The following is a 112,916-nucleotide window of genomic DNA, read 5'->3' as shown; positions in this document are numbered from 1 at the left end:
CGAGGTCACCGGCGGCCGGATCACCCTCGACGGCGTCGACACCGCCGCCATGACCCGGGAGGAGCTGCGCTCCGCCACCGGCATGGTCCTCCAGGACACCTGGCTCTTCGGCGGCACCATCGCCGACAACATCGCCTACGGGGTCCCCGGCGAGGTCTCCCGCGAGCGGATCGTCGCCGCCGCGAAGGCCGCCCACGCCGACCGCTTCGTCCGCACCCTGCCCGACGGCTACGACACCGTCCTCGACGAGGACGGCGGCGGCCTCAGCGCCGGCGAGAAGCAGCTGGTCACCCTCGCCCGCGCCTTCCTCTCCGACCCGGTGATCCTCGTCCTCGACGAGGCCACCAGCTCCGTCGACACCCGTACCGAACTCCTCGTCCAGCAGGCCATGGCCTCCCTGCGCGCCGGCCGCACCAGCTTCGTCGTCGCCCACCGGCTCTCCACGATCCGGGACGCCGACACGATCCTGGTGATGGAGAGCGGCGCGATCGCCGAGCAGGGCACCCACGAGGAACTCCTCGCCGCCGGGGGCGCCTACGCCCGGCTGCACGCCGCCCAGTTCGCCCGTACGGTGGAGACGTGATCGTCACCGTCCGCACCACCACCGACGCCCGCGCCAAGGCCGACGCCCTGGCGCGCGGCGCCGTCGAGGCCCGGCTCGCCGCCTGCGCGCAGATCAACGGGCCCCTCACCTCCGTCTACCACTGGCAGGGCGCGATCGAGACGGCCGAGGAGTGGGAGGTGGTGTTCAAGACCACCGAGGCCCACTACCAGGCCCTGGAGGCGCACCTCCTCGCCGCCCACGACTACGAGACGCCCGAGATCCTCGCCACCCGGGTGGCCCGGGCCGGCGAGGAGTACGCCCGCTGGGTCGAGCGGGAGACCACGGCGGCCCGGCTGATCGAGCACCCGGTGGGCGAGGAGCGGCCGTTCTTCGTGTACGGGACGCTGCGCCCGGGCGGGTACAACCACGACCGGTTCCTCGCCGGCCGGATCGGCACCGAGGCGGACGCCGTGCTGCACGGGGCGGTCCTGCACGACGGGCCCGGCTACCCGTACGTCGTCCCGGCGCACGGGGGCCGGGTGGTCGGCACCCTGCTCACGCCCTCGTCCGGCGACTACAGCGATCTGTTCGGGCTGCTCGACCGCCTCGAGCTGCCCGTCGGGTACGAGCGGGTGGCGATGGACGTCGAACGGGTACGGGACGGGGCGAAGGTGTCCGCCTGGGTGTTCCTGGCGTCCCCGGACGCGCCCCTCGGCCCGGTCATCGAGAGCGGGGACTGGTTCGACCGGCCGTAGGGACCTCGTGGGCAAGCGGTTCCAGGCGGACCGCGCACACCTTGAACTCGGGCATCCGGGAGACCGGGTCGAGCGCCGGGTTCACCAGGGTGTTCGCCCGCCCCTCCCCGTACCAGTGGAACGGCATGAAGACCGTGTCGGGCCGGATGGACGCGGTGATCCGGGCCGGGGCGACGGCCCGCCCGCGCCGCGAGACCACCGCGAGCTCCTCGCCCTCGGCGACCCCGAGCCGCTCGGCGAGCCTCGGGTGCAGCTCCACGAACGGCCCCGGCGCCGCCGCGTTCAGCTCGTCGACCCGCCGGGTCTGCGCCCCCGACTGGTACTGGGACACGACCCGGCCGGTCGTCAGGACCACCGGGTACTCGGCGTCCGTCTCCTCGGCCGCCGCCCGGTGCACCACGGGCACGAACCGGGCCCGCCCGTCGGCCGTCGCGAACCGGTCCAGGAAGAGCCGGGGCGTGCCCGCGTGCTCGGGCCCGGGGCAGGGCCAGAAGACGCCCTGCTCCTCCTCGATCCGCCGGTAGCTGATGCCCGCGTAGTCGGCGGGCCCTCCCGCCGAGGCGCGGCGCAGCTCCTCGAAGACCTCCTCCGGGTCGGTCGGGAAGCCCTTCTCCCGGCCGAGCAGCCCGGCGAGCCCGTGCAGCACCTCCAGGTCGCTGCGGACGCCCGCCGGAGGGGTGAGGGCGCGGCGGCGCAGCAGCACCCGCCCCTCCAGATTGGTCATGGTCCCCGTCTCCTCCGCCCACTGGGTCACGGGCAGGACGACGTCGGCGAGTTCGGCGGTCTCGGAGAGCACGACGTCGGCGACGGCGAGGAAGTCGAGCGAGCGAAGGCGCCCTTCGACGTGCGCGGCGCGCGGCGCGGAGACGACCGGGTTGGACCCCATGAGGAGCAGGGCCTTGATGTCGCCGCCGAGCGCGTCGAGGAGCTCGTACGCGCTCCGCCCGGGCCCCGGCAGCGACTCCGGGGCGACGCCCCACACGCCGGCCACGTGCGCGCGTGCGGCGGGGTCGTCGAGCTTGCGGTAGCCGGGCAGCTGGTCGGCCTTCTGGCCGTGCTCGCGGCCGCCCTGGCCGTTGCCCTGGCCGGTGAGGCAGCCGTAGCCGTTCAGCGGCCGGCCCGCCCTGCCGGTGGCGAGGCAGAAGTTGATCCAGGCGCCGACGGTGTCGGTGCCCTTGGACTGCTGCTCGGGGCCGCGCGCGGTCAGCACCATGGCGTTCTCGGCGTCGCAGAACATCGCGACGGCCTCGCGGAGCTGCGGCACGGACACGCCGGTGATCCGCTCGACCTGCTCGGGCCAGTGGGACATGGCCCCGGCGCGGGCGCCCTCCCAGCCGTCGGTGCGCTCCGCGACGAACGCCTCGTCGACCCGCCCCTCGGCGACCACGAGGTGGAGCATGCCGAGGGCGAGCGCGAGGTCGGTGCCGGGGCGCGGCGCGAGGTGCAGATCGGCCTGTTCGGCGGTGCGGGTGCGGCGTGGGTCGACGACGATGAGCTTCCCGCCGTTCTCCTTCAGCTCGGTGAGGTAGCGCAGGGCGGGCGGCATGGTCTCGGCGAGGTTGGACCCGACGAGGATGACGCAGCCGGTCCTCGGGATGTCCTCCAGGGGGAAGGGGAGGCCCCGGTCGAGGCCGAACGCCCGCTGGTGCGCGGCCGCGGCGGAGGACATGCAGAAGCGCCCGTTGTAGTCGATCTGAGAGGTGCCGAGCACGACCCGGGCGAACTTGCCGAGCGTGTACGCCTTCTCGTTGGTGAGGCCGCCGCCGCCGAAGACCCCCACGGCATCGGGACCGTGGTCGGCGCGGGTGCGGCGCAGCCCGTCGGCGACGGCGGCGAGCGCCTCCTCCCAGGACGCGGGCTCCAGGGCCCCCGTGTCAGGGCGTCGGACCAGGGGCTCGGTGAGCCTGACCCGGGAGGAGAGCACGGAGGGGGCGGTGCGGCCCTTGCCGCACAGGGCGCCCCGGTTGACGGGGAAGTCGGACCGCTCGACCACCTCGGCGGGCAGCTCCGGGGTGCCGGTGGGGCGGAGCGACATGCCGCACTGCAGGGCGCAGTAGGGGCAGTGGGTGGGCACGGTGGCGGCGTCGGACATGCGGCCAGCCTGCGTCCGGCGTGTTACGCGGGGCGGCGCGGCGTATTACGGGCGCGGTGCTCTCCGCTCAGCTCGCGACGGGCCCCGGGGTGAGGCGGGCGCCTCACCCCGGGAGCGCGCGGTCAGCTGATGTCCTCGTACTTCCAGCCCGAGGCGATCTTGACGCGGCCGCCGAACGTGGCGGAGCCGCGCAGACCGGTGGCCGTGTAGCGGTACACGTCGCCGCCGGGGGTGACCGCGACGAGGTCGGCCCGGCCGTCGCCGTTCATGTCGCCGGGCGAGGCCAGGTGGTCGTAGCCGCCCCAGCCCGCGCCGATCAGGACGCGCGCGGCGAACGGCGCGGTCGCCGAGCCGGTGCCGGGGTGCACGTACAGGCGGTCGTTGTCGCGGGAGACGAGGTCGGGGCGGCCGTCGCCCGTGACGTCCCCGGTGCCGACCAGCGTGTCCGCGTGCCAGCCCGTGGCGACCTTCACGGCCGCGCCGACGCGCGGCGGGTTGTAGTACTTCAGACCCGGGTGGAGGAACAGGTTGCCCCACAGGTCCAGGCCGAGGACGTCGGCCTTGCCGTCCTCGGTGACGTCGCCCACCGAGACGATCTCGGCGTAGTTGTAGAAGGCCGCGCTGGTGGAGACCTCGCCGCCGCGGTCGCTCATCAGGCCGGGGTTGTACGCGGTGAGCACGGTGGCCCGGTCGGCCTCGTCGAGGCCGTGGGTGTTGTGCACCCGCCAGTACTGCTCTCCGGCCCCGCCGTACTGCCGGGGTGCGGTGAGCGTGCCGTCGGACAGCGTCCCGACGGTGTAGGCCGTGCCCGCCGCGTTCACGGCGAGCAGGCTGTGCTTGCCGTAGGCGGGGACGCCGCCCTGGCCGAGGTAGTACGAGAGGTTCTGGCCGCCGCCGCCGTAGTACGTCCGCGTCCCGAACTTCCCGCCGCCGACGGAGAGGTACTTGTAGAACGTGCCGCTCTGCGTGCGGGCCAGCAGGTCGCCCCTGCCGTCGCCGTTCAGGTCGTCGGCGCCGATGATCTGGTTGTACGTGTTCCAGCCGCCGCCGATCCTGACGCGGGCCCTGAACGGGGCGGTGGCGGAGCCGGTGCCCTTGTAGAAGTACAGGTCGCCGCCCGGCGTCCGGGCGACGAGGTCGGCGATCGCGTCGCCGTCGAGGTCGTTGGTGCCGACGAGCTGGTCGTACGCCTGCCAGCCCTCGCCGACCTTGACGCGCGACTTGAACGGGCCCGTGTGGTCCACGACGCCGCCCTTGCCTGCGTACAGGTAGAGCGCGCCGGACGGGGTACGGGCCAGCAGGTCCTGGAATCCGTCCTTCGTCAGGTCCCCGGGCGCGAGGACCTTGTTGTAGATCTGCCAGCCGTTCCCCTGCCAGACGGGAGTCACGGAGGTGGCCGTGGGGCTCACGGTCTCGTGGATCCGCAGCGTGCCGTCGGAGCGGAGCGTCAGCAGGTCGGGGGCGGCGGTGCCCCACAGGTTGTCGGCGGCCAGGATCTCCTTGCTGACGGCGCCGTCGAGGTCGTCGTTGCCGATCGTGAACGGCGCGCTGGTGCCCGTCTTCGACAGGGCGATCGTCAGCTTGCCGGTGGTGGCCGACCGGTAGATCCGGTCGCTGCGGCCGTCGCCGTCCCGGTCGAACCGGGGCTTCGCGAGGGCGGTGGTTCCGGCCGTGGCAGCGGTGGCGGTGGAGACGGGGCCGGTGGACACCAGGCCCACGCCGAGCGCGAGGGCCGTGCAGGCCGCCAGCCGATGCGTGCGGCGCCGATGGTGCGTGTGGAGCAAAGTCCCTCCTGGGACGGGGGTAGAACGGGGGCGTCCGGATCCTAAGTACTGCGGAGAGCGGAAAAGAAGATCCTCCGCGTACAACCTTTTGCCGACATCCGGGGTGCATCGGGGGTGCACCGGGGAAGGGCTCAGGAACCGGCCGAGGCGAGCGCCTCCGTGACGCCCTTCTCCTTCGGTCCCAGGAAGTGCGGGTCGGGGCGCAGGCCGGCGTCGAGGGCGGCCTTGCCCGCCGCGAAGAGCTCCCGGGTGGTGCCGTAGTACCAGGTGCGGTCGTGGGGTTCGGGGACCCCGACCCCGTACGCGTCGACCCCGGCGCGGTCGCACAGCGCGACGGCCCGCTTGATGTGGAAGTCCTGGGTGACGAGGACGGCCCGGTCGACGCCGAAGACCTTCTTGGCGCGGACGCAGGAGTCCCAGGTGTCGAAGCCCGCGTAGTCGCTGACGATCCGGCCCTCCGGCACCCCGCGCGCGGTGAGGTACGTGCGCATGGCGCTCGGCTCGTCGTACGAGGTCCGGCTGTTGTCGCCGGTGACGAGGAGGACCCGGACCTTGCCCGTGCGGTACAGCTCGGCGGCGGTGTCGAGCCGGTGCGCGAGGTACGGAGTGGGGCGGCCCTTCCAGAGGCCGGCGCCGAAGACGACGGCGACGTCCCGGGCGGGCACGTCGGCGGTGGTACGGAGCTTCCCGGCGGCGGCGGTCTGCATCCAGGTCGCCGGGGCGAGGGCGAGGACGGCGCCCAGCATCACGGCCTGGACGGTGCGGCGGCGGGCCCGGGTGGTGCGGGGGATCAACCGGGTGAGCCGTGCCGGCATGCGGGAACCTCCGTGGTTCGGCTGCGTTCTGTCACCCCGTCCGACGCGCGTCGGCGGGATTCGGTTCGCTGGAGGCGGGGTCTGTTCCGTACAACACACCGGCGAGGCCCATCCCGAGCACCATCCCCAGCAGCTGCGCGGCGGCGAAGGCGGGCACCGAGGCGGGGGCGATGCCGGTGAAGGAGTCGGAGAACGCGCGGCCGACGGTGGCCGCCGGATTGGCGAAGGAGCCTGAGGAGGTGAACCAGATGGCCGCGCCGATGTAGCCCGCGACGGCGACCGGGGCGAGCCCGGGGCGGCCGATGCGGCGCAGCCCCTGCACGACGAGGACGAGCCCGGCGGTGGCGACGGCCTCCCCGAGCAGCAGGTGCAGCGCCGAGCGCGGCTCGGTGGCCCAGGTGCCGGGCGCCCGCCCGAACATGGCCTCGGCGAGCAGGGCGCCGGTCACGGCCCCGGCGAGCTGGGCGGCGATGTAGACGAGGACGTCGCGCCCCCTGCTGTCGTGCCGCCGGGACCACCACTCGGAGAGGGTCACGACGGGGTTGAAGTGGGCGCCGGAGAGCGGGCCGATGAGGGCGATGAGCAGGCCGAGGCCGAGGGCGGTGGCGGCGGCGTTGGCGAGCAGCCGGACGCCGACGTCCTGGCTGAGGGAGTCGGCGCGGATGCCGGAGCCGACGACGACGGCGACGAGGGCGGTGGTGCCGATGAACTCGGCTGCGGCGCGCCGGGGGAGCGCGGGCGGGGACATTCTCATAGTGGAAAAGATATTCCGTGATTCGGAACGAAAAAAGAGGGGAGGGGAGGGGCGTGCCCCTCGTACGATCCGCGTCATGATCACTGACGACGACGTCCTCGGGGACGCGGTCCGCAACAACGCCGAGTGGTGCCAGGTCATGTGCCGCGCCCACGGCCTCACGGGCACGTTCGGGCCCCGCGCCTGGACCAGCGCCGCCCGCACGCCGCTCTACTACCCGGACGCGGTGGCGCTGACGGCGGACGCGGACGTGGAGGACTTCCTCGGCACCATCGACCGCACCACCCCGGGCGCCTCCGTCAAGGACAGCTTCGCCCGCTTCGACCTGGCCGAAGCGGGCTTCACGATGCTCTTCGAGGCGAGCTGGATCGCCCGCCCGGCCGGCCTCCCGGCCCCCGCCGCCCCCGGCGACTGGCGCCCCGTCCGCACCCCTGCGGAACTGGCGGCCTGGGCCCTGGCCTGGAGCGGGGACGACGAGGACGACGCGGCCCTCTTCCGCCCGGAGCTCCTCGCGGACCCGGCGACGACGATCGTGGCGGGGTACGGGGCGGACGGCCGGATCCTGGGCGGGGCGGTGCTCAGCGCGAGCGCGCGCGTCACGGGCGTCTCGAACCTCTTCGCGACGGGGGACACGGACCCGTCCTTCGTCTGGGCGGGCGCGCTCGCGTCGGCGCCGGCCGACCGCCCGGTCGTCGGCTACGAATCGGGCGACGACCTGGCCCCTGCCCGCGCGGCCGGCTTCGAACCGATCGCCCCCCTCCGCGTCTGGCTGGACGGCTAGGCCCCAGGGCCTGTTCCTCCCCCGTCGTCACGCCGCCGCGGGGGCGAAGTGGTGCAGCTCGTCGGTGCCGGGCTGGACCACGCCGTAACTGCTCTCCGGCACCTCGTTCCAGGCACCGGGCAGGTCGCCGAGGGGCTCGGAGACGACGAGGCGGGTCTCGTCGGAGACGTCCCGCAGGAAGGCGACATCGGGATGCAGCCTGCGCAGGGCCTCCACCCGGCTGCTGTAGAACAGCGAGCGGGAGGCGTGCGCGCTGGAGTAGCGGAAGGCCCAGAGGCGCTCGCCGTCGGTGAGGGCGAGCGTCATCTGGAGCGGGAACTCCACCCCGTGCTCACGGCCGGCCCGTTCCACCACGCCCGCCATGCGCGCCACGGCGGCGGGCGGGTCCCGGTCCAGACCGTAGGTGAGGGCCAGGTAGAACATCACCTCGGAGTCCGTCGTGCCCTCGATGTCGGCGTAGAGCGCGGGATCGACGAGCAGGGTGAGGTCACGGCGCATGAGGGGGAACCCGGCGATGGCGCCGTTGTGCATGAACATCCAGCGGCCGTGCCGGAACGGGTGGCAGTTCGACTGCTGCACGGCCGTCCCGGTCGACGCCCGGATGTGGGCGAAGAACAGCGGGGACCGGACGTGATCCGCCAACTCCCGCAGATTGCGGTTGTTCCAGGCGGGGCCGACGTCCCTCAGCAGCGCCGGCGTGTCGTCGTGCTCCGAGTACCAGCCCACGCCGAACCCGTCGCCGTTGGTGGTCTCCACGCCGAGCCTGGAGTGCAGGCTCTGGTCGATCAGGGAGTGGGCCGGCCTGTACAGGATGCTGTCGAGCAGCACCGGCGTGCCCGAATAAGCGAGCCATCGGCACATGCACGATCACCTGACTCCCTGCCGGGTCTCGCGGGCGCCGTCGTGCACGCCGTCCGGCCCTCCCATTCTCGGCGCCCTCCCCACCGGGTGCCACATCGGCGCCGGCGGGACGACCGGCCCGGCGGTCACGCGGACGGCCCGGCGGTCACGCGGACGGTCCGTCGGTCACGCGGACGGCCTGGCAGTCACGCGGACGGTCCGGCGGTCACGCGGACGACCTGGCCGACGGGGCCCGGCGCGCGTGAGGAGGGCGCCGAAGACACGTCACGCGCCGGAAACGGCGGGGCAACGCGCCCCCGCCAGGATCGGCGCATGACGGAGCCGGACAGCACGCTCGCCAGCACCGCGGGGCTGCTCGTGAGGATCGCCGGACAGCTCGGGGCGCAACTGGCCCAGGTGCGTCCGTACGACCGACGGCAGCGGAAGCACGAGGAGGAGGTACGCCCACCGATGAACGCTCCCGCCCTCGCCCGACACATCCGCGCCACCGCCCCGGCCACGCCCACGCCGCCCGCCCCCGCCCCCACCCTCCTCGCCGTGGGACACGGCAGCCGGGACCCGCGCGCCCAGGCCACCCTCTCCCGTCTCCTCGACCGCGTCCGCGACCTCCGCCCCGGCCTCGACGTCCGCCTCGCCCACGTGGAGCTGAACGCCCCGCTCCTCGGCGAGGCCCTCGCCGAACTCGCGGCCGAGGGCCGGGACGCCGTCCTCGTCCCCCTCCTCCTCGCCCCCGGCCACCACGTCACCCACGACCTGCCCGCGGCGACAGCCGCATCACCCGCGACCGCCCGCGTCGCCGAACCCCTCGGCGCCCACCCCCTCCTCGTCGAGGCCCTCGCCGACCGCCTCGCCGAGGCCGGCTGGAACCCCGACGGCAACCACGCCGGCCACGGCGTCGTCCTCGCCTCCGCCGGCTCCCGCGACCCCCGGTCCCGCGCCGAGACGCGCCGGATCGCCGCCCTCCTCGGCGAGCGCCTCGGCGGCGTCCCCGTCGTCCCCGCGTACGCCTCCGCGGCCGCGCCCACCGTCCCCGACGCGATCCGCGCCCTCGAAGCCAGGGGCCGCCGCGTCGCCGTCGCCTCCTGCTTCACCGCCCCAGGACTCTTCGCGACCCGCGCCGCCGCCCACGCCCCCTGGATCGCCTCGGACCCGCTCGGCGCCCACCCGGCCCTCGCCCGGCTGCTCCTCCACCGCTACGAGAAGGCCCGCACGCGGGAACTCGTCGCCGTCTGAGCCCTTCTGTCGGTCCCTCCGGTTACCTTCGAGGCATGGCAGGCAACGAGGACACCAAGGACAGCGCAGACATCACAGACACCCCCGGCTACGACTCCGCCGCGACCGAGCGCTGGGCCGCCGAGCCCGACAAACGCCCCGGGCGCACCGCCTTCCAGCGGGACCGCGCCCGCGTGCTGCACTCGGCCGCGCTCCGCAGACTCGCCGGCAAGACCCAGGTGGTCACGCCCGGCACCCGCAGTCACGCCTGGGACGCCAGCCCCCGCACCAGGCTCACCCACTCCCTGGAGTGCGCCCAGGTCGGCCGTGAGCTGGGGGCCGCCCTCGGCTGCGACCCCGATCTCGTCGAGGCCGCCTGCCTCTCCCACGACATGGGCCACCCGCCCTTCGGGCACAACGGCGAGCAGGCGCTGAACGACGTCGCCAAGGACTGCGGCGGCTTCGAGGGGAACGCCCAGTCGCTCCGGCTCCTCACCCGCATCGAGCCCAAGCGCTTCGTCAAGGACCGGGAGGGGGAGCTGGTCAGCGTCGGGCTCAACCTCACCCGGGCCGCCCTCGACGCCGCCACCAAGTACCCGTGGGCGCGCGGCGGTCACCCCGAGGACCCCGGCTCGCCGAAGTTCGGCGTGTACGAGGACGACCTGCCCGTCTTCGAGTGGATCCGGCAGGGCGCCCCCGCCCACCGCAAGTGCTTCGAGGCCCAGGTCATGGACTGGTCCGACGACGTGGCCTACTCGGTCCACGACTTCGAGGACGGGCTGCACGCCGGGCACATCGATCCCAACATGCTGTACGCCGAGCCCGAGCGGGCCGACGTGTTCGCCGTCGCCATCGGCCGTTACGTACCCGAGGACACCGATCCGCAGGAGCTCGCCGAGGCCCTGGACCGGCTCGTCGACCAGGAGTGGTGGCCGCACGGCTACGACGGCTCGGCCGTCGCGCAGGCCCGCCTCAAGGACGCCACCAGCCAGCTCATCGGCCGCTTCTGTCTGGCTGCCGAGGGCGCCACCCGGCAGGCCTACGGCTCGGGGCGGCTCACGCGGTACGGCGCCGAACTCGTCGTACCCCGCGGGACCCGCAACGAATGCGCCGTCCTCAAGGCCGTCGCCGACCGGTACGTGATGCAGCGCGCCGAGCAGGAGGCGCTCCGCGCCGACCAGCGGATCGTCGTCGCCGAGCTCGCCGAGGCCCTCGTCGCCCGCGCACCTGACGGACTCGAACCGCAGTTCCGGGCCGCGTTCGACACGGCCCGCGACGACCGGGCCCGCAAGCGCGTCCTCGTCGACCAGATCGCCAACCTCACCGACGCCTCCGCCCGGGCCCTCCACGCCCGCCTCCGCACCCCCCGGTAGCCCGTACGGCCCTCTTCCGTCGCCTCCCTCCGTACGGGACCCTCGCAGGCACGGCCCGGGCGGGTACGACGGGACGAACGCCCGGGGGCGTAGGTTGGAACCGGTCGCAACGAGGAGGAAACGACGTGGTCGACGCAGATCAGACCTTTGTCATCGTCGGCGGGGGCCTGGCAGGGGCCAAGGCGGCGGAGACCCTGCGCGCCGAGGGGTTCAACGGCCGGGTGATCCTCATCGGCGACGAACGCGAGCACCCCTACGAGCGTCCACCCCTCTCCAAGGGCTACCTCCTCGGGAAGGAGGAGCGCGACTCCGTCTTCGTGCACGAGGCCGCCTGGTACGCCCAGCACGACGTCGAGCTCCACCGCGGCCAGACCGTCACCGCCATCGACCGCGGGGCCCGCACCGTCCGCCTCGGCGACGGCACCCTCATCGCCTACGACAAGCTGCTCCTCGCCACCGGCGCCGAGCCCCGCCGCCTCGACATCCCCGGCACCGACCTCGCCGGCGTCCACCACCTGCGCCGGCTCGCCCACTCCGAGCGGCTCCGCCACGAGCTCAAGCAGCTCGGCCGCGACAACGGCCACCTGGTCATCGCGGGCGCCGGCTGGATCGGCCTGGAGGTCGCCTCCGCCGCCCGCGGCTACGGCGCCGAGGTCACCATCGTCGAGGCCGACCCCACCCCGCTGCACCGGGTCCTCGGCCCCGAGCTCGGCCAGCTCTTCGCCGACCTGCACACCGACCACGGCGTCCGCTTCCACTTCGGCGCCCGGCTCACCGAGATCGTCGGCCAGGACGGCATGGTCCTCGCCGTCCGCACCGACGACGGCGAGGAGCACCCGGCGCACGCCGTACTGATCGCCATCGGCGCCGCCCCGCGCACCGCCCTCGCCGAGAACTCGGGCCTCGCCCTCGTCGACCGGGCCGACGGCGGCGGCGTCGCCGTCGACGAGTCCCTGCGCACCTCCGACCCCGACATCTACGCCGCCGGCGACATCGCCGCCGTCCACCACCCGCTCTTCCACACCCGGCTCCGCGTCGAGCACTGGGCCAACGCCCTCAACGGCGGCCCGGCCGCCGCCCGCGCCATGCTCGGGCAGCGCGTCTCGTACGACCGGGTGCCCTACTTCTTCACCGACCAGTACGACCTCGGCATGGAGTACTCGGGCTGGGCGCCGCCCGGCTCGTACGACCAGGTCGTCGTGCGCGGCGACACCGGCAAGCGCGAGTTCATCGCCTTCTGGCTCAAGGAGGGCCGCGTCCTCGCCGGCATGAACGTGAATGTGTGGGACGTCACAGAGCCCATCCAGAACCTCATCCGCGCCCGTACAGCCGTGGACACGGAGGCCCTCGCCGACCCCTCCGTACCCCTGGAGAGCCTGACCTGATCGCCCCCGGCCACCCGGCCCCACACATCCCGGGGGGCGACCCCCGTACCCCCGTACACTTTCCTGCGTGGCAGGCAGGATCAACGATGACGACGTGAAGGCGGTACGGGACGCGGTCCCGATCGACGCCGTCGTGTCCGAATACCTCCAGCTGCGCAACGCGGGCGGCGGAAACCTCAAGGGCCTCTGCCCCTTCCACGACGAGAAGTCGCCCTCCTTCCAGGTCAGCCCCAGCAAGGGACTCTTCCACTGCTTCGGCTGCCAGGAAGGCGGCGACACCATCGCCTTCGTGATGAAGATCGACCACCTCTCCTTCTCGGAGACGGTCGAGCGCCTCGCCGCGAAGGCGGGCATCACCCTGCGGTACGAGGAGGGCGGCTACAACCCCGGCCACCAGCGCGGGGAACGCATCCGGCTGATCGAGGCCCACAAGATCGCCGCCCAGTACTACGCCGACCAACTCGGCTCCGCCGAGGCCGAGATCGGCCGGAAGTTCCTCGCCGAGCGCGGCTTCGACCAGGCCGCCGCCGAGCACTTCGGCGTCGGCTACTCCCCGGCCGGCTGGGACCACCTCACCCGCTTCCTGCGCGGCAAGGGCTTCTCCGACAAGGAACTGATCCTCTCCGGCCTCTCCCAGGACGGCCGCCGCGGCCCCATCGACCGCTTCCGCGGCCGCCTCATGTGGCCGATCAAGGACGTCGGCGGCGAGATCGTCGGCTTCGGCGCGCGCAAGCTCCGCGAGGACGACAACGGCCCCAAGTACCTCAACACGCCCGAGACGCCGATCTACAAGAAGTCCCAGGTGCTGTACGGCATCGACCTGGCCAAGAAGGACATCGCCAAGGTCAGCCGGGCCGTCGTCGTCGAGGGCTACACCGACGTCATGGCCTGTCACCTCGCCGGCGTCACCACCGCCATCGCCACCTGCGGCACCGCCTTCGGCGGCGACCACATCAAGATCCTCCGCCGGCTCCTCATGGACAACGGCTCGGCCCGCGTCATCTTCACCTTCGACGGCGACGCGGCCGGTCAGAAGGCCGCCCTGCGGGCCTTCGAGGACGACCAGAAGTTCGCCGCCGAGACGTACATCGCCATCGCGCCCGACGGCATGGACCCCTGCGAACTCCGGCTCGCCAAGGGCGACGAGGCCGTCGCGGAGCTCGTCCAGCCCCGCACCCCGCTCTTCGAGTTCGCCCTCCGGCAGATCGTGAAGCGGTACGACCTGGAGACCCCGGCGGGCCAGGCTGCCGCCCTGAACGAGGCCGCCCCGATCGTTGCGAAGCTGAAGGACCCGTCGGTGCGCCAGAGGGTCGCGGTCAAGCTCGCGGGGCTGCTCGGCATCATGGAGGACCAGTTCGTCGTGCGGCGGGTCAGCCGGATCGCCCAGTGGCAGCGTGGCAAGGGCGACACCCCGCAGCCCGCCCGGCAGCGCTCATACGACGACGTACCGGCCCCCACGGCCTCTACCGGCCCCGCGCTCAACCTGCGCAGCGCCGCCCACCGCACCGAGCGGGAACTCCTCAAGCTGGCGCTGCAACGGCCCGAGCTGGTCTCCCCCTTCTTCGACGCGTACGGGGTGGACGAGTTCACCGCCCCGCCGTACGCGGCCGTCCGCCAGTGCATCCACGACGCGGGCGGTGCCGACGGTGCCCCCGCCGACTATATGGACGCCGTTCTCGCGGCCGCGCCCAACGACACCGTCCGCACCCTCGTGCGTGAGCTCGCCGTGGAGAGGATCCTCGCAGCCAAGGGCGCGGACGAGGTCTACGCGTCCGTGCAGTTGGTTGAGGTCCGGCGCCGTGCGGTGGACCGCCGCATCGATCAGCTCAACGCCGCGCTGAAGCGGCTGAGCCACACGAACCCGGAGCAGGTGAGCGCCGCCCAGCAGGAGCTCTTCGTCCTCCAGCAGTACAAAGCGGCGCTGCAAGCGCACGGCGCCGCCGCCCTCTGACACACGTTCGGTCACGTCCCGGTCTCAAAAAGTCACCGCACGCCCCTCGTGGCGTCGCTGTGTCGTACCCCACACTGGGTGACGGTGCCGTTCCGCCCCTCCTGGAGGTCGCCCGCCGTGCAGACCGAGATCCAGCCGAGCCAGACCGCCGAACCGGACGAGCAGACCGAGCTCCCCGAGATCCCGCCCCAGCGCCGCCGCACCGGCGACCTCGGCGGCAACGGCCCCTCCTCCGACCTCTTCCGCCAGTACCTGCGCGAGATCGGCCGCATCCCGCTGCTCACCGCGGAAGAGGAGGTCGACCTCGCCCGCCGCGTCGAGGCCGGACTGTTCGCCGAGGAGAAGCTCGCCAACACCCCTGATCTGGACACGCAGTTGGCGATCGACCTGGACCGGCTCGTCGTCCTCGGCCGGATCGCCAAGCGCAAGCTCATCGAGGCCAACCTCCGCCTCGTCGTCTCCGTCGCCAAGCGGTACGTGGGCCGCGGCCTCACCATGCTCGACCTCGTCCAGGAGGGGAACCTCGGCCTCATCAGGGCCGTCGAGAAGTTCGACTACGCGCGCGGCTACAAGTTCTCCACGTACGCCACCTGGTGGATCCGCCAGGCCATGTCCCGGGCCCTCGCCGACCAGGCCCGGACCATCCGCGTCCCCGTGCACGTCGTGGAACTCATCAACCGGGTCATCCGCGTCCAGCGCCGCATGCTCCAGGAGCGCGGCTACGAACCCACCGCCGAAGAGGTCGCCGCCCAGCTCGACCTGGCCCCCGAACGGGTCGGCGAGGTCCTCCGCCTCGCCCAGGAACCCGTCTCGCTGCACGCGCCCGTCGGCGAGGAGGAGGACGTCGCCCTCGGCGACCTCATCGAGGACGGCGACGCCGCCTCACCCGTCGAGTCCGCCGCCTTCCTGCTGCTCCGCCGCCACCTGGAGGACGTCCTCTCCACCCTCGGCGAACGCGAACGGAAGGTCGTCCAGCTCCGCTACGGCCTCGACGACGGAAGGCCCCGCACCCTGGAGGAGATAGGACGCATCTTCGGCGTGACGCGCGAACGCATCCGCCAGATCGAGTCCAAGACCCTCAACAAGCTCCGGGACCACGCCTACGCGGACCAGCTGCGCGGCTACCTCGACTGAGAGCGAGGCTCTTCGACGGTCAGGGTCCAGTCGCCCTCCGCGTTGAACCGCAGAAGCAGCGGCCCCTCGGGCAGCCGGACGGTGCACTTCGCCTTACTGGTCTCGTTGAGGAGCAGGCTGCGCCGCTCCTCCCTGAGCTCCGTCTCCCCGCCGACCTCGTGGCACCACAGGCCGACGTGGCCGTGGCGGCCCGCCTCCCTGCCCCGGAACCGTACGCGGAGATCGGTCGCCGGACCCGTGTACAGCAGGGCCTCGTGGCCGTACCCCGTCATGGTCCCGGTCAGCCGGCGGGCGGCGGCCACGGGCTTCACCCGCAGGATCCAGGCGTTGGACGCCGACACCTTGAGCTTCGGCCGGCGCTTCTGCGGGACCGTGCTGCCCCTGAAGTCCCGGAGCAGGACGTTGAAGTAGAGATCGGGGATCGGGGCGTCCAGCTCGGTGTGGGCCAGGATGGAGAAGTGTCCGTCACCCTGGTGCGCGGCTTCGAGCAGGAACGGTCCGTCCGGGAAGTGGTCGCCCCAGGGGAGCATCCGAGGGCCGTTCCCCTCGATCGTGTAGGGCTCGAAGAACGGGCCGAACTCCCAGCCCTCCAGGAGGGAGTACGACCGGTCCGGCGGCGGGAAGGACAGCCCGGCGCCCGCGCCCTTCCAGCCCGGCGGCGTCTGCCCCGGCACCTTCGTCACACCGGTCAACGGCTCAGGACCGGCAGGGGAGTCGGGGGTCTTCGAGAAGTGGCCCATGCCGCACATCATGCGACACGGGCCACGGCGAAGTCGATCGTCCGGTCAGTCGACCTCGGCGACCGCCTGCGCGAACTGCGCGGCGTACAGCCGGGCGTAGGCCCCGCCGGACGACAACAGCTCCTCGTGCGTGCCCTGTTCGACGATCGAGCCGTTCTCCATCACCAGGATCACGTCGGCGTCCCGGATCGTGGAGAGCCGGTGCGCGATCACGAACGACGTGCGCCCGTGGGCGAGTCGGGCCATGGCCTTCTGGATGAGGACCTCGGTGCGGGTGTCGACCGAGCTGGTCGCCTCGTCCAGGACGAGGATCACCGGGTCGGACAGGAACGCCCGGGCGATGGTGATCAGCTGCTTCTCGCCCGCGCTGACCCCCGCCCCGTCGTCCTCGATCACCGTGTCGTAGCCCTCGGGCAGGGTCCGGATGAAGCGGTCGGCGTGCGCGGCGCGCGCCGCCTCCTCGATCTCCTCCCGGGTCACCGTGCGCGTGGCGCCGTACGCGATGTTGTCCGCGATGGTGCCGCCGAAGAGCCAGGTGTCCTGGAGGACCATGCCGATGCCCTTGCGCAGCTCCTCGCGGGACATCTTCGCGACGTCCACCCCGTCCAGGGTGATCCGGCCGTCCGTCACCTCGTAGAACCGCATGAGCAGGTTCACCAGGGTCGTCTTGCCGGCGCCGGTCGGGCCGACGATCGCGACCGTCTGGCCCGGGTCGACCGTGAGCGACAGGTCCTCGATGAGCGGCTTGTCCTCCTCGTAGCGGAAGGAGACGCCCTCCAGGGCCACCTTGCCCTTGAGGTCCACCGGCTTCTCGCTCGTCGGCGCGTCCGGCTCCTGCTCCTCGGCGTCGAGGAGCTCGAAGATCCGCTCCGCCGAGGCGACGCCGGACTGCACCAGGTTCGCCATCGACGCGACCTGCGTCAGCGGCATCGAGAACTGGCGCGAGTACTGGATGAAGGCCTGCACGTCACCGATGGACAGGCTGCCGGTCGCCACCCGCAGACCGCCGACCACGGCCACCAGGACGTAGTTGATGTTCGAGACGAAGAACATCACCGGCTGCATGACACCGCTGTTGAACTGCGCCTTGAACCCGGCCTCGTACAGGGCCTCGTTCTGCTCGCGGAAGTCCTTCGCGGACTCCTCCTGCCGTCCGAAGACCTTCACCAGGCCGTGCCCGGTGTACATCTCCTCGATGTGCGCGTTGAGCGCGCCCGTCGACTTCCACTGCTGTACGAAGTGCGGCTGCGAGCGCTTGCCGATCTTCGCCGCGACGAAGACCGACAGCGGCACCGTCACCAGCGCCACCAGGGCGAGCAGCGGCGAGATCCAGAACATCATGAAGAGCACGCCGACGATCGTGAGCAGCGAGTTGATCAGCTGGCCCATCGACTGCTGGAGGGTCTGCGAGATGTTGTCGATGTCGTTGGTCGCCCGGGACAGCACCTCGCCGCGCTTCGCCTTGTCGAAGTACGAGAGGGGGAGCCGCGCCAGCTTCGTCTGGACGTCCTCCCGCATCCGGTAGACCGTCCGGTTGATCACCTTGATCGACATGCGGGTGGAGACCAGCATGAGCAGGCCCGCCGCCACGTAGATCGCGAGGACCCACAGCAGGACCTCGCCGACCGCGCCGAAGTCGATGCCCTTGCCGGGGGTGAAGTCGACCCCGGACAGCATGTCGGCCATGCCGCCGTCGCCGGAGGCGCGGAGCTTCTCCAGGACCTGTGCCTTCGTGGCGCCCTCGGGCGCGTTCTTCCCCGCGGTCTGCCCGATGACGCCCGCGAAGATCAGGTCCGTCGCCTTGCCGAGGATCTTCGGCCCGACCACGGAGGCCGCCACCGACAGCACGCCGGCGATCAGCATCAGCCAGAGCGTGCCGCGTTCGGGCGCCAGCTGCTTGAGCAGCCGCTTGCCCGAGCCCTTGAAGTCCATGGACCGCTCACCGGACTGGCCCATCATCATGCGTCCGCCAGGACCGGCCATCAGGCTGCCTCCGCCTCGGTCAGCTGGGAGAGCACGATCTCCCGGTACGTCTCGTTGTCCGCCATCAGCTCGCGGTGCCGTCCGGTGCCCACGACCCGGCCCTCGTCGAGGACGACGATCCGGTCGGCGTCGCGGATGGTCGACACGCGCTGGGCGACGATCACCACGGTCGAGTCGGCCGTCTCCTCGGCGAGCGCGGCCCGGAGCAGGGCGTCCGTCTCGTAGTCGAGCGCGGAGAAGGAGTCGTCGAACAGGTAGATCTCCGGCCGCTGCACGAGCGTCCGCGCGATGGCGAGCCGCTGCCGCTGCCCGCCGGAGACGTTGGTGCCGCCCTGCGCGATCGGGGCGTTCAGGCCGCCCTCCAGCTTGGACACGAAGTCCTTGGCCTGGGCGACCTCCAGGGCGTGCCAGAGCTCCTCGTCGGTCGCGTCGGGCTTCCCGTACCGCAGGTTCGTCGCCACCGTCCCGGAGAACAGGTACGGCTTCTGCGGGACGAGCCCGACGGTCTTCGCCATCAGCTGCGGGTCGAGCTTCCGCACGTCGACGCCGTCGACGAGGACCTCGCCGCCGGTGGCGTCGAAGAGCCGGGGCACCAGACCGAGCAGCGTCGACTTGCCGCTGCCCGTCGAACCGATGATCGCGGTGGTCTCACCGGGCCGGGCGACCAGCGCCACGTCCTTGAGGACCGACTCCTCCGCGCCCGGGTACCGGAAGTCCGCGCTCCTGACCTCCAGGTGCCCGCGCCGGTCGAGCGTCTTCACCGGCTCGGCCGGCGGCACGACGCTCGTCTCGGTCCCGAGGACCTCCTCGATGCGCTCTGCGCAGACCTCGGCGCGCGGCACCATCATGAACATGAAGGTGGCCATCATGACGGCCATCACGATCTGCATCAGATAGGCGAGGAAGGCGGTCAGCGCGCCGATCTCCATCCCGCCGCTGTCGATGCGCTGCGCGCCGAACCAGACCACGGCCACGCTGGAGACGTTCACGACGGTCATGACCGTCGGGAACATCAGCGCCATCAGCCGCCCGGTCGCCATCGACACGTCGGTCAGCTCGCCGTTGGCGCCGCGGAAGCGCTCCTCCTCGTACCCGTCCTTCACGAAGGCGCGGATGACCCGGTTGCCGGTGATCTGCTCGCGCAGCACCCGGTTCACCGTGTCGAGCCGCTCCTGCATCGTCCGGAACAGCGGCCGCATCTTCCGCACGATCAGCGAGACGGCGACGCCGAGCACCGGCACCACCGCGAGCAGCACGCCCGACAGGGGGACGTCTTGGCCGAGCGCCATCACGATGCCGCCGACGCACATGATGGGCGCGGAGACCATCAGGGTGAACGCCATCAGGACCAGCATCTGGACCTGCTGCACGTCATTGGTCGTACGGGTGATCAGCGAGGGTGCGCCGAAGTGGCCGAGCTCCCGGGCGGAGAAGGACTGGACCCGGTCGAAGACCGCGCCGCGCACGTCGCGGCCGAGCGCCGAGGCGGTGCGCGCGCCGTAGTACACGGCCCCGATGTTGCAGAGGACCTGGACGACGGAGACGCCGACCATCAGGGCGCCGAAGCGCAGGATGTAGCCGGTGTCCCCGTTCACGACACCGTTGTCGATGATGTCGGCGTTCAGGGTCGGCAGATAGAGGCTCGCGCAGGTCTGCAGGAACTGCAGCAGGACGAGCAGCGCGATGGGTTTTCGATACGGCCGCAGGTGGGTTCGGAGAAGTCTTATGAGCACGGCTCCTACTATCGCCCGCGTCCCTGTGACGTTACGACTCGGTTTTGGGGCGCGGGCGTGCGGGCGCCCGGCGCGGGCGTGCCCGGGGGCTCAGGCCGTGAACGCGCCCGGGTGGATCTGCTCCCGCGTCGCCACGTACTGCTGCCGTACGGCCTGTCCGACCGACAGTTCCTCGCCGGGCTCCAGGATCTGCGCGACCGCGCCCTGCCAGGCCGGGGGAGCGGCCGGGGAGAGCGTGCCCCGGGCGACCCCGAGGGCCCAGGCGGCCTGCCGGGCCGCGCCGAGCGCCGCGTAGTCGGCGGGCTGGGGGACGACGACCTGGGCGCCGAAGAGCGCCGGGGCGAAGGCCTGTACGGCCGGCAGGGCGGCGGCCGCGCCGAGCAGGAAGACCCGCCGCACCTCGACGCCCCGCCCGCGCAGGACGTCCATGGCGTCGGTGAGCGCGCAGAGCATCCCCTCGAACGCCGCCCGCGCCAGGTGTTCGGGCTTCATCGACTCGCGCCGCAGCCCGCTGAGCGTGCCGGCGGTGTGCGGCAGGTTCGGGGTCCGCTCGCCCTCCAGATAGGGCAGCAGGACGAGCCCGGAGGCGCCGGGCGTCGACTTCAGGGCCAGCGCCGACAGCTCCTCGAGCGACTCCACGCCCAGCATCTCGGCGGTGCCGCGCAGCGCCCGTACGGCATTGGAGGTGGAGACGACGGGCAGGTACATGCCGGTGGCGTCGGCGAAGGAGGTGATCATGCCGCTGGGGTCGGCGAGGGCCTCGTGGTGCACGGCCATCACGGAGCCGGAGGCGCCGAGCGAGACCACCGCGTCGCCGGGGCCGAGGCCGAGGCCGAAGGCGGCGGCCATCGTCTCGCCCGTACCGGCGGAGACGAGGAGGCCCTCGGGGGTGATGCCGGCGGCGTCGGAGGGCCCGAGGACCTCGGGCAGCACGGCCTGGTGGCCGAGGGCCAGTTCGACGAGGTCGGGGCGGTACATCCCGGTGCCGACCGACCAGTAGCCGGTGCCGGAGGCGGCGCCGCGGTCGGTGGTGCGACGGGCGGGCCGGCCGAGGAGCTGCCAGACGAGCCAGTCGTGGGGCTGGAGGACCATGGCGACCCGCTGGGCGTTCTCCGGCTCCGTACGGGCCAGCCAGCGCAGCTTGGCGACCGCCTGTCCGGCACCGGGCACGCTGCCGACGGCCTCGGCCCAGGCCTGCCGTCCGCCCAGGGACTCCACGAGGTCGGCGGCGGCCACCTGCGCCCGCTTGTCGTTGCGCACGAGCGCGGGCCGCACCAGGCCGCCCTGCGCGTCGAGCGGCACGAGCCCGTGCTGCTGCGCGGAGACGCCGATGGCCTCCACGCCCTCCAGGAGCCCGCCGGCGGCGGCCTCCCCGAGCGAGAGCAGCCAGGTCTGCGGATCGACGTCGACGGCCTTGGGTTCGCCGGGATGCGCGGCGTACCCCTGCCGCAGTACGGCACCCGTGTCCGTGTCACAGACGACGATGCGTGTGAACTCCGCAGAGCTGTCCAGTCCGGCGACTATCCCCATGGCACATGATTCTGCCGCACGCGAGGGGGATCAGGTGTTGCTGGTGCCCCAGTCGTCGTCCTCGTAGACCTTCCCGTTGCCCTGCCGGCGCTCGCGCAGCGCGTGGACCCGGTCGGCCACGGAGTGCGGCAGCCTGTCGCCGACGACGTGCAGGGCCTTGCCCGCGGCCTGGCGCCCGGTCTGGGCGGCGGACTCGGTGGCGTTCCGCACGGCGGGGTTCTGCGCGAAGTCCTTCGCGGACTTCTTCATCTGTTCGTAGCGTTCGCGTCCGGCACGCGTGCCGAGCACGTAACCGAGGGCGAGTCCCACGACGAACGTCAGCTTGTACCGCACGGCTGCGATCCTTCCCTGGAGGCCCTGGGGGAACCGATTGGCGGAGCACCCCCCTGCTTGCGCTAATGTATGTCTCGCAGCGAGCGGCCGCCGCCCGGCAAGGCCCGAGGTGGATCCGATCGGTGCAACGCAGCAATCCCCTGTAGCTCAATTGGCAGAGCAGCCGGCTGTTAACCGGCAGGTTACTGGTTCGAGTCCAGTCGGGGGAGCGCGATCCCCTGTAGCTCAATTGGCAGAGCATTCGGCTGTTAACCGGAGGGTTACTGGTTCGAGTCCAGTCGGGGGAGCGAGACGGAAAAGGACCCTTCGGGGTCCTTTTTCGCGTCTCCGGGAACCATGCGGGGCGCGGTGCGGTCTTCATGGTCGAGCAGAGCCGATCATCCGGAGCAGGAGATCGTATGAGCGGCTATGCTGCGGCAGACGGCGCGCACACATGTACGCGCCTCACCGATCGGGGCGGTAGCTCAGCCGGTTAGAGCAGCGGACTCATAATCCGTCGGCCGTGGGTTCGAGTCCCACCCGCCCCACAGAAGAAAAACGTTCTGACCTGTGAGGACACCCCTGAAGGGGTGTCCTCACGCGTGGTGGCCGCCTCTCGTCGGCGAGACGAGACGGGCGCCTCCGGTCCGCTCCACCGGGCCCCGGCCTTCTCGACCCGGGGTTTCGGATGGAACGTGGGTGTGAATCCGCGACGATGATCGCACGGCGATCCCACGGCTCCTGCGTGTGACACGCCGCACACCGCATCGATTTTCTGCGCCCCGGGTGCTGCTGGAAGGGCCCGCCCCGGGAGTCGGCGCCGCCGTGGTGCGCGGACGCCGCCCGGAGCGGGCCGGTCGGTCGGCCACGTCCCCGACAGGGCTCCGGCCGGGGCGAGCCGGGCCGCGCGGATCGCGGGGTGGAGGCCGGCCGGGGCTCCGATCGCCAAGGTGGCGCCGACGCCACCCGCCGAGGCCCGGGCGGGCACGACCGCGCCGCTCCTGACGCGGGGGTGGCGCCTGGTGGCGGCCCACTTGATCTGTCTGGATGGGCAGCCCAAGTCGGCTTGTGGGAGGGGGAATTGCCGACCGGAGGCCACCCCCTCGACGCCTTCAGCCTTCGCCGGGCTTGGCCTGTGACGCCAGGACCGTGCCGTCGGCGCCCAGGACGGTGATGGTGAAGCCGTCCGTCCCGGCATGGGCGTCGTACGCGTGGAAGGCGACCCAGCCGGGGTGGCCGGGCAGCGTGACGATGCGGGCGTTCGTCGTCCGGCCTCCCGCGGAAAGGGTCACCCCGGCGGGCCTCTCGGGGCCGCGGTAGACGCCGGCCCACACGGTGCCGGTGGTGTCGCCGGCCGTGGTGGCCGAGACCTTTCCCCCGGGCACCTCGGCCACCTTCATCAGTCGCTCCTCGGAGCCCGAGGCCTTCGGCGTCGAAAGGGACACGCCCTGAGCCGTCAGCCGCATCGTGCTGCCGCCGCCGAGCGTCACCTCCTCGCCCGGAGCCACCACCTCCACCGCCGCCGGTGTCGCCGGCGACGCCACCGGCGCGGAGGGTCGGGAGGGCGGGTCGAAGGTCGTGGAGAACGCCGCACCGGCCACCGGGACGAGCACCGCGGCCGCCACGACGGCGGAGCGGATCGCCTTGCGGCGCCGGCGGATCGTCGTTCCCCGCCGCATCACGGCCGCCGTGGGGGCCGTACCCACCGGCACGGACGCCGCGGCCTCGTGGAGCGCCGCGGCCAGGGCCTCGTCCTGGTTCATCGGGGCATTCCTTTCAGCGCGACCGGGGCGCTCGGGTGGGTACGGGCTTCCTGGGGGCGTCCGGCCAGGGCGGCCAGGACGCCGTCGTCGCGGAGCACGGCCAGGCCGCGGGCGATCTGGCTGCGTACGGTGCTCTCCCGGGTGCCCAGGGCGGCGGCGATCTGGGCGGGGGCCATGTCCTCGAAGTAGCGGAGCACCACGGCGGACCGCTGCCGCAGGGGCAGCCTGGCGAGCGCGTCCATGAGCGCGCCGCGGTGTTCCACCTGTGCGGTCCGGTCGGCCACCGCGGTCTCCGGAAGCCGGGAGGTGAACCACTCGCGGACGGTCCGCCGGCGGAACCCGTCCGCGTGAACGTGGATCATGATCTTGCGGACGTACGCGGCCATGTCGTCACTGTGCCGCACCTTGTCCCACTTGGCGTAGGCGCGGGCCAGGGCGTTCTGGGCCAGGTCCTCGGCATCGTGATGGCTGCCGGTCAGCAGATACGCGGTGCGTATCAGGCCGGGCCACCGGACGGTCATGAAGGCGTGGAATTCGTCGTCGGCGTTGCTCAATCAGTCCTCGCCACGGTTCGGCGTCTTGAGGGGGCACGTGCTGCGGTCGCCGCTGCCGCCCCGCCCCGCCCCGTCCCGGGGCGGGGCGGCAGCGGCGGTTCCCGGCTAGGTCCGGACGGCGATCGAGGGCTTCACGGAAGCCTTCACCTTCGGGGCGAAGACGTAGTAGGCACCCCAGCCCGGCTTGCCGGCCAGGGTCACGACCCTGGCCCGAAGGGTTCGGGACCCGAGCGTGAGGGTGACCTCGGTCGTCGCCGTCACCGGGCCGCGGTAGATCCCCGCGAACAGCGCACCGGAGGCGTCGCCGTGGGCGATCGTGGCCACCTTCCCGGGGAACACGTCGGCGACGCGGAGGACATCCGCCGTGCCCGTGCCCGAGGCCACGTGCAGGCCCTCCGTCGTCAGCCACAGCCTGTCGCCGGCGACGGCGATCCGCTCACCCGGCGCGACCACCCGCACGGCACCGGCCGCGGAGGCCGTTCCGGCCGGTGCGACCGCGGGCGCCGCCGGCGCCGGCGACGCGCTCGCGGACGTCGCGACCGCCGTCCCCGCGCCCGTCGTGAGCACCGCGACACCCGCGATCACCGCCGGCCATCCACGCCTCCATCCACGCGAACCGATGGAAGTCATCACTGGCTCCTCCAGACAAACAACGTCGGCCTCCGGTCACCGGGACCGGAGCGGACGGGCTCTGTCGTCCCCTCCACCCCCCAGACGGCGCCCGTGCCGCGGAACGCTGCTCCACGCGGCACCCCACCGCGTGTGGCGATCGTCACACGCGAATGCGCGACGGGCTCGACCGCGCGGTCCCCCTCGTCACCATGACCGCCGACGCCACCGGCACCTGGACCTGGCAACTCGCCCTGAACGACCACTGCGTGGCCGTCGCCGCCCGGACGTACCAGCGCACCGCGGACTACGTGGAGGGCCGCTTCGGCTGAGCGGCGGGGAACGCGGTGAGGGCCCGTACGCGACGCGTACGGGCCCTCACCGTGTGATCAGGCGGTCAGGATGCCCGGGTCGGACTGGCTCGCGGCACCGGTCTCGACGTGCCCGGCCAGGCGGCGGAGGAAGTCCGCGTGGACCGGGGAGGTGATCGTGACGTCGTACCAGTGGTGGGCGGCGGAGACGTCGAGGCTGTGGGTCGTGGTGCCCTTCGGGACGGCGAGGGACACCGTGGTGCCGTAGGCGTTCGCGATGCTCACCGTCGTCGCCGCGCCCGCGTTGACGAAGGTGAGGTCCAGGGTGCCCGCGGTGGCGTTGTGCCGGGCGGTGACCTCCGGGACCGCCGTCTTGCCGGGGGAGCGGAAGCGGCGGAGGAAGCCGTTGGGGCCGTGGACCGTGAGGTCCGTGGTGCCCTTGGAGTACTTGGTGTTCCAGGTGTCGGCGATCGACTTGTTCGCCTCGGCCGTGTACGTCCACGGGACGTCCGTGCGGTTCGCCGACGTCACGTAGAACTGGGCGCCCGCCGCCGGGCCGCCGCTGAAGGTGAGGGTGTAGGTGCCGGCCGTGGTGTCGGCGGCGCCGTCCACGTACGGGGCGTACTTCAGCGGGCGGGTGGGCTTGCCGCCCGGCTCCTGGCGGGGCATCGTGCCGACGGCCGGGGCGGTGGCCGGGAAGTCCGGGTGGCGGTTCTTGTCCGGCGGGTAGTAGCCGGCCGTCGGCGGCAGCGCGGCCGGCTGCGTGTCCGTGCGCGTGAAGTCGAAGGCCGAGGTCAGGTCGCCGCAGATCGCCCGGCGCCAGGGCGAGATGTTGGGCTCGCGCACCCCGAAGCGGCTCTCCATGAAGCGGATGACCGAGGTGTGGTCGAAGGTCTCGGAGCAGGTGTAGCCGCCCTTGGACCAGGGGGAGACGACGATCATCGGGACGCGCGGGCCGAGGCCGTAGGGGCCGGCAGCGTAGCCGACCTTGCCGTTGAACCAGTCCAGGGAGGTGGCGACCGTGGACTTGCCCCAGGAGGCGTCGCCCGGGACGAACGGCGGGACCACGTGGTCGAAGAAGCCGTCGTTCTCGTCGTACGTGATGAACAGGGCGGTACGGGCCCACACGTCCGGGTTCGAGGTCAGCGCGTCCAGGACCTGCGCGATGTACCAGGCGCCGTAGTTGGCGGGCCAGTTGGCGTGCTCCGAGAAGGCCTCGGGGGCGGCGATCCAGGAGATCTGGGGGAGGGTGCCCGCCTGTACGTCGGCGCGGAGCCTGTCGAAGTAGCCCTCGCCCGCCTTGGCGTTCGTGCCCGTGCGGGCCTTGTCGTACAGCGGGCTGCCCGGCTGCGCGTTCCGGTAGGTGTTGAAGTAGAGGAGGGAGTTGTCGCCGTAGTTGCCGCGGAAGGCGTCGTTGATCCAGCCCCACGAGCCGGCCGCGTTCAGGCCGTCGCCGATGTCCTGGTAGACCTTCCAGGAGACGCCGGCCGCCTCCAGGCGCTCGGGGTAGGTGGTCCAGCCGTAGCCCGCCTCGGCGTTGTTCAGGACGGGGCCGCCGCCCGTGCCGTCGTTGCCGACGTAACCGGTCCACATGTAGTAGCGGTTGGGGTCGGTCGCGCCGATGAACGAGCAGTGGTACGCGTCGCAGATGGTGAAGGCGTCGGCGAGCGCGTAGTGGAACGGGATGTCCTCACGGGTGAGGTGCGCCATCGTGGCCTTGGTCTTGGCCGGGATCCAGTTGTTGTACTTGCCCTTGTTCCACGCGCTCTGGCCGCCCTGCCAGTCGTGGTTCAGGCCCTGGAGGTACTCCATGCCCAGCTTGTCGCTGGTCGGCCGGAAGGGCAGCGTGGTGTTCCCGGAGTTGTCCTCCTGGTTCCAGACCGACTTCCCGCTGGGGAGGGTGACCGGACGCGGGTCGCCGAAGCCCCGTACGCCCTTCATCGCCCCGAAATAGTGGTCGAAGGAACGATTCTCCTGCATCAGGACGACGATGTGCTCGATGTCCTGGATCGTGCCGGTTGATCCCTGCGCCGGTATCGCGGCGGCGCGGGCGATGCTCTCCGAGAGCATCGTGAACGCGGCGGCGCCGCCGGTCAGCTGGAGAAACCGGCGGCGATTGAGGTCGGCCATGGGGGAGTTGTCCTCCGGGGATGCGTGCGAACGGTGGGGGTGCGGGTGCGCGCACGGCCGGACGGACCCGGCCGACGGGCGCCCCAAGGAGAGCGCCCGTGGACCACGGCCCGGCGGCCGTTCCATGACTGCCCGCCGTACGCCAAGCGAACCCCCCGTGCCCGAACGTGAAAACTCACAACCGAACGCCCCCGGTGGGTCATTGACCTCCGGGGGCGTACGTGAACCAACAGAAAACCACTCGCCGAACTGCTCGGCGAACCGGCGAGCGGCGAGCCGGCGGACTACTCGACGACGAGCTCGACCTCGATGTTTCCGCGGGTGGCCTTGGAGTACGGGCAGAACGCGTGCGTCTTCTTCAGGAGCGCGAGGCCCGCCTCGCCCTGGAGGTGGTCGGGGAACTCGGCGCGCATCACGACCGCGAGGCCGAAGCCGCCGTCCGCCGGGTCCTTGCCGATCGAGACCTCGGCGGTGACGGAGGCCTCGGAGATGTCGATCTTCTCCTGGCGGGCGACCACGCCCATGGCGCTGGCGAAGCAGGCCGCGTACCCGGCGGCGAAGAGCTGCTCGGGGTTGGTGCCCTGACCGTTGCCGCCGAGGGCCTGCGGGTGGGCGAGGGGGAGGTCGATGTGGCCGTCGGAGCTGACGGCGCGGCCCTCGCGGCCGTTGGCGGTGGCGACGGCGGTGTAGATCGCGTCCATGGGTGTTCTTCCGTCCTGTCCGGGTTCCGGGAAGTGGTGACCTCTCATTTGTAGCGCACGATTAAGTTGTGCACAACTTAATCGCGTGTGAGGATCCTCGCGTATCCTGGAGCCATGGAGACGCTCGACACGGTCCCGGACGAGGACTTCCTCCGGCTCGACCACCAGATCTGCTTCTCGCTGCACGCGGCGACCCGCGCCTTCAACGGCGTCTACCGCGAGGCCCTCAAGGAGCTCGGGCTCACCTATCCCCAGTACCTCGTCATGCTCGTGCTCTGGGAGCACGGCGAGCTGCCCGTGAAGGGCATCGGCGAGCGGCTGCGGCTCGACTCCGGGACCCTGTCACCGCTGCTCAAGAGGCTCGAAGCGGCCGGACACGTCGAGCGCCGCCGCAGCCCCGAGGACGAGCGGTCCGTCACCGTGCGCCTCACCGGCGACGGCACCGCCCTGCGCGAGAAGGCCCTCGGCGTGCCGCGCCGGATCGCCGCCGCCACCGGCCTCGGCCTCGAGGAGATCCGCGACCTGCGGGAGCGGCTCGACGCGCTCGCCGTCCGGCTCGACGCCGTCGACCCGGACGACCTGTCCTCCTGCGCGACCGGTCTGTAGGACACCCCTTCACGGCGTCGCGTACGCGCGCGCGTGGTTCAGGCCCAGCAGCACGCACACGTCCGTCAGGAGCGGCACGTGGTACGCGAGCGGCCGGGGCCCGGCCTGGTCCGGCCGGGACACGAAGCCGCCGGCCGGCCGCTGCCGCTCCAGGAGGTGGCGCACCGCCCGCCCGGTCGCACCCCGGGCGGACGGCACGGTCGGCGTCCGGGCCACCGCGATCAGCGCGTACGCGGTGCTGATCGGGTCGCTCGGATCGGACGGCACGTGCCCCCAGCCGCCGTCCGCGTTCTGCGTGTCGACCAGCCGGGCCACGGCCCGCTCCCGGGCCCGCGCCACCTCGTGCCGGGCCGGATGGCCGGGCGCCACGGCCAGGAAGGAGTCGTGGGCGAGGACGGTACGGAACAGGGCGTTGCTCTCGTTGAGGCTCCAGCTGCGCTCGAACGGCCCCGCGCCCTCCTGCCGGACCACGACGAACCGGACGCCGGCCTCCACCGCCGACCGGTGCGCGGGCTCGGGCGCCAGCGCGTTCACGGCCGCCGCCGTTATCCCCACCTCGGACGCGGTGCCGTGCTCGAAGGTCGGGAAGCCGCCGTCCGCGCCCTGCCGGGCGAGCAGGTACCGCTCGCCGGCCGCCACCTCGGCGCCGAAGAGCCCCGGGTCCGTCGCCCGCAGGAACTCCACGCAGTACGCGGTGTCGTCCACGTCGCTCTGTGCGACGCCCCGGTCGAACCCCCAGCCGCCGTCGGCGTTCCGGTGCTCCGTCAGCGCCGTCGCGAGGGCCCGCAGGGTGTGCGCGGGGGCGCCCGCCCCGGCCAGGGCGAGCCCGCCGGTCGCCGTCGCGAACACGTCCATGCCCGTGAGGAACGGCAGTCCGCCGTCCTCGCGCAGCCAGGTGCGCAGCTCCCGCGCCCGCGCCCGTACGGTCGCCGCGTACCGGGGCCGGAACCGCAGCGCGAGCAGGGCGAGGATCCGGGCGAGGTGGTTGCCGTACGGGGGCGGGCCGGGCAGCGAGCAGGGTTCGAGCGCCCGCCAGTCCTCCTCCGTCACGAGCCGCGGCGCCCCGGTCCCGTGGGCGTACAGGACCTTGAGGGCGGCCATCTCCGTGATCAGCCACCGCTGTTGGCCGCACGCCTCGAAGGCGGCCCCGGGGGAGGGGAGTTCGGGGAAGGAGTGGGCGCCCAGCTCCGCCAGGAGCGTCTGGAACATCAGCCGCTTGCGCCCGGCGGTGAAGTGGTCGAAGCCGCCGAGCAGCCGGGCGAGCGCGCCCCGCCCGTCCGCGTACTCGCCGAGCGCCGCGCGGGCCGCCGCCTCCTGCACGGGATCGGGGGCGCCCTCGTCCACGGCGGTCTTCAGCCGCCGGGTCAGCCGCTCCTGGGCGTCCGGGTCCACGCCCGTCACCGTGAGCAGCCGCAGGGCCAGCGCGGACTCCAGGAGCCGGCTGTCGCACGGGGCCCGGAGCAGCCCGTCGGGTCCGGCGGCCGCCACCAGACGGGTGGCGAGCCGGGCCCTGGCACGGTCGAGCCGCTCGGCTCCCGGGAGCGGTGCCGGGCGGGGGCCGGGGACGGCGAGGGAGACGCCGGGTAAGGGCAGCGCGCGGTGCGTCATGGTGTCCTTCGGTGGTGTCGTACGAAGAGCGGGGTGGCGGTCAGCGGGGGAAGAGGCGCCGTACGGCCTCCGCGCCGGCCGGGACCAGCGGGGTGTAGCCGCCGGTCAGGACCGCGAGCGGCGCGACGAAGCCGCACCAGGCGATCTCCCGCGGATCGGGCCGGGGCGGGCGGTCCGCCACCCAGCGGTGGACCGTCAGGAAGCAGGCGCCGTGCGGATCGTCGACGCGGATCCGGTACGCCTCGGCGAGGCCGGGCGCCCGCTCCCAGCCCAGCTCCTCGCGGAGCTCCCGGAGCGCGGCCGCGCGGTACTCCTCGCCGCTGCGGACCGCCCCGCCGATCAGGACGTCGTAGTGGTCCGGGTAGGCGGGTGCCGAGGCGGTCCGCCGGTAGAGGAGGACCCGGCCGGAGTGATCGGTGCAGACGGTCGCCGCGTACCGCTTGAGCAGCCCGGAGGGAGGCCCGGCGGCCCGCCCGCCCTGGGCCACCACCCGGTCCCGGGGATCGACGTAGTCGACCCGCTCGGGGGCGTACCGCTCGGGCGCGCGGGGGCCGGGTCCGTACCGCCCGGGGCCGCATCCCTCGGGGCCGTACGCTTCGGGAGTCCGGGCCTCGGGGCCGTACGCCTCGGGAGTCCGGGCCTCGAAGCCGTATCCCTCGGGAGCCCGGGCTCCGGAGCCGTACCGCTCGGGCGCGCGGCCGTCGGGCGGGCGTTCCTCGGGCGCGGGTGCGGGCGCGTTCACGTGCGCTCGCGGACGCGCGCGTGCAGCGGGCCCGCCGGGCGCAGGTTGATGCCGAACACGGCCCCGCCCACCGGCCCGGTCGGCTCCACCTCGAAGCGGGCGAGGAGCGCGCCGAGCAGCTCCTCCATCTCCCGCATCGCGAACCGCGTGCCGAGACAGGCCCGCGGACCCATGCCGAAGGGGAGGTACGCGCCGGGCGGCAGCGGCGACCGGACCGGGAAGCGGCCCGGATCGAAGACCTCGGGCTCGGGCCAGACCTCCGGGTCGCGGTGGGTGAGGTACGGGCAGACGAGGAGGTCCGTACCGGCGGGGATCGCCCAGCCGTCCAGCGTCTCGTCCGCCGGGCTGTGCCGGGGCAGCAGCCAGCCCGTCGGGTAGAGCCGCAGCGTCTCGGAGAGCACCGCCCCGACGGCCCGCGCGTCCCCGGCGGCCCGCTCCATGACCTCCGGATGCTCGCAGAGCAGGACGAACGCCCAGGTCAGCGTGCGGGCGCTGCTCTCGTACCCGGCGGTGAGCAGGGTGACGAGCTCATCGCGGATCAACCGGTCCGTGTACGCCGGATCCGTCCCGGCCGCGTCGAGCAGCCGGTCCAGGACGCTCGCCCCGGCGCCGCCCGCCCGGTGGCGGACCCGGGCGTCGGCGAGCGCCCGGAACATCCGCTCGTCGAGCGCGGCGAGCGCCGCCTCGGCCTCCGGCGGCAGCGTGCTCGCGCCGCCGACCTCGGCGGGGAGCGCCGCGACGACGTCCTGCACGGCCGCCAGGTCGACGTACGTCTCCTCGTCCAGGGGCCGGTCGGTCAGCGAGCGCCAGATCGTGTCGACGGTGAAGAACTGCACGTCCTCGGCGATGTCCGTGGGCTCGCCCCGGCGGGCCCGCTCCGCCCAGCGGTCGACGACGCACGCCGCCGCCCCCGTGATGTGCCGCTCCCAGCGCTGGACGCCCCGGCCCGTGAACATCGCCTGGAGGAGCTTCCGTTGGGACCGCCAGGCCTCGCCCGTGGCGGTGATCATGCCGTCGCCGAGGAGGGGCCTCGCCCGGTGCGAGCGCTTCACGTACCGCTCGCCGCCGACGCCGAGCACCTGGTGCACGTGCCGGGGCTCCGTCACCAGGACCGCCGCCCGGCCGCCCCGGCGGAACCCGGTCAGCCGGCCCGGGGTGTGGGCCCGGCGGAGGAGGTCGACGAGGGGTGCTCCGGAGGCGGTCCAGGCCGACACGGCCTCGTCGTCGAGGTAGTCGGGGGGCATGCCATCCGTCACGCATTGCGATTGCATGATGACGTATCGTAGCGCCCTGAGCGATCTTCAGATCCAGTTCGATCTTCTGCCGCGGTGCCGCTCGCGGTGGCGGGGGGAGGGGGGTGGGTGCACCATGAGCCGCCCGAACGACCCGGCCGGGACCCCGGAGCCGGAGCCCGGGGCGGTCCCCGCCTCCCCGCCCCGGTACGGCCGCGCGCCCGGGGCCTGGCCCCTGCTCGGGCATCTGCCCCACCTGGCCGGCCGGCCGCTCGCCTTCCTCGACTCGCTGTCCGGTCACGGCGACGTGGTCCGCGTGCGGATGGGGACCCGGACCGCCCACGTCGTGAGTCATCCCGCGCTCGTCCGCCGCGTCCTCACCGACCGGCGGTCCTTCGACCGGAGCGGCGTCCTGTACGAGAAGGTCCGCGCACTCCTCGGCAACGGGCTCGCCACCTGTCCGAACGCCGAGCACCGGGACCAACGGCGGGCTCTCCAGCCCGCCTTCCACCCCTCCCTCATGGACCGCTACGCCGCCGTGATGACGGCCGAGACGGCGGCCCTGACCGCGCGCTGGCGGCCCGGAGCGGTCGTCGACGTCACCGAGGAGGCGTTCCGGCTCACCACCGCCGTCGCCGTCCGCACCCTGTTCTCCGCCGGCATCGCCCCGGGCGCCGCCGAGGAGCTGCGCGAGGCCCTCGAAGTCCTGCTGCGCGGGGTCTACACACGGGTCGTGGCGCCCGCCGTCGACCGGGCGCCGTCCCCGTCCCGCCGCCGCTACCGCCGGGCCCTGACCCGCTGGCGTACCGGCGTCGCCGCCATCGTCGCCGCCTACCGGGCGGCCGGGGTGGACCACGGCGACGCCCTCTCGCTGCTCCTCGCCGTGCGCGACGAGCACGGCCGGGCCCTGTCGGACGTCGAACTCGGCGACCAGGTCGCCACCCTGGTCCTCGCCGGCGCAGAGACCACCTCCTCCGTCGTCGCCTGGGCCCTGCGCCTCCTCGCCGACCACCCCGGGGCCACCGCCCGGCTGCACGGGGAGCTCGACACCGTCCTGGCCGGAGACCCCGTCACCGGGGTCGACCTGCCCCGGCTGCCGTACACCCGCGACGTGGTCCGCGAGGCGCTGCGCCTCTACCCGCCGGCCTGGGCGATCACCCGCACCGCCACCCGCGAGACCGAGCTGGCCGGGAAGGTCCTGCCGCCCGGCTCCGTCGTCATCTGCTGTCTCTATCTCCTCCACCGGCGGCCCGAACTCTTCCCGGACCCCGCGCGCTTCGACCCCGGCCGGTGGGCCGGAGCGGACGTGCCGCGGGACGCCTGGCTGCCCTTCGGGCTCGGTGCCACCAAGTGCGTCGGCGACGTGTTCGGCAGCACCGAGGCCGGTCTCGCGATCGCCGCGATCGCCTCCCGCTGGCGCCTGACCCCGGTCTCCCCGCGCCCGCCCCGCCCCGTTCCGCGCATCGTCCTCTCCCCGGGGCCGCAGCCGATGCGGCTCGCGGAGCGGTGAGCCGAGGGGGCCTCCGTTCCGCGTTCACTAAATTGTAAGGAGCATCGGCCGTATCCGCTCCTATACTCGCCTCATGTCCGACATCACCATCCGGCGCGCCACCGCCGACGACTCCCCACGGCTCACCCGGCTCGTCCGGACCTCAGGGGCCTACCGGGGCGACTACGCCGCCATGGTCGAGGGCTACCAGGTCGGCGGCCCGTACATCGAGCACCACCCCGTCTACGTCGCCGTCGACGACGACGGCGGCCGCGTCCTCGGGTTCTACGCGCTCCTCGTCGACGAGGCCGAGCTCGACCTCGCGTTCGTCGCCGACGCCGCCCAGGGACTCGGCATAGGCCGGCTCCTCATGGAGCACATGACCGAGCAGGCCAGGGCCGCCGGGCTCGGCTCCGTGCGGGTCGTCGCGCACCCGCCCGCCGAGGAGTTCTACCTGCGGACCGGCGCCATCCGCACCGGCACCGTACGGCCCACCGGACGCATCCACTGGGAGCGCCCCGAGCTGCGGTACGACGTCGCGTGACCGCCACCCAGGACACCCAGGACCCCCAGGACACCCAGGGAAGCCGGGGGCAGGAGCAGGCGCGGGACCGCCGCAAGGTCCTCGCCGACCTCACCCCGCTGCGCACCTCCGCGCACTTCCGCCGCCTCTGGTTCGGCAGCACCGTCTCCTGGGTCGGCCAGGGCATGACGTCGCTCGCCATCTCCCTCCAGGTGTACGACATCACCCGCTCGCCCTTCTCCGTCGGGCTCGTCGGCCTCTTCTCCCTCGTCCCGCTCGTCGTCTTCGGCCTGTACGGCGGCGCCATCGCCGACACCGTCGACCGCCGCAAGCTCGGCCTCGCCAGCGCCAGCGGCTCCGCCGCGCTCTCCATCGCCCTCGCCGGTGCCGCGTTCGCCGGCTTCCACCACGTCTGGTTCCTGTACGGGATCGTCGCCCTCCAGGCCGTGTGCACCGCGCTCAACGCGCCCGCCCGCTCCTCGATGATCCCCCGGCTCCTGCCGCCCGAGCAGCTGCGCGCCGCCAACGCGCTCAACTCGATGGTCATGACCTTCGGCACGCTCGTCGGGCCGAGCCTCGGCGGCCTGATCGTCGGCCTCGCCGGCTACCAGACCGCGTACTCCATCGACGCCGTCGCCTTCACCGCGAGCCTGTACGCGATGTGGCGACTGCCGTCCATGCTCCCGGAGCGGACCGGCGGCAAGCGGGCCTCCGTCCTCGACGGACTGCGGTTCCTCGCCACCCGCCCCAACCTGCGCATGACGTTCTTCTCGGACTTCTGCGCGATGATCCTCGCCCACCCCCGCGCGCTGTTCCCGGCCGTCGCCGTCCTCTGGTTCGGCGGCGACGCGAAGACCACCGGACTCCTCGTCGCCGCGCCCGCGTTCGGGGCGCTCCTCGGCGGGGTCCTCTCCGGCTGGCAGGGCCGCATCCGCCACCACGGGCAGGCGATCCTCCTCGCCGTCGCCGCCTGGGGCACCGCCATCGCCGTCTTCGGACTCACCCGGAACCTCTGGCTCGGGCTGCTCCTGCTCGCCCTCGCCGGCTACTCCGACACCGTTTCGATGATCTTCCGGAACACGATGATGCAGGTCGCCGCCCCGGACGAGATGCGCGGCCGGCTCCAGGGCGTCTTCATCGTGGTCGTCGCGGGCGGGCCCCGGCTCGGCGACTTCCTCGCGGGCTCCGTCGCCGACCTCACCTCGCCGGCGGTCGCCATCACCGGCGGCGGAATCGCCTGCGTCCTCGCGATCGGACTCCTCGCCCTGTACGGGCGCGGATTCCGCCGCTATGACGCCCTCGATCCGACTCCGTGACCGAACCTCCCCGAACGACCCGGCCCCTCCCGGCGGTTGGCCGCCACGGCGGATGACCGCCAGGGCCGATCGGGGTCGACTCCCGCCCCACGGGCCAAGACTCCTCGCGGCACCCGGACCACCCGGGGGCTACCGGGAGGAATTCCGTCCGTGCCGCGGGTGGGGCGCGGCCGACGGCCCGGGCCGGGGACCGCTCCGGCGCGGGTGCGCGGCGATCACCGCGCACAAGACCGCGAGGGGGAGTTCCGCGACCACGGCCATGACGACGGCGACGGCCAGTTCCGGTCCGGCGGCGGAGGTGGCGAGGTCGACGCAGGCGTCGGCGAGGAGGAGCACCGCCGCGGCGGCCGCGGGCGCGCGGTGACGGCCGTCGGCGCGCAGCAGCCGGCTGCCGGCGGTGAGCAGCGCGGCGGCCTCCAGGGCGTCGAGGGCGACCCAGGCGGCGGCCTCGGGGGGCGGCAGGGCGCCGGCGAGGTAGCCGAGCCAGGGCAGCAGGGCGAGGCCCGCGCCCATGAGCACACGACCCTGCCGGCGGCGGACGCGGCTGAGGCGAGGGGCGCCGTGGGCCGTACCCGATGCGGGGCGACTGCCGTCGGCGGCAAGGGCGATGGAGGAGGTGAGGGCCATGTCGGAGGTCCCTTCCGGGGTCGGGGGCCCGGCCGTCGGGCTCGGGATCAACCCTCCCGTCGCCGCTCTCCGGAGTCAGTAACACCGTTGTCCGTTTTGGGGTGGCACTGGTTGCACCCCCGGCGCGGACAGCAGCTTCATGGCAGGCCGCGGGGGCCGACACCTACGGTGGGGACATGAAGATCCGGACCCGGCTGCGGCGAGCGCTCACCCGCCTGACGCGCGACGCGTCCTTCCTCGCGCTGGGGGCACCGCTCCACCTCCTCATGGTTTCCCTGCTGGCCGGGGTCTACGGACTCCTGTGGGGGGTCATCGGAGGAGCGGACGACAGCGCGCCGATCGCCCTGGGGTTCGTGGTCGTGGCGACGGTGTTCTGCGTCCCCGCGCTGACCGTGGCCCAGCGCTGGCGCTTCCGGCGGCTGCTCGGCATCGACATCCCCCGCCCCGGGCTGCGGCGGCCGTGGCGGCAGCTCGCCTACCACTCCCTGGCCGGGATGCTGTTCGGCACGCTCGAAGCGGTGGTGGCGGTGCTGATCCCGGCCGGACTCGCCCTCTCCCTGACCACGGTGTGGGTCTACGCGATCCCCCGGAAATGGCGGATCGAGCACCCCGAGTACGCCACGCAGGCCGCGTACCTCTCCGTGGCGGGACTGCTCGTGCTGGCGGCCGTCCCGTACCTGGCCGCCGCCCTCGTACGCTTCGAGAGCGAGGTGGTTCCCACCCTGCTCGGCCGCAGCAGGGAAGAGGACCTGGTGCGGCGGGTCGAGGACCTCACCGAGAGCCGGGCCGGCGCGGTCGACGCCGCCGACGCGGAACGGCGCCGCATCGAACGGGACCTCCACGACGGAGCGCAGCAGCGACTCGTGTCGCTCGCACTGAACCTGGGCATCGCCAAGGCCACGCTGGTGGACCTGCCGCCCGAGGCGCGCGAGGTGATCGACGCGGCGCACCGGGAGGCGAAGGAGGCGATCGAGGAGCTGAGCGGTCTCGTACGCGGACTGCACCCCGCCGTCCTGGACGAACTCGGCCTGGACGCGGCCCTGTCGGGACTCGCGGCCCGCGCCCCGCTGCCCGTACGACTGAGGACGGACCTGCCGCGACGGCCGGCGCCCGCCGTCGAGGCGGTCGCCTACTTCGTGGTCTCCGAGGCGCTGACGAACGTCGCCAAGCACGCACGCGAGGCGACCCGGGCCGATGTGACGGTCACCCGGCTGGGCGGGATACTACGGATGGTGATCACGGACGACGGCCTGGGCGGCGCCGACCCCGGCAGGGGAAGCGGCCTGACGGGGCTCGCCCAGCGCGTGCGATCAGTCGACGGAACGTTCCGGATGAGCAGCCCGGTAGGGGGACCGACCATGATGAGCGTGGATCTGCCGTGTCAGAACTGAGGGGCGCGGGGCAGGAGGAGCCCCGCGGACGACGTGCGGTGATCGCCGAGGACTCCGTCCTGTTGCGGATGGGCCTGGTCAAGGTGGTCGAGATGGCCGGCTTCGAGGTGGCCGCCGAGGTGGGCGACGCCGAGGGACTCCTCGCCGCGGTCGAGGAGCACCGGCCCGACCTGGCGGTGGTGGACGTCCGGATGCCACCGGGCTTCACGGACGAGGGAGTGCGTGCCGCGCTGTCGATCCGCCGCAGCCGGCCGTCGACCGCCCTGCTGCTGCTCTCCCAGTACGTCGAGGAGCGCTACGCGGCCGACCTGCTCGCCGCCCACACCAGCGGCGTGGGCTATCTGCTCAAGCAGCGGGTCGCGGACGTCGAGGAGTTCATCGAGGCGCTGCGGCGGGTCGCGGACGGTGGTACCGCGCTCGATCCGCAGGTCGTCGCCCAGCTCCTCGTACGGCGGTCGAACGATCCGCTGGAACGGCTGACGGCCCGCGAACGGGAGGTGCTCGCCCTCATGGCCGAGGGCCGCTCCAACGCGGGCATCGCCGCCCAACTGGTGGTCAGCGAGAGCGCGGTCGCCAAACACATCAACAGCATCCTCGCCAAACTCGACCTCCCCAAGGCGGACGCCGACCACCGCCGGGTCCTGGCCGTGCTGCGTTTCCTGGGAGTGGGCGCCTAGGAGACGGTTCCCGGGTGATCCTCATGAGCGGCCGGCCGTGATCTCGGCCCGCTCCGTGGCCGGCTCGCCTTCGTCCCCGGTCCGGTCGTACGGGTCAGGGCCAGCTCACCGTCGTCGGCGGCGTGCCGTCGTCCTCCACGCGCAGTCGGGCGCCGCCGGCCCCCGCCGACACCTCGACCGTGATCGCGCCGACCCCGGGCCGCCGGTGCGCCGCCGCGAGCGCCCCGCGCAGTACGGTGAGGAGCCTGCCCGCGGTCTCCTCGTCGACGAGCGTGTCGACCGCCCCGGCGAAGTGCACGGACGGCTGGAAGCCGAGCAGGACCGCGGCCCCGCCGGTCTCGCGCAGCACCCGCCCCCGGAAGGAGGTCGGCGCGTCCGCCGGCGGCTGCTGGAGCGCGAAGATGGTCGTCCGGACCTCCTGGATCGTCGAGTCCAGTTCGTCCACGGCCCGGCCGAGCAGCGCGTTCTCGTCGGAGGAGCCGGCCGCCCGCCGGCGGGTGGACTCCAGCATCATCTCCGTGGCGAACAGCCGCTGCACCACCAGGTCGTGCAGGTCACGGGCGATCCGGTCGCGGTCCTCGAAGACCGCGAGGCGCTCCCGGTCGTGCCGTGCGTCCGCGAGGACGAGCGCGAGCGCCGCCTGCGAGGCGAACTGCGAGGCGAGCAGCCGGTCCACCGCCGAGTAGGGCGCGCCGCCGCGCCGCCGGGGCAGGGCGAGGGTGCCGATGAGCTTGCCGCCGCTCTGCAGCGGCAGCATCATCGACGGGCCGAAGCGGGACCGTACGTGCGTCGTCATCCGGGGGTCGGTCGCCGAGTCCTCGACGAACACAGGCTCCCCGCCGAGGAGCTGGACCAGGACGGGGGAGCCGGGCGCGATCGTCGTGCCGACCAGGTCACCCGGGTCGTCCGGGGTGGAGGCGGCGACGATCTCCATCCCGCCCTCCTCGGTGGGCTGGAGGACCACGCCGGCCGAGGCGTCGGCGAGGACGCGGGCCCGCTCGGCGACGGTCGTCAGGGCGTTCTCGGCGGTGGCGCCGGTGAGCAGGGCCGTGGTCACCGCGGCCGCGCCCTCGATCCACCGCTCCCGCTGCCGGGCCGTCTCGTACAGGCGGGCGTTGCCGATGGCGATGCCGGCCTGGGAGGCGAGGACCCGCAGCAGGGCGAGGTCCTCCTCGGTGAAGGGGCCCGCGCGCTTCTCGGTGAGGTACAGATTGCCGAAGACCTCGGTGTGCACCCGGATCGGGACGCCGAGGAAGGTGCGCATCTCCGGGTGGCCCTCGGGCACGCCGGAGGAACGCGGATCGGCCGTCAGGTCGTCGAGCCGCAGCGGCTGCGGGTCCCGGACCAGGGCGCCGATCAGCCCGGCGTGGCCGCCGGGGAGGCGCCCGATCCGCTGCCGCTCCTCGTCCGTCACACCGGAGGTGAAGAGCTCGGTGAGGCGGTGGCGCTCGGGGTCGACGACCCCGAGCGCCCCGTAGCGGGCTCCGGTCAGCTCGGTGGCGGAGTCCACGATGTGCTGGAGGGTGGTGCGGAGTTCGAGGTCCGTGCCGACGCCGAGGACCGCTTCGAGCAGCATGGGCAGGCGGGGGACGTCCTCCGCGTCTGCGGCCTCGGTGCCCTCGTCCATGATCGTCATGGCCTCATTGTCGTGCGAATCATCCGTTTTCGGGTGATCGGGGTTCAGTCCTCGTCGGCGAGCGGGTCGGCGAGCGGGTCCCGCTCCGCCAGCGGGTCGAGGATCATCGGCTGGACCTTGCCCTCCAGCATCGCGCCGAGCCCCAGGATCGCGCACACGTCCGGCCGTTCGGCGATGTGCACCGGCATCCCGGTCGCCTCGCGCAGCATCTGGTCCAGGCCCGGCAGCAGGGCGCTGCCGCCCACCATCATGATCCCGCGGTCCGCGAGGTCGGCCACCAGGTCCGGCGGGCAGTCCCGCAGCACCTTCCCGATGCCGTCGAGGACCGCCGTCAGCGGGGTGTGGATCGCGTCCCGCACGGCGGCGGTGTCGACGGTCACCGAACGGGCCAGGCCCGTCGCGACGTCCCGGCCGTGGATCTCCGTCCAGGCCGGCCCCTGCACGGTCAGGCCGTTGCCGCTGAGGGCCAGTTGCAGCGGGCGCACCGACTGGCTCGGCAGCATCAGCTCGTGGTGGTGGCGCAGGTGCTGGATGACGGCGTGGTCGATGGCGTTGCCGCCGACCGGCATCCGCTCGGCCGTGACGATCGCGCCGAGCGACAGCACCGCGACCTGCGTGGTCGCCGCCCCGCACACCAGGATCATGGTCGCCGTCGGCTGCTCGACGGGAAGCCCGCAGCCCACGGCCGCCGCGATCAGGGTGTCGACCAGCTCGACCCGGCGCGCCCCGAGACCGACGAGGGTCTCCACGGCGGCGCGCTGCGCCAGCGGATCGCTGTCGTGCGGGGTGCAGGCGGCCGCGCGCAGCCGGGGCTTGCGGCGCAGCTGCCGTCGGAGCTTCTCGCCGAGGAGGTGACGGAGCATCCGCTGCGCCATCTCGATGTCGACGACCGTGCCGCCCGAGACCGGGCGCATGACCCGGATGTAGTCGGGGGTGCGGCCGGTCATCTTCTCGGCGAGCGCGCCGACGGCGATCAGCGCTCCGGTACGGGTGTTGACGGCGGCGACGCTCGGCTCGTCGACGACGAGTCCGGCGCCCTTCACGAAGACCCGGGTGCGGGCGGCACCCAGGTCGACGGCGACATGGCAACGACGCAGCTGCTCAAGGCTGACGGTCACGGCGGATCCTCCGGAGTGCGGTGCTGGCACGGGCGAGGGGGGCGCGAGGCGGGTCGCGATTCGCGGTCCTGTTCGCATCGTCCGGCCGTCCGCGGCGCGGCGCGCGCTGGGCTGCGCCGCCCGGGGCTCCGGTGCGGGTGGCGGGCTGCGCGGCCCGGGGGTCCGGTGCGGGCGGGTGGGCTGTGTCGCCCGGCGTCCGGTGCGGGCGGATGTGTGGCGTCGCCCGGGGGCCTGGTGCGGGCGGGTGGGCTGCGTCGCCCGGGGGTCCGGTGCGGGCGGGTCGGCCGTGTCGCCCGGCCTCCGGTGCGGGCGGTGTCGGAGGCCGCACTCCGGGTGAGGGGCATTCCGGGGGCCATCCCTCCCGAAGCGGGAGAATCACGGCGCACCGCCGACGACCTGCGGTTTCCACACAGGATCCTCACTTCCGCGCCTACCTGACGCCGTACCGGGCCGCATAGCCTGCGGGCCCCATGGACTACTGCCACGCGTGCCGGCGGCATCTCAACGGGGCCCTCGCCTGTGCCGGGTGCGGGACTCCCGTCGAGGAACTGCGGTACGAGCCCCCCCACATACCGGTCCACACCCCGGACCACGGTTACGGCGAGCCGACCCGGCCCGCGATCTACGAGATGCCGGGCAGGCCTTCGGCCTACGGTCAACCGACCGCGCCTGCGGCCCATGCGGCGCCGGACCGGGCCGCGGCCTACGGCCAGCCGGCCGCGCCCGCGGGCTACGGCCAGCAGACTGTGCCCGCGTACGGCCAGCAGACTGCGCCCGCGGTCTACGAGACGCCGGACGCGCCCGCCGCCTACGGCCAATCGGCCGCGCCCGCAGCCCACGAGGCGCCGGACGCTCCCGTGGACTCCGACGATCCGGACCGGCCCGCGCCCGAGCACGTCTACGAGCTGGACGTCCTCGAACCGCCGCGCCCGGCCCCCGGCGGGCGCCGTGCCGCCCGCGTCGCCGCGCAGGACCGTTCCGCCGCGCAGGACCGTTCCGCCGCGCGGGGCCGTTCCGCCGCGCGGCGGGGGAGGGGGTCGCGGTCGGGCCGGGGCCGTACGGTCCTGGTGGGGACGGTGGGCCTGGTCCTCGCGGCCGGGACGCTGACCCTGGCGAAGGTCGCCCTGGAGGAGCCGCCGCAGGACGGCGCCGCGACGGCCGTCGAGGAGCTGGAGGTCACCGAGACCCCGCTGTCCCCCACGCCCCCGGAGACCTCCGTGACGCCGGAGGGGACGAGCCCGGCCCCGGCGACGGACGCGCCGAGCTCCGTCCCCGTACGCCCCCGTCAGGTGAGCACGGGCTCGGGCTCGGACTCGGGATCAGGATCAGGATCCGGCTCGGGGGCGGGTGCGGGCTCCGGTACGGGTATGGGAACAGGCGTCGGCTCCGGTACCGGTACCGGTCAAGGGGCCGGCGGCGCCCCCACCGCCGCGCCGACGACCACCGGCCCGGCGTCCCCCTCCGCCACGCCCACCGCGACCGCGACCGCGTCCACGACGGCGAGCGGCCCGACGCCGACCGGCTCGGGAACGCCCGGCACGGCCGCGCCCGCGACCACCGGCCCCACGCCGAGCCGGACCCCGACGCCCAGCCCGACGCCGACCTGCACCCGCTTCCTCTGGTGGTGCGTGTAGAGCGGCGTTACGCGACGTCCACGCCCAGCATGCGCTTCAGCAGGTCCCGGAGCAGGGTCCGCTCGGCCTCGGTCAGCTCGCCGAGCGGCTCACGCGCGAAGTCCAGGGACTCGCGGAGCCGGCGGGCGGTGTCCCGGCCCTCGTCCGTGGGGACGGCCAGCTTGACCCGCCGGTCGTCCGGGTCGGGCCGGCGCTCGACGAGGCCGCGGGCCTCCAGGCGGTCGACGATCCCGGTGATGTTGGAGGGCTCGCACTTCAGCTTCTGGGCGATGCGGCGCATCGGCAGCGGGTCGAGCGAGAGCAGGCCGAGGACGCGGGCCTGGGCGCCGGTCAGCGCGTGCTGCGCGGCCGCCTGCTCGTACTCCTCGTAGTAGCGCGCCACGACCGTGCCGATCAGCTCGACGACTTCGAGGGTCAGGGGGTCCGTGCGTGAGGTGGCCATGGGCCTCAGTCTACCCAGATACTTGACAACATGAAATATCCAGGCGCATGGTTGTTTCAGTCAGTGAACCTTTTGTGATGTCAAGCTTTGCCTGGAGGCCGTGCTCATGTCCGTTCTTCCCGCGTCCAGCCGTGAGTGGCACCTCGTCGCCCGTCCGCACGGCTGGCCCGTGCCGGCGGACTTCGCCCTGCGCGAGACCCCGGTCGCCGCGCCCGCCGAGGGCCGGATCCTCGTGCGCAACCTGCACTTCTCCGTCGACCCGTACATGCGCGGCCGGATGAACGACGTGAAGTCGTACATCCCGCCCTTCAAGCTCGACCAGCCCATGGACGGCGGCGCGGTCGGCGAGGTCGTCGCCTCCAACGCCGAGGGCTTCGCCGTCGGCGACCACGTCCTGCACGGCCTCGGCTGGCGCGAGTACGCCGACGTCCCGGCCCAGCAGGCCACCAAGGTCGACCCGGCGCTCGCGCCCCTCTCCGCGTACCTCGGCGTGCTCGGCATGACCGGCCTCACGGCCTACGCGGGCCTCTTCGAGGTCGCCTCCTTCAAGGAGGGCGACGCCGTCTTCGTCTCCGGCGCGGCCGGTGCCGTCGGCAGCCAGGTCGGCCAGATGGCGAAGCTCAAGGGCGCCTCCCGCGTCATCGGCTCCGCCGGCTCCGACGAGAAGGTCAAGTTCCTCGTCGAGGAGCTCGGCTTCGACGCCGCGTTCAACTACAAGAACGGCCCGGTCAAGGACCAGCTCCGCGAGGCCGCCCCGGACGGCATCGACGTCTACTTCGACAACGTCGGCGGGGACCACCTCGAAGCCGCGATCTCCTCGCTCAACGTGCACGGCCGCGCGACCATCTGCGGCATGATCGCCCAGTACAACGACACCGAGCCGGTTCCCGGCCCGCGCAACATGGCGATGATCATCGGCAAGCGGCTCCGGCTCCAGGGCGTCCTCGTCGGCGACCACTACGGCCTGCAGAACCAGTTCGTCCAGGAGGTCGGCGGCTGGCTCGCCTCGGGCGAGCTGAAGCACCGCGAGACCTTCGTCGAGGGCATCGAGAACGGCGTGGACGCCTTCCTCGGCCTGCTGCGCGGCGACAACACCGGAAAGATGATCGTCTCGACGACCCGCTAGTCTTCCCTCAGCCGTCGCGATCGTGGGCGCGAGTCGTCGACGGAACGAAGAAGGAAGACAACAGCATGTCGATCCAGCACTCCGACGTCCTGTACACCGCCGTCGCCACCGCCGAGAACGGCCGTGACGGCCGTGTCGCCACCGACGACGGTCAGCTCGACGTCGTCGTGAACCCGCCCAAGGCCATGGGCGGCTCCGGCGCGGGCACCAACCCCGAGCAGCTCTTCGCGGCCGGCTACAGCGCCTGCTTCCAGGGCGCGCTCGGCGTCGTCGCCCGCAACGAGAACGCCGACGTGTCCGGCTCGACGGTCACCGCCGAGGTCGGCATCGGCAAGAACGACGACGGCTTCGGCATCATCGTCAAGATCTCGGCGACCATCCCGAACGTGGACGCCGAGACCGCCAAGAGCCTGATCGAGAAGGCCCACCAGGTCTGCCCGTACTCCAAGGCGACCCGCGGCAACATCACGGTCGAGCTCGCCGTCTGATCCCGGACGCGCGCGGAGCGAGGGCCGCACCCCCACCGACAGGGGGTGCGGCCCTCGCCGTGTGCGGACGCACTGCGGCATCATGTCCGTGTCCGGCGGACGGCGGACGGGGGGAGCGAGTGGTGTCGTACAACGGGCCGGAACAGGCCGATCCGGAGCTGATCGGCGGGCGGTACCGCCTCGGCGAGCGGCTCGGCCAGGGCGGCATGGGCGTCGTCCGGCGGGCCACCGACGAGCTCCTCGGGCGCCCGGTCGCCGTCAAGACGCTCGCGCTCGACTCCGGCGCCGACCCGGCGGACGCCCTGCGGGAGGCCCGGGTCGTCGCCCAGGTCCGCCACCCGCACGTGATCGTCGTCCACGACGTCGTCGAGCACGAGGGACGGCCCGCCCTGGTGATGGAGCTGGTCGACGGCGGCTCGCTCGCCGACCGCCTCGCCGCCGGCGGGGTCCTGTCCCCGCGCGAGACCGCGCGGCTCGGGCTCGACCTGCTCGACGCCCTGTCCGCCGCCCACGCCCGCAACGTCCTGCACCGGGACGTGAAGCCCGCCAACGTCCTCCTGGAGAAGGACACCGGCCGGGCGGTGCTCACCGACTTCGGCATCGCCAGCCTCCCCGGGGCCGCGACGCTCAGCCGGACCGGGGTCTTCATCGGCACCCCGGAGTACACGGCACCGGAGCGGATGCAGGGCGGCGACGCGGGACCCGCCTCCGACCTGTGGTCGCTCGGCGCGCTGCTCTGCGCGGCGGCGACGGGCACCTCGCCGTTCCGCCGGGACTCGATCGGCGCGGTCCTGCACGCGATCGTGTACGAGGAGATCCGGCCGTCCGAACGGATGGGGCCGCTCGTCCCCGTCGTCCAGGGCCTCCTCGAACGGGACCCGGCCCTGCGCCTGGGCGCCGCCGAGGCCCGCCGGCTGCTCGCCGCCTGCGCCGCGGGGGAGGACCCGGGGGCGCCGGCCCCCGCTCCGACCGCACGCGCGACCGTCGTGACGGCGGTACGGGACCGGGCCATGGTTCCGGACCCGGCGGTTCCGGCCGCTGCCGCTGTCGCAGCCCTCGCCGCCGTCCCGGACACGGCCACCGGCGACCGGGGGAGCGGGAGCCGGAGACCGAAGGCGCTGCCGTTCGTGGCCGCCGCCGTCGCGGTCTGCGCCGCCGCGGCGACGGTGGCGGTGCTGGTCGCGATGAAGGACGAGCCGCCGACGGGGGCGGCGGGGCGTCCGTCCGGCACGGTCGGCTCCACGACGAGCTCCGCACCGGCCACGACCACCCCGGCCCCCACTTCCGCCCCGCCTTCCACCGCCGCCTCGACGGCCGGCGCCGCTCCCGGCTCCGAAGCGGACCGGTACCCGTCCAGGGAGGTCACCGACGCGAGCGGCTTCGCCCTGCTCGTCCCCGTCGGGGCGACCCGCTCGAGCGACGGCGTCCGGGTGTTCTACACCTCGTCGGACGGGGCCGTACGGGTCGGGGTGCGGATCCGGCCGATCCCGCCCGGCGGGGCGATCGGGGTGATGCGCACCTCCGACGAGAACGGTCCGCAGAGCAACCCGGGGTACCGCGACGCCCTGGTCCAGGAGACGACGCACAGGGGACTGCCCGCCGCCCGCTGGGAGTTCACCTGGAACGGCTTCACCGGCGCCGAGGGCCCCCGGCACACCATCGACGTCTGCTGGGAGAAGGGCGGGACGCTGTACGACGTGTGGGTGTCCGCCCCGGTGGACCGCTCCGAGGAGGGCCGCATCCGCTTCGACGACGCCCTGGAATCCTTCCGTACGACCGGCGGTTAGGGTGGCCCCATGCGTGATCTCGGGGTGGGTTTCAAGTACCTGGTACAGGGCCAGAAGTGGGTCGGCCGGCACGGGCGGTGGCTCGGCTTCGGGCTGCTGCCCGGGCTCGTGACGCTCGTCCTCTACGCGGCGGCGCTCGTCGGCCTCGGCTACGGCGCCGACGACCTGACCGCGTGGGCGACGCCGTTCGCCGACGACTGGTCCTCGCCCTGGCTCGGCATCTTCCGCGGCACCCTGACCGCGCTGGTCTTCGCCTTCGGGCTCTTCCTCGCGGTGATCACCTTCACCGCCGTGACCCTCCTCGTCGGCCAGCCCTTCTACGAGTCGCTCTCCGAGGAGGTCGACCGCAGCGAGGGCGGCGAGGTCCCCGAGTCGGGCCTGCCGCTCTGGCGCGAGCTGTGGATCTCGGCCCGCGACAGCCTGCGGATCCTGCTGCGGGTCGCGCTGTACGGCGTACTGCTCTTCGCCTGCGGGTTCATCCCCGTCATCGGCCAGACCGTCGTCCCCGCCATCGGCTTCTGCGTCTCCGGCTTCTTCCTCACCGAGGAGCTGACGGCCGTCGCGCTCCAGCGCCGGGGCGTCGAGCTGAAGGAGCGGCTGCGGCTGCTCCGCGGGCGCCGGATGGCCGCCCTGGGCTTCGGCGTTCCGCTGACGCTCGCCTTCCTGGTGCCCTTCGTCGCCGTCTTCCTCATGCCGGGAGCGGTCGCCGGAGCCACCCTGATGGCCCGTGACCTGCGCGGCGAGACGGCGGGGGACGGTGCCGAGGAGGACGACCGGGAGGACGACCGGGAAGGCGGCGACCGCCCGGTCGACGGCGGCGCCGCCTACCGTCACACGGCCGGGAACCCCTCGCACGGCTGATCCGGAGGAGCACCCGGTCGATCCCGGAGGAGCACCCGGTCGACCCCGGAGGAGCACCCGGTCGAACCCGGACGGGTACCCGGCCCCGTGGCCCCTCAGGGTTCGAAGACCGGGTGCAGTTCCGGCCGCGCGTCCCACCAGGCCCGGTGGAAGGCGTTGTTGTCGACGTTCGCCAGATAGGCGCGGGCCGCCGCCCCGTACAGCAGCTCCGCCTGCGGGGCGGGGACCGCCGCCCGGTTCCAGGCGAGCCGGATCCGCCCCGTCACCGGGTCGCCCTCCAGGGGGCGCAGGACCGTGCCCTCGGCCGCCGGGGCCGTCGGCTGGCTCATCGAGATCGCCCGGCCCGACGCGATCAGGTCGTAGTGCATCTTCCGGTCGGCGACCCGGTGCCGCAGCGAGGGCGTGAACCCGGCCTTCTCGCAGGCCGCGACCAGCGCCTCCGGCCCGCCGTCGTCGTCCTCCACCAGCGTCATCCACGACTCGCCCGCGAGCTCGGCGAGCGCGATCCGCTCCCGGCCCGCCAGTGGGTGCGCCGCCGAGAGCCGCACGCAGAACGGCTCCTTGGGGACGAGCGTGCGGGCCGAAGTGCCCTCGGGCAGCGGCACCTCGTGGTCGTTGACCTCCCCGTACAGCACGGCGTCGTACCGTCCCGCGCCGAGCTGCCGGGTCAGCGTCGTCGCCGAGTGCTCCACGGTGACGGCGATCTCCCGCCCCGTCACGACCTGCTCCAGTTCCCCGAGCAGCCGGTCGACGAGGACGAGCAGGATGCAGCCGAGCCGCAGCGGGGTGTGCGGGGCGGCGGCCCGCGCCCCGGCGGCCAGCGCGTCCATCTCGCCGAGCACGAGCCGCGCCTTGGAGAGCACGAACTCGCCCAGCGGGGTGGGCTCCACCCCGTGCCGGCCGCGTAGGAAGAGCTCCCCGCCCGCGACCCGCTCGATGCGGCGGAGCTGCGCGGAGAGCGCCGGCTGCGAGACCCCGAGCCGCCCTGCGGCCCGCCCCAGGCTGCCGGCTTCGGCTATCCGGCAGACGGCCTCTAGATGCCTCAACTCCAGCTGCATTTCAGCAGCGTACGCAGCGGTGGCTGGTCTGCACCATAACCCGTGTCTTATGCCGCATGAGATGTCCCGAACTCGCCATGTCCACGCCCATACTCGGCGCGACGATCCGTCTCCCCCACCCTTGAACGGAGCACGACGTTGCACCCGACCAGACTCACGGCGGCCGTGGCCGCCCTGGCGCTCTCGGCGAGCCTCGCGACCGCACTCGTCGGACCGGCGACCGCGGCGACCCCGCAGGCGCAGCCCGTACCGCCGGGCCACGGCAAGGCGCTCGCCCTCGCCGCCGCCGACAAGGCCGCGAGCAGCGGTCTCGACGAGCTGCGGCACGGCGCCGACGAGGACCTCGTCCGGACGTCCGTCACCCCCTGGACGAACGGCCTGTACTACGCCTCGTACGAGCGCACCTACCGCGGCCTCCCGGTCGTCGGCGGCGACGCGGTCGTCGTCTCCGACAGCTCCGGCAAGGTCCGCGAGGTCACCGGCGCCCCCGCCCCCGCCATCAAGCTCTCCACGAAGGCGAAGGTGACGGCCGAGGCGGCCCTCGCCACCGCCCGGAAGCAGCTGGCCTCGGTGGAGAGCGCGAGCGCCCCGGAGCTGACCGTGCTCCTGAAGGGCGGCAAGGCCGTCCTCACCTGGCACACCCTGGTCATCGGCCGCACCGCGCAGGACGCCCCGAGCTCGCTCGATACCTTCGTCGACGCGCGCACCGGGTCCGTCGCCCGCGCCACCGACAAGATCCTGCACGCCGACGGCCGCGGCTACCACAACGGCAACGTCACCATCGACACCGCCGCCACCTCCATGACCGACCCCAACCGCTCCGGCTTCAAGTGCGGCGGCCAGAACGGCAGCGCCTACACGGGCTCCTCGCCGTGGGGCAACGGCACCGCCAACGATCTGGTGACCGCCTGCGTCGACATCATGTACGCGGCGCAGAAGGAACACTCCATGCTCAAGGAGTGGTTCGGCTACAACGGCCAGAACGGCCAGGGCGGCATGGTCCCGGCCCGCGCGGGCCTCGGCGAGGTCAACGCGTACTACGACGGTACGAAGACCACGTACGGCCACAACCAGAACAGCAGCATGCAGCTCACCGGCATCGACGTCGTGGCGCACGAGTACGGCCACGAGATCTTCGACAAGACGCCGGGCAGCTCGGGCTCGTCCAACGAGAACGGCGGCATGAACGAGTCGACGGGCGACATCTTCGGCGCGCTCACCGAGCACTACGCCAACAACCCGAACGACACCCCGGACTACACGGTCGGCGAGAAGCTGAACTTCCTCGGCGACAACAAGCCGATCCGCTACATGTACAACCCCTCGCTCGCCGACAACGCCCCCAACTGCTACCCCCAGTTGACCTCCAACACCGAGGTGCACGCAGGGGCCGGCCCGCAGAACCACTGGTTCTACCTGCTCGCCGAGGGCTCCAACCCGGGCGGCGGCAAGCCCAGCAGCCCGATATGTTCCGGCGGGCCCTCCTCCGTGACCGGCATCGGCATCCAGAAGGCCGGCAAGATCTTCATGGGCGCCCTGCTCATGAAGACCTCCTCCTGGAACCACCTCGCCGCCCGCAAGGCGACCCTGACCAGCGCCAAGAACACCTACGGCAGCGCCGAGTGCAACGCCGTGAAGGCGGCCTGGAACGCGGTCGGCGTGCCGGCCCAGTCCGGTGAGACCGACTGCGGCGGCACGACGACGCCGGACTTCTCGCTCGCCCTGAACCCGTCCTCGGGCTCGGTGCAGCCGGGTGCCTCCGTCACCTCCACGGTGAACACCTCCACCACCGGCGGCAGCGCGCAGACCGTGCAGCTCTCCGCGAGCGGCGCCCCGAGCGGGGTCACCGTCTCCTTCAGCCCCGCCTCGGTGACCTCGGGCTCCTCGTCCACGATGACCGTCCAGGTCGCCGCGGGCACGGCCAACGGCACGTACCCGATCACCGTCACCGGTACGGGCTCCGCCACCCACACGGTCACCTACCAGCTGTCGGTCGGCACCACGACCCCGCCCACCGGCTGTGACAACACCCAGTACACGTACCAGGGTTCGCTGACGGACGGCGGGGCCGAGGCCCAGCCCGACGGCTCGTACTACTACTCGGCGACCTCCGGCACCCACGTGGGCTGCCTGCGCGGCCCGGCCGGCGCCGACTTCGACCTGTACCTGCAGAAGTGGAACGGGTCGACCTGGGTGGACGTGGCCGTCGGCGGCACGGCGACCGCCGACGAGGACACCAGCTACTACGGCACCGCGGGCTACTACCGGTACGTGGTCCACGCGTACAGCGGCTCCGGCGCGTACACGCTGGGCCTGAGCGCCCCGTAAGGGGCTGAGCACCCCGTAACGGGGGCGGGGTGGGCCGTCGCGGACCGGGGGTTCCGCGAACGGCCTCCCCGGAGGGCCGGGCGGTCGTATGTCCCACGACCGTCCGGCCCTTCCTCCGTGCTCAGCCCACCTCGGCGAGCACGAACCCCGGCTCCTCGGGACCCGCGTCCGCGATCCGCCCGCCGTCCGGGCCCCAGGCGCCGGCCCCGCCCGTGCCGACCCCGTCCTCGTTGGTCCCGAGCACGTTGCCGAGCACCACGTACAGGCCGAAGTCCCGGGCCCGTACCGGATACACCTTCTCGAAGGAGTCGTTGTCGGCGGAGAGCACCGAACTCGCCAGATACGCCGAGCAGTCGTCGGCGGCGGCGCGCTCGGCGAGCTCCGGGAAGCGGTTGTCGTAGCAGGTGGCCAGGGCGAACCGGACCCCGTCGAGCTCGAACCGCCCGTCGCCCGGGCCCGGTGCGAAGACCTCCGCCTCGACCCCGTACAGGTGCTGCTTGTCGTATCGGGCGAGGAGCGAGCCGTCCGGGCCGATCACGAGCGTGGTGATCCCGACGCCCGAACCGCCGTTCCTCACCGGCCCGTTGACGACGGCCGCCGCGCCCGCGGCCCGGCACGCCTCCCGTACGGGTTCGAGGCGGGCGTCGTCCTCGGCGAGGACCAGGTCGGGGGTGTCCCGGATCAGGGAGGGCTCGTACCCGGTCAGGCAGAGCTCGGCGAAGACGACCACACGGGCCCCCTCGGCCCCGGCCGCCCGGACCAGATCGGCGATGGTGCGGACGTTGGCGTCGATGTCCCCGGCGACCGGGGCGAACTGGGTGGCTGCGACGAACATGACCGCCATCCTCTCGCGCGGTCGTGTAAGGGTCAATACAGGGTTGAGTCTGTTAGCTCCTGCGCCGTTTCGCGCAGCACGGCGAGGAAGGCGGTCGCCGCGACCGTGGGGACCGGCGGGGTGGCCGCGCAGATCGGGCGGTACGGGACGTCCTCCGGGTGGATCGTGACGAGCACGACGTCCGGGCGCACCGAGGCCGCCGCGAGCGCCGGTACGAGCGTGACGCCGAGACCCGCCGCGACCGCGCCGAACTTGGCGATCCAGTCGTGGACGAGCAGCGCGGTGCGCGGCCGGAAGCCCGACGCGACGGCCGGGCGGAACAGGGTGTCCTCCAGGCGCTCGCTGCTGACGATCCATTCCTCGTCGGCGAGCTCCGCGAGCCGCATGGCCCGCCGTCCCGCGTGTGGATGCCCCCGACCCAGGGCCACCAGCATCGGCTCGTCCAGGAGGTGGTGCAGCGTCACGCCCGGCGGCGGGGGAGCGTCCCGGGGCGGGCTGACCACCGCGAGGTCCTCCTCCCCGGCGGCCATCAGGCGCAGGTGCTTCGCGGAGGGCCCCTCCGTCCGGCTGACCGCCACCCTCGGATGCCGCTCCCGGAACACGGCCTGCGCGCGTGGCACCAGGGCCGCCGTGGCGCTGGAGAAGGAGCCGAGGCGCAGCAGTCCGCCGTCCAGGGAGCGCAGTGCCTCCAACTCCGCCCGGGCGGCGGCCAGCCGGTCCCGGACCGCCTCCGCGTGCGGGACGAGGACCCGGCCGGCCTCGCTCAGCCGCACCCCGCGCGGCAGCCGCTCGAAGAGCTCGGCGCCGACCTCGTCCTCCAGGGACTGGATCTGCCGCGAGACCGCGGACTGCGTGTAGCCCAGGAGCCGGGCGGCGGCGGTGAAGGAGCCCGCGCGGGCGACGGCGAGGAACACCTCGTACAAGCCATGAGAAGTGGGCATGGCAGGCATGCTAGACATTCGCTTGTCGCATGTCGGAGTCGGTCCTAGCGTCGACGCCATGGACAACACCCCTCAGAAGATCGCCTTCCTCGGCCTCGGTTCCATGGGCCTGCCCATGGCCCGCCGCCTCCTCGACGCCGGACACCCGCTGACCGTCTGGAACCGTACGGCCGCCAAGGCCGACGCCCTCGTCGCCGACGGCGCCGTCCGCGCCGCGACCCCCGCCGAGGCCGTCCGGGACGCCGACGTCGTCGTCACGATGCTCGCGGACCCGGCCGCCGCCCTCGCCGTCGCGGACGAGATGGTCCCGGCGCTGCGGCCCGGCACCCACTGGGTCGACACCTCCACGGTCGGCCCGGACACCGTCGCCGCCCTCGCCGCCCGGATCCCCGCCGGGGTCACCCTCGTCGACGCGCCCGTCATGGGCAGCGTCGACCGGGCCGCCGCCGGCGAGCTGATGATCCTCGCGGGCGGCGACACCGCGCCCGTCGCCGCCGTCCTCGACCTGCTCGGGACCGTCACGCCCTGCGGGGGTCCCGGCATGGGCGCCGCGCTCAAGCTGGTCCTCATCAACGCCGCCATCGGCGGGGTCGCCCTCGTCGCCGAGGCCCTCACGCTCGCCGGCTCCCTCGGCCTGCCCCGCGAGCTCGCCCTGCGCACCCTCGGCGCGGGCCCCCTCGCGGGTGCCGTCGGCCGGGCCACCGCCACCGGCTCGTACTTCCCGGTCGCCCTCGCCGCGAAGGACGTCGCCCTGGCCACGTCGGCGGCGAAGCTCCCCGTCCTGGAGGCCGTCCACGCCTTCCTGACGGAGGACCCGGCCCTCCTCGCCGAGGACGTGGCGGCGATCGTCCGCTAGCGGGTGCCGTCCCCGCCGAGCAGCCGCAGGAAGTCCCGGAAGGCGCCCGGCATGTCCACCGCCGACGGGTCCAGGAGCCACTGGTACTGGAGGCCGTCCATCACCGCCGTGAGCAGCGGCGCCGCCCGCTCCGGGGTGAGGCCACCGGGCAGCCGCTCGCCGAACTCCGCGCGCAGGATGTCCGCCATGTTGACCCGCACCTGCGCGTACCGCTCGGTGAAGAACTCGCGCGCCGGATGCCCGTCGGTGACGCTCTCGCCGAGCAGCGCGGAGAAGGTCTGCACGATCCCCGGCCGCATCGCGTTGTACTCGACGAGCGATTCCAGGAGGTCGAGCCGCCAGCCCTCCCGGTCCCGGCCCCCGCTGGTGTCCCAGCGGTCCCGCTCCTCCAGGACCCCGACGAGCAGCGCCTCCTTCGTCGGGAAGTAGTGCAGCAGTCCCTGCTGGGTCAGCCCGACGCGCTCGGCGACGGCGCCGAGGGTGGCGCCCCGGTAGCCGCGTTCGGCGATCACTTCGAGGGCGGCGCGCAGGATGTCCGTGCGCCGCTCCTCACTTCTGGCCCGCACCATCGCCGTGGCCCCCTTCCGCAGGTTCGTCCGACAGGACCGTACCCCCTCCCGACGACAGCGAAGTAACAGAATGATTACGTCACCTACCGATCTACAGGTAGGTGGGTGCACGATGAGCGCATCGGGGTCATTCGTTACGTCAACGAGGAGGTACGGCCATGGCGGAGACCAGCGCGGACGCGGTCAGGAACACGGTCGTCGAGGCGGCGCTCGGCAAGCTCGACCTGGACGCCAAGACCAGGCTGCTCGCGGGCCAGGACATGTGGTCCCTGCCCGCCCTGCCGGAGATCGGCCTGAAGTCCCTGGTCATGTCCGACGGGCCCATCGGCGTCCGCGGCGTCCGCTGGACCGCCGACGACCCGTCCGTGGCGCTCCCGTCCCCGACCGCCCTCGCCGCCGCCTGGGACCCCGAGCTCGCCCGCCGGGCCGGCCGCCTCCTCGCCCAGGAGGCCCGCCGCAAGGGCGTCCACGTCGTCCTCGCGCCCACGGTCAACCTGCACCGCACCCCGCTCGGCGGCCGCCACTTCGAGGCCTACAGCGAGGACCCGTACCTCACCGGCGCCGTCGCCACCGGCTACGTCCAGGGCGTCCAGGACGGCGGCGTCGGCACCACCGTCAAGCACTTCGTCGCCAACGACGCCGAGACCGACCGCTTCACCGTCGACAACCGGATCGCCCCGCGCCCGCTCCGCGAGCTCTACCTCGCCCCCTTCGAGGCCATCGTCAAGAACGCCCACCCCTGGGGCATCATGACCGCCTACAACCAGGTCAACGGCGTGACGATGACCGAGCACCACCAGCTCGTCAACGAGGTCCTGCGCGGCGAGTGGGGCTTCGACGGCTACAACGTCTCCGACTGGATGGCCGCCCGCGACACCACCGCCGACATCACGGGCGGCCTCGACGTCGCCATGCCCGGCCCCGACACCGTCTACGGCCCGGCCCTCGCCGCCGCCGTCCGCGCCGGCGAGGTCGAGGAGTCCGCCGTCGACACCGCCGTACGCAACGTGCTGCGGCTCGCCGCCCGCGTCGGCGCCCTCGAAGGCGCCCCGCCGGTCGTCACCGAACACCCCGCCGCCATCGACGGCGACGCCCTCGCCCGCGAGATCGCCCGCCGCGGCTTCGTCCTCGTACGGAACGAGAACGGCGCCCTGCCCCTGAAGCCCGGCACCGTCGCCCTCTCCGGCGCCGCCGCCCGCGACGCCCGCGTCCTCGGCGGAGGCTCCGCCCAGGTCTTCCCCGACCACGTCGTCTCCCCGCTCGACGGCCTCGCCGCCGCCCTCCCCGAGGGCGCGCTGAGCTACGCGATCGGCGCCGACCCCAGCGAGGAACTCGCCCCCGCCGACCAGGGCTTCACCCTCCGCGCCCGCTGCCGCGACGCCGCCGGGCACGTCCTCGGCGAGGGCTCCCTGCCCAACGGCCAGGTCCAGTGGATCGGCGACGACCTCCCCGAGGGCGTCACCCACGAGGCCCTCGCCTCCATCGAGGTCGTCGGCACCTTCACCCCGCGCGAGTCCGGCGAGCACGCCTTCGGCACCCGCGGCCTCGGCGCCTTCACCCTCACCGTCGCCGGGCAGACCGTCTACGAGGGCACCCAGGTCCTGGGCCCCGAGACCGACCCCTTCGAGGCCTTCTTCGGCTCCCCGGTCGAGCGCGGCAAGGTCGCGCTCACCGCCGGCGAGACCGTCGAGGTGTCCCTGCTCCACACCCTGGACAAGGAGTTCGCGGCCCCGCTCCCGGCCGTCATGTTCTCCTTCGTCCACCTCGCTCCCCGCCGTGACCCCGACGAACTGATCGCCGAGGCCGTCGAGGCCGCCCGCGCCGCCGACACCGCCGTCGTGGTCGTCGCCACCACCGAACGCGTCGAGTCCGAGGGATTCGACCGCAAGGACCTCGCCCTCCCCGGCCGCCAGGACGACCTCGTACGGGCCGTCGCCGCCGTCAACCCGAACACCGTCGTCGTCGTCAACGCCGGCTCCCCGGTCGAGCTGCCCTGGCGCGAGGACGTCGCCGCGGTCCTGCTCAGCTGGTTCCCCGGCCAGGAGGGCGGCGCCGCCCTCGCCGACGTCCTCACCGGCGCCGAGGAGCCCGGAGGCCGCCTCCCCACCACCTGGCCCGTCGCCCTCGCCGACGCCCCCGTCACCGAGGTCACCCCGACGGACGGCGAACTGCACTACAGCGAGGGAGTCTTCATCGGCTACCGCGCCTGGGACAGGTCCGGCGCCGTCCCCGCGTACCCCTTCGGCCACGGCCTCGGCTACACGACCTGGTCGTACGACTCCCTGGACGCCACCCCGGACACGGTCACCGTCCGGATCACCAACACCGGTGCGCGCCCCGGCCGCGAGACCGTCCAGATCTACCTGGCGCCCGTGGCGGACGGCGTCGAGCGCCCCGCCCGCTGGCTCGCCGCCTTCGCGGGCGTCGAGGCCGCGCCCGGCGAGACCGTCGAGACCGAGATCGCGCTGCCCCGCCGCGCCTTCGAGATCTGGGACGAGGAGAAGCACGACTGGACCCTCGTCGGCGGCGCGTACGAGGTCATCGCCGCCCACTCCCTGACGGACGGCCGCCTGACCGCCACCCTGGAGGTCTGACCAGGGCCCATGACCGGCCCCGGGGCGGAACCTGACAACCGCCCCGGGGCCCCTCACTCCTTCGTGATCCGCCGGTACGCCAGCTCCGCGAGCCGCGCCTGCCCGTCCCTGCTCGGATGGAACCAGTCCCAGGGGCTCAACTGACCGCCGTCGAAGCGGAACCCGAAGACCGCCCCGCCGTCGTACCGGCAGCGCGCGTCCTTCGCGCAGACCTCCTCCAGGACCTCGTTGTACGCCACCACCCGGTCCCGCACCGAAGCCCGCCGCCGCTCGGCCGCCGGACCCAGGTCCTCCGCGTCCGCCAGCATCGCGCCGCAGATCCCCAGCTTCCACACCTGGAGCCCCATCGGGCTCACCCGCCCCGTGGACCACAGGTGCTTCAGGTCCGGCACGCTCGCCACGTACACCTGCGCCTTCGGCGCGCCCGCCCGCAGCCGGGCGAGGGCCGCCTCGAAGGAGGCACGGAAATCGGCCACCGGGGTCATCAGGTCAGGGGTGGCCCGGCAGGCGTCGTTCGCCCCCATCATCACCGTCACCAGCTCCGGCTTCCGGGCGGCCGCCCCGGCCATCTGCTCCGGGAGCTCCGCCATCCGCGCGCCCGTCCGGGCCAGGTTCCAGCTGCGGGTGGCCACCTTCGCCGGGCCGAGCAGCCGCAGCGCCAGACTGTTGACGGCGGTGTCCGTCCCGGTCGCCCACGACACCTCGGGGCAGTCCGACAGGACCGAGCAGGCGTCGAAGGCGCGGGTCACGGAGTCGCCGACGGCCGCGACGGAAGCGGGGGAGACGTCCCACGAGGGCGCCGGTCTCGGCGTGGCCCGCTTGCCGGGAGGGGCCGCTTCCGGGGCCCCGGCCGTACAGCCGGAGAGCATCCCGCCGCACAGCAGCGCGGCCGTCGCGGCGGCGACAGCGGTACGGAATCGGCGTCGGCCGCGCATCCCCGGCCCCTCCTTCGGCGTCCTGGCGGGTGAAAGCTTGGTGTCCACCGGCCCCCGGACCGACCGTACGCCACACCGATGACGGTGCGGCACGGTAGCTTTTCCCCCGTCGAACCAGAGGCGCCATCGCCGACCGGCTCCGGTAAATTACATCACGTCACATGCTGTCCCCATTTTGAGGGTTTGCGGTGTTCTGCTCCTGATGCTGTTTACTGAGGCCGCTGGGCAAGGCGAACCTCGTCCCACACTGGAGGTCCCGGTGACGACACGTGGAGTCCTGTACGTACACTCCGCACCGCGCGCGCTGTGCCCGCACGTCGAATGGGCGGTCGCGGGCGTCCTCGGTGCGAGGGTCCAGCTCGACTGGATCCGCCAGCCGGCGTCCCCCGGCACCTGGAGAGCCGAGTTCTCCTGGCAGGGCCAGACCGGCACCGCCTCCAAACTCGCCTCCGCGCTCCGCGGCTGGCAGATGCTCCGCTTCGAGGTCACCGCGGAGCCCTGCCCCACCGCCGAGGGCGAGCGCTACAGCGCCACCCCCGACCTGGGCATCTTCCACGCCGTCACCGGCATGCACGGGGACATCCTGATCCCCGAGGACCGGCTGCGGGCCGCCCTCGCGCGCTCCGCGCAGGGCGAGACCCAGCTGGAGGCGGAGATCGCCAAGCTGCTCGGAAAGCCCTGGGACGACGAACTGGAACCCTTCCGCTACGCGGGCGAGGGCGCCCCCGTCCGCTGGCTGCACCAGGTCGTCTGACACGCGAAGGCCCACCCCCGGACCGGGGGTGGGCCTTCGCGTCGGCCGGGAACCGGACCGTGCGGAACGGCTGTGCCGGACTCCGTCCGGCGGGTACGGCGGAGGCCCGCCCCTGTGTCGGGAGCGGGCCTCACCGTTCGAGCGGGCGTCAGACCGTGCGGAACGCCAGGACCACGTTGTGGCCGCCGAAGCCGAACGAGTTGGCCTCTCCCTCGTGCGCCCCTCGCACCGCTTCGCGGGCTTCGGGGCGCTGTGCCGGACTCCGTCCGGCAGGTACGGCGGAGGCCCGCCCCTGTGTCGGGAGCGGGCCTCACCGTTCGAGCGGGCGTCAGACCGTGCGGAACGCCAGGACCACGTTGTGGCCGCCGAAGCCGAACGAGTTGTTGATCGCGGCGATCGTGCCCTGCGGGAGCTCGCGGGGCTCGTCGCGGACGATGTCCGCCTCGACCTCAGGGTCGAGGTCGTCGACGTTGATCGTCGGCGGGGCCAGGCGGTTGTGGAGGGCCAGGACCGTCGCGACGGTCTCGATGCCGCCCGCGCCACCCAGGAGGTGACCGGTCATCGACTTCGTCGCGGAGATCGCGACGTGGTCCAGGTCGTCGCCCAGGACCTTCCGCAGCGCCTTGATCTCGGCGACGTCGCCCTGCGGCGTCGACGTGGCGTGCGCGTTGAGGTGGACGACCTCGGACGGCTTGAGGTCCGTCGAGTCGAGCAGGTTCTGCATCGCGGCGGCGATGCCCCGGCCGGTCGGCTCGGGCTGCGCGATGTGGTGGCTGTCGGCCGACAGGCCCTGGCCGAGCACCTCGCAGTAGATGCGGGCGCCGCGCGCCTTCGCGTGCTCCTCGGACTCCAGGATCACGACACCGGCGCCCTCGCCGAGCACGAAGCCGTCGCGGCCGGTGTCGTAGGGACGCGAGGCCTTCGTCGGCTCGTCGTTGTTCTTGGACATCGCCATCATGTTGGCGAAGGCGGCGATCGGCAGCGGGTGGATCGCGGCCTCGGTACCGCCGGCGACGACCACGTCGGCACGGCCGGTACGGATCATCTCGACGGCGTAGCCGATCGCCTCGGCACCCGACGCGCACGCGGAGACGGGGGTGTGGACGCCCGCCCGGGCGTTCACCTCCAGGCCCACGTTCGCGGAGGGGCTGTTGGGCATGAGCATGGGCACGGTGTGCGGGGAGACGCGGCGTACGCCCTTCTCCTTCAGCACGTCGTACTGGTCGAGCAGCGTGGTGACACCGCCGATGCCGGAGGCGATGACGGAGCCGAGCCGCTCGGGCACGATCTTCTCGTCCTCACCGGCCGGGGCGGTGTAGCCCGCGTCGGCCCAGGCCTCGCGGGCGGCGATCAGCGCGAACTGCGCCGAGCGGTCCAGCTTGCGGGCGAGCGGGCGGGGCAGCACGTCGCCGGGGTCGACCGCGGCGAGGGCCGCGATCTGGACGGGCAGTTCGGCGAAGCGCTCGCCCTCCAGGGGCTTGACGCCGGAGCGCCCCGCGAGAAGACCTTCCCAGGTCGACGCGGAGTCGCCACCCAGCGGTGTGGTTGCGCCGATACCGGTGACGACCACGGTGCGATTGGTCGAGCTCACAGGAATTCGTTCTCCATGTGTGTGATGGTCGGAATACGGCGCCACCGCGGGGTGGCGAACCGAGTCAGCGGGGACCGAATCAGTCCTGGTGCTTCAGGATGTAGTCGGCGGCGTCGCCCACGGTCTTGAGGTTCTTGACGTCCTCGTCGGGGATCTTGACGTCGAAGCGCTCTTCGGCGGCCACGACGACCTCGACCATGGACAGCGAGTCGACGTCCAGGTCGTCGGTGAAGGACTTGTCCAGCTGGACGTCCTCGACCGGGATGCCCGCGATCTCGTTGACGATCTCGGCGAGGCCCTTGAGGATCTCGTCCTGGGTGTCAGCCATAGTGGTGCTCCTTCTTGCGGTTACTTCGGTAAGAGAGGCTTCCGGAAGATCCGGTGTGCCTAGGGGAGGGTAACGACCGTCGCGGCGAAGACGAGACCCGCCCCGAAGCCGATGATGAGCGCCGTGTCGCCGCTCTTGGCCTTCCCGGTCGCCAGGAGCCGCTCCATCGCGAGCGGGATCGAGGCGGCCGAGGTGTTGCCGGTGGTCTCCACGTCACGGGCGACCGTGACGTGCTCCGGCAGCTTCAGAGTCTTCACCATCGAGTCGATGATCCGCATGTTCGCCTGGTGCGGGATGAAGACGTCCAGGTCGTCCGCCGAGATGCCGGCGGCGTCCAGCGCCTGCTGGGCGACCTTCGCCATCTCGAAGACGGCCCAGCGGAAGACCGCCTGGCCCTCCTGCGTGATGGCGGGGAACTTGATCTCGCCGGCCTCGTTCACCGGCAGCTTCGAGACGTCGCCGACCTGGAACTCGTTCCACGGCACGGTCTGCTTGATCGTCTCGGACTTGTCGCCCTCGGAACCCCAGACGGTGGGGCCGATGTGCGGCTCGTCGGAGGGGCCGACGACCACGGCGCCGGCGCCGTCGCCGAACAGGAAGGCCGTCGCGCGGTCCTCCAGATCCGTCAGGTCGCTGAGCCGCTCCACGCCGATGACGAGGACGTACTCCGCGGAACCCTCGACGATCATGCCCTTGGCGAGCGTCAGGCCGTAGCCGAAGCCCGCGCAGCCGGCGGAGATGTCGAACGCGGCCGGCTTCCCGGCGCCGATCTTGTCGGCGATCTCGGTGGCGACGGCCGGGGTCTGCTTGAAGTGCGAGACCGTGGAGACGATCACGGCACCGATCTGCTCGGGGTTGATCCCGGCGTCGGCGATGGCCTTGCCCGAGGCCTCCACCGACATGGCGGCGACCGTCTCCTCCGGGGAGGCCCAGTGGCGGGTGGCGATGCCGGAGCGCGAGCGGATCCACTCGTCGGACGAGTCGATCTTCTCGAGGATCACCTCGTTCGGCACGACCCGGGTGGGGCGGTAGCCGCCGACACCGAGGATCCGCGCGTACGGGGCGCCCTTGCTGGGCTTGATCTTCGACATGTTTCTCGACTCTCCTTGTCAGACGGCCGCGTGCTCGGCGATGAGCGTACGGGCCGCGTCGAGGTCGTCGGGAGTCTTGAGGGCGACCGTGGCCACCCCCGGCAGGGCACGCTTGGCGATGCCGGTCAGGGTGCCGCCGGGGCACACCTCGATCAGCGCGGTCGCACCGAGCTCCTGGAAGGTCTCCATGCACAGGTCCCAGCGGACCGGGTTCGCGACCTGGCCGACCAGACGGGCCACGACCTCGGCGCCGTCGGTGACGACCTGCCCGTCCTTGTTGGAGACGTAGCGGGTGGTCGGGGCGGCCGGGGAGAGCTCCTTCGCCGCCTCCTCCAGCTTCGCCACGGCCGGGGCCATGTGGTGCGTGTGGAACGCGCCGGCGACCTTGAGCGCCACGACCCGGCGGACGCCCTCGGGCTTGTCCGCCTCCAGGGCGGCCAGCTGCTCCAGGGTGCCGGCGGCCACGATCTGGCCGGCGCCGTTCACGTTGGCCGGGGTCAGGCCGAGCTTCTCCAGGTGCGGGACGGTGACCTCGGGGTCGCCGCCGAGCAGCGCCGACATGCCCGTCGCGGTGATCGCGGCGGCCTCGGCCATCGCGAGACCACGGGTACGGACGAGGCGCAGCGCGGCCTCGGAGTCGAGGACGCCCGCGAACGCGGCGGCGGTGAACTCGCCGACGCTGTGACCGGCGACGACGCCGGGGGCAACGTCACCCAGCGCGGCCGCGGACAGCAGGCCGGCGGCGACGAGGAGGGGCTGTGCCACGGCGGTGTCGCGGATCTCGTCCGCGTCCGCCTTCGTGCCGTAGCGGACGAGGTCGAGCCCGATCGCGTCGGACCAGGCCGCGAGGCGGTCGGCGGCGCCGGGGAGTTCGAGCCAGGGGGTCAGGAAGCCGGGCGTCTGGGCGCCTTGGCCGGGAGCGACGAGTACGAGCACCCTCACACCTTCTCTTGGGGACGGCTTCGAGCGCCCGTGGGGACAAGGACGAAGAACCGTCGGGGGATTTGTTGGTGTTCGACAAAAGTCTAGGACTGCTGATCTCCGTCGGCCAAGCGCCCCAGGATGAGGGCGATCCGCAGCGTGAACGCGGAGCGAACATCGGAGGGTGACCAACCGGTGACGTCGGTCACACGTCGAAGCCGGTAGCGCACGGTGTTCGGGTGGACGAAGAGCATCCGGGCCGCGCCTTCCAGGCTGCTCGCCTGCTCCAGATAGACACTGAGAGTTTCGAGCAGCGCGGAGCCCGCCTCCTCCAGCGGTCTGTAGATCTCCTCCACCAGCTGCTCGCGGGCCGAAGGGTCGGAGGCGATGGCGCGCTCCGGGAGGAGATCGTCCGCCAGGACCGGCCGGGGCGCGTCCTGCCAGGCCGAGCAGGCCTTGAGCCCGGCGGCGGCGGCCTGCGCGGACCGGGTCGCGGCGAGCAGATCGGGCACGACGGGCCCGGCGACGACGGGCCCGGCCGCGTACGGCCCGATCAGCGCCTTGGCGACGGCGAGCGGGTTGTCGTTGCCGCCGGCGATGACGACGAGCCGGTCGCCGAGCACGCCGGTGAGGACCTGGAGCTTGGCGTGCCGGGCGGCCCGCCGGATCGCCTCGACGGTCAGCTCGCTGTCGCCGTCGGGGGCGGTGCCGAGCACGACGCACACGTGGTCGGGCGAGTTCCAGCCGAGCGCGGCGGCCCGGGACACGGCCCCCTCGTCGGCCTCGCCCGAGAGCACCGCGTTGACGACGAGCGATTCGAGTCGGGCGTCCCAGGCGCCGCGGGCCTCGGCGGCCTGCGCGTACACCTGGGCGGTGGCGAAGGCGATCTCCCGGGCGTACACGAGGAGCGCCTCGCGCAGCACGGACTCGTCCCCGGGGGCGGCGACCTCCTCGATCGCCGACTCCATGACCTCGATGGTCGTCCGGACCATCTCCACGGTCTGCCGCAGGGTGATCGCGCGGGTCAGCTCGCGCGGCGCGGTGCCGAAGACGTCCGTGGAGATCGCCTGCGGGGTCTCGGGGTGCCGGAACCACTCGGTGAACGCGGCGATGCCGGCCTGGGCGACCAGACCGATCCACGACCGGTTCTCGGGCGGCATCGCGCGGTACCACGGCAGCGTCTCGTCCATGCGGGCGATGGCGCCGGCGGCGAGCCGCCCGGACGACTGTTCGAGGCGCTTCAGGGTCGCGGCGTGTGGATGGGAGGCGTTCACGGGTTCAGGCACGGGGACAAGACTGCCTTATCGGGACGCCGGCGTGCGGGGTCGGGGGCGTTTCCCCGGGCTACGGTACGTCCGTGATACGCATCCAGCGCGCCGGCGAGCGCTACCCCGGGGGCGACCCGGCGGCCGGGATCGAGACCCGGCACGCCCTGTCCTTCGGTCCGCGCTACGACCCCGACAACCTCCGCTTCGGCGCGCTCCTCGCCGTCAACGAGGAGCGCCTGGCGCCCGGGGCCGGCTTCGACGAGCACCCCCACTCGCACACCGAGATCGTGACGTGGGTGGTGGAGGGCGAGCTGACCCACCACGACTCGACCGGCCACGAGACCGTCGTCCGCCCCGGCGACCTCCAGCACCTCTCCTCCGCGGCCGGGGTCCGCCACGTCGAACGCAACGACGGCGACGTCCCCCTGACCTTCGTCCAGATGTGGCTGGCCCCGCTGGAGCCGGGCGGGGCCCCCTCGTACGAGGTGGTGCGCGGCCTCGGCGCCCCGTACGCCCTCCCGGCGGCGGACGCGCTCCTGCACGTCGAGCGCCTGACCGCGGGGGCCGGGACCGCGCTCCCGCCCGTCGACCACGTGTACGTGCACGTGGTGCGGGGCGCGGTGCGGCTCGACGGCGAGGAACTCGGCCCCGGCGACGCGGCCCGGATCACCGACGGCGGGGGACTCGAACTGACCGCCGTGACCGAGGCGGAGGTCCTGGTCTGGGAGATGCGGGACTGGCGCAAGGCCCTGGGCTGACCTCTCAGGCGAGGGCGCTCTTCGCCTTCCACGCCGACCAGGACAGGTTCCACGCCCCGTAGCCGTTGCCCTCCGCCACCGTGCCCTTCGTCTCGCGGCCCTTGATCTCGAAGGGGTCGCCCACGTTCACCGAGGCGTAGAACGAGGCCGCGTTCTCGTTGCTCATGCCGATGCAGCCCGAACTGTGGTTGGCCTTGCCGAAGTACGCCGCGTTCCACGGGGCCGCGTGCGCGTACATGCCCGACCACGTCAGCCGCATCGAGTAGTCGACGTCCTTGTCGTACGCGTCGCCGAGACCGACCGTCTCGGAGTTCATGTTGATGGTGCCCTCCTTCGCCATCAGCACGGCCGTCCCCCGCCAGGACCGCTTGTCGCCGCCGGGGGTGCCGCCGGAGACGGGGATGGTGCGAACGGTCCGCCCGTCCCGTACGAGGGCCAACTGGTGCGCGTCGAGGTCGACCTTCACGATCTGCGCCGTGCCGATGGTGAAGCCGGTGCGGTAGTCCCGTACGAACCAGCCGCCGCCCGAGTCCGTGCCGTCGAGGTCCGCCTGGAGGGTGACCTTCGTGCCCGGCTTCCAGTACTCCCGGGGCCGCCAGTCCGCCCTGTCCCGGCCCGAGTAGTCCTTGACCCAGCCCCAGGAACCCTCGGTGCCGTTCGAGGTGCTCACCTTGAGCTGCTTCTCCACGTCCGCCTTCTTCGTCACCGGCAGGTCGAAGACGATGGAGAGGGGCTGGGCGATGCCGACCGTGGTGTTCTTGCCGGGGGCCAGGGTCACCTTGTTGACCTTGTCGGGTTCCGGGGTGGCGAAGGACGACCGGCTGGTCGACTCCTTGCCGTCGGCCGTACGGGACGTCACCTCGACCGTGTAGGAGGTGCCCGGCGCCGCCTTCCGGTCCGAGGACCAGCTCGTACCGCCCGAGTCCGTACGGCCCTTCAGGACCCCGCCGTCGGCGTCGACGACCCGTACCGCCGCGAGCGTGCCGCCGGACGCGGTCACGGTCACCGGGCTGCCGGCCGTCTTCTTCACGACCGTCACCTTCGCCGGGGGCGCGGCCGAGGCGTGCGCCCCGGACGGGCCGCCGTCCGCCGCCTGGGCCGTGCAGGCGGTGAGGGACACGGTCAGCGCGACGGCCGCCAGGGCGGGACGGGATGTGCGTATCGGCAACGACGTGCGTATCGGCAGCACGGAAGACCTCCGCGTGGTGAGGGTTCGGGTGGGATGTCCTGGACTGTAGGACGCTTCCGAACCCCCGCGGGGCGCCGTACGCCTCTGTGACGAGGGCTGCGGCGGAACGGTCATCGTCCGGTCACAATCACCGCGCGCACCCGTCGCATTCGGCTGTGAGCCTGCTGTGCGCCCCACCACCGAGGGGCGGAACAAGGAGGCTCCCGTTGTGTCAGCGCTGCTCGTGACGGCCGCACCCACCGACCGCCGCTCCTCCGCGGGACCGGTCAGGCTCGGGCCCGTGACCCCCGAGGCGTACCGCGCGTTCCTCGGCTCCCGTTCCGGCGCGAACGGTCCCAGCTTCCTCCAACTCCCCTCCTGGGCCCAGGTGAAGGACGGCTGGAGCCACCAACTGGTGGGGTGGGGACGGGAAGGCGCCGCCCTCTCGGGCGTCGCGCTCGTCCTCCTGCGCCCCTTCCCCGGCACCCGCAAATACTTCGCCTACCTGCCCGAGGGGCCCGTCGCCGACTGGGCCGACCCGGACATGGACGGCTGGCTCGCCCCGCTCCTCGGCCATCTGCGCTCCCTGGGCGCCTTCGCCGTCCGCATGGGCCCCGGACCCGCCTACCGACGGTGGAACGCCGCCACCGTCAAGGCCGGTACGGGACCCGGCCGCCGGCTCTCCGACGTCCTCGCCGACGAGGTCGACCCGCTGGGCACCGCCGTCGCCGAACGGCTCCGCGCCCGCGGCTGGCGCAAGTGCGGCGGAGACTCCGAGGACGGGGCCGACGCCCAGCCCCGGCACGTCTTCCAGGTCCCGCTCACCGGCCGCAGCACCGACGACCTGTGGACCGGCCTCAACCAGGAGTGGCGGCGCAACGTCCGCAAGGCCCGGAAGTCCGGCGTCGAGGTCGTCGTCGGCTCCGCCGCCGACCTCCCCGAGTTCTACCGGCTGCTCCGCATCACCGAGGAACGCGACGGCTTCCGCCTCGGCCGCTCCCTCGCGTACTACGAGCGCCAGTACGCCGTCCTCAACGCCGAACAGCCGGGCCGCATGAAGCTCTACCTCGCCCGCCACGAGGGCGAGATCCTCGCCGCGCACACCATGGTCACCGTCGGCGACCGCGTCTGGTACCAGACCGGCGCCTCCGCCGACCACCGCCGCGACGTACGGCCCTCCAACGCCCTCCAGTGGCGCATGATGCTCGACGCCCACGCCCTCGGCGCCGCCGTCTACGACCTGCGCGGGGTACCCTCCACCCTCGATCCGGACGACCGCGCCCACGGGCTCCTGCGCTGGAAGCTCGGCACGGGCGGACAGGTCGTCGAGACGCTGGGGGAGTGGGAGACACCTATGCAGGGCACGACCAACGGGGCGCTGTACCGCGCCTTCCAGGCCTATATGGCCCGTCGATGACGACCGCCGCCACGCTCACCGCACCGACGGAACAGAAGAAACCTTCCGCCCTCCGCAGCGGCGCCCTCATGGCCGCCGGCTCGCTCGTCTCCCGCGCCACCGGCTTCGTACGGGCCTCCGTCGTCGCCGCCGCACTCGGCGCGGGCCTCGTCGCCGACGGGTACGCGGTCGGCAACTCCGTCCCCACCATCGTCTACATGCTGCTCCTCGGCGGCGCCCTCAACGCCGTCTTCGTCCCCGAACTGGTCAAGGCCGCAAAGGAACACGAGGACGGCGGAGTGGCCTACACGGACCGCCTGCTCACCCTCTGCGCGCTGGCCCTTGCGGTGTTGACGGCGGTCGCGGTGCTGGCCGCCCCCCTGATCGTCGACACGTACACCGACTACGTGGGCGGACAGCGGGACATGACGATCGCCTTCACGCGCGCGTGCCTGCCGCAGATCTTCTTCCTCGGACTCTTCACCCTGCTCGGACAGGTCCTCAACGCCCGGGGCCGGTTCGGCGCCATGATGTGGACCCCCGTCCTCAACAACGTGGTCGCCGTCACCGTCTTCGGCCTCTTCCTGGCCGTCAGCGACGGCGGGGAACTCACCCCCGGCGAGACCGCGCTCCTCGGCTGGGGCACCACGGCGGGCATCGCCGTCCAGGCCCTGGCCCTGCTGCCCTCGCTGCGCGCCGCCGGCTTCCGCTGGCGGCCCCGCTTCGACTGGCGCGGCAGCGGCCTCGCGGCCCCGCTGCGCTCGGCGGGCTGGCTGGTGCTGCTCGTCCTCACGAACCAGGGCGCGTACTGGGTGACGACGTGGCTCGCCACCTCGGCGGGCGCGGATCCGTCGGTGAGCGGCGGCGGCCTCGCCGCGTACAACAACGCGTACCTGCTGTGGACCGTCCCGCACGGCATCGTCACCGTCTCCCTCGTCACCGCGCTGCTGCCCCGGATGAGCGGCGCCGCGGCCGACGGCGACCTCGCGGGGGTCCGGAAGGACGTCTCGTACGCCCTGCGGACCAGCACGGCGGCGGTGGTCCCGGCGGCCTGCGCGCTCCTGGCCCTGGCCGTCCCGTTGATGACGGTGGTCTTCGGCTACGGGGCGACTTCGGGCGACGACGTGCGCGCGATGTCCTGGACGCTGATGGCGTTCGCGCCGGGCCTGGTCGCGCTGTCGGGGCAGTACGTGTGCACGCGCGCGTTCTACGCGCTGCGGGACACCCGGACCCCGTTCTTCCTGAACCTGGTCATCGCCGCCCTGAACGCGGGCCTGTCGTACGCCGCCTACCAGTCCCTCCCGACCCGGTGGGCGGTCACGGGCATGGCGGCGGCGTACTCGCTGGCGCTGTGGGCGGGCTGGTCGGTGACGGCGTACGCGCTGAGGCGCCGGCTGGGGGGCGGGTCGGGCGAGACCGTCCGCGCCCTGACGCGCCTCCTCGTCGCGGCGGTGCCGGCGGCGGGGTACGGCCTGTTCGCCGCGGACGGTTCCGCGGTGGCGGGGCCGGTGGTGGCGGGCCTGGCGGGAGCGGCGACGATCCTGACGGCCTTCGCGCTCCTGGCGGGCCCACTGCGCCTGACGGAGGTCCAGGCCCTCCTCGCCTCGGGCATGCGCCGCTTCCGCACTTGACGCCCACCCGCACGGGCCCGCACCTGTGTGGGCCCACGCCCGCTGCCGTGTGGGCCCGCGCCGTGCTGGGCGGTGCCCTTCGCCGCCCGCCGTGTGGGCAATCGTCCCGCTGGGGCGGGACGGGTGGGCACACGGGACGGCGCCCTCAGCGGCGCCTCCGCGTTCCGAGCCTGGACCCGCACCCCGGCGGCGCGGCTCGCACCCGGTGCGGGTTCAGGCGCGGAAGCCTCGGGCGCCGGCAGGGCGCGGGTCCGTTGTGCCCACCCGTTCCGCCCCGGCGGAACGATTGCCCACAACGGGGTGGGCGCCGGCCCACAACGGGGTGGGCGCCGCCCACAACGGGGTGGGCGCCGCCCACAACGGGCGAGGCGCAGGCCCACAACGGGGGGCGGGCGTCAGTCACGACGGGGTCCTGATCGGACCCCCCTATCGACCTTGGGATACTCCACACATGCCCCGCGTGCTCCTGATAGAAGACGACCCCTCCGTCCGCGAAGGCGTCGAGCTGGGCCTCCGCCGCCGCGGGCACGACGTCCGGACCGCCCCCACCGGCGAGGCGGGCCTCGCCGCGCTCGGCGAGTTCCGTCCCGACCTGCTCCTGCTCGACCTCATGCTGCCCGGCATGAACGGCGTTCAGGTCTGCCGCCGGGTCCGGGAGAGCAGCCAGCTGCCGATCATCATGCTCACCGCCCGCGGCGACGACTTCGACGTCGTCGTCGGCCTGGAGGCCGGGGCCGACGACTACATCGTCAAGCCCGCCCGTACGGAGGTCATCGAGGCCCGGATACGGGCGGTGCTGCGGCGCATCGAGGAGCCCGGCGCCGGCCGGTCCGCCGTCGAGTTCCACGGGGAGCTCGCCATCGACCGGGCGGGCCTGACCGTCGCGAAGGCGGGCGAGCGGGTCGCCCTCGCCCCCTCCGAGCTGAAGCTGCTGCTGCACCTCACGGCCGCCCCCGAGCAGGTCTTCAGCCGGCAGCAGTTGCTCGAACACGTCTGGGAGCACAGCTACCACGGGGACGCCCGGCTGGTGGACGCGTGTGTCCGCCGGCTGCGGAACAAGATCGAGGACACGCCGGGCGACCCCCGGTACATCCAGACCCTGCGGGGCTTCGGCTACCGCTTCGGCCCGCTGTGAAGGCCTGCGTGAGCCCGGAGCCGGGCACGGAGCCGGGCACGGATCAGCAGACACCGCGGCGAAGACGCCGCGCCCGCGCCCCCCGCCCGCGCCCCTTCGGCCTCCGTACCCGTCTCGTCCTCGCCTTCCTCCTCGTCGCGGCCGTCGGCTGCGGCACCACCGCCGCGCTCACCTACCGCGCCGCCCGCAACGCGATCCTGGAGCAGACCCAGGACACCGCCGTCTCCGCCCTGCGCGACCAGGTCGACCCGCTCAACATCAGCCTGCCCGTCAACCCCACCGACCTGCACGAGGTGGTCCTCAACATCGCCGGCCGGGGCAAGCCCCGCCCCTGGCGCGTCTACGCCGAGTACGGCACGGTCCGCGTCTCCTCGACCGACCGCCCCACCTCCTCCGTGATCACGCCCGAACTGCGGGCCCGCGCCCAGGCCCGGTCGGCCACCCCGCACGGCAGCTTCCAGCGGGTCGTGAAGAACGGCACGCCGTATCTGACGGTCGCCATCCCCGCCGTGTTCCGGACCCACCACGCCGAGGGGACGGCCCAGCCCACCGGCCTCGTCTTCTACGCGGTGATGGAGCTCGACGAGGAGGAGGCGAACATCGAGGCCATGGTGACCGCCGCCCGCGACGGCGCCCTCCCGGCCCTGGCCGTGGCCCTCATCCCCGCGCTCATCGCCTCACGCGGCGTGCTCCGCCCCGTACGGGAACTGCGGCACGCGGCGCACAGCATGGGCCGGGGCCGGCTCGACACCCGCATCCACGCGAAGGGCAGCGACGAACTCGCCGATCTCGCCCGTACGTTCAACGAGTCCGCCGCCGAGCTGGAACGTTCCGTCGCGGAGCTCCGCAACGCCGAGGCCCGCGCCCGCCGCTTCGCCTCCGACGTCTCGCACGAGCTGCGCACCCCGCTCGCCGGGATGCTCGCGGTCACCGAGGTCCTCGACGAGGACGCCGGGAGCCTCGACAGCGACACCGCCCGCGCCGTCCGGCTGATCAGCGCCGAGACCGGGAAGCTCGCCGTGCTCGTCGAGGACCTGATGGAGATCTCCCGCTTCGACGCGCGCGCCGCCGAGCTGCACACCGACGAGGTCGACGCCGCCGACTGCGTGCGCAAGACCCTCCAGCACCGGTACTGGACCGATCCGGCGCAGGTCGTCCCGTACCTTGAGGAGGGGATCAGGGCGCGGCTCGACCCGCGCCGTTTCGACGTGGTCGTCGCCAACCTCGTGGGCAACGCGCTGCGGCACGGGGCCGCGCCGGTGACGGTCAGGCTGTACGCGGAGGGGGACGAGCTGGTGACGGAGGTCGCCGACCGGGGGCCGGGCATCCATCCGGACGTGCTGCCGCACGTCTTCGACCGCTTCTACAAGGCGGACCGGGCCAGGACCCGTTCGGCGGGCAGCGGCCTGGGTCTGGCGATCACCCTGGAGAACGTCCGGCTGCACGGCGGCACCGTCCGGGCCGCCAACCACCCGGCGGGCGGCGCGGTGTTCACCGTACGGATGCCGCTGTGAGGCCCGTGAGGCGCGTGAAGTCCGTGAGGCGCCGGGCAGCTGCCGCCGCGGCCCTCCTCGCCGTGCTCTCGCTCGCCGCCTGCGGCATCCAGGAGAGCGACGTCGTCGAGGCGGGCGGCGCCGCGACCGTCATCGTCTACCCGCAGCCCGAGTTCCGGATGGTGCTCTACTTCCTCGGGCCGGACGGACAGCCGGTTCCGGTGGCCCGCGAGGTCGAGCCGCCGATCCCCGACCCGACGTTCGCCGCGGGCGGCATCGAGGCGTCCCAGGACCGGAAGGCCCATGGGTGGGCCTCCGGACAGGGGCAGGACACGCACGGCACCCCGGTCGCCACCGACAAGGTGCTCGCCGCGCTCCTTTCCGGCCCGTCCGGCGCCGACACCGCGGCCGGCCTGACCACGGGACTTCCGAGGTCCAAGAACGCGCCGCGCACGGAGCAGGTCGAGGGACTGACCCCGGAGGGCCGCCGACGCATCCGGCTCCGGCTGCCGTTCCCCGTCATGGGCCTGTCGGACGCGGCCGTCCAGCAGTTGGTGTGCACGACCGCGTACGCGGAGGACGGCGGGGGCAGGGTCGACGTGACCCTCATCAGCATCGACGGCACGCGCCCCGCGACCCGCTGCGAAACCTAGAGCCGGGAGCCGGGAGCTCGGAACCCAGAGCCCGGAACCCAGAGCCCGGAACCCAGAGCCCGGAACTCAGAACCCGGAACCTGGAGCCCGCGCAGGTCCCCGGGACCGTGCCCTCTCCTCAGCGCGCCCGCAGGTCCGCCAGCACCGCGTCCGTGAACGGCGGCCACGCCTCGACCGCCCACGCCCCGAAGGGCCGGTCGGTGAGGGCCACGCACGCCGCCCGCGCGTCCGGGTCGATCCACAGGAAGGTGCCGGACTGCCCGAAGTGCCCGAAGGTGCGCGGCGAGGAGCCCGCGCCCGTCCAGTGCGGGGACTTGCCGTCGCGGATCTCGAAGCCGAGCCCCCAGTCGTTCGGCTTCTGGTGCCCGTAGCCGGGCAGGATGCCGGTCAGGCCGGGGTACGTGACGGTCATCGCGTCCAGGACGGTCCGCGCGTCGAGCAGCCGCGGCGCCTGCACCTCGGCGGCGAACCGCACCAGGTCGTCCACGGTCGACACGCCGTCCTTCGCGGGCGAGCCCTCCAGGGTCGTCGACGTCATGCCGAGGGGTTCGAGGACCGCCTGGTGCAGATACTCGGCGAAGGGGATGTCGGTGGCCTTGGCGACGTGGTCGCCGAGGGCCTCGAAGCCGGTGTTGGAGTAGATCCGGCGGGTGCCGGGCGCGGCCATGACCCGGTTCTCGTCGAAGGCGAGCCCGGAGGTGTGGGCGAGGAGGTGGCGGACGGTCGAGCCCTCGGGCCCGGCCGGTTCGTCGAGGTCGATCGCCCCCTCCTCGTACGCGACGAGGACGGCGTACGCCGCGAGCGGCTTGGTGACGGAGGCGAGCGGGAAACGCCGCCCGGTGGGGCCGTGGGACCCGGCCAGGGTGCCGTCCGCGCGGACGACGGCGGCCGCCGCGGTGGGGACGGGCCAGTTCTCGATCGACGCCAGGCTCGGCACGCTGCTCTGCATGGGGCCGAGCCTACTTGCTTGGAGTGCACTCCAACGTTTTAGCGTGGGGTCATGAGCGTGATCGAGAGCACGACCGGGCTTGCCGGGAAGGACCGCTACACGATCAGTGAGGTGGCGGCCATCACCGGGCTCACCGCGCACACCCTGCGCTGGTACGAGCGGATCGGCCTGATGCCGCACGTCGACCGTTCGCACACCGGCCAGCGCCGCTTCACCGAGCGCGACCTGCACTGGCTGGCCTTCGTCGGCAAGCTGCGGCTGACCGGGATGCCGGTCGCCGACATGGTCAGGTACGCGGAGCTGGTGCGCGAGGGCGACCACACCCGGGACGAACGGCGGGAGCTCCTGGAGGCCACCCGGCGCGACGTCCTCGCCCGGATCACCGAGCTCCAGGACACGCTCGCCGTGCTCGACATCAAGATCGGCCATTACGGGACCGCAAGCGGAGGAACACCTTCATGACCAGCGTGACCAAGATCGACACCGTACGTCTCGGCGGCCAGGACGGACCGGAGATCGGCGTCCAGGGCTTCGGCGCCATGGGCATCAGCGAGTTCTACGGCGACACAGACGAGGCCGCCGCCCGCGACACCCTCGACGCGGCCCTGGAGGCCGGCGTCACCCTGATCGACACCGCCGACATCTACGGCAGCGGCGCCAACGAGGAGTTCCTCGCCCCGTTCCTCGCCGCCCACCGCGACGAGGTCACCCTCGCCACCAAGTTCGCCATAGAGCGCCGCGCCGACGACCCGACCTACCGGGGGGTCCGCAACGACCCGGCGTACATCAAGAAGGCCGCCGAGGACAGCCTGCGCCGCCTCGGCATCGAGACCATCGACCTCTACTACATGCACCGCCGCGACCCGGAGATCCCCTTCGCCGAGTCCGTCGGCGCGATGGCCGAGCTCGTCCAGGAGGGCAAGGTCCGCTTCCTGGGCCTGAGCGAGGTCACCGGGCCCGAGCTGCGCGAGGCCCACGCCGTGCACCCGATCACCGCCCTCCAGTCGGAGTGGTCGCTCTTCTCCCGGGACGTGGAGCGCAGCGCCGTCGGCGCCGCCGCCGAGCTCGGCGTGACCTTCGTGCCGTACTCGCCGCTCGGCCGGGGCTTCCTGACCGGCGCGTTCGCTGACGCCGGCAAGGACCTGTCGGGCGGCGACTTCCGCCAGTACCAGCCCCGCTTCACCGGGGAGAACGCCGAGCGGAACGCCGCCCTGCTCGACCCGGTCCGGAAGATCGCCGCCACCCACGGCGCGACCCCGGCCCAGATCGCCCTCGCCTGGGTGCAGCAGCGCGCCGCCGTGCACGGCCTGACGGTCGTCCCCATCCCGGGCACCCGCAAGCGCTCCCGCCTCCTGGAGAACGCGGCCGCCACCCGGATCACCCTCACCGCCGCCGAGCTCGCCGAACTCGAGCCGATCGCGGGCCTGGTGGCGGGCGACCGCTACCCGGACATGAGCTCCACGTCGGCGGCCCGGGAGGTCTGACATCTAGGCCAGTCCCAGGGCGAAGACCGCGAACCCCGCCGCCAGGACACCCGCCAGGGCGCGCCTGGCGGTGCCGGTCTTCGCCCACGGGGACTCGAAGACGCGCGCGTACCGGCCGATCAGGACCAGCAGGCCGGCGAAGACCGGCATCCAGGCGAGCCGGGCGAGGATCCAGCCGACCGAGTCCGGCGCGCCGACCAGGCCGGCGACCTCTCCCCCGTACGAGGCGGGGATCGCGGCGGTGAGCATCGCCGTCTGGTGCCAGCACAGGATCGTCATCGCGGACAGGTTGATCACGACGACCGGCGCCCACAGCGCGGGCCGCTTCAGGAACCGGCCGAGCCGGTCCCGGAGCAGGATCGCCGCACCGCTCTGCGCGGCGGCGAGGGCGAGGACGAGCAGCGACGGCGGGTGCGAGTTGGTGCGGGCCTCGCCGGGGACGCCGACCATCGACGCCGGGTAGCCGAAGACGAGGAGCAGGGCGGCGAAGAGCGCGGCGCCGCCGAGCAGCAGCCCCCACGCGTGGCGCCGGCCGACCCGGCCCTCGCCCCACGACACGCCGAGCTGATACGCGAACAGCCAGCCGGGCAGGATGTTCAGCAGGCTCAGCCAGGACGGCACGGCGTCGGCGCCCGGCCCGTACCGCAGGAAGTCGACGACGGCGACCGAGCCGAGCAGCGGCGCCGCGGCCCACACCCCGAGTCGGCGGGCCGCCCGCACGCACAGCGGGGTCAGCGCGGTGACCACCGTGTACACCCCGACGAACCAGAGCGGCTGGATCACCAGCGTGGACGCCGTCCGCAACGTGTCCACGGGCACCCCGAGACCGAAGTGCAGCAGGGGCAGCAGCGCCGCCCACACGGCGGTGACGCCGAGCACCGGCCGCCCGAGCCGGGCGAGCCGGCCACCGAGCCACGCGCGCGTGGAACCCGTGCGGCGCCGGTACGAAAGCACCGACGCGTACCCGCCGACCAGGAAGAAGATCCCCAGCATCTGCAGGACCCAGCTGACGGGCGCGAGACCGGCGAAGGCGCTCAGGGGGCTGGCGTTGTGGATCGCGCCGTCGGAGGAGAGCGTGAAGCCGCCGAGCAGCCAGTGCCCGGTCGGCACGGCGAGCAGCGCGAGGGCGCGGAGCCCGTCGATCGCCCGGTCGCGGTGGGCGGGGGTGGAGGACTCGATCTTCGCGACGAGCGTCTTCATCGGACGTCCCCCTCGGCGATGCGGGCGAAGGCGCGGAGCGAGGAGGTACCGGGCGCGAAGTAACCACCGTGGCCGGCGGCGTCCTCGGCCGCGATCCGGCGCGCCCCGAAGTCCGGATCGGTGGGATCGACGCCGTGCCCGAGCCCGGCGAACTCGACGTTCGGAACCCGGTCGATCCAGTCGGTGGGATCCTTCGCCGCCCAGACCCGGGCGGAGGTCCCGAGCTCGGAGACGTTCTCGGCGCGCATCCCGGGGGAGCCGAAGACGACCAGGTCCTTGGCCTTCAGCTGGTGGGCGGCGAGACCGCAGACGACGGAGCCGTAGCTGTGGCAGAACACGGACGGCTCGGCCGCGCCGACGGCGGTGAGCCCGTCCACGAACCGGGTCAGGCGCCCGGCCCCGGCCTCGGCGAGCCGGCCGGTGGCCGCGTCCAGGCCGACGCCGACGGGGGTGGTGTACCCGGCCCACGCGACGACCGCCGTACGCCCGCCGGTCGCCCGGCGCAGCTCGGCCGCCATGTCGGCGAGCGGCTTCACGTGGTCCGCGTCGACGTCGGAGCCGGGCACGATCACGGCCACGTGCTCGGCCCGCGCCAGGTCCCCGTAGACCAGGGCCACCAGCCCCCGCCCGCGCGGATCGTGGGCGAGAACCCGAGCCCCGCCGAACTCCCCGTGCACGGAACGGGCGTTGGCCTCGTACCGCAGCTCCAGGGGCGCCCCGTCGAGGTTCCCGACGACCGTCGGGTGCGTCCGGGCCAGCTCTCTCTGTCGTACGGGACTGAGCCCGGCGAAGAACCGCGCGACCTCGGCCGGCCCCATCCGCTCCGGGTCCGGCAGCCCCGCAGCCCGCCACGCCCCCGTCCCGGCCGGGGCCCCGGTCACGGCCTCCTGGGTGTTCCCGGACGCCCAGCCGGCGGTCCCGGCGATCACGCCGCCCACCACGGCCGCGGTGATCAGGGTCCTCGAAATGCGGCGCATCGGCCCGCCCTCCCTCGTTCTCGTCGCTGGCGAGAGGAAGGTAGGAAGACGGCGGGTGACGGCACGTCACACCGGGGAGCCAACTCCCGTTCGATACCGGGGTAGGGGGTGGAGGAGCAGCTGGCCGGAGGAGCAGGGTGGGGTTTTCCCCCGGGGGCTAACGCGAGTCTCCGGGCGTGACCAGTCCGGACTCGTACGCGAAGACCACCGCCTGCGCGCGGTCGCGCAGGTCCAGCTTGGCGAGGACCCGGCCGATGTGGGTCTTCACCGTCTGCTCGGCGAGGACCAGGCTGTCCGCGATCTCCTGGTTGGACAGGCCGCGGGCGATCAGCTCCAGGACCTCCGTCTCGCGCGGGGTGAGCCCGTTGAGGCGCAGTGCCGTGGTGTCCCGGCGGGGCGCCGGGCGCGAGGCCGCGAAGTCGGCGATGAGGCGGCGGGTCACGGACGGGGCGAGCAGTGCCTCGCCCGCCGCCACGACCCGTACCGCCGCGATGAGATCGGCCGGCGGCGCGTCCTTGAGGAGGAAGCCGGAGGCGCCCGCGCGCAGCGCCTCGTACACGTAGTCGTCGACGTCGAAGGTGGTCAGCATCAGCACCTTCGGCCGGTGCGTGACCCCGGCCGGCGGGTGCAGGATCTCGCGGGCGGCGGCGAGCCCGTCGAGCTCCGGCATCCGGACGTCCATCAGGACCACGTCGGGGTGCGCCGACCGTGCCACCTCGACGCCCTGGCGCCCGTCCGGCGCCTCGCCGACCACGTCGATGTCGGGCTGCGCGGCGAGCAGCGCGGCGAAACCGGCCCGCACCATGGCCTGGTCGTCGACGATGATCACGCGGATGGTCACTCGGTGTCCTTCGTACGCAGGGGAAGCCTGGCCGCGACCCGGAAGCCGCCGTCCGGCAGCGGCCCGGTGTCCAGCGAGCCGCCGGTCAACCGTACGCGTTCCCGCATGCCGACGAGCCCGTGCCCGGTACCGGGGACGCCCCGCTCGACGGAGGAACGCTCCTCCAGGGAAGGCCCGTTGACGACGAGAACGGTCAGCCACCCGTCCTCGGCCCGTACGGAGACACGGGTCGAGGCCCCGGGCGCGTGCCGCACCACATTCGCCAGGGCCTCCTGCGCGATCCGGTAAGCGGACAGGTCCACCGCCTGCGGTACGTCCCCGAGGTCGGCGGCGAGCCGCAGTTCGGCCGGCACGCCCGCGCGTACGGTCGCCTCGACGAGCTGCTGGACCCGGTCGAGGCCCGGCTGCGGCGCCCGCTCGCCCTCGCTGCCGTCACTGCGGAGGACGGAGAGCAGCCGCCGCATCTCGGCGAGCGACTCGCGGGCGCTGGTGGCGATCGAGGTGAACTCCTCGCGGGCGGCCTCGGGAAGTTCGGGAATGCGATAGGGGGCGGAGTCGGCCTGCACGGTGATCACGGACATGTGGTGGGCGACGACGTCGTGCAACTCGCGCGCGATCCTGGCCCGCTCCTCCAGGAGCGTGCGGCGGGCCCGTTCGGCCTCGCTGATGGTCTCCTGCTCGGCGAGCCGCCGCTGCGCGTCGACGCGGGCACGGATCGCCGAGGTGAGGAGCAGCAGCACGCCGCTCAGGACGAGCAGCAGGAGGTGGAGGCTGGTGAGCCCGGCGGGCCGGAAGGCCTCCAGCACGAAACCGGCCACGCCGGTGGCCAGCCACACCCCGAGCAGCGCCCGGCGGGACTCGCGGAGCCCGAGCGCGACCATGAGGGCGCAGTAGCCGACGAGCAACGGCGGGGTCCAGGGCCAGTACTGGGCGCGGGGGCCGTCGGAACCGAGCAGTACGAGCGCGCCGAGCACATCGGCGACGAAGACGATCCACCAGGCCTGGAGGGGGCGGGTGACGGCGAGGAGCAGCGGCGCGGCCTGGGCGGTGCCGAGGGCGCCGGCGAGGGCGCCGTTGACGCCGTAGTCGTTGACGAGGAGCAGGACGGTGGAGGGGAGGAGCGCGGCGCTGAAGCCGAGGGCGAGGACGTACGGCAACAGCCGGGCGGGGAGCGGAGCCCCGGGCGCGGCCGGGGTGATGAGCGCGGCCCCGAGCCCCCGAAACATCTCACGGGCCCGGGCAGGCAGGGAATCGGCGGGCGGCTCGGGCCGCGATGCGGTAACCATGACGCCCTCAGCGTAGGCACGCCCCTGCCGACCGGCGTCATACCGAGGGCTGGGGCGGGACGTGATACCGGGGTATGACGAAGCCGCCCCGCCCCCACAGTGGGCGGCCGCGCGGGGCGGTGCGCCCTCGCCGCCCCCCCCGTTGTGGGCAATCGTTCCGCTGGGGCGGAACGGGTGGGCACAACGGACCCGCGCCCTGCCGGCGCCAGAGGCTTCCGCGCCCTGACCCGCACCACGGGTGCGCCGCGCGGTCGGTGCGGGTCCAGGCGCGGGACGCGGAGGCGCCGCTGAAGGGCGCCGTCCCGTGTGCCCACCCGTCCCGCCCCAGCGGGACGATTGCCCACACGGGGGGCGGCGAAGGGCACCGCCCAGCACGGGTGCGGGCCCACAGGGCGACGCGCACCGTCCGCCCGGGCGCGGGCCCACACGGCGGCGGGGCGACGCCCGACCGGGCGCGGGCCCCGCACGGGGGCGGGCGGAGGGCACCGCCCAGCTGGGTGCGGGCCCACATGACAGCGGGGCGCCGCCCAGCCGGGCGCGGGCCCGCACGGCGCGGGGCGCGGGCCCGCATGGGCCGAGGCCCCCTCAGAGCTCCGCCAGGAGTTCCGCCTTCTTCGCCGAGAACTCCGCATCCGTAACCAGCCCCGCCTGATGCAGCTCCCCCAAGTGCCGAATCCTTTCAGCCACCACCCCCGGGTCCCGGAGCTCCGCACCCCGAGCCCCCACCGGAGCCGCGACGGGCACGGCGGGCGCGCGGTCCTTGCCCCGGATCGCGGCGAGGACCGAGGCCGCGAAGGTCAGGGACTCGTGCACCGGCCCGTAGCGGCCGAAGACGACACACGCCGGGTCCTGGTCGGGCCGGTCGGCCCGGGGCGCGCCGCCCCGGGGCACCAGCCGCAGGTACCCGTCGACGCCGTTCGGCGAGCGCCATTCGACCCCGCAGAGGTCCCGTACGGGAAAGACCTGGTCACCGGCCTTCCACTTCTCCGAGGACGCCCCCGTCCGGGACCAGCGGAACGCGACCTCGGAGGTCCCGTCGAAGCTGGCCCTCGCGTCGTAGGCCTTGAAGGACTGCGGCCCCGACGGCGGCGCCACGAGGAACCGGTCGGCGGGCACGACGCCCCCGACGGCCCCGTCCTCCGCAGCGAACGCGTCGTACGCCTCGTACCCGGCGGCCCCCGCGGCCCCCGGGTGCGACGCGAGGAGCGTCCGCAGCTCGTCCCGGTACTGCTCGGCGAGCGTCTCGCGTTCCGCCGGGAGCACCAGGCGGTACGGATCGTTGCCCTCCTTGAGCTGCCCCGCGGCCGCCTCCATCAGCGGATCGGCGCCCGGCCTCGGCACGGCGTGCAGCACGACGGCGCCCCGCTTGCCGGGCGTGAGCGTCACCGACGCCAGCGCCTCGAGCGGTACGCGTCTCTCACGCAGCGCGCTGAACAGCTTCGGCGTGCGGATCCCCCGGTCGAAGCGGATGACGAGGGCGTCGCTCTCGAGCTCCCAGGTGGCATGAATTCCGGCCAGCACATCACCCATGCGCCTCATCGTAAGCGGCGTGTGCCCTTGCGTCGCCCCTGTGAAAGGTCCCGAAATTGCGTGATCTACGCGCGTCAGAGCCCTTCCGTGCCGGATATTCCGTCGTGGCAAGCGCTGTCGGCACGTGCGCAGACCAGCCGCGGGTAGGCCCCGACGCCTATCGCGGCGAAGTTGCCGAGGCTCTGTGTCCCCGGCTCGAAATAGCCGCTGTGGCCGAGCGCCCCGCGCGCGGAGAGCAGCCGGGCGCCGAACTCCGGCGCGACCGGGTCCGCGCCGTGCCCGACCCCGCCCACCTCCAGGTGCGGCACGTCGGCTATCCAGTCGTCGGCGTCCCGCATGGCCCACACGCGCGCGGGGCTGTCGAGGTCGGCCGCCCGCTCGACCCGCATCCCGGGGCTTCCGGCCACGGCCACGTCGGTCACCCGGGCGGGCAGCCGGGGCGCGGCGACCCCGCAGAGCACGGAGCCGTAGCTGTGGCAGAAGAGCGCCACGCGCGCGTGCGGGGGCAGCGACTCGGTGAGGCCCACCAGGCGTACGGCTCCTTCCTCGGCCAGCCGGCCGGTCATCGCGTCGACGCCGATCCCGGCGGGCGCGGTGTAGTCGGCCCAGGCGATCACGGCCACGCGCGCGCGGGGCGAGGTCCGCCGCTCGGCCGCGTAGAGGGCCTCGGCCATGCCGGCCGGGGCGCCGTACCGGCCGTGGGTCTTCTGGAAGGTGAGCAGATTGGTGTCGACGCCGGGCACGATCACCGAGACGCGCCGGGCCCGTCCCAGGTCTCCGAGGACCTCGGCGGCCCGCCCCGTACCGGTCGGGTCGAAGGCGAGGACCTGGCGGCCGGGCCGCATCAGGGAGGCGAAGCGGTCGACGCGGCGCCGGGCCTCGTGCCGGCCCTCGGGGGAGAGCCTGGTGTCGTCGACCCTGCCGCGCTCGGCGGCGTACGCGCGCGCGAGGGTGATCCGGTTGGCGCGGTAGCGCAGGGTGACGGGGACGCCGTTGAGGTTGCCGACGACGAGCGGGTGCCGGGCGGCGAGCCGGGCGCCGTCCGCCGGGCCGAGTCCGGCGAAGAAGGCGGCGACGGTACGGGCCGGGGCGGCCGGGTCGGGCAGCGGCCGGTCGTCGATCCGGTCCCGTGCCCAGGCGGCGAGCGCGGCCTCACGGGACGACCAGGGCGCGGGCCGGTGCCGGATCGTGGTCCAGCCGGTGGTCGCGAGGAGCACGAACACCACGGCGAGCGCGAGGAGCGCGCGCGTGGCGACGAGAGTGGGCGAGGCGTCGACGGAGGTCACGGGCGGCCACCCTACGGGGCGGAGATGACGGGGCCGGACCTGCGGGGTCCTATCGCTCCCGATTCCGCCAGTGCGGGGCCAGTGCCGGGCCGAGGTGGTCGAGGTAGTCCTCGGTGAGCGCGCGGATGGCCTCCAGGCTCTGGTCCGTGCCCCGGCCCCACATCTGGCCGGTCACCCGCATCACCCCGCTGAACGCCGCCACGGCGATCCGGGGGCGCGGGTCCTCGTCGACGTCGAGGCCCTCGCGCGCGGCGATGATCCGGGCGATGGTCTCCTCCATCTCGGTGGAGCGGCGCAGGTGGACGGCGAGCAGCGCGGGCGTCGACTCGATCATCAGGTACGTGCGCACGTACAGCTCGACGGGGACGACCTCCGCGATGGCCTCGCCGATGGTGTCCCAGCCGCTCAGGACGGCGTTGCGCATCGCGTCGAGGGGGGCCTCCTCCGGGGGCCGCTGTTCGAGGGCGTGCACGAAACGCTCCTCGACCATGTGCTGGACGGCGAAGGCGACCTCCTCCTTGGAGGAGAAGTACCGGAAGAAGGTGCGTTGGGAGACCTCCACGGCGTCGACGATCTCGTCGACGGTGGTCTGCTCGTACCCGTGTTCGGTGAAGAGCTCGAGCGCGACCCGGATCAGCGCGTCGCGCGTGCGCTGCTTCTTCCGCTCGCGCAGTCCGGGCAGGGACACGGGCACGGTCACGTAGAGGTCCTCTTTTCCGGCATTTCGTCTGCTCAGCGTACCTGTGAGCTACGTGACAGTTACCGACGCGTGAATCGCTTTGTCAATTGTCAGTGGCTGTCACTAGCCTCTTTCCCATGACTAGTCAGACCACCGTGGAAAAGGCCCCGCAGGGTCAGGGGGACGTCCGGGAACCCGTACCGGTCCCGGCGAAGGGACTGCGCGGCCACCCCTGGCTGACCCTGTTCGGCGTCGCCGTGGGCGTGATGATGGTCGCGCTCGACGGCACGATCGTCGCCATCGCCAACCCCGCCATCAAGGACGAACTCGACGCCAGCCTCGCCCAGGTCCAGTGGATCACCAACGGCTACCTGCTCGCGCTCGCCGTCGCCCTGATCACCGCCGGCAAGCTCGGTGACCGCTTCGGCCACCGGCAGACCTTCCTCATCGGCATCGCCGGCTTCGCCGGCGCCTCCGGCGCGATCGGCCTGTCGCACTCCATCGGGGCCGTGATCGCCTTCCGCGTCCTGCAGGGCCTCTTCGGCGCCCTGCTGATGCCGGCCGCGCTCGGCCTGCTGCGCGCCACCTTCCCCGCCGAGAAGCTGAACATGGCGATCGGCATCTGGGGCATGGTCATCGGCGCGTCCACGGCCGGCGGCCCGATCCTCGGCGGCTTCCTCGTGGAGCACGTCAACTGGCAGTCCGTCTTCTTCATCAACGTGCCGGTGGGCGTCGTCGCGCTCGTCCTCGGCCTGCTGATCCTCAAGGACCACCGCGCCGAGAACGCGCCGCGCTCCTTCGACGTCCTCGGCATCCTGCTGCTCTCCGGCGCCATGGCCTCCCTCGTCTGGAGCCTCATCAAGGCCGGCGAGTCCTGGGGCTGGTCCAGCGGCAAGACCTGGGGCTGCCTGATCGGCGCGCTGTTCCTGTTCGCGGTCTTCGCCTTCTGGGAGACCAAGGTCAAGGAGCCGTTGATCCCGCTGGGCATGTTCCGCTCCGTGCCGCTCTCGGCCGGCGTGGTGCTGATGGTCCTGATGGCCTTCGCCTTCATGGGCGGCCTCTTCTTCGTGACCTTCTACCTCCAGGGCGTGAAGGGGCTCGGCCCGGTCGACGCCGGTCTGCACCTGCTGCCGCTGACCGCGATGATGATCGTCTCCTCGCCGCTGGCCGGCGCGCTGATCACCAAGTTCGGGCCGCGCGTGCCGCTCGTCGGCGGCATGGTCTGCACGGCCGTCGCGATGTTCGGCATGATCACGCTCACCGCCGGCACCGGCACCCTCACCATGTCCCTCTGGTTCGCCCTGCTCGGCCTCGGCCTCGCCCCGGTGATGGTGGGCGCCACCGAGGTCATCGTCGGCAACGCGCCCCTCGAGCTCTCCGGCGTGGCCGGCGGTCTGCAGCAGGCCGCCATGCAGGTCGGCGGCGCGCTCGGCACGGCGGTGCTCGGCGCCGTCATGTCCTCCAAGGTCGCCGACTCCTTCGCGGGGAACTGGAAGGAGGCCGGCATCCCGGTCCCGGCCGACCCGCGCCTGGAGCAGGCCGCTGAGTTCGGCATGGCCCCGCCCGAGCTGGCCCAGGCGCCGGGGATGACCCCCGGTCTCCTCCAGCAGATCACCGGCGTCATCCACGACACCTTCCTCGACGGCATGGGCCTGGCCTTCACCGTCGCCGGCGGCGTCGCCGTCGTCGCGGCCCTCGTCGCCACGCTCACCAAGCGCGGCGAGAACGCGGAGGCGGGCGGCATGGGCGGTCACATCTGACGCCCGTTCCTCGGGGTTCCCGTAGGGGGCCGTCACCCGTTCGCGTGAACGGGGGCGGCCCCTCTTCCGTTGCCGGGAGAGCTCCGCCATTCTCGTGATTACAGAGAGTAACGAAGCGGGGGTTCGCCAGCATGTATACGAAGACCGTCCTCACCGGCGCGGCCGTCACGGCCCTCCTCCTGTCCGCCCTCGCGGTGGCACCGGCGGCACCGGCGGCACTGGCCGTACCGGTGGCCGCGCCGCCCGGGACCGCCCTCGGGGCCTGCGGGCCCGGCCGGCTCTGCCTCTGGCCCAAGCCCGACTTCAAGGGCAGGCCGTGGACGCACGAGCTGGCCACGACCGACATCGACAGCTGTATCGCCCTGCCGCCGGGCACCTCGGCGCAGTCCCTCGCGAACCGCACGGGGCGGCCGGTCACCACCTACCAGTCGGCCGAGTGCGCGGAGGCGGGGGAGTTCGAGACGTATCCGGGGCGGGGGACCTGGGTGCCGCAGACGGCCTACGAGGTCAGAGCGTTCAAGCTCTGGGAGCGGTAGGCGAGGGGACGTCACGCGGCTCGTTCGGTCCTGGTGGTTCCGGCGGGGCCGAGAGGCGGGCGACCTCCGCGCGCAGCTCGCGGACCTCCAGGGTGAGCGCCTCCAGGAGCTCCGTCTGCCGGCGCTCCACCGCGTCGTCGCGGTCGAAGCGGGAGATGAACCAGGCCGCGATGTTGGCCGTGACGACACCGAGCAGGGCGATGCCCGAGAGCATCAGGCCCACCGCGAGGATCCGGCCGAGACCCGTGGTCGGGGCGTGATCGCCGTAGCCGACCGTGGTCATCGTGGTGAACGACCACCACACCGCGTCCCCGAGCGTCTTGATGTTGCCGTTCGGGGCGTCCCGCTCGACGTGCAGCACGGCCAGCGAGCCGAACATCATCAGCCCGACCACCGCGCCCGCCACATAGGTGGTGAGCGTTATCTGCGGGGCCATCCGGGCCCGCCGGCCCACGAGGAGGAGCGTGGAGACCACCCGCAGCAGCCGCAGCGGCTGCACCATCGGCAGTATCACCGCGAGCAGGTCCAGCGGATGGCCGCGCACGAAGCGCCAGCGCTCCGGGGCCAGCCCGAGACGGACGAGATAGTCGAGCGCGAAGGCACCCCAGACGACCCACTCGACGTGGGTGCACAGCCGGTGCACCCACGGCTCGGCGCCGGGAGCCACGATCGGCACCGCGTAGGCGATGCCGAACGCGACCGCGAGCACCAGGAGCGGCGTCTGGGTGCGCTCCTCCCAGCGAAGCTTCATGACGGGCATGACCGGCATCGTAGGGAATGGAGGGAATGGCGAAGGGCGGCGGGACCGCGTCCCACCGCCCTCACCGGCCGGAACGAACTACCGGCCGAAACGAGCTACCGCCCGAAGCGAGCTGCCGCCCGAAACGGACCACCGCCCGAAGCGAGCCCCACCAGCCGTTGCCGTCAGGCGTCGCCGCCTGCGGCGCCCGGGTCGGCGGCCGTCACGTCGAGCAGCTGGTAGCGGTCCACGGCCTGCTTCAGGGCCGAGCGCTCGATCTTGCCGTCACGGGCGAGCTCGGTCAGCACGGCGAGCACGATCGACTGCGCGTCGATGTGGAAGTAGCGGCGGGCCGCACCGCGCGTGTCCGCGAAGCCGAAGCCGTCCGCGCCCAGCGAGGTGTACGGGCCGGGCACCCAGCGGGAGATCTGGTCCGGCACCGTGCGCATCCAGTCCGAGACCGCGACGAACGGGCCCTCGGCGCCCTGGAGCTTGCGCGTCACGTACGGGACGCGCTGCTCCTCGTCCGGGTGGAGCAGGTTGTGCTCCTCCACGGCCACGGCCTCGCGGCGCAGCTCGGTCCAGGAGGTCGCGGACCAGACGTCGGCCTTGACGTTCCACTCCTCGGCGAGGATCCGCTGCGCCTCGATCGCCCACGGCACGGCGACGCCCGAGGCCATGATCTGCGCCGGGATCGTGCCCGCCTCGCCCGCCTTGAAGCGGTGGATGCCCTGGAGGATGCCCTCCACGTCCACGTTCTCGGGCTCGGCCGGGTGCTGGATCGGCTCGTTGTAGACGGTCAGGTAGTAGAAGACGTCCTCGGCCTCGGGGCCGTACATCCGGCGCAGACCGTCCTTGACGATGTGCGCGATCTCGAAGCCGAACGCCGGGTCGTAGGCGATGCAGGCCGGGTTGGTCGAGGCGAGGAGGTGCGAGTGGCCGTCCGCGTGCTGGAGGCCCTCACCGGTCAGCGTCGTCCGGCCGGCCGTGGCGCCGAGGACGAAGCCGCGCGCCAGCTGGTCGGACATCTGCCAGAACTGGTCGCCGGTCCGCTGGAAACCGAACATCGAGTAGAAGACGTACACCGGGATCAGCGGCTCGCCGTGCGTGGCGTACGCCGATCCGGCGGCGATCAGCGAGGCCGTGCAGCCGGCCTCGGAGATGCCGTCGTGCAGCATCTGGCCGGTCGGCGACTCCTTGTAGGCGAGGAGGAGTTCACGGTCCACCGCCTCGTACTGCTGGCCCAGCGGGTTGTAGATCTTGGCGCTCGGGAAGAACGCGTCCATGCCGAAGGTGCGGTACTCGTCGGGGGCGATCAGCACGAAGCGCTTGCCGATCTCCTTGTCCCGCATGAGGTCCTTCAGGATGCGGACGAAGGCCATCGTGGTGGCGATCGACTGCTGCCCCGAGCCCTTCTTGGCCGCCGCGTAGACCTTGTCGTCGGGGAGGACCAGCGGCTTCGCCCGCACGACACGGGTGGGGACGTACCCGCCCAGCGCCTTGCGGCGGTCGTGCATGTACTGGATCTCCTCGGAGTCCCGGCCCGGGTGGTAGTACGGCGGCAGGCCCTCCTCCAACTGCTTGTCCGTCACCGGGATGTGCAGCCGGTCCCGGAAGCGCTTGAGGTCGTCGACCGTCAGCTTCTTCATCTGGTGGGTCGCGTTGCGGCCCTCGAAGTTCGGGCCCAGCGTCCAGCCCTTGACGGTCTGCGCGAGGATCACGGTCGGCTGGCCCGCGTGGGCCTTCGCCGCCGCGTAGGCCGCGTAGATCTTCTTGTGGTCGTGACCGCCGCGGCCGAGGTGCAGGACCTGCTGGTCCGACATGCCCTCGACCATCGCCCGCAGCCGGTGGTCGTCGCCGAAGAAGTGGTCCCGGATGTAGCCGCCGGTCTCCGTGGCGTACGTCTGGAACTGGCCGTCCGGGGTGGTGTTCAGCTTGTTCACCAGGATGCCGTCGCGGTCCTGCGCGAGCAGCGGGTCCCAGGAGCGGTCCCAGATCAGCTTGATGACGTTCCAGCCGTTGCCCCGGAAGATCGACTCCAGTTCCTGGATGATCTTGCCGTTGCCGCGGACCGGGCCGTCGAGCCGCTGGAGGTTGCAGTTGACGACGAAGGTGAGGTTGTCCAGACCCTCGCGGGCGGCGATGGAGAGCTGGCCGAGCGACTCGACCTCGTCCATCTCGCCGTCGCCGAGGAACGCCCAGACGTGCGACTTGGAGGTGTCGGCGATGCCGCGCGCCTCCATGTACCGGTTCATCCGCGCCTGGTAGATCGCGCCGAGCGGGCCGAGGCCCATCGACACGGTCGGGAACTCCCAGAAGTCCGGCATCAGCCGAGGGTGCGGGTACGACGAAAGGCCGTTCGGGAACTTCGACTTCTCCTGGCGGAAGGCGTCGAGCTGGGTCTCGTTCAGCCGGTCGAGGAGGTAGGCGCGGGCGTAGATGCCGGGGGAGGCGTGTCCCTGGAAGAAGATCTGGTCGCCGCCGTCGCCCTCGTCCTTGCCGCGGAAGAAGTGGTTGAAGCCGACGTCGTACAGCGAGGCCGAGGAGGCGAAGGTCGCGATGTGGCCGCCGACGCCGATGCCCGGGCGCTGGGCGCGCGAGACCATCACCGCCGCGTTCCACCGGGTGGCGTTGAGGACCTTGCGCTCGATCTCCTCGTTGCCGGGGAAGAACGGCTCGTCCTTGGTGGCGATGGTGTTGACGTAGTCCGTGCTGCGCATCTCGGGCACGGCCACGCGCTTCTCGCGGGCCCGCTCGATCAGTCGGAGCATGAGGTAGCGGGCCCGCTCACGGCCCCGCTCGTCGACGGCCGCGTCGAGGGAGTCGAGCCATTCCTGGGTCTCTTCCGGGTCGAAATCCGGGACCTGGCTGGGAAGGCCGCCAATGATGATCGGGTTGCGATCGGATCCGGGAGCCACGCTCTTCCTTCGCTGTTCGGGGGCGCCCACGGGGCCACGGGCTGGTCAGGATGTCCATCGTGTACCCCACCGACGCCGGACGTCACATTTACCGAGGGGTAACCCCCGGGGTGCCTCGCCTGCCCTCCAGATGTCCGGGTGCGCTCAAATCGCAACCTTACGCCCAACCCGCGCATGCGTTTCGTCCGGGCGTTCGGCAGACTGAAACGGCAGAAGTCCATAAACCGGGACCAACCATGTGTGCCTGATCGCGAAGGAGGGTCCGACGATGCCGGAAGTTGCGGCGAGACGGCCCCAAACGTCACCGTTTCGGCGGTCTCGGCGGCCCGGTACTTGCGCGATCCGCCCCGGCACGTGTGGACTACGGCCAGCGCCACGCGCATACGCGTGGCCCACAGCATTTTCCGAATGAGCAGGAGGCAAGCCGTGAGCGCGACCGCGGACCACGCGGAGGAGCGGACCAACCCGGCCGTCAGGCTGGGGTTCGAGCCCGGACAGGTGGTCCAGGAGATCGGCTACGACGACGACGTCGACCACGATCTCCGTGAAGGCATCGAGTCCATCATCGGCCAGGACCTCGTGGACGAGGACTACGACGACGTCGCCGACGCCGTCGTGCTCTGGTTCCGTGACGAGGACGGCGATCTCACCGACGCCCTGGTGGACTCCATCGGTCTTCTGGAGGACGGCGGCGTGATCTGGCTGCTGACGCCGAAGACGGGCCGTGACGGCTACATCGAGCCGTCCGACATCAACGATGCCGCGCAGACCGCTGGTCTCTCCCAGACCAAGAGCATCAGCGTCGCCAAGGACTGGGCGGGCGCCCGCCTGGTCGCCCCCAAGCGCTGATCATCACGCTGCGAGAAGCCCCCGCCGGTCCGTCGGCGGGGGCTTTCGTGCGCAGGCCGTAGGGTGGGATCCGCCCGGGTTCACCGATACGGCCCAAGGCGATGAGGCCAAGGCCCGGGCCCCGTCGGAAGGGACGCGTACGCGATGGCGATCGAGGTCGGCACCAAGGCCCCGGAATTCGAGCTCAAGGACAACCACGGCCGGACCGTGCGGCTCTCCGACTTCCGCGGCGAGAAGAACGTGGTGCTGCTCTTCTACCCCTTCGCCTTCACCGGCGTCTGCACCGGTGAACTGCGCGAGCTCCGCGACAACCTGCCGGTGTTCGTCAACGACGACACCCAGCTCCTCGCCGTCTCCAACGACTCCATCCACACCCTCCGCGTCTTCGGCGACCAGGAGGACCTGGAGTTCCCGCTGCTCTCCGACTTCTGGCCGCACGGCGAGGCCTCCCGGGCGTACGGCGTCTTCGACGAGGACAAGGGCTGCGCGGTCCGCGGCACCTTCGTCATCGACAAGGACGGCATCGTCCGCTGGACCGTCGTGAACGCCCTGTCGGACGCCCGCGACCTCGGCGATTACGTCAAGGCCCTCGAAGCCCTCTGAGCGCCGCGGGACCGGGACGGGGCCGACACCCTCGGAATCACCGGGGAATCACCGGGCGAATCGACTGTTTCGACCGGGAACCCGTCACTAGGATCCAGTCGTTGATCCGATGCCAACGCACGACTGGGGGCGCTGCCCCTGGAAACCTATGGAGGGACTCGTGGGAGTCAGCCTCAGCAAGGGCGGCAACGTCTCGCTGACCAAGGAGGCCCCTGGCCTCACCGCCGTGACCGTCGGTCTGGGCTGGGACGTCCGCACCACCACCGGTACGGACTTCGACCTCGACGCCAGCGCCATCCTGGTGAGCGAGGCCGGCAAGGTGCGCAACGACCAGGACTTCGTCTTCTTCAACAACCTGAAGAGCGCCGACGGCTCGGTCGAGCACACCGGTGACAACCTCACCGGCGAGGGCGAGGGCGACGACGAGCAGGTCAAGGTCAACCTGGCCGGCGTTCCGGCCGACGTGGCCAAGATCGTCTTCCCGGTGTCGATCTACGACGCCGAGAACCGCCAGCAGTCCTTCGGCCAGGTGCGCAACGCGTTCATCCGCGTCGTGAACCAGGCCGGCGGCGCCGAGATCGCCCGGTACGACCTCTCCGAGGACGCCTCGACCGAGACCGCGATGGTCTTCGGCGAGCTGTACCGCCACGGTGCGGAGTGGAAGTTCCGCGCCGTCGGCCAGGGGTACGCCTCGGGTCTGCGCGGCATCGCGCAGGACTTCGGCGTCAACGTCTGAGTCGAACCGTTCGAACCGTCCGGCGTCGCACCTCGCGTGCGGCGCCGGACGTGCCTCATCACCACCGGGGAGGAACCGAATCATGGGCGTCACGCTCGCCAAGGGGGGCAACGTCTCCCTGTCCAAGGCCGCACCCAACCTCACCCAGGTCCTCGTAGGGCTCGGCTGGGACGCGCGCTCCACCACCGGAGCCCCCTTCGACCTCGATGCCAGCGCCCTGCTGTGCCAGGCCGGCCGGGTGCTCGGGGACGAGTACTTCGTCTTCTACAACCAGCTCCGCAGCCCCGAGGGCTCCGTCGAACACACCGGCGACAACCTCACCGGCGAGGGTGACGGGGACGACGAGTCCCTCATCGTGGACCTCACCAAGGTGCCGGCCCACTGCGACAAGATCGTCTTTCCGGTGTCGATCCACGACGCCGACAACCGCGGCCAGAGCTTCGGCCAGGTCAGCAATGCGTTCATTCGCGTCGTGAACCAGCTGGACGGTCAGGAACTCGCCCGGTACGACCTCTCGGAGGACGCCTCCACGGAGACCGCGATGATCTTCGGCGAGCTCTACCGCTACAACGGCGAATGGAAGTTCCGGGCGGTGGGACAGGGGTACGCCTCCGGGCTCCGGGGCATCGCTCTAGACTTCGGGGTCAACGTTTCGTAAAGCCTGTAATTTCACGATGGGGTAGACAGTGATTCTGAAAACCTTCGGCTGGTCGTTCGCGATCACTGTGATCGGCCTGGCCGTGGCCGTGCTCTACGGGGGGTGGGAGGCGTTCGGGATCGTCGCGATCCTCTGCGTCCTCGAGATCTCCCTGTCGTTCGACAACGCGGTGGTCAACGCCGGAATCCTGCAGAAGATGAATGCCTTCTGGCAGAAGATCTTCCTCACGGTCGGTGTGCTCATCGCCGTCTTCGGCATGCGCCTCGTCTTCCCCGTCGTGATCGTCGCCATCAGCGCGAAGATCGGCCCCATCGAGGCCGTCGACCTCGCGCTCAACGACGCGGACAGGTACCAGGAACTGGTGACCGACGCGCACCCGTCGATCGCCGCCTTCGGTGGCATGTTCCTGCTGATGATCTTCCTCGACTTCATCTTCGAGGAGCGTGACATCCAGTGGCTGCGCTGGATCGAGCGCCCGCTGGCCAAGCTCGGCAAGGTCGACATGCTGTCGGTCTGCATCGCCCTCGTCGTCCTGCTGATCACCTCGATGACCTTCGCGACCCACGCCCACCAGCACGGCGGCGCGCACGTCGACAAGGCGCAGACGGTCCTGATCTCCGGCATCGCCGGCCTCATCACGTACCTCGTCGTCGGCGGCCTCTCGGGCTACTTCGAGAACAAGCTGGAGGAGGAAGAGGAGCGCGAGCACGAGGCCGAGGAAGAGGCCAAGCGCAGCGGCAAGAAGGTCACCGTGGTCCAGCTGGCCGGCAAGGCCGCCTTCTTCATGTTCCTCTACCTGGAGGTCCTCGACGCCTCCTTCTCCTTCGACGGTGTCATCGGCGCCTTCGCCATCACCAACGACATCGTCCTGATGGCGCTCGGCCTCGGCGTCGGCGCCATGTACGTCCGGTCCCTGACGGTCTACCTGGTCCGCCAGGGCACCCTCGACGACTACGTCTACCTGGAGCACGGCGCGCACTACGCGATCGGCGCCCTGGCCGTGCTCCTCATGGTCACCATCCAGTACGAGATCCCCGAGGTCATCACCGGCTCCATCGGTGTCCTCCTCATCGCCTGGTCCTTCTGGTCCTCCGTCCGTCGCAACAAGGCGCTCGCGGCGGCCGAGGGCGGCTCCGGCTCCTCGGACGACAAGACCGAGGTGCCGTCCGGGGTGTGACACCCCCGGCAGCGAGGAATGCTTCACTGCGGGGCGGCCGGTGAATCCGGCCGCCCCGCAGGCATGTGCACGGTGTGACGACAGTGGGGGGTGAAGGCGACATGGCCTTCTGGGACAACCTGTTTCCGGGGAGGGCGGCGCATTTCGACTCGGGCAGCGCCGCGTCGAACGCGATCGACCTGACGAAACGGCGCCCGACCGTCTCGCTCACCCAGCAGGGCGCCGCCACCGGCAACCTCCGGGTGAACCTCTCCTGGCGGATGCGGACCTCCGACATCGAGGGTCGCTCCCGCCAGAGCGGGCGGCTGCTGCGGAACCCCGCCCAGCTCTTCAAGCCCGAGGTCGTCCAAGCCCACACCCAGGGCATGGTCAACGTCGACCTCGACCTGGGCTGCCTCTACGAGCTCAAGGACGGCAGCAAGGGCGTCGTACAGCCGCTCGGCGGCTTCTTCGGCGACCTCAACGCCGCCCCGTACGTGAAGCTGAGCGGCGACGACCGCTTCGGAGGCTCCTCGGGCGAGACGATCTTCGTCAACCTGGACCACCGGGACGAGATCAAGCGGCTGCTGTTCTTCGCGTACATCTACGACCAGACGCCCGCCTTCGACCGCACGCACGCCAAGGTCACGCTCTACCCGAGCAACGGCCCCCGGATCGAGATCGAACTCGACGAGCGCGCCCCACAGGCCCGCTCCTGTGCCGTCTTCTCCATGGAGAACGTCAAGGGCGAGCTGACCGTCCGCCGCGAGGTGCGGTTCGTGTACGGCTTCCAGGCCGAACTGGACCGGCTGTACGGCTGGGGACTCCAGTGGGGACGCGGCTACAAGACGAAGGCGTAGGGCCTGATCCGACGCGCATGGTCAGACAGGCCCCAGGGCCTCACGAGCCGACGAACTGGGGACCCATCGGCGGCATGCGGAACTCCGGTGCCGGGTTCTGCTCGGGGGCGGGCACCGGCTGCGGGTAGCCGTACGCGGGGGCCGGGGCGTTCACGGGCTGCTGCGGGTAGCCGTAGGCGGGCGCCCGGTCCGGCACGGGCGGCACGGTCGGCTGCGGCGGCACCGGGGTGTGGACCACGGTCCGATCGAGGTCGGGGTCGTGCGAGCCGCCGGCGGGGGAGACGGTGGCCGGGGAACCCGCGGTGGGGGAGCCGGTGGCCGGCGCGGCCTCCGGGAACCCGGAACCGCCGCCGACGGAGCCCTGGGCGTCCTGGGAAGCGCCCTGGGCGGCACTCTGCGCGGTCCCCTGGGCCGCACCCTGGGCGGCCTCCTGCGCGGCGTCCTCGTCGACCGAGATGCCGAAGTCCGTGGCGAGGCCCACGAGCCCCGTCGGATAGCCCTGGCCCACCGCGCGGAACTTCCAGCCGTCCCCGCGCCGGTACAGCTCGCCGCAGATGACCGCCGTCTCCTCGCCGGTCTCCGCCGTCACGTCGAACAGCGCCAGCGGCTCGCGCTCCGCCCCCGCCACCGCGTCGTACAGCAGGATCCGCAGGTCGGAGACGGACCGGAAGGTGCCGCCGTCGGAGGAGGCCGCGATCACCACCCGGTCGACCGAGACGTCGAGCCCGGCGAGATCGGCCTCCACGGTGTCCGTCAGACCCTCGGAGACCCGCTTCTTCGGCAGCCGCCGCACCAGCCCCGAGGGGTGGCGCGGCTGGTTGTAGAAGACGAAGTCCTCGTCGGACCGCACGCGCCCGGAGGGCCCGAGGAGCAGGGCCGAGGCATCCACGTCGGGGACCCCGGGGCCCGGGGTCCAGCGGAGCACGGCCCGTACGGCCGCGGTGTCGAGAGGGACGTTGGAGCCCTTCAGCATCGCGTGCGTCATGACCGCAATCCTGCCCTCCCGCCCGACCCGCGGACAACGCGGGGGCACCACCGATACCGGGACGGGGTGACGGATGCTGACGAGTTACCTGAATTTCATGCGGGGAAGGAACTAAGGACACCCGTACCTACGTACTATTACCGGCCACATGTCATCAGGCCCGGAGAGGCAGACGGGGGACTTACATGCGTCATTTCGGGCACATCCCGTCCGCGGTGCGGACCGGGTTGTTCCACCAGGAGCCGGTCGACTTCACGGCCGACTCGCCCGCACGCACGCTCGCCGTGGCCCTGGGCGCCACCCTCTACAGCCCGGCCACCCGGCCCCGGCTCGCCGACGCCGTGCGCAAACAGGCCGGCCGCGGAGTGGTCTCCATGGTCCTCTGCCTGGAGGATTCGATCAGCGACGCCGACGTCGAGGCGGGCGAGGCCAACCTCGTCCGGCACTTCGCCGACCTCGCCGCCGACGGCTCCGACGTACCCCTGCTCTTCATCCGGGTCCGCGAACCGCACCAGATCACCGACCTCGTCGACCGCCTCGGCGCCTCCGTGAGCCTGCTGTCCGGATTCGTGCTCCCCAAGTTCACCGAGAACCGCGGCCACGCCTTCCTCGAAGCGCTCACCCAGGCCGAGCGGACGAGCGGCAGGCGCCTCTTCGCCATGCCCGTCCTCGAGTCCCCCGAGCTCCTCCACCTGGAGACCCGGGCCGAGACCCTCGCCGGGATCGCCTCGATCACCGACAAGTACCGCGACCGCGTCCTCGCCCTCCGCCTCGGCGTCACCGACTTCTGCTCCGCCTACGGGCTGCGCCGCTCGCCCGACATGACCGCCTACGACATCAAGATCGTCGCGAGCGTCATCGCCGACGTCGTCAACGTCCTCGGCCGCTCCGACGGCACCGGCTTCACCGTCACCGGACCCGTCTGGGAGTACTTCCGCCCCGGCGAGCGCATGTTCAAGCCGCAGCTGCGCCGCAGCCCCTTCCTGGAGGGCCGCGCCGAGGACCTGCGCACGGCGCTCATCGAGCACGACCTCGACGGCCTGCTGCGCGAGATCGAACTCGACCGGGCCAACGGCCTGCTCGGCAAGACCTGCATCCACCCCACCCACGTGGTGCCGGTGCACGCCCTCTCCGTCGTCAGCCACGAGGAGTGGAGCGACGCCCAGGACATCCTGCGGCCCGAGCGGGACGGCGGCGGAGTGCTCCGCTCCGCCTACACGAACAAGATGAACGAGGTGAAGCCGCATCGCGCGTGGGCCGAGCGCACCCTCCTGCGCGCCGAGGTCTTCGGCGTCGCGAAGGAGGACGTCGGCTTCGTGGATCTGCTCACCGCCGGCCTGGCCGGCAGCTGACGAAGGGACGTCGACGACGTGGTGTGGACCGGAACGTGGGTCGCGGAGCGGCTGGGCGTCGAACTGATCGGCGACGAGGAGCTGCCGGCCCTGCTGGGCCTCGCACTGCGTCGCAACCCCAAGCGCGCGCACCTGCTGGTCTCCAGCGTGCTCGGCAAGCACGTGCCGCAGCGCCCCTCCGTCGTGTACGGCTCCGGCCTCGGCCTCGGCCGGCGCGTCCGCGAACTCCTCGGCGACGAGGAGGCCGCCCGGTCCGTCGTCCTCGGGTACGCGGAGACGGCCACCGCCCTCGGGCACGCCGTCGCCGACGGCCTCGGCCCCGCCCCGTACCTCCACTCCACCCGCCGCCCGGTGGCCGGCGTCGCCCGCGCGGGCGGCTTCGAGGAGTCCCACTCCCACGCCACCTCGCACCTGCTGCTGCCGGAGGACCCGAAGCTCCTCGCCGGCGACGGCCCGCTGGTCCTCGTCGACGACGAGTTCTCGACGGGCAACACGGTTCTCAACACCATCCGCGCCCTGCACGAGCGCTATCCGCGCGAGCGGTACGTCGTCGTGGCCCTCGTCGACATGCGCTCCGCCGCCGACCTCGGCCGCCTGGACGCCTTCGCGACGGAGATCGGCGCCCGTGTCGACCTGATCGCCGGCGCCGCCGGCGCGGTCCGCCTCCCGGCCGGGGTCCTGGAGAAGGGCCAGGCCCTGGTGACGGAACACGAGGCCCCCGCCCCCGTACCCTCCCCGCGCGCGCCGCGCGAGGCACCCGTACGGGTGGAACTCGGCTGGCCCGGCGGGCTGCCCGACGGCGGCCGCCACGGCTTCACGTCCGAGCACCGGGAACGCCTGGAGGAGGCCCTGCCGGGCATGGCGGAGGCGATCGCCAAGGCCCTGCCCGCCCCGGCCGCCGAGGCCCTGCCCGCCCCGGCCGCCGAGGCCCTGCCTGCCCTGGCCGCCGAGGCCCTGCCCGCGCCGGTCGCCGAGGCCTTGCCCGTACCGGCCGCCGAGGTCCTGCCCGCCCTGGCTGCCAAGGCCCTGCCCGCGCCGGCCGCCAAGGCCCTGCCTGCACCGGTCACCAAGGCCCTGCCCGCCCCGGCCGCCCCGAAGGCCCGTGCCCAGCAGCCCGCAGCAGGGCACGGGCCCCGCGTGCTCGTCCTCGGCTTCGAGGAGTTGATGTACGCGCCGCTGCGCCTCAGCACCGCCCTCGAAGACGCCGGTCACGACGTCCGCTACTCCACCACCACCCGCTCGCCCGTCCTCGCCGTCGACGACCCCGGCTACGCGATACGCACCCGGCTCGTCTTCCCCGCCCACGACGACCCCGCCGACGGCCCCGGCGAGCGCTACGCCTACAACGTCGCGGGCGCCGGCTTCGACGCCGTCGTCCTCGTCGTCGACTCCGCCGCCGACACCCCGGCCCTGCACGCCCCGGACGGCCTGCTCGCCCAGCTCGCCGCGCACATCCCGCGCGTCGTGCTCGCGGTGGTCCCGTCCTACACCCCCACGGTCCGCGCCACCGAAGTGACCGAAGCTCCCGAAGCTCCCGAAAGGAGCTCCATGCTGCCCGAGCCCCTCCGCGGCCCCGCCTTCTCCTCCTACGCACCCGAAGAGGTCGGCTGGCTGCTCCAGGACCTCTCGGACGTCGAACTCGAGGCCCCCACCGAGGAACGCGAGGAGGCCATCCAGAGCGGCGGCGCCCACTACGCCGAGTCGCTCCCCGTCGAGTACCAGCCCAGCGAGCGCTACCAGCAGCTCTTCCACGCGGCCCTGGAGAGCTCGGCGGCCCGCATCGCCCGCGCCGTCGGCACGGTCACGGAGACCGTCCTCGCCGAACGCTCCGCCCGCCCGGTCCTCGTCTCCCTCGCCCGGGCCGGCACCCCCGTCGGCGTCCTCATGCGCCGCTGGGCGCAGGCCCGCCACGGCCTCGACCTCCCGCACTACGCCGTCTCCATCGTGCGCGGCCGCGGCATCGACGCCAACGCGCTGCGCTGGCTCGCCGCCCACCACGACCCGGCCGACGTCGTGTTCGTCGACGGCTGGACGGGCAAGGGCGCCATCACGCGCGAACTCGCGGAAGCGATCAAGGAGTTCAAGGAGTTCGACGGCTTCGACCCGGAGATCGCGGTCCTCGCCGACCCCGGCTCCTGCGTCCGCACCTACGGCACCCGTGAGGACTTCCTCATCCCCTCCGCCTGCCTCAACTCCACGGTCTCCGGCCTGATATCGCGTACGGTCCTCCGCTCCGACCTGGTCGGACCGAACGACTTCCACGGCGCCAAGTTCTACCGCGAACTGGCCGGGGCCGACGTCTCCGTGGCCTTCCTCGACGCCGTCGCCGCCCGCTTCGACGAGGTCGCCGCGACCGTCGACACGGACGTCAAGGAGCTCCTGGCCGCCGACCGCACCCCCACCTGGGAAGGCTGGGCGGCCGTCGAGCGGATCAGCGAGGAGTACGGCATCCACGACGTCAACCTGGTCAAGCCGGGCGTCGGCGAGACCACGCGCGTGCTGCTGCGCCGGGTCCCCTGGAAGATCCTGGCCAAGCGGGGCGCGGACGCGGACCTCGCGCACGTGCGGCTGCTCGCCGAGCAGCGCGGCGTCCCGGTCGAGGAGGTCGACGAACTCCCGTACAGCTGCGTGGGCCTGATCCACCCTCAGTACACGAGGGGTGCGACAGGCGCCGACGGAAAGACGGTGGTGTCCCAGTGACCACGCCCACGAGCACGAGCACGAGTGCAAGCACGAGCACAGGTACAAGTACGAGCACGAGCACGAGCACGAGCACGAGCACGAAGACGCTGGTGGCGAGCGACCTCGACCGCACCCTCATCTACTCGACCGCGGCCCTGGCCCTCGGCATGCCGGACGCCCAGGCGCCCCGGCTGCTCTGCGTCGAGGTCCACGAGTCCAAGCCGCTCTCGTACATGACCGAGGACGCGGCCGACCTCCTCGCACGGCTGACCGCCGAAACGGTCTTCGTGCCGACGACGACACGGACGCGCAAGCAGTACCAGCGCATCCAGCTCCCGGGCACCGCACCGGCGTACGCGATCTGCGCGAACGGCGGGCACATCCTCGTCGACGGCGTCTCCGACCGAGACTGGCACGAGTCCGTCGTCCGCAGGCTGGCCGACGAATGCGCGCCGCTCTCCGAGATCCGCGCCTACCTCACCGCCACCACGGACCTGTCCTGGGTGCGCAAGCACCGGGTGGCCGAGGACCTCTTCGCGTACCTCGTCGTCGAGCGGGAGCGGCTCCCCGAGGACTGGCTGGACCGTTTCGGCAGCTGGGCGGGGGACCGCGGCTGGACCGTCTCGCTGCAGGGCCGCAAGGTGTACGCCGTGCCGAAGCCGCTCACCAAGAGCGCGGCCGTCCGCGAGGTCGCCCGCCGCACGGGCGCGACGCTCACCCTGGCGGCGGGGGACTCGCTCCTCGACGCCGACCTGCTGCTCGCCGCGGACCGGGCCTGGCGCCCGGGCCACGGCGAACTGGCCGACAGCGACTGGACGGCCCCGCACCTCGACGTCCTCGCGGAGCGCGGGGTGGCGGCGGGCGAGGAGATCCTCCGCCGCTTCAGAGCCGCGGCAGCGGTCTAGTAGTGCTTCGTTAGGTTCTGAGTCTGGTTGTGTTGCGGGGCAGGCGTCGGCCGCAGGTGGTGCAGGTGCCGGTCCAGCACTGCAGCAGGTCCTGAAGGGCGTCGAGGACCTGGTAGAGGGTCAGGCCGGCGTGCGTGCTTTTGGGTCGAGGCGCCGCAGGGTGAGGAAGGCCTGGGCGGCGGTGACGAGGGTGACGTGATGGTGCCAGCCGCGCCAGGTCCGGCCCTCGAAGTGGTCCAGGCCCAGGCCGTGCTTGAGCTCGCGGTAGTCGTGTTCGATGCGCCAGCGCATCTTCGCCCAGCGGACCAGGTCGGTGACGGGTGTGGTGGCGGGCAGGTCGGTCATCCAGAAACCGGTCGGCCCGGCGGCATCCGCCGGCTGTTCGACCAGCAGGGTCTTCAACGGGAGAACACCGTCCCAGCGGTTGCGTCCACCGGCCTGTTCCTGGGCGGTGCGGCAGGCTTCCTTGCCCGACGGCCGGACTTCGATCACGGCGAAGCGGGAGGTCATCAGGCCCTTGCTGCCCTGCCGCCAGGCGACTTGTTGGAACGAGGTGTCCGGGGTGACGAACGAGGTCAGGGGCCGGGCCGGCTCTCGGTAGCGGGGCAGCGTGGGCGGCCCCAGACCGCCGTAGGCGGGCTGGAACGGGTCGGCCGCGGCCGGGCGGGCGACTTCCTTCGGATCCACCGCTATGACATAGGACCAGCCGCGTTCCTCCAAAGCGAGGCGGAAACCCACGCTTCGGCCGTAACCGGCATCGGCCACGATCACCGGCACCGCGAGACCCTGCTCGGCCATCCGGTCCAACAGTCCCAGAGCCAAGTAGGGCTTCGAGACGTGCCCGACCTCGTCGGGAATCCCGGCACGCTGACGTCGTACGTGATCGGCCGCCCAGTCCTCGGGCAGAAACAGTTCCCAGTCGAGCGGGCACGATGCGGTGTCGGTGGCCGCGTGCACGCTGACGGCGACCTGGCAGTTCGCCCGCTTGCCCAACGCTCCGCAGTACTGCCGGGCCACCCCCACCGAAGCGGTGCCGCACTTGGGGAACGACACATCGTCGATCACCCACACCTCAGGCCGGATCGCCTCGCTCAACCGCTCGGCGATCCGCCGCCGCACCGGTAGCGGATCCCACGGCGACTGGTTCACGAACTGCTGCAGGGCCTGCATGTTCCCGTCCGGCAGCCGCTCGGCCATCGGCTGGATCGACTTCCGCCGGCCGTCCAGCATCAGACCCCGCAGATAACACCCGCCCCACCGGCGCTGATCCCGCCGCGGCAACGAGGCGAACACATCGGCAACGAACTCCGACAACTCATCCCGGAGCCGTTCCACCTCCCCAAGCCTCATGACCGGGAGATGCCCACCACCAGGCGAGATCACTCGACGTAACGAAGCACTACTAGAGCCTGTCCGGCGGATCAGGGCCGGACAGGCCCAGGGGTCAGCCGCAGCAGCCCCCACCACAGCAGCCACCGCCGCCGCCACCGCCCTGCGCGGGGGCGGCGGAGCTGCTTCCTCCCACGGCGACAGCGGACAGCAGCTTCACGGTGTCGTCATGCCCGGCGGGGCAGGCGGCGGGAGCGGAGGACTCGGCCATGGGACGGCTGAGCTCGAAGGTGTCGCCGCAGGTGCGGCAGCGGTATTCGTAACGAGGCATGGCACCAGGCTAACGGCGGGTTGGGCGGCGCATCAGTGGCCGGCCCCCCGCTCCTCCCGGATCTGACCGACGACGTGGGCGGCGGTGGCGCGGACGCCCTCCAGCTCGGTCAGGAAGTGCCAATAATCCGGGTGGCGGCCCTCCAGACCGTCCACGGCCCGGTCGAGGCGGGCGACGGCGTCGTCGAGGGGCCGGGCGTGCCGGGGGTCGGGGGTGTTCCGTCCGGCCATCGCGAGCCGCTGGGCGTCCCGTACCGCGAACCGGGTGCGGTCGATCTCCGCCTTCGGGTCCTTCGCGACGGCGTCCAGGCGGCGCAGCCGGTCTCCGGCGGCCGAGACGGCCTCGTCGGTCGAGTCGAGCAGGGCGCGGACGGTGGAGAGCAGGGAGGTCGCGTCGGGCCAGCGCTGCTCGGCCCGCGCCTTTCCGGCCTCGGCGAGCCGCTCCTCGGCCTGCCGGAGGGTCACGACGGCCTGCTCCGGCACGTGCTGGAGGTCCTGCCAGCAGGCGGCCGAGTACCGCCGCCGCAGCTCGGAGAGGACGGGCTCGACGCCCCCGGCGCGGGTGGTGAGCGCCTCGGTGCGGGTACGCAGCGACACGAGGCGCTTGTCGATCTCGGCGGCCCGCTCGGGCAGCCGCTCGGCCTCGGCGCGTACGGCCTCGGCGTCCCGCAGCACCCGGTCGGCGCGCTGCAGCGTCTCGGGGACGCCGTGGCGGCCGGCACCCTCGTTGAGGAGGGTCAGCTCGGGCCCGAGCGCGGCGAGCCGCGCGGCCAGATCATCGGCACGCAGCCCACTCTCGCGTACTGCGTCCAGGGCACCGCTCGCACCCCGCAGTGCCTGCCGGGCGCGCTCGACGGCGGGGGCGAGCCGGGCGAGCTGCGTCTCGGCGCGCCCGAGGAGAGAGGCGAGCCCCTCCTCGAACCGATCCAACTCGCCTTTGACGCGGTCGAGCTCTTCTTTGGCGCGGGTCAGCTCGGCACGGGCACGCGAAGCGGTACCGGCATCGAGCTCGTCCCGATCGAGATCATGCGCGTCAACGGCGGCGATATAGGAATGACTGACCTCATCGATCCGCCGCCCCAGCGCTTCGAAGCCCTCGACGGCGCGACGGGCCTCCGGTGAACTGTCGACGGCGGTGATCGTCTCGATGGAGATGCGGAGCCCGCGCTGGGCGGTGTCGAGCTCGTAGAAGGCGGCCGCGGCGGCATCTTTGGCGGCCTGGGCCTCGGCCCGCTGTCCTTCCCCACGCCCACCGAACCAGCGACGAGTCCCGCCCCCGGCGAAAGCGTGCGGCACCAGCGCACCTACGAGCAACGGCAGCGCGACAGCCAACCGGAACACGGAGAAACTGGGCGCCGATGTGCCCCTAGCGTCGCTCGCCGCCACCTACTACTCCCCGTGCTGTGTCCGCCGTGCCCGGTCCGGTTCATTCTCCCACCCGGTAAGGACGAACACACGGCCCGGTCAGTTCACTGTCCGCACCGTGACGTCCCCATCGTCACTGCGCAGGCTCACCACGTTCCCGCTCCCGTCGCGGCGGGGCACATCCACACGAACGTCACCGTCGTCGCTGGCGCCGGACACCTCGTACTCGGCCTTGGGCACGGTCACGGTGACGTCACCGTCCTTGGTGACGACGTCGACCTTGCGGGGGACGGCGGCGAGGGTGACGCGTACGTCCCCGTCGTCGGACCGGACGGCGACGGCGGGCGACCGAACGGAATCCTCGACGCTCACATCCCCGTCCTGACTCCCGAGATCGAGCCCCCCGCTGACCTTCCGCACGTGGATGTCCCCGTCGTCGGACCGCACCTTGAGGGGCGTGGTGAAGCCCTCGGCGGTGACGTCCCCGTTGTCGTCCTCGACGGTGACGGCGACACCACGGGGCACCTGGATCCGGTGCACGGCCGAGCAGCTGGTGGCAACCGCATCGCAGCCCACCCGCAAGGTGAGCCGCCCGTCCACCAGCTTCCAGCTCGCCTCGGGCCCGGACCCCATGAACACCCACCCGTCGACCTGCCGCTCCACCCGCACGCCGTCGACGTCGGCGGGCATGATCACCAGATCGGAGTCGTCCGCGTCGACGGTGAGCGAACCACCGTCGAACGCGAACGTCCTCCGCTCCACCGGCGCCCCCTCGACATCCGCCCCGCACCCCGCGAGCGCGAGCACGGCGATCCCGGAAACGAGCAGCACACGGACCGGGCGACCTACGGCCATGACGATCATTCCCCCAGAAACGACGCGACGATCCCCCGACGCTACGCCCCCGCCACCCCCGGTCACGATCAGGCAACCCACCGTCCCGAGGGTGGGGCTACCCCCCGGAGAGACATCGGATTACGACCCCCACCCCTCGGCCATGTAGGCTGTTGCCTCTTCCACGGGTGCGTAGCTCAGGGGTAGAGCGCTGCTCTTACAAAGCAGATGTCGGCGGTTCGAAACCGTCCGCGCCCACCAGCAGGTAGCACGACAAAGGCCCAGGTCACCGGTACTGAACCGGGAACCTGGGCCTTGTTCGTTCCCCGGGCGGGGGAGGCGGGGGAGAGGTGTCGTGCCAGTTACGTGCCAGATGCGTCGTCGGTCTCGGCTGGCCGGACCTTCCTGATCTGCTCGTCGACGTGAGCGGCGATGGCATGGTCACGCCCGTTCACCAGGTGCTGATAGATCAGCGCGGCCCGCACCGACGAGTGCCCCATCCGCTGCATCAGCTCACGCGTCGTGGCGCCGCCGGTCGCGGCGAGGGTGTTCCCGGTGTGGCGCAGATCGTGAAAGTGGACGTCGCGGAGGCCGGTGTCCTTCAGGGCCCGCAGCCACAGCCGGCGGAAGTTGTTCCGGCGCAGCTGCCCGCCGCGAGCTCCGGTGAAGATCAGCCCGGTCCGATCCGGCTCGGCGTAGACGGCGAGGTGAGCGGCGAGGCTCTCCGCCAGCGAGGCCGGGAAGGCGACGGTACGCACACCGGCCGCGCTCTTGGGCGTCTTGATCAGAATGCCGTCGGTGCGGGTCTCGGCCAGAGAACGCCGTACGGCGACGGTGCGCCGGTCGAGGTCGACGTCGTGGTGCTGAAGCGCGGCGAGCTCCCCGAAGCGGAGGCCGGTGAAGGCCGCCAGCAGAATGAACACCCGGAAGCGCGCCGGCACGGCGTCGGCGAGTTGGAAGACCTCGGTGACGTCGAGGAACGGCCGCTCCGCCGTCCTGGCCGCTCCGGCGCCCTTGATTCGGCAGGGGTTGCGCTGGATCAGTTCGTCGTCGACCGCGGTGTTCATGATGGCGCGGAGGATCTGGTACGCCTTGGCGACCGTCGGTTCACCGACACCCGACTCCAGGAGGCCGGCACGCCAGCGGCGGATCTGGGGTGTGGTGATCTCACTCAGGACCACGTCAGCGAAGGTCGGCAGGATGTGGAGGCGCAGCGCGCTGCCGTTGCGTTCGCGGGTGGTGGCCGCGTAGTCGCGCTCCTTGAACCATGCGTTGGCGTAGACCCCGAACAGAACCTTGTCGTCCGGGTTCCTCCAACGGCCGTCGATGATTTCTGCTTCCTTGCGGACGAGCCACCGATCAGCATCGGTCTGCGATGCGAACGTCTCGGGAGCTGATCGCGTCAGCCCGTCCGGCCCCTGATAGCGGGCCTGGAACCGCCCGGAGGGCAGCTTGCGCACCGCACCGAAGCGTCGCCGCTTGCCTTTGCTGTTCGCCATCAGGCCACCGCCGCGAATCGGCGATGAGTGGTGATCGGCTGGACGGTGTGGGCGACGACGAACTCCTCCAAGGCCCGCTCAGGAATGCGGACATGCCGTCCCACCTTGACGAAGGTGATCCGGCGCTCGGCGATGAGCCGACGCGGAAACCTCTCGGTGGTGCCGAGGAGTTCGGCGGCCTGGCCCACGGTCAGCAGTCGGTCGGTCATGCGGGTGCTCCCTCCAGGGCGAGTTGGTCGCGTAGGGCTTCGCGGGCGGTCTCACGGTTGAGCTGGATGTCCCGGGCGATGGTGGCGGCGAGGGCGGCCTCACCGGGGGAGTGGCCTTGGCCGGCGTAGGTCCAGGAGGTGAGGACGAGGACGGTGTCCGGCTCGATGTCGTCGAGGCCGCGGGCGGTGCGTTCCTGGGCGGCGCGGTAGTCGGCGCGGGTCTGGCGGAGCTCGCCCAGGGTGGTGGAGTACTGGCGGGACTTGGTGGAGAAGTGGCCGCGGAAGCCGAGCATGTGGGCCCAGGCGAGGAGACGGCGGTCGGGGTAGAGCGGGTCTAGGTCGAAGCAGGCTTCGGCGAGGCGGCGGGTGTGGTCGGGGACGTCGAGGAGGACCAGGGCTTCACGGTTGCCGACGCGGCGGTTGAGGCTGCCGGTGGTCTCGGCGGCTTTGGTGGCGTACTTGGCGATGTAGGAGGCGACGGCCTGTTCGGTGATGTCGGAGCCGTCGCCGAAGGCTTTGACGGGGCGGATGTCGAGCTGGGTGCCCCAGCGGAGACGGCGGGCGGGTTGGTTGCCAGCGGCGGTGACGGTGACAGTCGTGTACGCGTGGGTGGCGGCGGCGCGGATGGCGTCGGTGAGGCTCTCGGTGGTTGCCCACGACGGCGGCGGGGAGTCGGGACCGTCCGGGCCGTCGAGGCGGACGACGGCGTGGAAGTGGACGGCGCCCCGCTTCTGGAACTCGGCGACCTTCCCGTACGAGACCCGGGCGACCTTCTTCAGCTCACGCTGCGAGAGGCCGGCCGCGGCGGCGATCTCCCGGCGGAGGCGGTTCGTGAATCGCTGCCAGAGCTGCCCGGCGTGGTTGTTGAAGAGGACGGCGGCGGCGTAGTCGTACGACTCGGGGTCGAGCGGAATGCCGAGGGCGGTGTCGTCCTTGGCGTGGCGGACGCCGCAGCGACAGGGCCGGATGTCGGGACGGTTGTGGACCGGTCCGAAGGACGGGGCGGTGAGGGTGAGGAAGACGCGGGGGTGATCGCGGACGGTGGCGGGGATGTCCCGGCGGTCGTCTCCGGCGAGGCCAGCGCGGATGAGATGGTACGTGTCGCCCGCGTACGTCCAGGCGCAGGCGGGGCAGCGGGAGGCCCGGCGGTTGCCGCAGGCGATCCGGAGGCGTGTCCCCGGTTCGGTGTCGGTGGAGTACCGGTGGAGGGTCTCGCCGGTGGTCTTGTCCCGGGTGAGGGTCCAGCCCTGGAGGTGGATGGGGTGGGAGCAGCCGCCGGTGCGGTGGATCTGCTCCTTCCAGCGGTCGAAGCCGGGGGATCCGGCCACCCGGAGCATGTCGCCCAGGGTGGCGGTGTCAAATCCCACCGACGAGGCGGCTGGGACGGTCATCATGGAGTGCTTCCTTCTGGTTCTGCGAGCTGGGTGGGAGCGGGGCTTCCGGGCGGCGGAGACTTGGCGGTTGAGCTGCCCGGAGGCCCGACTAGCGGCGCCGCTGCTGGCCGTTGAGGAGCGAGCGCAGGACCACGGCGCACACGGCGACCGAGGCAGCGCTGACGGCGACGGCGAGGAGCATGGAGACCAGGACCGCGCCGACGACCAGGACGGCTCCGGCGCCGCCGGCGACGACGACAGCCAGGCCGGCCGGGGTGAGGCGCACGGCGGAGGACGGCGCAGGGGCCGGGGCGTGGTGGTGGTTGCAGGCCGCCGCGTCGGCGGTGTGGTGGGGCGCGATGTCGGCGGTGAAGGTCGGCTGGACGAGCGGGGTGACGATGCCGGTTGGGAGCGGGTTGACCGGGATGCGCGGCTGGAACATGACGGTTCTCCCTACTTGTTGATCGTCGTGTCGATGAGCGGGGCGAGGACGCTGTCGGCGAGGAGGTAGCCGCCGAGGAGGATCACGGCGACGAGCCACCAGGGCGGGCGGATGAGTTTGATGCCGAGGCTGCCGACGACGATCAGGGCGAGCCAGAGCGGGACGTCCATGACGCGGGACTCCTTCGAGGTCAGCGGGGCTTGCAGCGATGGGTGCGGGCGGCGAGCTGGGCGGCAGAGGAACTGGAGTACTCGGCGGACCAGCCGCAGCCGTCGGCCGTGCACACGGCGGCGTACTTGGTGCGGCCGTGACGGTCGCGGTGGGTGCCGATCTGCACCGGGCCGATCCGCATCACGGAGTGGAAGTGATCGCGAGGGGCCATGGGGGTCTCCCCTCAGGCGAGCTGGGCGGCGATGGCGTTGGCCATCAGGGGCGGGACGCCGAGGCGGGCGCGGAGGGTGTCGGTGTCGATCGGGTAGCCAGTGCGGGCGCGGTAGTCGTCGGCGACCTTCCGGGCGTGAGCGACGAGCGCCGGCGGTACGGCCACGGGGGCGGGTTCGGGCTCCGGCGCGGGTTCCGGGACCGGCTCCGGTTCCAGGGAAGGAAGGGCCGGTACGGCGGCGATCCCCGGCTCCGGCTCGACCACGTCGTCCCGCTCGATGACCGCTTCCACGGCCGAGGGCTGCTCGGTGTCCGTGTCAGGTTCGGCAGGCTGGGCGACCGCCGGATGCCCGGGGGCGTGGACAAGAAGGGTCCCGCCGAGGAACGCGAGGGCGGGCCAGCCCGCGACGAGGATGCGCAGCCAGGCGGGAACGTGGCCGAGGTCGAGGAGACCGGCGGTGGCGACGTTCGCGCCGAGCGAGGCGGCCAGGGCGACCATGAACCACGTCCAGGCCGAGCGGGCAGGCACACCGGCGGCCCGCGAGGTCCGCAGCCGATGCCAAGCGGCGACGAGCAGGAGATCCACGGAGACTGGGTAGGCCCAAGCCTTCCAACCGGACTGTCCCGCAGCCGCAGCCAGGTCGTGGAGGTGAGCGAAGGACAGGGCGCCGGCAATCACGGCTTGTACGAGGACGGCGTCCGGTCGGCGGATGGGACGCATCGGGGGTCCTCCTTCCGGTTTCGGGCATGGGCGGGGTAGGGACCTGGCGTGACGCGGTCACGCCGCCGTGGAACGGGGGGATTCAGACGATCGCGGGAGCCGTGACGGCCGAGGGCGCCGCGGCTTTGCCCAGAGGCGGCAGGACGGGCCGGAAGGCGTCCAGCGCGGGGATTTCGGGTGTGCGGTGGGCGTGGGAGTTCGCGATGTTCACGGCCCGCCGGAGCGTGAGATGGGGAGTGCGGATGCGGACCCACCCACCGGAGGAGTCGCTGGCGACGGCGGTGCCGGGCCGGTCGGTGCGGATCTGGACCGTGGCGAGGACGGCGTCCGGGGCGATGTCGCCGAAGGCCATGTTGGCGGAGGTCTCGTCGTTGACGCGGTGAGCGGTGCGGCCGGTGAGCTGGGCGCGAAGCATCGTGATGCCCTTACCTAGCTCGGAGCCGAAGCGCTGCCCGCAGATCTCCAGGTAGATGCCGGCGGCGCGGCCGAGCTGGGCGAGCCGTACGAGGGAGGTGATGATCCGGTCCCGCCGCTTCTCCTCCTCCTTCGTGGCGAAGAGGGCGAGTTCGGCGACCTCATCGACCAGGAGCACGATCGGCGTCGGTCGCAGGTGATCGGGCAGGTCCCAGATGTCGGCGGTGATCTCCGCATCCGGCAGGTCTGCACTCAACCTCTGCTCGCGGCGAATCAGTTGGTAGACGTCCTCCATGTGCTCGACGAGCGCGTCGAGGAGATCGGCGGCGGCGTCAGGGTTGTAGCCCAGGGCAGTGAACCGCCGGGCAAGCGGAGCGAGTTCAACGCCCTGCTTGCAGTCGATCCCGACCAAGGCGACGTCCAGCGGGGCGAGCGCGGCAACGAGGTTGCGCTGATAGACGGACTTGCCGGACTGTGTGGCACCGACATTCAGTGCGTGCGGGGTCTGGCGGTAGTCGCGGTAGTAGACCTCTCCGTCCTCCCGCATGGCGACCGGGACGCGCATCACCCCAGCACGGGCAGCGGCGGCGGGCATCTGGACCCGCTTGAGGACGTCGTAGCCGGTCATCCGCAGCTCGACGACACCCGAGCGGACCTCCCGGGCGGTGACGTTCTGCATGACGAACGAGTGCCGGAGCCGGTCGGAGGCGGCGGAGAAGTCGAAGGCGTCCTGCCCGGGGCGGAGCTTCACCCGCAGTACGAGCCCGGTACGTGTCGGCCGCAGCCGCAGGATCCGGGGCGCCCGCGAGTCGGGGATGGGTCGGCCGGTCATCCGAGCCAGCGTCAGGCGCCAGCGCGAGGGCGGGACGGTCAGCCCGCACGCGTCCATGACCGACGCGTACCGGGCGAGGATCCGCACCATGGCGAAGACGACGCCGAAGCTCATCCAGTACCAGGCCGGACGCTGCCACCGCAGCAGCAGCGCGGCCGTGGCGACCAGCGCGAGGGTGACCGTTAAGGCGGTCATGGGTCAGCCGACCTTCGCGGCGGCGAGCGAGGTGACGGCGACGGCGCGGAAGCTGATGCCGTGGCGCTTCTGGCCGTTGAACTCGTTTTCCCAGGGCCGGGCGACGACGCCGGTCAGGGCGACCGGGGTGCCCATGGACAGCTCCTCGGAGATGCCGGTCTTGGGCACGGTCAGGTTGAGGATCTCGGCGTTGCCGTCCATGACGAACATGACGTCGACGGTCATGAGAGGGGCACCGGTGTCCCGGTCGGTGGCGATCTCGCCGGTCTGGCGGTTGGCGATCTTCGGGGCCGGGGGCTGGGCCACCATCACCATCGCGGCGGAGGTGTCGACGGGGATCTGACGCACAGTGGATCACTCCTCTATAGAGGCTGGACTCATCCACTCCTGTATAGGAGTGACATGAAGAAGAGTGCACCACTCCTGTACATGAGTCAACCCGCCACGGAAAGAAACCGCAGCGGGCTGAGGGGAGTTGAGCGAGCGTCAGTCGGTCGCGGGGATCCGGTACTGGAAGACGAACTGGTCAGCGGCCATGAGGGTGTCGCAGACCTCCACGACCCGTCCCTTCGTGGTCACCGCGTCCCGCACCAGCTGGATCACCGGGGCGCCAGGACTCAGAGCCAACTCGGACGCCTCCGCCTTCGCGGCCGGCCGAGCCTGAAGGGTCTCGACGAACTCGGCGAAGGTGTGGCCGTGGTCTTCGAGCCGGGCGTAGATGCCACCGGGGCCAGGGTTCTCGGCGAACAACTCGGGGATGTCCTTCACCACGTCCCAGGGCAGGTAGGACGAGGCGGTCTCGACGGGCGTCCCGTTCCGGAAGTACAGCCGCCGCCGCGCGAGCACCTGCGTCCCCACCTCGACACCAAGCCGCTCGGCGATGTCCGAGGGCGCTTCCATGGGCCCGATGTAGAGGACGCTCACCTTGGCCGTGGCACCGGACTGCTCGGACTCGGCAAGGTAAGCAGCCTTACCGCCCCGCCGATGAGAAGCGCGGAAGCGATCCGAAGACCGAAGCCGTACGGGAGGCCGATCCTTCACGATGGAGCCCTTGCCGTGCCGGGTCTCGACGAGCCCGCTGGCCCGCACCTCGACCATGGCCTTCCGAATGGTCCCTCCAGCAACCCCGTACCGCTCGACGAGCTCCGACTCACTCGGAACCATGTCGCCGGCCTTGAGGATGCCGGAGCGGATCTGCTGGACGATCTCGTCCGCGATCTGCACGTACCGAGGTACGGCCCTGCCAGCTCCTGCTGGAGTTCCCACAGTCCTACCCACTCTCATATGCTCCTGTACATGAGTAATGGGAGCGCGGGAACAAAGTCAACGCCGCTGCATTCCGTGTCCGTGGCCGGAGCGGTAGTACGCGAAGACGGCCGCCTCCTGGCCATCCGCCGAGCGGACAACGGCACGTGGGAACTCCCGGGCGGAGTCCTCGAACTCACCGAGGCACCCGAAGCGGGCGTAGCCCGCGAGGTCCTGGAGGAGACGGGCATCCACGTCGAGGTGGACGAGCTGACGGGCGTCTACAAGAACACCACCCGTGGCATCGTGGCCCTGGTCTTCCGTTGCAAGCCCTCAGGCGGCACCGAGCGAACCTCAGCGGAGTCCACTGCGGTCGACTGGCTGACGCCGACCGAGGTCGAGGAACGCATGGCCGAGGTCTACGCGATCCGCCTCCTGGATGCCCTGGACGGAAACGGCCCCCACGTCCGAAGCCACGACGGCCGCCACCTGATCACGCACCAGTGACCACGCACCCGGCACCGCGGATGACCCGCGAGGAAGCGATCCCCCTCGTCGAACGCCTCATGAACCCAGAGACGCCAGAGGATGAGTCCTCCCAGATCCTGGCCACCCTTGAACGGGGCCTGTCCTGCCCGCACATCAGCGACTACATCTTCTGGGAGCTCGCCCCCGATCTGACGCCTGAGAAGGTCGTCGACAGGGCCATGACCTACAAGCCGATCACCCTCTGAGGGCAGCGCGGTAAGACTTTCTCTACTTCATCAAGGCACCCGCCGCGCACGGCGCGGCGCGCGCGGCCCGTCGCCCGGGCCTGCGCTCCTGTCTCCGCCCCGCTCCAGCCCGGCCGCCGACCGCACGCCTACGGCTCGGGTTGATGGGCAGGCGATGCAGGACTCAAGCACGGCAACCGTCACATGGCATGCGTAGCCACGAGCGCCGCCGACTGCGGCCAAGAGGGGCGACCAAAGACGGCTAGCAGCGAGGGAGGGGTGGCCTCTTGCGCATGGCCGGCCGACTGCTGGGCCGGAGGAGGGTCGGGCGCCGTACCCCCGCCGTCACGGATGACGAGAGCGTGAGGCGACCGCACTACCGGGAAGGGGCGGGCGGGGAGCAGCTGCTGCCGCGATGTGGCGGAGGCCGGTGTGGTCGCTCCGCGTCGGTGCCGGTATCGCGGTGGCTGATGAGCGCGTCGTCTGGGTGGGCGAAGTCGCTGACGCGTGTCGACTCAAGGCCACATCACCGGGGGATCTCCCGTCCCGCCTCGGTGAGTACCAATGTCAGGCATCCCAACCACTCGCCAGACTGCGGGTAGTCCCAGTTTTCGGCGTCTGCCAGAAGGGCTGGAAGGTCCTGCTTCGGGATGGGAGGCCCGGGCTGGAATCCCGCTCCCCCATCGGGTGCAGTCCAGGGAATCACCCGGCACACCTCGATCCATCCTCGGCCGACAAGCGGCATGAGGATCGGAGTGAGATCCGAGGCAGGCCCGGACCTCAGCGGCTCATCCAGGTCACCCCAGACGCCCGGAAGGATGTCGATCTCGGTCGCATTGATCATGAAGGCGCGTTCTTCGGAGGACAGCTCGTCTGTTGCGGGGTAGCTCACCCAGGGAGTTTCGCAGGCAAGAGCACTCCCGGGCCAGACCGGGGAAGCGTGCCCCTCCCGTGCCCGAACGAGCGGTAAGTCACGGGAACACCAGGCAATCGCGGGGCCGGAAACGCCGACAGCCCCTGACCATCGATCCTGGTCAGGGGCCGTTCACTAGCGGTGGGTGTGGGATTTGAACCCACGGTGACATCGCTGCCACGACGGTTTTCAAGACTGATCAGGGGGATTGCTCGCCCTTCGCCGCACTATGAAGGTCCTCGCTGCTGACAGGCTCCGCGTAATCGAGCATGTACTCAAGCAGCCCCCTGCGGGGTGCGCCGCTCTCAAGCTCCTCGACCTCGACGTAGGTGACACCGTCTCTGGTGAACACTCCCGTCACCCGGAAGTCGAAGTTGTGCTGCGGGTAACCCGGGTAGCGCCGAGCCCAGACGGAGCCAATCCGGGGTGGTGTTGTCATACTGCTCAGTCTGCCATCGGGCTCAGCTCGTACAGCAGCGGAGTACTGCAACTACAGCAAGTAGTAGCCAGGGATGCAGCCATCCCCTTCAGAGCCGGGCCCACGGAAGCCGACCGCACGCTTGAGACCGTAGAGGCCGGCACTAACAACGGCCCTGCCCCGCGACGAACTGTTGAGTCGTGAGTGTCTAACTGAGTGACAACGCCGACGAACAGCGGCGGACGAGCACGGACACCTGCGGACCATCAATGCAGGTGAGGAGCGCAGCAGCCCAAGGGACAGTCCCTGCCCGAGTTGCTTCGGGACGAAGAGGTCGTGGGTTCAGCAGGTTATGCCTCCCGGTCGGGATCGAGGGTCAGCCGCCGCTCAAGATGCTGGCCTGTCCACCCTCAGGCATCCTGTTTCTTGTGGGTGCCTTCTATTGGGTGCCTGCCCACTGCGCCTCTCTGTGTTCAGCAGGTAAAGCGGCGAGAGCCTCGGGTCTTGATCATGCGCACAAGCCAAATCCGCTCGCTTACCACCCGCGCCTCGCGGCGGCGTGCCCAGAATCGCACCCGCCGGATTATCCAACAGCGCGCAATCCGACGAAATTTCTCTGACCAACGCGGCAATAATGACTCCCGTCACCCCCAAAGACTGAGCTTGCTAGTTGCATCTTTGCCGGGCATTGCCGCTGTGATTGCCTTGATATTTACTTGGGTATCCGTGGGGCAAGCTAAAGAACAACTCAGGGTCTCAGAGCAGGGTCAGATAACCGACAGATTTAATGCGGCGATTGTGAATCTTGACTCCAAGACGATGGATCTACGACTTGGTGGAGTTTACGGACTACAGCAAATCATGCGCGATTCACCTCGCGATCAACCCACAGTAATATCCGTGCTCTCGGCCTTCATTCGAGAGCACGGCCAGGTTACAGCACAAGAGGTCGCGAAGCGATACAAGCTACTTGACGAGCCGTATGAAAATCGCGCCCCCACGGATATACAAGCCGCCATTAACGTGCTAACTCGTCGCCCTAATGGCAGCGATGCGGGAGCAGTAGTGGACCTGGATCAGGCCGATCTGCACGGCATGCGATTCCAAGGGCACGGCGTTAAGTTGGCGCAGCTTTCAGGGGCGACGCTTAGAGGGGCGCTACTCAGTGGATCGAATATGGAGAGAGTAGACCTGTCTTACGCGATTTTGGGGGACGCTCGCCTTAACGATACCCTGATAAATCGCAGCGACATGCAAGGAGCAATTCTTGTTAGGGTGCAGCTAAAGGGGGCATTCATAGCCGACACAAACATTAGCCA

General features: G+C 72.2%; 106 protein-coding genes and 4 tRNA genes (2 of these 110 only partly in view). 50 read left to right on the top strand and 60 right to left on the bottom strand.

All coding sequences use genetic code 11. The features are described from left to right. Both SVTN_RS12270 and cutA read left to right on the top strand, forming a co-directional pair. Positions 1-583 carry the final stretch of an ABC transporter ATP-binding protein gene (locus tag SVTN_RS12270; RefSeq protein ID WP_041129120.1) on the top strand. 1,307 nt of this gene lie to the left of the window's left edge, so only the last 583 of its 1,890 coding nucleotides appear in the window; its start codon lies beyond the left edge, outside the window; it ends in the stop codon at positions 581-583. Further along, complete coding sequence (cutA, locus tag SVTN_RS12265) at positions 580-1,299, top strand: divalent cation tolerance protein CutA (protein WP_041129119.1); 720 nt, start codon at positions 580-582, stop codon at positions 1,297-1,299. Before SVTN_RS12270 ends, cutA begins: the two co-directional genes overlap by 4 nt. Here cutA and SVTN_RS12260 read toward each other — a convergent pair. The 4 genes from SVTN_RS12260 to SVTN_RS12245 all read right to left on the bottom strand — a co-directional run bounded on the left by SVTN_RS12260 (position 1,265) and on the right by SVTN_RS12245 (position 6,744). After that, the gene (locus tag SVTN_RS12260) at positions 1,265-3,391 is read right to left on the bottom strand and encodes a molybdopterin oxidoreductase family protein (RefSeq protein ID WP_052499079.1); all 2,127 of its coding nucleotides are present in this window, start codon (positions 3,389-3,391) and stop codon (positions 1,265-1,267) included. The genes cutA and SVTN_RS12260 overlap by 35 nt on opposite strands. Before the next feature lie 122 nt (positions 3,392-3,513). Next, entirely contained in the window at positions 3,514-5,175 is a 1,662-nt protein-coding gene (locus tag SVTN_RS12255) for an FG-GAP repeat domain-containing protein (RefSeq protein ID WP_041129118.1), read from the bottom strand. A gap of 131 nt (positions 5,176-5,306) precedes the next feature. After that, positions 5,307-5,990: a SanA/YdcF family protein gene (locus SVTN_RS12250; protein WP_041129117.1), complete on the bottom strand. Its 684-nt coding sequence runs from the start codon at positions 5,988-5,990 to the stop codon at positions 5,307-5,309. Between the two features lie 31 nt (positions 5,991-6,021). Continuing rightward, complete coding sequence (locus SVTN_RS12245; protein ID WP_041129116.1) at positions 6,022-6,744, bottom strand: aquaporin; 723 nt, start codon at positions 6,742-6,744, stop codon at positions 6,022-6,024. Positions 6,745-6,820: 76 nt separating this feature from the next. On the opposite strand from SVTN_RS12245, the gene SVTN_RS12240 reads away from it, so the two are divergent. Beyond that, positions 6,821-7,525 (top strand): hypothetical protein, encoded by a 705-nt coding sequence (locus SVTN_RS12240; protein WP_041129115.1) that lies wholly within the window; start codon positions 6,821-6,823, stop codon positions 7,523-7,525. 27 nt (positions 7,526-7,552) lie between these two features. Here the strand turns inward: SVTN_RS12240 and SVTN_RS12235 are convergent, their stop codons facing one another. Then, the gene (locus tag SVTN_RS12235; RefSeq protein ID WP_041129114.1) at positions 7,553-8,386 is read right to left on the bottom strand and encodes a class II glutamine amidotransferase; all 834 of its coding nucleotides are present in this window, start codon (positions 8,384-8,386) and stop codon (positions 7,553-7,555) included. Positions 8,387-8,698: 312 nt separating this feature from the next. Here SVTN_RS12235 and SVTN_RS12230 point away from each other — a divergent pair, with 312 nt between their 5' ends. From SVTN_RS12230 to SVTN_RS12210, 5 genes are all read left to right on the top strand, one after another. Further along, positions 8,699-9,619, top strand: coding sequence for a sirohydrochlorin chelatase (locus SVTN_RS12230; RefSeq protein ID WP_041129113.1), 921 nt, complete (start codon positions 8,699-8,701; stop codon positions 9,617-9,619). 35 nt (positions 9,620-9,654) lie between these two features. Beyond that, positions 9,655-10,971 (top strand): deoxyguanosinetriphosphate triphosphohydrolase, encoded by a 1,317-nt coding sequence (locus SVTN_RS12225; protein WP_041129112.1) that lies wholly within the window; start codon positions 9,655-9,657, stop codon positions 10,969-10,971. A gap of 125 nt (positions 10,972-11,096) precedes the next feature. Continuing rightward, the gene (locus SVTN_RS12220) at positions 11,097-12,356 is read left to right on the top strand and encodes an NAD(P)/FAD-dependent oxidoreductase (protein ID WP_041129111.1); all 1,260 of its coding nucleotides are present in this window, start codon (positions 11,097-11,099) and stop codon (positions 12,354-12,356) included. A gap of 67 nt (positions 12,357-12,423) precedes the next feature. Continuing rightward, the gene (gene dnaG, locus SVTN_RS12215) at positions 12,424-14,307 is read left to right on the top strand and encodes a DNA primase (protein ID WP_078908320.1); all 1,884 of its coding nucleotides are present in this window, start codon (positions 12,424-12,426) and stop codon (positions 14,305-14,307) included. A gap of 117 nt (positions 14,308-14,424) precedes the next feature. Beyond that, positions 14,425-15,441, top strand: a complete 1,017-nt coding sequence (locus tag SVTN_RS12210) for an RNA polymerase sigma factor (RefSeq protein ID WP_245727523.1) — start codon at positions 14,425-14,427, stop codon at positions 15,439-15,441. Here the strand turns inward: SVTN_RS12210 and SVTN_RS12205 are convergent. From SVTN_RS12205 to SVTN_RS12185, 5 genes are all read right to left on the bottom strand, one after another. Continuing rightward, positions 15,429-16,181 carry a hypothetical protein gene (locus SVTN_RS12205; protein ID WP_159026445.1) on the bottom strand — a complete coding sequence of 251 codons (753 nt, stop codon included), beginning with the start codon at positions 16,179-16,181 and terminating at the stop codon, positions 15,429-15,431. The two genes, SVTN_RS12210 and SVTN_RS12205, sit on opposite strands and share 13 nt — an antisense overlap. Positions 16,182-16,226: 45 nt before the next feature. Then, on the bottom strand, positions 16,227-18,164 hold the full coding sequence (locus SVTN_RS12200) for an ABC transporter ATP-binding protein (RefSeq protein ID WP_041129109.1): 1,938 nt from the start codon (positions 18,162-18,164) through the stop codon (positions 16,227-16,229). After that, positions 18,164-19,897 (bottom strand): ABC transporter ATP-binding protein, encoded by a 1,734-nt coding sequence (locus SVTN_RS12195; protein ID WP_041129108.1) that lies wholly within the window; start codon positions 19,895-19,897, stop codon positions 18,164-18,166. The genes SVTN_RS12200 and SVTN_RS12195 overlap by 1 nt, the downstream gene beginning before the upstream one ends. Before the next feature lie 90 nt (positions 19,898-19,987). After that, positions 19,988-21,427: an FGGY family carbohydrate kinase gene (locus SVTN_RS12190; RefSeq protein ID WP_041129107.1), complete on the bottom strand. Its 1,440-nt coding sequence runs from the start codon at positions 21,425-21,427 to the stop codon at positions 19,988-19,990. 30 nt (positions 21,428-21,457) lie between these two features. After that, complete coding sequence (locus SVTN_RS12185) at positions 21,458-21,760, bottom strand: hypothetical protein (protein WP_041129106.1); 303 nt, start codon at positions 21,758-21,760, stop codon at positions 21,458-21,460. A 136-nt stretch (positions 21,761-21,896) separates the two neighbouring features. On the opposite strand from SVTN_RS12185, the gene SVTN_RS12180 reads away from it, so the two are divergent. The 3 genes from SVTN_RS12180 to SVTN_RS12170 all read left to right on the top strand — a co-directional run bounded on the left by SVTN_RS12180 (position 21,897) and on the right by SVTN_RS12170 (position 22,287). Next, positions 21,897-21,969: transfer RNA gene (locus SVTN_RS12180), tRNA-Asn, on the top strand. Positions 21,970-21,974: 5 nt separating this feature from the next. Further along, positions 21,975-22,047, top strand: a tRNA-Asn gene (locus SVTN_RS12175). Positions 22,048-22,213: 166 nt separating this feature from the next. Further along, positions 22,214-22,287 (top strand) — tRNA-Ile (locus SVTN_RS12170). 564 nt (positions 22,288-22,851) lie between these two features. Here SVTN_RS12170 and SVTN_RS12165 read toward each other — a convergent pair. The 3 genes from SVTN_RS12165 to SVTN_RS12155 all read right to left on the bottom strand — a co-directional run bounded on the left by SVTN_RS12165 (position 22,852) and on the right by SVTN_RS12155 (position 24,641). Next, positions 22,852-23,502: a hypothetical protein gene (locus SVTN_RS12165; RefSeq protein ID WP_041129105.1), complete on the bottom strand. Its 651-nt coding sequence runs from the start codon at positions 23,500-23,502 to the stop codon at positions 22,852-22,854. Then, entirely contained in the window at positions 23,499-24,056 is a 558-nt protein-coding gene (locus tag SVTN_RS12160) for a SigE family RNA polymerase sigma factor (protein ID WP_041129104.1), read from the bottom strand. The genes SVTN_RS12165 and SVTN_RS12160 overlap by 4 nt, the downstream gene beginning before the upstream one ends. 105 nt (positions 24,057-24,161) lie before the next feature. Further along, the gene (locus SVTN_RS12155; protein ID WP_041129103.1) at positions 24,162-24,641 is read right to left on the bottom strand and encodes a hypothetical protein; all 480 of its coding nucleotides are present in this window, start codon (positions 24,639-24,641) and stop codon (positions 24,162-24,164) included. A gap of 197 nt (positions 24,642-24,838) precedes the next feature. Between SVTN_RS12155 and SVTN_RS44245 the strand changes: the two genes are divergently transcribed. Further along, positions 24,839-24,997 carry a hypothetical protein gene (locus SVTN_RS44245; RefSeq protein ID WP_159026444.1) on the top strand — a complete coding sequence of 53 codons (159 nt, stop codon included), beginning with the start codon at positions 24,839-24,841 and terminating at the stop codon, positions 24,995-24,997. A gap of 57 nt (positions 24,998-25,054) precedes the next feature. Here the strand turns inward: SVTN_RS44245 and SVTN_RS12150 are convergent, their stop codons facing one another. After that, on the bottom strand, positions 25,055-27,106 hold the full coding sequence (locus tag SVTN_RS12150; protein ID WP_041129102.1) for a phosphocholine-specific phospholipase C: 2,052 nt from the start codon (positions 27,104-27,106) through the stop codon (positions 25,055-25,057). A gap of 284 nt (positions 27,107-27,390) precedes the next feature. Continuing rightward, positions 27,391-27,807, bottom strand: a complete 417-nt coding sequence (locus SVTN_RS12145) for an organic hydroperoxide resistance protein (protein ID WP_041129101.1) — start codon at positions 27,805-27,807, stop codon at positions 27,391-27,393. A gap of 114 nt (positions 27,808-27,921) precedes the next feature. Between SVTN_RS12145 and SVTN_RS12140 the strand changes: the two genes are divergently transcribed. Beyond that, positions 27,922-28,413, top strand: a complete 492-nt coding sequence (locus SVTN_RS12140) for a MarR family winged helix-turn-helix transcriptional regulator (RefSeq protein ID WP_041129100.1) — start codon at positions 27,922-27,924, stop codon at positions 28,411-28,413. A 9-nt stretch (positions 28,414-28,422) separates the two neighbouring features. Here the strand turns inward: SVTN_RS12140 and SVTN_RS12135 are convergent, their stop codons facing one another. From SVTN_RS12135 to SVTN_RS12125, 3 genes are read right to left on the bottom strand one after another with little or no spacing between them, the layout of a single operon-like run. Beyond that, positions 28,423-30,021, bottom strand: a complete 1,599-nt coding sequence (locus SVTN_RS12135; RefSeq protein ID WP_052499077.1) for a prenyltransferase/squalene oxidase repeat-containing protein — start codon at positions 30,019-30,021, stop codon at positions 28,423-28,425. Positions 30,022-30,061: 40 nt separating this feature from the next. Next, positions 30,062-30,763, bottom strand: coding sequence for an NUDIX domain-containing protein (locus tag SVTN_RS45490; protein ID WP_245727521.1), 702 nt, complete (start codon positions 30,761-30,763; stop codon positions 30,062-30,064). Beyond that, positions 30,760-32,007 (bottom strand): cytochrome P450, encoded by a 1,248-nt coding sequence (locus tag SVTN_RS12125; protein WP_041129099.1) that lies wholly within the window; start codon positions 32,005-32,007, stop codon positions 30,760-30,762. Before SVTN_RS12125 ends, SVTN_RS45490 begins: the two co-directional genes overlap by 4 nt. 124 nt (positions 32,008-32,131) lie before the next feature. Here SVTN_RS12125 and SVTN_RS12120 point away from each other — a divergent pair, with 124 nt between their 5' ends. The 3 genes from SVTN_RS12120 (at position 32,132) to SVTN_RS12110 (ending at position 35,323) form a co-directional block, all read left to right on the top strand. Further along, the gene (locus SVTN_RS12120) at positions 32,132-33,505 is read left to right on the top strand and encodes a cytochrome P450 (RefSeq protein ID WP_159026443.1); all 1,374 of its coding nucleotides are present in this window, start codon (positions 32,132-32,134) and stop codon (positions 33,503-33,505) included. 73 nt (positions 33,506-33,578) lie between these two features. Beyond that, a complete protein-coding gene (locus SVTN_RS12115; protein WP_052499076.1) occupies positions 33,579-34,028 on the top strand; it encodes a GNAT family N-acetyltransferase in 450 nt (149 codons plus the stop codon). Positions 34,029-34,126: 98 nt separating this feature from the next. Continuing rightward, positions 34,127-35,323, top strand: coding sequence for an MFS transporter (locus SVTN_RS12110; protein WP_099055296.1), 1,197 nt, complete (start codon positions 34,127-34,129; stop codon positions 35,321-35,323). A 129-nt stretch (positions 35,324-35,452) separates the two neighbouring features. Here the strand turns inward: SVTN_RS12110 and SVTN_RS12105 are convergent, their stop codons facing one another. Beyond that, entirely contained in the window at positions 35,453-35,950 is a 498-nt protein-coding gene (locus SVTN_RS12105) for a hypothetical protein (RefSeq protein WP_245727519.1), read from the bottom strand. 176 nt (positions 35,951-36,126) lie between these two features. On the opposite strand from SVTN_RS12105, the gene SVTN_RS12100 reads away from it, so the two are divergent. Both SVTN_RS12100 and SVTN_RS12095 read left to right on the top strand, forming a co-directional pair. Further along, the gene (locus tag SVTN_RS12100; RefSeq protein ID WP_041129096.1) at positions 36,127-37,341 is read left to right on the top strand and encodes a sensor histidine kinase; all 1,215 of its coding nucleotides are present in this window, start codon (positions 36,127-36,129) and stop codon (positions 37,339-37,341) included. Between the two features lie 38 nt (positions 37,342-37,379). Further along, entirely contained in the window at positions 37,380-38,018 is a 639-nt protein-coding gene (locus SVTN_RS12095; protein ID WP_041129095.1) for a response regulator, read from the top strand. Between the two features lie 94 nt (positions 38,019-38,112). On the opposite strand, the gene SVTN_RS12090 is transcribed toward SVTN_RS12095, so the two are convergent. Together SVTN_RS12090 and SVTN_RS12085 are read right to left on the bottom strand one after the other, a co-directional pair. Beyond that, positions 38,113-39,654, bottom strand: a complete 1,542-nt coding sequence (locus tag SVTN_RS12090; protein WP_078908318.1) for a GAF domain-containing sensor histidine kinase — start codon at positions 39,652-39,654, stop codon at positions 38,113-38,115. 44 nt (positions 39,655-39,698) lie between these two features. Beyond that, a complete protein-coding gene (locus tag SVTN_RS12085; protein WP_041129094.1) occupies positions 39,699-40,772 on the bottom strand; it encodes a rod shape-determining protein in 1,074 nt (357 codons plus the stop codon). A 470-nt stretch (positions 40,773-41,242) separates the two neighbouring features. Between SVTN_RS12085 and SVTN_RS43180 the strand changes: the two genes are divergently transcribed. Next, positions 41,243-42,406 carry an SCO2400 family protein gene (locus SVTN_RS43180; protein ID WP_041129093.1) on the top strand — a complete coding sequence of 388 codons (1,164 nt, stop codon included), beginning with the start codon at positions 41,243-41,245 and terminating at the stop codon, positions 42,404-42,406. A 7-nt stretch (positions 42,407-42,413) separates the two neighbouring features. On the opposite strand, the gene SVTN_RS12075 is transcribed toward SVTN_RS43180, so the two are convergent. Then, complete coding sequence (locus tag SVTN_RS12075; RefSeq protein ID WP_041129092.1) at positions 42,414-42,848, bottom strand: MarR family winged helix-turn-helix transcriptional regulator; 435 nt, start codon at positions 42,846-42,848, stop codon at positions 42,414-42,416. Between the two features lie 106 nt (positions 42,849-42,954). Here SVTN_RS12075 and SVTN_RS12070 point away from each other — a divergent pair, with 106 nt between their 5' ends. The 4 genes from SVTN_RS12070 (at position 42,955) to SVTN_RS12055 (ending at position 47,110) form a co-directional block, all read left to right on the top strand. Continuing rightward, the gene (locus SVTN_RS12070) at positions 42,955-43,974 is read left to right on the top strand and encodes an NADP-dependent oxidoreductase (protein WP_041129091.1); all 1,020 of its coding nucleotides are present in this window, start codon (positions 42,955-42,957) and stop codon (positions 43,972-43,974) included. A gap of 65 nt (positions 43,975-44,039) precedes the next feature. Then, on the top strand, positions 44,040-44,462 hold the full coding sequence (locus SVTN_RS12065) for an organic hydroperoxide resistance protein (RefSeq protein ID WP_030693363.1): 423 nt from the start codon (positions 44,040-44,042) through the stop codon (positions 44,460-44,462). A 122-nt stretch (positions 44,463-44,584) separates the two neighbouring features. Continuing rightward, positions 44,585-46,249: a serine/threonine-protein kinase gene (locus SVTN_RS12060; protein ID WP_281192346.1), complete on the top strand. Its 1,665-nt coding sequence runs from the start codon at positions 44,585-44,587 to the stop codon at positions 46,247-46,249. Positions 46,250-46,258: 9 nt separating this feature from the next. After that, complete coding sequence (locus SVTN_RS12055; protein ID WP_052499075.1) at positions 46,259-47,110, top strand: EI24 domain-containing protein; 852 nt, start codon at positions 46,259-46,261, stop codon at positions 47,108-47,110. Between the two features lie 95 nt (positions 47,111-47,205). Here SVTN_RS12055 and SVTN_RS12050 read toward each other — a convergent pair whose 3' ends face one another. After that, positions 47,206-48,168, bottom strand: a complete 963-nt coding sequence (locus tag SVTN_RS12050) for a LysR family transcriptional regulator (protein ID WP_041129090.1) — start codon at positions 48,166-48,168, stop codon at positions 47,206-47,208. A 138-nt stretch (positions 48,169-48,306) separates the two neighbouring features. Here SVTN_RS12050 and SVTN_RS12045 point away from each other — a divergent pair, with 138 nt between their 5' ends. Next, entirely contained in the window at positions 48,307-50,496 is a 2,190-nt protein-coding gene (locus SVTN_RS12045; RefSeq protein WP_245727517.1) for a M4 family metallopeptidase, read from the top strand. Between the two features lie 121 nt (positions 50,497-50,617). Here the strand turns inward: SVTN_RS12045 and SVTN_RS12040 are convergent, their stop codons facing one another. Together SVTN_RS12040 and SVTN_RS12035 are read right to left on the bottom strand one after the other, a co-directional pair. Next, the gene (locus SVTN_RS12040; RefSeq protein ID WP_041133816.1) at positions 50,618-51,331 is read right to left on the bottom strand and encodes a carbon-nitrogen hydrolase family protein; all 714 of its coding nucleotides are present in this window, start codon (positions 51,329-51,331) and stop codon (positions 50,618-50,620) included. Positions 51,332-51,363: 32 nt separating this feature from the next. Further along, entirely contained in the window at positions 51,364-52,272 is a 909-nt protein-coding gene (locus SVTN_RS12035) for a LysR family transcriptional regulator (RefSeq protein WP_041129089.1), read from the bottom strand. 58 nt (positions 52,273-52,330) lie between these two features. Between SVTN_RS12035 and SVTN_RS12030 the strand changes: the two genes are divergently transcribed. Next, the gene (locus SVTN_RS12030; protein ID WP_041129088.1) at positions 52,331-53,128 is read left to right on the top strand and encodes an NAD(P)-dependent oxidoreductase; all 798 of its coding nucleotides are present in this window, start codon (positions 52,331-52,333) and stop codon (positions 53,126-53,128) included. Here the strand turns inward: SVTN_RS12030 and SVTN_RS12025 are convergent. Further along, on the bottom strand, positions 53,125-53,697 hold the full coding sequence (locus SVTN_RS12025; RefSeq protein ID WP_041129087.1) for a TetR/AcrR family transcriptional regulator: 573 nt from the start codon (positions 53,695-53,697) through the stop codon (positions 53,125-53,127). The two genes, SVTN_RS12030 and SVTN_RS12025, sit on opposite strands and share 4 nt — an antisense overlap. A 158-nt stretch (positions 53,698-53,855) precedes the next feature. On the opposite strand from SVTN_RS12025, the gene SVTN_RS12020 reads away from it, so the two are divergent. Then, entirely contained in the window at positions 53,856-56,291 is a 2,436-nt protein-coding gene (locus SVTN_RS12020) for a beta-glucosidase family protein (RefSeq protein ID WP_041129086.1), read from the top strand. 53 nt (positions 56,292-56,344) lie between these two features. Here the strand turns inward: SVTN_RS12020 and SVTN_RS12015 are convergent, their stop codons facing one another. After that, positions 56,345-57,226 (bottom strand): SGNH/GDSL hydrolase family protein, encoded by an 882-nt coding sequence (locus SVTN_RS12015; protein WP_041129085.1) that lies wholly within the window; start codon positions 57,224-57,226, stop codon positions 56,345-56,347. Between the two features lie 259 nt (positions 57,227-57,485). Here SVTN_RS12015 and SVTN_RS12010 point away from each other — a divergent pair, with 259 nt between their 5' ends. Beyond that, positions 57,486-57,980: a DUF3145 domain-containing protein gene (locus SVTN_RS12010; RefSeq protein ID WP_041129084.1), complete on the top strand. Its 495-nt coding sequence runs from the start codon at positions 57,486-57,488 to the stop codon at positions 57,978-57,980. Positions 57,981-58,308: 328 nt separating this feature from the next. Here SVTN_RS12010 and fabF read toward each other — a convergent pair whose 3' ends face one another. The 5 genes from fabF to fasR form a co-directional block, all read right to left on the bottom strand. Then, the gene (gene fabF, locus SVTN_RS12005; protein ID WP_041129083.1) at positions 58,309-59,571 is read right to left on the bottom strand and encodes a beta-ketoacyl-ACP synthase II; all 1,263 of its coding nucleotides are present in this window, start codon (positions 59,569-59,571) and stop codon (positions 58,309-58,311) included. 79 nt (positions 59,572-59,650) lie between these two features. Continuing rightward, a complete protein-coding gene (locus SVTN_RS12000; protein WP_041129082.1) occupies positions 59,651-59,899 on the bottom strand; it encodes an acyl carrier protein in 249 nt (82 codons plus the stop codon). A 59-nt stretch (positions 59,900-59,958) separates the two neighbouring features. Beyond that, positions 59,959-60,990 carry a ketoacyl-ACP synthase III gene (locus tag SVTN_RS11995; RefSeq protein WP_041129081.1) on the bottom strand — a complete coding sequence of 344 codons (1,032 nt, stop codon included), beginning with the start codon at positions 60,988-60,990 and terminating at the stop codon, positions 59,959-59,961. Positions 60,991-61,008: 18 nt separating this feature from the next. Next, positions 61,009-61,926, bottom strand: a complete 918-nt coding sequence (locus SVTN_RS11990; protein WP_041129080.1) for an ACP S-malonyltransferase — start codon at positions 61,924-61,926, stop codon at positions 61,009-61,011. Positions 61,927-62,015: 89 nt separating this feature from the next. Beyond that, positions 62,016-63,197 carry a fatty acid biosynthesis transcriptional regulator FasR gene (fasR, locus tag SVTN_RS11985; RefSeq protein WP_041129079.1) on the bottom strand — a complete coding sequence of 394 codons (1,182 nt, stop codon included), beginning with the start codon at positions 63,195-63,197 and terminating at the stop codon, positions 62,016-62,018. 71 nt (positions 63,198-63,268) lie between these two features. Between fasR and SVTN_RS11980 the strand changes: the two genes are divergently transcribed. Further along, positions 63,269-63,937, top strand: a complete 669-nt coding sequence (locus SVTN_RS11980) for a pirin family protein (RefSeq protein ID WP_041129078.1) — start codon at positions 63,269-63,271, stop codon at positions 63,935-63,937. Between the two features lie 4 nt (positions 63,938-63,941). Here SVTN_RS11980 and SVTN_RS11975 read toward each other — a convergent pair whose 3' ends face one another. After that, the gene (locus tag SVTN_RS11975; RefSeq protein ID WP_041129077.1) at positions 63,942-65,126 is read right to left on the bottom strand and encodes a L,D-transpeptidase; all 1,185 of its coding nucleotides are present in this window, start codon (positions 65,124-65,126) and stop codon (positions 63,942-63,944) included. Between the two features lie 208 nt (positions 65,127-65,334). On the opposite strand from SVTN_RS11975, the gene SVTN_RS11970 reads away from it, so the two are divergent. The 5 genes from SVTN_RS11970 to SVTN_RS11950 all read left to right on the top strand — a co-directional run bounded on the left by SVTN_RS11970 (position 65,335) and on the right by SVTN_RS11950 (position 71,413). Then, positions 65,335-66,522, top strand: coding sequence for a lipid II:glycine glycyltransferase FemX (locus tag SVTN_RS11970; RefSeq protein ID WP_041129076.1), 1,188 nt, complete (start codon positions 65,335-65,337; stop codon positions 66,520-66,522). Next, positions 66,519-68,132, top strand: coding sequence for a murein biosynthesis integral membrane protein MurJ (gene murJ / locus SVTN_RS11965; RefSeq protein ID WP_041129075.1), 1,614 nt, complete (start codon positions 66,519-66,521; stop codon positions 68,130-68,132). Before SVTN_RS11970 ends, murJ begins: the two co-directional genes overlap by 4 nt. Positions 68,133-68,583: 451 nt before the next feature. After that, positions 68,584-69,267, top strand: a complete 684-nt coding sequence (locus tag SVTN_RS11960; protein WP_041129074.1) for a response regulator transcription factor — start codon at positions 68,584-68,586, stop codon at positions 69,265-69,267. A gap of 8 nt (positions 69,268-69,275) precedes the next feature. Continuing rightward, positions 69,276-70,781 (top strand): sensor histidine kinase, encoded by a 1,506-nt coding sequence (locus tag SVTN_RS11955; protein WP_245727513.1) that lies wholly within the window; start codon positions 69,276-69,278, stop codon positions 70,779-70,781. 14 nt (positions 70,782-70,795) lie between these two features. Continuing rightward, positions 70,796-71,413, top strand: a complete 618-nt coding sequence (locus tag SVTN_RS11950) for a hypothetical protein (RefSeq protein WP_078908312.1) — start codon at positions 70,796-70,798, stop codon at positions 71,411-71,413. A 118-nt stretch (positions 71,414-71,531) separates the two neighbouring features. On the opposite strand, the gene SVTN_RS11945 is transcribed toward SVTN_RS11950, so the two are convergent. After that, the gene (locus tag SVTN_RS11945) at positions 71,532-72,362 is read right to left on the bottom strand and encodes a serine hydrolase domain-containing protein (protein ID WP_041129073.1); all 831 of its coding nucleotides are present in this window, start codon (positions 72,360-72,362) and stop codon (positions 71,532-71,534) included. A 51-nt stretch (positions 72,363-72,413) separates the two neighbouring features. On the opposite strand from SVTN_RS11945, the gene SVTN_RS11940 reads away from it, so the two are divergent. Both SVTN_RS11940 and SVTN_RS11935 read left to right on the top strand, forming a co-directional pair. After that, the gene (locus SVTN_RS11940; RefSeq protein WP_041129072.1) at positions 72,414-72,824 is read left to right on the top strand and encodes a MerR family transcriptional regulator; all 411 of its coding nucleotides are present in this window, start codon (positions 72,414-72,416) and stop codon (positions 72,822-72,824) included. After that, on the top strand, positions 72,821-73,846 hold the full coding sequence (locus tag SVTN_RS11935) for an aldo/keto reductase (protein WP_041129071.1): 1,026 nt from the start codon (positions 72,821-72,823) through the stop codon (positions 73,844-73,846). Before SVTN_RS11940 ends, SVTN_RS11935 begins: the two co-directional genes overlap by 4 nt. Before the next feature lie 3 nt (positions 73,847-73,849). Here SVTN_RS11935 and SVTN_RS11930 read toward each other — a convergent pair whose 3' ends face one another. The 7 genes from SVTN_RS11930 to SVTN_RS11900 form a co-directional block, all read right to left on the bottom strand. Further along, positions 73,850-75,046: an acyltransferase family protein gene (locus SVTN_RS11930; RefSeq protein WP_041129070.1), complete on the bottom strand. Its 1,197-nt coding sequence runs from the start codon at positions 75,044-75,046 to the stop codon at positions 73,850-73,852. Next, positions 75,043-76,023 (bottom strand): alpha/beta hydrolase, encoded by a 981-nt coding sequence (locus tag SVTN_RS11925; protein WP_041129069.1) that lies wholly within the window; start codon positions 76,021-76,023, stop codon positions 75,043-75,045. The genes SVTN_RS11930 and SVTN_RS11925 overlap by 4 nt, the downstream gene beginning before the upstream one ends. A gap of 157 nt (positions 76,024-76,180) precedes the next feature. Further along, positions 76,181-76,864 (bottom strand): response regulator, encoded by a 684-nt coding sequence (locus SVTN_RS11920; protein WP_041129068.1) that lies wholly within the window; start codon positions 76,862-76,864, stop codon positions 76,181-76,183. Beyond that, the gene (locus SVTN_RS11915; protein ID WP_041129067.1) at positions 76,861-78,150 is read right to left on the bottom strand and encodes a sensor histidine kinase; all 1,290 of its coding nucleotides are present in this window, start codon (positions 78,148-78,150) and stop codon (positions 76,861-76,863) included. The genes SVTN_RS11920 and SVTN_RS11915 overlap by 4 nt, the downstream gene beginning before the upstream one ends. Positions 78,151-78,735: 585 nt before the next feature. Further along, the gene (locus SVTN_RS11910; protein WP_041129066.1) at positions 78,736-79,680 is read right to left on the bottom strand and encodes a DUF4429 domain-containing protein; all 945 of its coding nucleotides are present in this window, start codon (positions 79,678-79,680) and stop codon (positions 78,736-78,738) included. 74 nt (positions 79,681-79,754) lie between these two features. Continuing rightward, complete coding sequence (locus SVTN_RS11905; protein ID WP_041129065.1) at positions 79,755-80,966, bottom strand: alpha/beta hydrolase; 1,212 nt, start codon at positions 80,964-80,966, stop codon at positions 79,755-79,757. Between the two features lie 49 nt (positions 80,967-81,015). Further along, positions 81,016-81,654: a TetR family transcriptional regulator gene (locus SVTN_RS11900; protein ID WP_041133813.1), complete on the bottom strand. Its 639-nt coding sequence runs from the start codon at positions 81,652-81,654 to the stop codon at positions 81,016-81,018. A gap of 128 nt (positions 81,655-81,782) precedes the next feature. Here SVTN_RS11900 and SVTN_RS11895 point away from each other — a divergent pair, with 128 nt between their 5' ends. Both SVTN_RS11895 and SVTN_RS11890 read left to right on the top strand, forming a co-directional pair. Further along, positions 81,783-83,405, top strand: a complete 1,623-nt coding sequence (locus SVTN_RS11895; protein WP_041129064.1) for an MFS transporter — start codon at positions 81,783-81,785, stop codon at positions 83,403-83,405. 131 nt (positions 83,406-83,536) lie between these two features. Next, positions 83,537-83,941, top strand: a complete 405-nt coding sequence (locus tag SVTN_RS11890) for a peptidase inhibitor family I36 protein (protein ID WP_041129063.1) — start codon at positions 83,537-83,539, stop codon at positions 83,939-83,941. Here the strand turns inward: SVTN_RS11890 and SVTN_RS11885 are convergent. Continuing rightward, a complete protein-coding gene (locus tag SVTN_RS11885) occupies positions 83,922-84,701 on the bottom strand; it encodes a potassium channel family protein (RefSeq protein WP_052499073.1) in 780 nt (259 codons plus the stop codon). The two genes, SVTN_RS11890 and SVTN_RS11885, sit on opposite strands and share 20 nt — an antisense overlap. 164 nt (positions 84,702-84,865) lie before the next feature. Then, complete coding sequence (gene aceE / locus SVTN_RS11880) at positions 84,866-87,598, bottom strand: pyruvate dehydrogenase (acetyl-transferring), homodimeric type (RefSeq protein ID WP_041129061.1); 2,733 nt, start codon at positions 87,596-87,598, stop codon at positions 84,866-84,868. A gap of 426 nt (positions 87,599-88,024) precedes the next feature. On the opposite strand from aceE, the gene SVTN_RS11875 reads away from it, so the two are divergent. From SVTN_RS11875 to SVTN_RS11850, 6 genes are all read left to right on the top strand, one after another. Then, a complete protein-coding gene (locus tag SVTN_RS11875) occupies positions 88,025-88,447 on the top strand; it encodes a DUF3052 domain-containing protein (protein ID WP_041129060.1) in 423 nt (140 codons plus the stop codon). 144 nt (positions 88,448-88,591) lie between these two features. Then, a complete protein-coding gene (locus tag SVTN_RS11870) occupies positions 88,592-89,050 on the top strand; it encodes a peroxiredoxin (protein WP_041129059.1) in 459 nt (152 codons plus the stop codon). Between the two features lie 160 nt (positions 89,051-89,210). Continuing rightward, positions 89,211-89,786: a TerD family protein gene (locus tag SVTN_RS11865; RefSeq protein WP_030495317.1), complete on the top strand. Its 576-nt coding sequence runs from the start codon at positions 89,211-89,213 to the stop codon at positions 89,784-89,786. An 82-nt stretch (positions 89,787-89,868) separates the two neighbouring features. Next, a complete protein-coding gene (locus tag SVTN_RS11860; protein ID WP_041129058.1) occupies positions 89,869-90,444 on the top strand; it encodes a TerD family protein in 576 nt (191 codons plus the stop codon). Between the two features lie 28 nt (positions 90,445-90,472). Further along, a complete protein-coding gene (locus SVTN_RS11855) occupies positions 90,473-91,621 on the top strand; it encodes a DUF475 domain-containing protein (protein WP_041129057.1) in 1,149 nt (382 codons plus the stop codon). Between the two features lie 101 nt (positions 91,622-91,722). Continuing rightward, the gene (locus SVTN_RS11850; protein WP_041129056.1) at positions 91,723-92,460 is read left to right on the top strand and encodes a TerD family protein; all 738 of its coding nucleotides are present in this window, start codon (positions 91,723-91,725) and stop codon (positions 92,458-92,460) included. Positions 92,461-92,500: 40 nt separating this feature from the next. On the opposite strand, the gene SVTN_RS11845 is transcribed toward SVTN_RS11850, so the two are convergent. Further along, the gene (locus tag SVTN_RS11845; protein WP_041129055.1) at positions 92,501-93,445 is read right to left on the bottom strand and encodes a TerD family protein; all 945 of its coding nucleotides are present in this window, start codon (positions 93,443-93,445) and stop codon (positions 92,501-92,503) included. A gap of 185 nt (positions 93,446-93,630) precedes the next feature. Between SVTN_RS11845 and SVTN_RS11840 the strand changes: the two genes are divergently transcribed. The 3 genes from SVTN_RS11840 (at position 93,631) to SVTN_RS11830 (ending at position 98,384) form a co-directional block, all read left to right on the top strand. After that, positions 93,631-94,797 carry an HpcH/HpaI aldolase/citrate lyase family protein gene (locus SVTN_RS11840; protein WP_041129054.1) on the top strand — a complete coding sequence of 389 codons (1,167 nt, stop codon included), beginning with the start codon at positions 93,631-93,633 and terminating at the stop codon, positions 94,795-94,797. Positions 94,798-94,815: 18 nt separating this feature from the next. Then, complete coding sequence (locus tag SVTN_RS11835; RefSeq protein WP_041129053.1) at positions 94,816-97,497, top strand: phosphoribosyltransferase; 2,682 nt, start codon at positions 94,816-94,818, stop codon at positions 97,495-97,497. 89 nt (positions 97,498-97,586) lie between these two features. Next, the gene (locus tag SVTN_RS11830) at positions 97,587-98,384 is read left to right on the top strand and encodes an HAD family hydrolase (protein WP_041133812.1); all 798 of its coding nucleotides are present in this window, start codon (positions 97,587-97,589) and stop codon (positions 98,382-98,384) included. A 120-nt stretch (positions 98,385-98,504) separates the two neighbouring features. Here the strand turns inward: SVTN_RS11830 and SVTN_RS11825 are convergent, their stop codons facing one another. From SVTN_RS11825 to SVTN_RS11810, 4 genes are all read right to left on the bottom strand, one after another. After that, complete coding sequence (locus tag SVTN_RS11825) at positions 98,505-99,734, bottom strand: IS701 family transposase (RefSeq protein ID WP_078908110.1); 1,230 nt, start codon at positions 99,732-99,734, stop codon at positions 98,505-98,507. Between the two features lie 94 nt (positions 99,735-99,828). Then, positions 99,829-100,044 carry an FmdB family zinc ribbon protein gene (locus SVTN_RS42015; RefSeq protein ID WP_041129052.1) on the bottom strand — a complete coding sequence of 72 codons (216 nt, stop codon included), beginning with the start codon at positions 100,042-100,044 and terminating at the stop codon, positions 99,829-99,831. Positions 100,045-100,076: 32 nt separating this feature from the next. Then, a complete protein-coding gene (locus SVTN_RS11815; protein ID WP_052499072.1) occupies positions 100,077-101,384 on the bottom strand; it encodes a coiled-coil domain-containing protein in 1,308 nt (435 codons plus the stop codon). Between the two features lie 123 nt (positions 101,385-101,507). Continuing rightward, entirely contained in the window at positions 101,508-102,263 is a 756-nt protein-coding gene (locus SVTN_RS11810) for a DUF4097 family beta strand repeat-containing protein (protein WP_245727511.1), read from the bottom strand. Positions 102,264-102,428: 165 nt separating this feature from the next. On the opposite strand from SVTN_RS11810, the gene SVTN_RS11805 reads away from it, so the two are divergent. Further along, a tRNA-Val gene (locus SVTN_RS11805) sits at positions 102,429-102,503 on the top strand. A 101-nt stretch (positions 102,504-102,604) separates the two neighbouring features. Here SVTN_RS11805 and SVTN_RS11800 read toward each other — a convergent pair. The 10 genes from SVTN_RS11800 to SVTN_RS11760 form a co-directional block, all read right to left on the bottom strand. Further along, positions 102,605-103,741: a tyrosine-type recombinase/integrase gene (locus tag SVTN_RS11800; protein ID WP_041129050.1), complete on the bottom strand. Its 1,137-nt coding sequence runs from the start codon at positions 103,739-103,741 to the stop codon at positions 102,605-102,607. Further along, complete coding sequence (locus SVTN_RS11795; RefSeq protein WP_041129049.1) at positions 103,741-103,950, bottom strand: excisionase family DNA-binding protein; 210 nt, start codon at positions 103,948-103,950, stop codon at positions 103,741-103,743. Before SVTN_RS11795 ends, SVTN_RS11800 begins: the two co-directional genes overlap by 1 nt. Next, positions 103,947-105,344, bottom strand: a complete 1,398-nt coding sequence (gene repSA, locus SVTN_RS11790) for a replication initiator protein RepSA (protein ID WP_052499071.1) — start codon at positions 105,342-105,344, stop codon at positions 103,947-103,949. Before repSA ends, SVTN_RS11795 begins: the two co-directional genes overlap by 4 nt. An 88-nt stretch (positions 105,345-105,432) precedes the next feature. Then, positions 105,433-105,765 carry a hypothetical protein gene (locus tag SVTN_RS11785; protein WP_041129048.1) on the bottom strand — a complete coding sequence of 111 codons (333 nt, stop codon included), beginning with the start codon at positions 105,763-105,765 and terminating at the stop codon, positions 105,433-105,435. An 11-nt stretch (positions 105,766-105,776) separates the two neighbouring features. Next, complete coding sequence (locus SVTN_RS44780; RefSeq protein WP_099055190.1) at positions 105,777-105,935, bottom strand: hypothetical protein; 159 nt, start codon at positions 105,933-105,935, stop codon at positions 105,777-105,779. A gap of 20 nt (positions 105,936-105,955) precedes the next feature. Beyond that, the gene (locus SVTN_RS11780; protein WP_017239105.1) at positions 105,956-106,147 is read right to left on the bottom strand and encodes a mobile element transfer protein; all 192 of its coding nucleotides are present in this window, start codon (positions 106,145-106,147) and stop codon (positions 105,956-105,958) included. A 12-nt stretch (positions 106,148-106,159) separates the two neighbouring features. Next, positions 106,160-106,867: a DUF2637 domain-containing protein gene (locus SVTN_RS11775; RefSeq protein WP_041129047.1), complete on the bottom strand. Its 708-nt coding sequence runs from the start codon at positions 106,865-106,867 to the stop codon at positions 106,160-106,162. 82 nt (positions 106,868-106,949) lie between these two features. Continuing rightward, positions 106,950-108,308, bottom strand: a complete 1,359-nt coding sequence (locus tag SVTN_RS11770; protein WP_041129046.1) for an FtsK/SpoIIIE domain-containing protein — start codon at positions 108,306-108,308, stop codon at positions 106,950-106,952. A gap of 3 nt (positions 108,309-108,311) precedes the next feature. After that, the gene (locus SVTN_RS11765; RefSeq protein WP_030688073.1) at positions 108,312-108,656 is read right to left on the bottom strand and encodes an SCO3933 family regulatory protein; all 345 of its coding nucleotides are present in this window, start codon (positions 108,654-108,656) and stop codon (positions 108,312-108,314) included. A gap of 138 nt (positions 108,657-108,794) precedes the next feature. After that, a complete protein-coding gene (locus SVTN_RS11760; protein ID WP_099055189.1) occupies positions 108,795-109,592 on the bottom strand; it encodes a GntR family transcriptional regulator in 798 nt (265 codons plus the stop codon). Here SVTN_RS11760 and SVTN_RS11755 point away from each other — a divergent pair, their 5' ends adjacent. Both SVTN_RS11755 and SVTN_RS11750 read left to right on the top strand, forming a co-directional pair. Continuing rightward, the gene (locus SVTN_RS11755) at positions 109,593-110,060 is read left to right on the top strand and encodes an NUDIX hydrolase (protein WP_041129045.1); all 468 of its coding nucleotides are present in this window, start codon (positions 109,593-109,595) and stop codon (positions 110,058-110,060) included. Beyond that, positions 110,057-110,287, top strand: coding sequence for a hypothetical protein (locus SVTN_RS11750; protein WP_052499070.1), 231 nt, complete (start codon positions 110,057-110,059; stop codon positions 110,285-110,287). The genes SVTN_RS11755 and SVTN_RS11750 overlap by 4 nt, the downstream gene beginning before the upstream one ends. Positions 110,288-110,792: 505 nt before the next feature. On the opposite strand, the gene SVTN_RS11745 is transcribed toward SVTN_RS11750, so the two are convergent. Then, positions 110,793-111,158, bottom strand: a complete 366-nt coding sequence (locus SVTN_RS11745) for a hypothetical protein (protein ID WP_159026442.1) — start codon at positions 111,156-111,158, stop codon at positions 110,793-110,795. Between the two features lie 220 nt (positions 111,159-111,378). Then, a complete protein-coding gene (locus SVTN_RS44240) occupies positions 111,379-111,618 on the bottom strand; it encodes a hypothetical protein (protein ID WP_159026441.1) in 240 nt (79 codons plus the stop codon). A gap of 489 nt (positions 111,619-112,107) precedes the next feature. Here SVTN_RS44240 and SVTN_RS42010 point away from each other — a divergent pair, with 489 nt between their 5' ends. Next, a protein-coding gene (locus tag SVTN_RS42010) for a pentapeptide repeat-containing protein (protein WP_245727892.1) crosses the window boundary here: on the top strand, positions 112,108-112,916 show its 5' portion. The gene runs 295 nt beyond the window's last position; 809 of the gene's 1,104 nt are visible here — the first part of the coding sequence; it begins with the start codon at positions 112,108-112,110; the stop codon falls past the right edge of the window.

The organism is Streptomyces vietnamensis (assembly GCF_000830005.1).
In the GTDB taxonomy this organism is placed as follows: domain Bacteria; phylum Actinomycetota; class Actinomycetes; order Streptomycetales; family Streptomycetaceae; genus Streptomyces; species Streptomyces vietnamensis.
Note: the sequence above shows the minus strand (reverse complement) of the source record. Positions and strands in the feature narration are given on the sequence as shown.

What these genes read in the sequence shown, in the direction of transcription:
- SVTN_RS11915 (WP_041129067.1), bottom strand. Translation starts at nt 78,150, where the DNA reads ATGGTTACCGCATCGCGGCCCGAGCCGCCCGCCGATTCCCTGCCTGCC.
- SVTN_RS43180 (WP_041129093.1), top strand. Translation starts at nt 41,243, where the DNA reads ATGGACTACTGCCACGCGTGCCGGCGGCATCTCAACGGGGCCCTCGCC.
- SVTN_RS11755 (WP_041129045.1), top strand. Translation starts at nt 109,593, where the DNA reads ATGCTCCTGTACATGAGTAATGGGAGCGCGGGAACAAAGTCAACGCCG.
- SVTN_RS12250 (WP_041129117.1), bottom strand. Translation starts at nt 5,990, where the DNA reads ATGCCGGCACGGCTCACCCGGTTGATCCCCCGCACCACCCGGGCCCGC.
- SVTN_RS44240 (WP_159026441.1), bottom strand. Translation starts at nt 111,618, where the DNA reads ATGACAACACCACCCCGGATTGGCTCCGTCTGGGCTCGGCGCTACCCG.
- SVTN_RS11785 (WP_041129048.1), bottom strand. Translation starts at nt 105,765, where the DNA reads ATGTTCCAGCCGCGCATCCCGGTCAACCCGCTCCCAACCGGCATCGTC.
- SVTN_RS12200 (WP_041129109.1), bottom strand. Translation starts at nt 18,164, where the DNA reads ATGGCCGGTCCTGGCGGACGCATGATGATGGGCCAGTCCGGTGAGCGG.
- SVTN_RS12245 (WP_041129116.1), bottom strand. Translation starts at nt 6,744, where the DNA reads ATGAGAATGTCCCCGCCCGCGCTCCCCCGGCGCGCCGCAGCCGAGTTC.
- SVTN_RS12030 (WP_041129088.1), top strand. Translation starts at nt 52,331, where the DNA reads ATGGACAACACCCCTCAGAAGATCGCCTTCCTCGGCCTCGGTTCCATG.
- SVTN_RS11930 (WP_041129070.1), bottom strand. Translation starts at nt 75,046, where the DNA reads ATGAAGACGCTCGTCGCGAAGATCGAGTCCTCCACCCCCGCCCACCGC.
- SVTN_RS11845 (WP_041129055.1), bottom strand. Translation starts at nt 93,445, where the DNA reads ATGACGCACGCGATGCTGAAGGGCTCCAACGTCCCTCTCGACACCGCG.
- SVTN_RS12120 (WP_159026443.1), top strand. Translation starts at nt 32,132, where the DNA reads ATGAGCCGCCCGAACGACCCGGCCGGGACCCCGGAGCCGGAGCCCGGG.
- SVTN_RS12225 (WP_041129112.1), top strand. Translation starts at nt 9,655, where the DNA reads ATGGCAGGCAACGAGGACACCAAGGACAGCGCAGACATCACAGACACC.
- SVTN_RS42015 (WP_041129052.1), bottom strand. Translation starts at nt 100,044, where the DNA reads ATGCCTCGTTACGAATACCGCTGCCGCACCTGCGGCGACACCTTCGAG.
- SVTN_RS11775 (WP_041129047.1), bottom strand. Translation starts at nt 106,867, where the DNA reads ATGCGTCCCATCCGCCGACCGGACGCCGTCCTCGTACAAGCCGTGATT.
- SVTN_RS44245 (WP_159026444.1), top strand. Translation starts at nt 24,839, where the DNA reads ATGCGCGACGGGCTCGACCGCGCGGTCCCCCTCGTCACCATGACCGCC.
- SVTN_RS12100 (WP_041129096.1), top strand. Translation starts at nt 36,127, where the DNA reads ATGAAGATCCGGACCCGGCTGCGGCGAGCGCTCACCCGCCTGACGCGC.
- SVTN_RS12105 (WP_245727519.1), bottom strand. Translation starts at nt 35,950, where the DNA reads ATGGCCCTCACCTCCTCCATCGCCCTTGCCGCCGACGGCAGTCGCCCC.
- SVTN_RS11925 (WP_041129069.1), bottom strand. Translation starts at nt 76,023, where the DNA reads ATGCGCCGCATTTCGAGGACCCTGATCACCGCGGCCGTGGTGGGCGGC.
- SVTN_RS11870 (WP_041129059.1), top strand. Translation starts at nt 88,592, where the DNA reads ATGGCGATCGAGGTCGGCACCAAGGCCCCGGAATTCGAGCTCAAGGAC.
- SVTN_RS12055 (WP_052499075.1), top strand. Translation starts at nt 46,259, where the DNA reads ATGCGTGATCTCGGGGTGGGTTTCAAGTACCTGGTACAGGGCCAGAAG.
- SVTN_RS12075 (WP_041129092.1), bottom strand. Translation starts at nt 42,848, where the DNA reads ATGGCCACCTCACGCACGGACCCCCTGACCCTCGAAGTCGTCGAGCTG.
- SVTN_RS12000 (WP_041129082.1), bottom strand. Translation starts at nt 59,899, where the DNA reads ATGGCTGACACCCAGGACGAGATCCTCAAGGGCCTCGCCGAGATCGTC.
- SVTN_RS12240 (WP_041129115.1), top strand. Translation starts at nt 6,821, where the DNA reads ATGATCACTGACGACGACGTCCTCGGGGACGCGGTCCGCAACAACGCC.
- SVTN_RS12070 (WP_041129091.1), top strand. Translation starts at nt 42,955, where the DNA reads ATGTCCGTTCTTCCCGCGTCCAGCCGTGAGTGGCACCTCGTCGCCCGT.
- SVTN_RS12050 (WP_041129090.1), bottom strand. Translation starts at nt 48,168, where the DNA reads ATGCAGCTGGAGTTGAGGCATCTAGAGGCCGTCTGCCGGATAGCCGAA.
- SVTN_RS12015 (WP_041129085.1), bottom strand. Translation starts at nt 57,226, where the DNA reads ATGCGCGGCCGACGCCGATTCCGTACCGCTGTCGCCGCCGCGACGGCC.
- SVTN_RS11840 (WP_041129054.1), top strand. Translation starts at nt 93,631, where the DNA reads ATGCGTCATTTCGGGCACATCCCGTCCGCGGTGCGGACCGGGTTGTTC.
- SVTN_RS12115 (WP_052499076.1), top strand. Translation starts at nt 33,579, where the DNA reads ATGTCCGACATCACCATCCGGCGCGCCACCGCCGACGACTCCCCACGG.
- SVTN_RS11960 (WP_041129074.1), top strand. Translation starts at nt 68,584, where the DNA reads ATGCCCCGCGTGCTCCTGATAGAAGACGACCCCTCCGTCCGCGAAGGC.
- SVTN_RS11800 (WP_041129050.1), bottom strand. Translation starts at nt 103,741, where the DNA reads ATGGCGAACAGCAAAGGCAAGCGGCGACGCTTCGGTGCGGTGCGCAAG.
- SVTN_RS12035 (WP_041129089.1), bottom strand. Translation starts at nt 52,272, where the DNA reads ATGCCCACTTCTCATGGCTTGTACGAGGTGTTCCTCGCCGTCGCCCGC.
- SVTN_RS11940 (WP_041129072.1), top strand. Translation starts at nt 72,414, where the DNA reads ATGAGCGTGATCGAGAGCACGACCGGGCTTGCCGGGAAGGACCGCTAC.
- SVTN_RS12020 (WP_041129086.1), top strand. Translation starts at nt 53,856, where the DNA reads ATGGCGGAGACCAGCGCGGACGCGGTCAGGAACACGGTCGTCGAGGCG.
- SVTN_RS12065 (WP_030693363.1), top strand. Translation starts at nt 44,040, where the DNA reads ATGTCGATCCAGCACTCCGACGTCCTGTACACCGCCGTCGCCACCGCC.
- SVTN_RS44780 (WP_099055190.1), bottom strand. Translation starts at nt 105,935, where the DNA reads ATGGACGTCCCGCTCTGGCTCGCCCTGATCGTCGTCGGCAGCCTCGGC.
- SVTN_RS12125 (WP_041129099.1), bottom strand. Translation starts at nt 32,007, where the DNA reads ATGCCCCCCGACTACCTCGACGACGAGGCCGTGTCGGCCTGGACCGCC.
- SVTN_RS11860 (WP_041129058.1), top strand. Translation starts at nt 89,869, where the DNA reads ATGGGCGTCACGCTCGCCAAGGGGGGCAACGTCTCCCTGTCCAAGGCC.
- SVTN_RS11780 (WP_017239105.1), bottom strand. Translation starts at nt 106,147, where the DNA reads ATGGCCCCTCGCGATCACTTCCACTCCGTGATGCGGATCGGCCCGGTG.
- SVTN_RS12190 (WP_041129107.1), bottom strand. Translation starts at nt 21,427, where the DNA reads ATGGGGATAGTCGCCGGACTGGACAGCTCTGCGGAGTTCACACGCATC.
- SVTN_RS12235 (WP_041129114.1), bottom strand. Translation starts at nt 8,386, where the DNA reads ATGTGCCGATGGCTCGCTTATTCGGGCACGCCGGTGCTGCTCGACAGC.
- SVTN_RS12165 (WP_041129105.1), bottom strand. Translation starts at nt 23,502, where the DNA reads ATGAACCAGGACGAGGCCCTGGCCGCGGCGCTCCACGAGGCCGCGGCG.
- SVTN_RS11935 (WP_041129071.1), top strand. Translation starts at nt 72,821, where the DNA reads ATGACCAGCGTGACCAAGATCGACACCGTACGTCTCGGCGGCCAGGAC.
- SVTN_RS11770 (WP_041129046.1), bottom strand. Translation starts at nt 108,308, where the DNA reads ATGACCGCCTTAACGGTCACCCTCGCGCTGGTCGCCACGGCCGCGCTG.
- SVTN_RS12090 (WP_078908318.1), bottom strand. Translation starts at nt 39,654, where the DNA reads ATGACGATCATGGACGAGGGCACCGAGGCCGCAGACGCGGAGGACGTC.
- SVTN_RS12205 (WP_159026445.1), bottom strand. Translation starts at nt 16,181, where the DNA reads ATGGGCCACTTCTCGAAGACCCCCGACTCCCCTGCCGGTCCTGAGCCG.
- SVTN_RS12230 (WP_041129113.1), top strand. Translation starts at nt 8,699, where the DNA reads ATGACGGAGCCGGACAGCACGCTCGCCAGCACCGCGGGGCTGCTCGTG.
- SVTN_RS12040 (WP_041133816.1), bottom strand. Translation starts at nt 51,331, where the DNA reads ATGTTCGTCGCAGCCACCCAGTTCGCCCCGGTCGCCGGGGACATCGAC.
- SVTN_RS11760 (WP_099055189.1), bottom strand. Translation starts at nt 109,592, where the DNA reads ATGAGAGTGGGTAGGACTGTGGGAACTCCAGCAGGAGCTGGCAGGGCC.
- SVTN_RS11890 (WP_041129063.1), top strand. Translation starts at nt 83,537, where the DNA reads ATGTATACGAAGACCGTCCTCACCGGCGCGGCCGTCACGGCCCTCCTC.
- SVTN_RS12135 (WP_052499077.1), bottom strand. Translation starts at nt 30,021, where the DNA reads ATGACGCACCGCGCGCTGCCCTTACCCGGCGTCTCCCTCGCCGTCCCC.
- SVTN_RS11910 (WP_041129066.1), bottom strand. Translation starts at nt 79,680, where the DNA reads ATGGGTGATGTGCTGGCCGGAATTCATGCCACCTGGGAGCTCGAGAGC.
- SVTN_RS12260 (WP_052499079.1), bottom strand. Translation starts at nt 3,391, where the DNA reads ATGTCCGACGCCGCCACCGTGCCCACCCACTGCCCCTACTGCGCCCTG.
- repSA (WP_052499071.1), bottom strand. Translation starts at nt 105,344, where the DNA reads ATGATGACCGTCCCAGCCGCCTCGTCGGTGGGATTTGACACCGCCACC.
- SVTN_RS11850 (WP_041129056.1), top strand. Translation starts at nt 91,723, where the DNA reads ATGGCCTTCTGGGACAACCTGTTTCCGGGGAGGGCGGCGCATTTCGAC.
- SVTN_RS12145 (WP_041129101.1), bottom strand. Translation starts at nt 27,807, where the DNA reads ATGGACGCGATCTACACCGCCGTCGCCACCGCCAACGGCCGCGAGGGC.
- SVTN_RS11825 (WP_078908110.1), bottom strand. Translation starts at nt 99,734, where the DNA reads ATGAGGCTTGGGGAGGTGGAACGGCTCCGGGATGAGTTGTCGGAGTTC.
- SVTN_RS11945 (WP_041129073.1), bottom strand. Translation starts at nt 72,362, where the DNA reads ATGCAGAGCAGCGTGCCGAGCCTGGCGTCGATCGAGAACTGGCCCGTC.
- SVTN_RS12150 (WP_041129102.1), bottom strand. Translation starts at nt 27,106, where the DNA reads ATGGCCGACCTCAATCGCCGCCGGTTTCTCCAGCTGACCGGCGGCGCC.
- murJ (WP_041129075.1), top strand. Translation starts at nt 66,519, where the DNA reads ATGACGACCGCCGCCACGCTCACCGCACCGACGGAACAGAAGAAACCT.
- SVTN_RS12025 (WP_041129087.1), bottom strand. Translation starts at nt 53,697, where the DNA reads ATGGTGCGGGCCAGAAGTGAGGAGCGGCGCACGGACATCCTGCGCGCC.
- SVTN_RS11810 (WP_245727511.1), bottom strand. Translation starts at nt 102,263, where the DNA reads ATGGCCGTAGGTCGCCCGGTCCGTGTGCTGCTCGTTTCCGGGATCGCC.
- SVTN_RS11885 (WP_052499073.1), bottom strand. Translation starts at nt 84,701, where the DNA reads ATGCCCGTCATGAAGCTTCGCTGGGAGGAGCGCACCCAGACGCCGCTC.
- SVTN_RS11795 (WP_041129049.1), bottom strand. Translation starts at nt 103,950, where the DNA reads ATGACCGACCGACTGCTGACCGTGGGCCAGGCCGCCGAACTCCTCGGC.
- SVTN_RS11995 (WP_041129081.1), bottom strand. Translation starts at nt 60,990, where the DNA reads ATGTCGAAGATCAAGCCCAGCAAGGGCGCCCCGTACGCGCGGATCCTC.
- SVTN_RS12140 (WP_041129100.1), top strand. Translation starts at nt 27,922, where the DNA reads ATGGAGACGCTCGACACGGTCCCGGACGAGGACTTCCTCCGGCTCGAC.
- SVTN_RS11895 (WP_041129064.1), top strand. Translation starts at nt 81,783, where the DNA reads ATGACTAGTCAGACCACCGTGGAAAAGGCCCCGCAGGGTCAGGGGGAC.